At 31.1% G+C, this 115,343-nt stretch carries 100 protein-coding genes, 1 riboswitch and 1 other annotated feature (2 of these 102 running past the window's edge); of the genes, 6 read left to right on the top strand and 94 right to left on the bottom strand.

What is annotated here, in order from left to right; all coding sequences use genetic code 11:
• The 17 genes from pknB to JOC47_RS01610 all read right to left on the bottom strand — a co-directional run.
• On the bottom strand, positions 1-452 hold the 5' portion of the coding sequence (pknB, locus tag JOC47_RS01690) for a Stk1 family PASTA domain-containing Ser/Thr kinase (RefSeq protein WP_204700222.1). Its footprint begins 1,507 nt before the window's first position; only the first 452 of its 1,959 coding nucleotides appear in the window; it begins with the start codon at positions 450-452; its stop codon lies off the left edge, out of view.
• 22 nt (positions 453-474) lie between these two features.
• A complete protein-coding gene (locus tag JOC47_RS01685; RefSeq protein WP_204700221.1) occupies positions 475-1,188 on the bottom strand; it encodes a Stp1/IreP family PP2C-type Ser/Thr phosphatase in 714 nt (237 codons plus the stop codon).
• A gap of 13 nt (positions 1,189-1,201) precedes the next feature.
• Positions 1,202-1,681, bottom strand: a complete 480-nt coding sequence (locus JOC47_RS01680) for an FHA domain-containing protein (protein WP_204700220.1) — start codon at positions 1,679-1,681, stop codon at positions 1,202-1,204.
• Positions 1,682-1,683: 2 nt separating this feature from the next.
• Complete coding sequence (gene rlmN, locus JOC47_RS01675; RefSeq protein ID WP_204700219.1) at positions 1,684-2,706, bottom strand: dual-specificity RNA methyltransferase RlmN; 1,023 nt, start codon at positions 2,704-2,706, stop codon at positions 1,684-1,686.
• 16 nt (positions 2,707-2,722) lie between these two features.
• Positions 2,723-4,063, bottom strand: coding sequence for a 16S rRNA (cytosine(967)-C(5))-methyltransferase RsmB (gene rsmB, locus JOC47_RS01670; RefSeq protein WP_204700218.1), 1,341 nt, complete (start codon positions 4,061-4,063; stop codon positions 2,723-2,725).
• Positions 4,064-4,384: 321 nt separating this feature from the next.
• The gene (locus JOC47_RS01665) at positions 4,385-5,011 is read right to left on the bottom strand and encodes a DUF6391 domain-containing protein (RefSeq protein WP_204700217.1); all 627 of its coding nucleotides are present in this window, start codon (positions 5,009-5,011) and stop codon (positions 4,385-4,387) included.
• A 1-nt stretch (position 5,012) separates the two neighbouring features.
• Positions 5,013-5,702: a zinc metallopeptidase gene (locus JOC47_RS01660; RefSeq protein WP_204700216.1), complete on the bottom strand. Its 690-nt coding sequence runs from the start codon at positions 5,700-5,702 to the stop codon at positions 5,013-5,015.
• 168 nt (positions 5,703-5,870) lie between these two features.
• Positions 5,871-6,623, bottom strand: a complete 753-nt coding sequence (locus JOC47_RS01655) for a DUF116 domain-containing protein (protein ID WP_204700215.1) — start codon at positions 6,621-6,623, stop codon at positions 5,871-5,873.
• A 2-nt stretch (positions 6,624-6,625) separates the two neighbouring features.
• Positions 6,626-7,573: a methionyl-tRNA formyltransferase gene (gene fmt, locus JOC47_RS01650; protein WP_204700214.1), complete on the bottom strand. Its 948-nt coding sequence runs from the start codon at positions 7,571-7,573 to the stop codon at positions 6,626-6,628.
• A 40-nt stretch (positions 7,574-7,613) separates the two neighbouring features.
• On the bottom strand, positions 7,614-8,054 hold the full coding sequence (gene def, locus JOC47_RS01645) for a peptide deformylase (RefSeq protein WP_204700213.1): 441 nt from the start codon (positions 8,052-8,054) through the stop codon (positions 7,614-7,616).
• Positions 8,055-8,247: 193 nt separating this feature from the next.
• Positions 8,248-10,479, bottom strand: coding sequence for a primosomal protein N' (gene priA / locus JOC47_RS01640; RefSeq protein WP_204700212.1), 2,232 nt, complete (start codon positions 10,477-10,479; stop codon positions 8,248-8,250).
• A gap of 88 nt (positions 10,480-10,567) precedes the next feature.
• A complete protein-coding gene (locus JOC47_RS01635) occupies positions 10,568-12,946 on the bottom strand; it encodes an EAL domain-containing protein (RefSeq protein ID WP_204700211.1) in 2,379 nt (792 codons plus the stop codon).
• A 31-nt stretch (positions 12,947-12,977) separates the two neighbouring features.
• Positions 12,978-13,319, bottom strand: a complete 342-nt coding sequence (locus JOC47_RS01630) for a hypothetical protein (RefSeq protein WP_204700210.1) — start codon at positions 13,317-13,319, stop codon at positions 12,978-12,980.
• Positions 13,320-13,354: 35 nt separating this feature from the next.
• Positions 13,355-15,499: an ATP-dependent DNA helicase gene (locus JOC47_RS01625; protein WP_204700209.1), complete on the bottom strand. Its 2,145-nt coding sequence runs from the start codon at positions 15,497-15,499 to the stop codon at positions 13,355-13,357.
• Positions 15,500-15,610: 111 nt separating this feature from the next.
• Positions 15,611-16,156 carry a GGDEF domain-containing protein gene (locus JOC47_RS01620; RefSeq protein WP_204700208.1) on the bottom strand — a complete coding sequence of 182 codons (546 nt, stop codon included), beginning with the start codon at positions 16,154-16,156 and terminating at the stop codon, positions 15,611-15,613.
• Between the two features lie 9 nt (positions 16,157-16,165).
• On the bottom strand, positions 16,166-17,122 hold the full coding sequence (locus JOC47_RS01615; RefSeq protein WP_204700207.1) for a HAMP domain-containing protein: 957 nt from the start codon (positions 17,120-17,122) through the stop codon (positions 16,166-16,168).
• 296 nt (positions 17,123-17,418) lie between these two features.
• A complete protein-coding gene (locus JOC47_RS01610; protein ID WP_204700206.1) occupies positions 17,419-18,642 on the bottom strand; it encodes an extracellular solute-binding protein in 1,224 nt (407 codons plus the stop codon).
• A gap of 248 nt (positions 18,643-18,890) precedes the next feature.
• On the opposite strand from JOC47_RS01610, the gene JOC47_RS01605 reads away from it, so the two are divergent.
• A complete protein-coding gene (locus tag JOC47_RS01605; protein WP_204700205.1) occupies positions 18,891-19,298 on the top strand; it encodes a potassium channel family protein in 408 nt (135 codons plus the stop codon).
• Between the two features lie 4 nt (positions 19,299-19,302).
• Here the strand turns inward: JOC47_RS01605 and JOC47_RS01600 are convergent, their stop codons facing one another.
• The 4 genes from JOC47_RS01600 to JOC47_RS01585 are packed head-to-tail and all read right to left on the bottom strand — an operon-like array spanning position 19,303 to position 23,028.
• Positions 19,303-20,052: an ankyrin repeat domain-containing protein gene (locus tag JOC47_RS01600; protein WP_204700204.1), complete on the bottom strand. Its 750-nt coding sequence runs from the start codon at positions 20,050-20,052 to the stop codon at positions 19,303-19,305.
• Between the two features lie 10 nt (positions 20,053-20,062).
• Entirely contained in the window at positions 20,063-21,385 is a 1,323-nt protein-coding gene (locus JOC47_RS01595; protein ID WP_204700203.1) for a serine/threonine protein kinase, read from the bottom strand.
• Positions 21,386-21,415: 30 nt separating this feature from the next.
• Entirely contained in the window at positions 21,416-22,324 is a 909-nt protein-coding gene (locus JOC47_RS01590; RefSeq protein WP_204700202.1) for a protein phosphatase 2C domain-containing protein, read from the bottom strand.
• Complete coding sequence (locus JOC47_RS01585; RefSeq protein WP_204700201.1) at positions 22,324-23,028, bottom strand: vWA domain-containing protein; 705 nt, start codon at positions 23,026-23,028, stop codon at positions 22,324-22,326. The genes JOC47_RS01590 and JOC47_RS01585 overlap by 1 nt, the downstream gene beginning before the upstream one ends.
• A gap of 350 nt (positions 23,029-23,378) precedes the next feature.
• On the opposite strand from JOC47_RS01585, the gene JOC47_RS01580 reads away from it, so the two are divergent.
• Positions 23,379-24,005: a hypothetical protein gene (locus tag JOC47_RS01580; RefSeq protein WP_204700200.1), complete on the top strand. Its 627-nt coding sequence runs from the start codon at positions 23,379-23,381 to the stop codon at positions 24,003-24,005.
• Positions 24,006-24,043: 38 nt separating this feature from the next.
• On the opposite strand, the gene JOC47_RS01575 is transcribed toward JOC47_RS01580, so the two are convergent.
• From JOC47_RS01575 to sfsA, 9 genes are all read right to left on the bottom strand, one after another.
• Positions 24,044-24,853, bottom strand: coding sequence for a hypothetical protein (locus tag JOC47_RS01575; protein ID WP_204700199.1), 810 nt, complete (start codon positions 24,851-24,853; stop codon positions 24,044-24,046).
• A 12-nt stretch (positions 24,854-24,865) separates the two neighbouring features.
• Positions 24,866-27,004 carry a DUF2339 domain-containing protein gene (locus JOC47_RS01570; RefSeq protein WP_204700198.1) on the bottom strand — a complete coding sequence of 713 codons (2,139 nt, stop codon included), beginning with the start codon at positions 27,002-27,004 and terminating at the stop codon, positions 24,866-24,868.
• 58 nt (positions 27,005-27,062) lie between these two features.
• Positions 27,063-28,727 carry a methyl-accepting chemotaxis protein gene (locus JOC47_RS01565; RefSeq protein WP_204700197.1) on the bottom strand — a complete coding sequence of 555 codons (1,665 nt, stop codon included), beginning with the start codon at positions 28,725-28,727 and terminating at the stop codon, positions 27,063-27,065.
• A 110-nt stretch (positions 28,728-28,837) separates the two neighbouring features.
• Positions 28,838-29,974 (bottom strand): ParM/StbA family protein, encoded by a 1,137-nt coding sequence (locus JOC47_RS01560; protein WP_204700196.1) that lies wholly within the window; start codon positions 29,972-29,974, stop codon positions 28,838-28,840.
• Positions 29,975-30,153: 179 nt separating this feature from the next.
• On the bottom strand, positions 30,154-30,669 hold the full coding sequence (locus tag JOC47_RS01555; RefSeq protein WP_204700195.1) for a zinc ribbon domain-containing protein: 516 nt from the start codon (positions 30,667-30,669) through the stop codon (positions 30,154-30,156).
• 384 nt (positions 30,670-31,053) lie between these two features.
• On the bottom strand, positions 31,054-34,590 hold the full coding sequence (locus JOC47_RS01550) for a DUF499 family protein (protein ID WP_204700194.1): 3,537 nt from the start codon (positions 34,588-34,590) through the stop codon (positions 31,054-31,056).
• Between the two features lie 116 nt (positions 34,591-34,706).
• Positions 34,707-35,384 (bottom strand): hypothetical protein, encoded by a 678-nt coding sequence (locus JOC47_RS01545; RefSeq protein ID WP_204700193.1) that lies wholly within the window; start codon positions 35,382-35,384, stop codon positions 34,707-34,709.
• 219 nt (positions 35,385-35,603) lie between these two features.
• Complete coding sequence (gene metK, locus JOC47_RS01540; RefSeq protein WP_204700192.1) at positions 35,604-36,785, bottom strand: methionine adenosyltransferase; 1,182 nt, start codon at positions 36,783-36,785, stop codon at positions 35,604-35,606.
• Positions 36,786-36,858: 73 nt separating this feature from the next.
• A riboswitch (SAM riboswitch) is annotated at positions 36,859-36,962 on the bottom strand.
• Between the two features lie 66 nt (positions 36,963-37,028).
• Positions 37,029-37,721, bottom strand: a complete 693-nt coding sequence (gene sfsA / locus JOC47_RS01535; RefSeq protein WP_204700191.1) for a DNA/RNA nuclease SfsA — start codon at positions 37,719-37,721, stop codon at positions 37,029-37,031.
• Between the two features lie 375 nt (positions 37,722-38,096).
• Here sfsA and JOC47_RS01530 point away from each other — a divergent pair, with 375 nt between their 5' ends.
• Positions 38,097-38,969 (top strand): polysaccharide deacetylase family protein, encoded by an 873-nt coding sequence (locus tag JOC47_RS01530; protein ID WP_204700190.1) that lies wholly within the window; start codon positions 38,097-38,099, stop codon positions 38,967-38,969.
• Positions 38,970-39,037: 68 nt separating this feature from the next.
• Here the strand turns inward: JOC47_RS01530 and JOC47_RS01525 are convergent, their stop codons facing one another.
• The 37 genes from JOC47_RS01525 to pdxR all read right to left on the bottom strand — a co-directional run bounded on the left by JOC47_RS01525 (position 39,038) and on the right by pdxR (position 77,182).
• On the bottom strand, positions 39,038-39,835 hold the full coding sequence (locus tag JOC47_RS01525; protein ID WP_204700189.1) for an ABC transporter ATP-binding protein: 798 nt from the start codon (positions 39,833-39,835) through the stop codon (positions 39,038-39,040).
• Positions 39,829-40,728 carry an ABC transporter permease gene (locus JOC47_RS01520; protein WP_204700188.1) on the bottom strand — a complete coding sequence of 300 codons (900 nt, stop codon included), beginning with the start codon at positions 40,726-40,728 and terminating at the stop codon, positions 39,829-39,831. The genes JOC47_RS01525 and JOC47_RS01520 overlap by 7 nt, the downstream gene beginning before the upstream one ends.
• Before the next feature lie 12 nt (positions 40,729-40,740).
• Entirely contained in the window at positions 40,741-41,718 is a 978-nt protein-coding gene (locus tag JOC47_RS01515; protein WP_204700187.1) for an ABC transporter substrate-binding protein, read from the bottom strand.
• Positions 41,719-41,953: 235 nt separating this feature from the next.
• Positions 41,954-42,403 carry an S-ribosylhomocysteine lyase gene (locus tag JOC47_RS01510; RefSeq protein ID WP_204700186.1) on the bottom strand — a complete coding sequence of 150 codons (450 nt, stop codon included), beginning with the start codon at positions 42,401-42,403 and terminating at the stop codon, positions 41,954-41,956.
• Positions 42,404-42,407: 4 nt separating this feature from the next.
• Positions 42,408-43,610 carry a bifunctional phosphopantothenoylcysteine decarboxylase/phosphopantothenate--cysteine ligase CoaBC gene (gene coaBC, locus JOC47_RS01505; RefSeq protein WP_204700185.1) on the bottom strand — a complete coding sequence of 401 codons (1,203 nt, stop codon included), beginning with the start codon at positions 43,608-43,610 and terminating at the stop codon, positions 42,408-42,410.
• Positions 43,611-43,616: 6 nt separating this feature from the next.
• A complete protein-coding gene (gene rpoZ, locus JOC47_RS01500) occupies positions 43,617-43,820 on the bottom strand; it encodes a DNA-directed RNA polymerase subunit omega (protein WP_204700184.1) in 204 nt (67 codons plus the stop codon).
• An 86-nt stretch (positions 43,821-43,906) separates the two neighbouring features.
• Entirely contained in the window at positions 43,907-44,491 is a 585-nt protein-coding gene (gmk, locus tag JOC47_RS01495; protein WP_439109070.1) for a guanylate kinase, read from the bottom strand.
• A gap of 26 nt (positions 44,492-44,517) precedes the next feature.
• Complete coding sequence (gene remA, locus JOC47_RS01490; protein ID WP_204700182.1) at positions 44,518-44,763, bottom strand: extracellular matrix/biofilm regulator RemA; 246 nt, start codon at positions 44,761-44,763, stop codon at positions 44,518-44,520.
• 457 nt (positions 44,764-45,220) lie between these two features.
• On the bottom strand, positions 45,221-48,004 hold the full coding sequence (gene ileS, locus JOC47_RS01485; protein WP_204700181.1) for an isoleucine--tRNA ligase: 2,784 nt from the start codon (positions 48,002-48,004) through the stop codon (positions 45,221-45,223).
• A 96-nt stretch (positions 48,005-48,100) separates the two neighbouring features.
• Positions 48,101-48,329, bottom strand: a binding site (T-box leader).
• A gap of 47 nt (positions 48,330-48,376) precedes the next feature.
• Complete coding sequence (locus tag JOC47_RS01480; RefSeq protein ID WP_204700180.1) at positions 48,377-49,090, bottom strand: 5'-methylthioadenosine/adenosylhomocysteine nucleosidase; 714 nt, start codon at positions 49,088-49,090, stop codon at positions 48,377-48,379.
• Positions 49,091-49,163: 73 nt separating this feature from the next.
• Positions 49,164-49,409, bottom strand: a complete 246-nt coding sequence (locus JOC47_RS01475; protein WP_204700179.1) for a TM1266 family iron-only hydrogenase system putative regulator — start codon at positions 49,407-49,409, stop codon at positions 49,164-49,166.
• Positions 49,394-49,906 carry a DivIVA domain-containing protein gene (locus JOC47_RS01470; RefSeq protein ID WP_204700178.1) on the bottom strand — a complete coding sequence of 171 codons (513 nt, stop codon included), beginning with the start codon at positions 49,904-49,906 and terminating at the stop codon, positions 49,394-49,396. The genes JOC47_RS01475 and JOC47_RS01470 overlap by 16 nt, the downstream gene beginning before the upstream one ends.
• 16 nt (positions 49,907-49,922) lie before the next feature.
• Positions 49,923-50,711 (bottom strand): photosystem II electron transport protein, Sll1252 family, encoded by a 789-nt coding sequence (locus tag JOC47_RS01465; RefSeq protein ID WP_204700177.1) that lies wholly within the window; start codon positions 50,709-50,711, stop codon positions 49,923-49,925.
• A 14-nt stretch (positions 50,712-50,725) separates the two neighbouring features.
• Complete coding sequence (locus JOC47_RS01460; RefSeq protein ID WP_338035294.1) at positions 50,726-51,004, bottom strand: YggT family protein; 279 nt, start codon at positions 51,002-51,004, stop codon at positions 50,726-50,728.
• Between the two features lie 5 nt (positions 51,005-51,009).
• Entirely contained in the window at positions 51,010-51,819 is an 810-nt protein-coding gene (gene proC / locus JOC47_RS01455) for a pyrroline-5-carboxylate reductase (RefSeq protein WP_204700176.1), read from the bottom strand.
• 100 nt (positions 51,820-51,919) lie between these two features.
• Positions 51,920-52,612 carry a YggS family pyridoxal phosphate-dependent enzyme gene (locus JOC47_RS01450; RefSeq protein WP_338035293.1) on the bottom strand — a complete coding sequence of 231 codons (693 nt, stop codon included), beginning with the start codon at positions 52,610-52,612 and terminating at the stop codon, positions 51,920-51,922.
• Positions 52,613-52,974: 362 nt separating this feature from the next.
• The gene (locus tag JOC47_RS01445; RefSeq protein WP_204700175.1) at positions 52,975-54,297 is read right to left on the bottom strand and encodes a PhoH family protein; all 1,323 of its coding nucleotides are present in this window, start codon (positions 54,295-54,297) and stop codon (positions 52,975-52,977) included.
• Between the two features lie 16 nt (positions 54,298-54,313).
• On the bottom strand, positions 54,314-55,240 hold the full coding sequence (locus JOC47_RS01440) for a permuted SH3 domain-containing protein (RefSeq protein WP_204700174.1): 927 nt from the start codon (positions 55,238-55,240) through the stop codon (positions 54,314-54,316).
• 233 nt (positions 55,241-55,473) lie between these two features.
• Entirely contained in the window at positions 55,474-56,121 is a 648-nt protein-coding gene (gene phoU, locus JOC47_RS01435; protein WP_204700173.1) for a phosphate signaling complex protein PhoU, read from the bottom strand.
• A 96-nt stretch (positions 56,122-56,217) separates the two neighbouring features.
• Complete coding sequence (gene pstB / locus JOC47_RS01430; protein ID WP_204700172.1) at positions 56,218-56,985, bottom strand: phosphate ABC transporter ATP-binding protein PstB; 768 nt, start codon at positions 56,983-56,985, stop codon at positions 56,218-56,220.
• Positions 56,986-57,073: 88 nt separating this feature from the next.
• Positions 57,074-57,937 carry a phosphate ABC transporter permease PstA gene (gene pstA / locus JOC47_RS01425; protein WP_204700171.1) on the bottom strand — a complete coding sequence of 288 codons (864 nt, stop codon included), beginning with the start codon at positions 57,935-57,937 and terminating at the stop codon, positions 57,074-57,076.
• Positions 57,934-58,845, bottom strand: coding sequence for a phosphate ABC transporter permease subunit PstC (gene pstC, locus JOC47_RS01420; protein ID WP_204700170.1), 912 nt, complete (start codon positions 58,843-58,845; stop codon positions 57,934-57,936). The genes pstA and pstC overlap by 4 nt, the downstream gene beginning before the upstream one ends.
• A gap of 261 nt (positions 58,846-59,106) precedes the next feature.
• The gene (locus tag JOC47_RS01415) at positions 59,107-59,928 is read right to left on the bottom strand and encodes a phosphate ABC transporter substrate-binding protein (RefSeq protein WP_204700169.1); all 822 of its coding nucleotides are present in this window, start codon (positions 59,926-59,928) and stop codon (positions 59,107-59,109) included.
• 78 nt (positions 59,929-60,006) lie between these two features.
• Complete coding sequence (locus tag JOC47_RS01410; protein ID WP_204700168.1) at positions 60,007-60,927, bottom strand: phosphate ABC transporter substrate-binding protein; 921 nt, start codon at positions 60,925-60,927, stop codon at positions 60,007-60,009.
• A 303-nt stretch (positions 60,928-61,230) separates the two neighbouring features.
• Positions 61,231-61,926 carry a glycerophosphodiester phosphodiesterase gene (locus JOC47_RS01405; RefSeq protein WP_204700167.1) on the bottom strand — a complete coding sequence of 232 codons (696 nt, stop codon included), beginning with the start codon at positions 61,924-61,926 and terminating at the stop codon, positions 61,231-61,233.
• 77 nt (positions 61,927-62,003) lie between these two features.
• A complete protein-coding gene (locus tag JOC47_RS01400; RefSeq protein ID WP_204700166.1) occupies positions 62,004-62,819 on the bottom strand; it encodes a carbohydrate ABC transporter permease in 816 nt (271 codons plus the stop codon).
• Positions 62,819-63,682, bottom strand: a complete 864-nt coding sequence (locus tag JOC47_RS01395) for a carbohydrate ABC transporter permease (protein ID WP_204700165.1) — start codon at positions 63,680-63,682, stop codon at positions 62,819-62,821. Before JOC47_RS01395 ends, JOC47_RS01400 begins: the two co-directional genes overlap by 1 nt.
• A gap of 89 nt (positions 63,683-63,771) precedes the next feature.
• Positions 63,772-65,109: an ABC transporter substrate-binding protein gene (locus JOC47_RS01390; protein ID WP_204700164.1), complete on the bottom strand. Its 1,338-nt coding sequence runs from the start codon at positions 65,107-65,109 to the stop codon at positions 63,772-63,774.
• A gap of 57 nt (positions 65,110-65,166) precedes the next feature.
• Positions 65,167-66,198, bottom strand: a complete 1,032-nt coding sequence (locus tag JOC47_RS01385) for a substrate-binding domain-containing protein (protein WP_204700163.1) — start codon at positions 66,196-66,198, stop codon at positions 65,167-65,169.
• A 187-nt stretch (positions 66,199-66,385) separates the two neighbouring features.
• On the bottom strand, positions 66,386-67,747 hold the full coding sequence (locus JOC47_RS01380) for an alanine/glycine:cation symporter family protein (protein ID WP_239550839.1): 1,362 nt from the start codon (positions 67,745-67,747) through the stop codon (positions 66,386-66,388).
• 19 nt (positions 67,748-67,766) lie between these two features.
• The gene (gene putP / locus JOC47_RS01375; RefSeq protein ID WP_204700162.1) at positions 67,767-69,236 is read right to left on the bottom strand and encodes a sodium/proline symporter PutP; all 1,470 of its coding nucleotides are present in this window, start codon (positions 69,234-69,236) and stop codon (positions 67,767-67,769) included.
• A gap of 149 nt (positions 69,237-69,385) precedes the next feature.
• Entirely contained in the window at positions 69,386-70,081 is a 696-nt protein-coding gene (locus tag JOC47_RS01370; protein WP_204700161.1) for a response regulator, read from the bottom strand.
• A gap of 16 nt (positions 70,082-70,097) precedes the next feature.
• A complete protein-coding gene (pgeF, locus tag JOC47_RS01365) occupies positions 70,098-70,844 on the bottom strand; it encodes a peptidoglycan editing factor PgeF (RefSeq protein ID WP_338035300.1) in 747 nt (248 codons plus the stop codon).
• A 275-nt stretch (positions 70,845-71,119) separates the two neighbouring features.
• Entirely contained in the window at positions 71,120-72,883 is a 1,764-nt protein-coding gene (gene pnpS, locus JOC47_RS01360; RefSeq protein ID WP_204700160.1) for a two-component system histidine kinase PnpS, read from the bottom strand.
• Complete coding sequence (locus JOC47_RS01355; protein WP_204700159.1) at positions 72,864-74,753, bottom strand: HAMP domain-containing sensor histidine kinase; 1,890 nt, start codon at positions 74,751-74,753, stop codon at positions 72,864-72,866. The genes pnpS and JOC47_RS01355 overlap by 20 nt, the downstream gene beginning before the upstream one ends.
• A complete protein-coding gene (locus tag JOC47_RS01350) occupies positions 74,746-75,441 on the bottom strand; it encodes a response regulator transcription factor (RefSeq protein WP_204700158.1) in 696 nt (231 codons plus the stop codon). The genes JOC47_RS01355 and JOC47_RS01350 overlap by 8 nt, the downstream gene beginning before the upstream one ends.
• A gap of 271 nt (positions 75,442-75,712) precedes the next feature.
• Entirely contained in the window at positions 75,713-77,182 is a 1,470-nt protein-coding gene (gene pdxR / locus JOC47_RS01345; protein WP_204700157.1) for a MocR-like pyridoxine biosynthesis transcription factor PdxR, read from the bottom strand.
• A gap of 268 nt (positions 77,183-77,450) precedes the next feature.
• Between pdxR and pdxS the strand changes: the two genes are divergently transcribed.
• Both pdxS and pdxT read left to right on the top strand, forming a co-directional pair.
• Positions 77,451-78,317 carry a pyridoxal 5'-phosphate synthase lyase subunit PdxS gene (pdxS, locus tag JOC47_RS01340; RefSeq protein WP_204700156.1) on the top strand — a complete coding sequence of 289 codons (867 nt, stop codon included), beginning with the start codon at positions 77,451-77,453 and terminating at the stop codon, positions 78,315-78,317.
• A 23-nt stretch (positions 78,318-78,340) separates the two neighbouring features.
• On the top strand, positions 78,341-78,916 hold the full coding sequence (pdxT, locus tag JOC47_RS01335; protein WP_369127953.1) for a pyridoxal 5'-phosphate synthase glutaminase subunit PdxT: 576 nt from the start codon (positions 78,341-78,343) through the stop codon (positions 78,914-78,916).
• Here the strand turns inward: pdxT and JOC47_RS01330 are convergent, their stop codons facing one another.
• The 25 genes from JOC47_RS01330 to JOC47_RS01210 all read right to left on the bottom strand — a co-directional run bounded on the left by JOC47_RS01330 (position 78,917) and on the right by JOC47_RS01210 (position 112,312).
• The gene (locus JOC47_RS01330; protein ID WP_239550838.1) at positions 78,917-79,162 is read right to left on the bottom strand and encodes a hypothetical protein; all 246 of its coding nucleotides are present in this window, start codon (positions 79,160-79,162) and stop codon (positions 78,917-78,919) included.
• Positions 79,163-79,263: 101 nt separating this feature from the next.
• Positions 79,264-80,625: a hypothetical protein gene (locus JOC47_RS01325; protein WP_204700154.1), complete on the bottom strand. Its 1,362-nt coding sequence runs from the start codon at positions 80,623-80,625 to the stop codon at positions 79,264-79,266.
• Positions 80,626-80,684: 59 nt separating this feature from the next.
• Positions 80,685-81,104 carry a bacteriohemerythrin gene (locus JOC47_RS01320; protein WP_204700153.1) on the bottom strand — a complete coding sequence of 140 codons (420 nt, stop codon included), beginning with the start codon at positions 81,102-81,104 and terminating at the stop codon, positions 80,685-80,687.
• 108 nt (positions 81,105-81,212) lie between these two features.
• Positions 81,213-82,067: a mechanosensitive ion channel family protein gene (locus JOC47_RS01315; RefSeq protein WP_239550837.1), complete on the bottom strand. Its 855-nt coding sequence runs from the start codon at positions 82,065-82,067 to the stop codon at positions 81,213-81,215.
• A gap of 12 nt (positions 82,068-82,079) precedes the next feature.
• The gene (locus JOC47_RS01310) at positions 82,080-82,436 is read right to left on the bottom strand and encodes a LapA family protein (RefSeq protein ID WP_204700152.1); all 357 of its coding nucleotides are present in this window, start codon (positions 82,434-82,436) and stop codon (positions 82,080-82,082) included.
• Positions 82,437-82,449: 13 nt separating this feature from the next.
• Positions 82,450-84,429 (bottom strand): putative bifunctional diguanylate cyclase/phosphodiesterase, encoded by a 1,980-nt coding sequence (locus tag JOC47_RS01305; RefSeq protein ID WP_204700151.1) that lies wholly within the window; start codon positions 84,427-84,429, stop codon positions 82,450-82,452.
• Between the two features lie 125 nt (positions 84,430-84,554).
• Complete coding sequence (locus JOC47_RS01300; RefSeq protein ID WP_204700150.1) at positions 84,555-87,191, bottom strand: glycoside hydrolase family 31 protein; 2,637 nt, start codon at positions 87,189-87,191, stop codon at positions 84,555-84,557.
• Positions 87,192-87,229: 38 nt separating this feature from the next.
• Positions 87,230-87,892, bottom strand: coding sequence for an NUDIX hydrolase (locus JOC47_RS01295; RefSeq protein ID WP_204700149.1), 663 nt, complete (start codon positions 87,890-87,892; stop codon positions 87,230-87,232).
• A 55-nt stretch (positions 87,893-87,947) separates the two neighbouring features.
• On the bottom strand, positions 87,948-89,099 hold the full coding sequence (locus JOC47_RS01290; RefSeq protein ID WP_204700148.1) for a DUF362 domain-containing protein: 1,152 nt from the start codon (positions 89,097-89,099) through the stop codon (positions 87,948-87,950).
• Between the two features lie 11 nt (positions 89,100-89,110).
• Complete coding sequence (locus tag JOC47_RS01285; RefSeq protein ID WP_204700147.1) at positions 89,111-90,241, bottom strand: M48 family metalloprotease; 1,131 nt, start codon at positions 90,239-90,241, stop codon at positions 89,111-89,113.
• A gap of 250 nt (positions 90,242-90,491) precedes the next feature.
• Positions 90,492-91,385, bottom strand: coding sequence for a YegS/Rv2252/BmrU family lipid kinase (locus JOC47_RS01280; protein ID WP_204700146.1), 894 nt, complete (start codon positions 91,383-91,385; stop codon positions 90,492-90,494).
• A gap of 44 nt (positions 91,386-91,429) precedes the next feature.
• Positions 91,430-93,106, bottom strand: coding sequence for a putative bifunctional diguanylate cyclase/phosphodiesterase (locus JOC47_RS01275; RefSeq protein WP_204700145.1), 1,677 nt, complete (start codon positions 93,104-93,106; stop codon positions 91,430-91,432).
• Positions 93,107-93,262: 156 nt separating this feature from the next.
• Positions 93,263-94,708: a sensor domain-containing diguanylate cyclase/phosphohydrolase gene (locus JOC47_RS01270; RefSeq protein ID WP_204700144.1), complete on the bottom strand. Its 1,446-nt coding sequence runs from the start codon at positions 94,706-94,708 to the stop codon at positions 93,263-93,265.
• A 169-nt stretch (positions 94,709-94,877) separates the two neighbouring features.
• The gene (locus JOC47_RS01265; RefSeq protein WP_204700143.1) at positions 94,878-96,290 is read right to left on the bottom strand and encodes a serine/threonine-protein kinase; all 1,413 of its coding nucleotides are present in this window, start codon (positions 96,288-96,290) and stop codon (positions 94,878-94,880) included.
• A gap of 145 nt (positions 96,291-96,435) precedes the next feature.
• Positions 96,436-97,665 carry a family 4 glycosyl hydrolase gene (locus JOC47_RS01260; RefSeq protein WP_204700142.1) on the bottom strand — a complete coding sequence of 410 codons (1,230 nt, stop codon included), beginning with the start codon at positions 97,663-97,665 and terminating at the stop codon, positions 96,436-96,438.
• Between the two features lie 36 nt (positions 97,666-97,701).
• Complete coding sequence (locus JOC47_RS01255; protein WP_204700141.1) at positions 97,702-98,712, bottom strand: LacI family DNA-binding transcriptional regulator; 1,011 nt, start codon at positions 98,710-98,712, stop codon at positions 97,702-97,704.
• A 60-nt stretch (positions 98,713-98,772) separates the two neighbouring features.
• Positions 98,773-99,879 carry a DUF362 domain-containing protein gene (locus JOC47_RS01250; protein ID WP_204700140.1) on the bottom strand — a complete coding sequence of 369 codons (1,107 nt, stop codon included), beginning with the start codon at positions 99,877-99,879 and terminating at the stop codon, positions 98,773-98,775.
• A 27-nt stretch (positions 99,880-99,906) separates the two neighbouring features.
• Positions 99,907-101,043, bottom strand: a complete 1,137-nt coding sequence (locus JOC47_RS01245; RefSeq protein WP_204700139.1) for an MFS transporter — start codon at positions 101,041-101,043, stop codon at positions 99,907-99,909.
• A 5-nt stretch (positions 101,044-101,048) separates the two neighbouring features.
• Positions 101,049-102,971: an alpha amylase N-terminal ig-like domain-containing protein gene (locus JOC47_RS01240; RefSeq protein ID WP_204700138.1), complete on the bottom strand. Its 1,923-nt coding sequence runs from the start codon at positions 102,969-102,971 to the stop codon at positions 101,049-101,051.
• A gap of 149 nt (positions 102,972-103,120) precedes the next feature.
• A complete protein-coding gene (locus JOC47_RS01235; protein ID WP_204700137.1) occupies positions 103,121-103,918 on the bottom strand; it encodes a response regulator in 798 nt (265 codons plus the stop codon).
• Between the two features lie 15 nt (positions 103,919-103,933).
• Complete coding sequence (locus JOC47_RS01230) at positions 103,934-105,766, bottom strand: patatin-like phospholipase family protein (protein ID WP_204700136.1); 1,833 nt, start codon at positions 105,764-105,766, stop codon at positions 103,934-103,936.
• Positions 105,767-105,978: 212 nt separating this feature from the next.
• On the bottom strand, positions 105,979-106,896 hold the full coding sequence (gene metA / locus JOC47_RS01225) for a homoserine O-acetyltransferase MetA (protein ID WP_204700135.1): 918 nt from the start codon (positions 106,894-106,896) through the stop codon (positions 105,979-105,981).
• A 69-nt stretch (positions 106,897-106,965) separates the two neighbouring features.
• Positions 106,966-109,884: a type I pullulanase gene (gene pulA / locus JOC47_RS01220; protein ID WP_204700134.1), complete on the bottom strand. Its 2,919-nt coding sequence runs from the start codon at positions 109,882-109,884 to the stop codon at positions 106,966-106,968.
• 571 nt (positions 109,885-110,455) lie between these two features.
• Positions 110,456-111,064, bottom strand: coding sequence for a diguanylate cyclase domain-containing protein (locus JOC47_RS01215; RefSeq protein WP_204700133.1), 609 nt, complete (start codon positions 111,062-111,064; stop codon positions 110,456-110,458).
• Between the two features lie 261 nt (positions 111,065-111,325).
• Positions 111,326-112,312 (bottom strand): YeiH family protein, encoded by a 987-nt coding sequence (locus tag JOC47_RS01210; RefSeq protein ID WP_338035291.1) that lies wholly within the window; start codon positions 112,310-112,312, stop codon positions 111,326-111,328.
• Positions 112,313-112,607: 295 nt separating this feature from the next.
• On the opposite strand from JOC47_RS01210, the gene JOC47_RS01205 reads away from it, so the two are divergent.
• Positions 112,608-113,492: a selenium metabolism-associated LysR family transcriptional regulator gene (locus JOC47_RS01205; protein WP_204700132.1), complete on the top strand. Its 885-nt coding sequence runs from the start codon at positions 112,608-112,610 to the stop codon at positions 113,490-113,492.
• A 27-nt stretch (positions 113,493-113,519) separates the two neighbouring features.
• Here the strand turns inward: JOC47_RS01205 and JOC47_RS01200 are convergent, their stop codons facing one another.
• Both JOC47_RS01200 and JOC47_RS01195 read right to left on the bottom strand, forming a co-directional pair.
• The gene (locus JOC47_RS01200; protein WP_204700131.1) at positions 113,520-114,884 is read right to left on the bottom strand and encodes an ABC transporter substrate-binding protein; all 1,365 of its coding nucleotides are present in this window, start codon (positions 114,882-114,884) and stop codon (positions 113,520-113,522) included.
• 6 nt (positions 114,885-114,890) lie between these two features.
• Positions 114,891-115,343 carry the 3' portion of a L,D-transpeptidase family protein gene (locus JOC47_RS01195; protein WP_204700130.1) on the bottom strand. The gene runs 222 nt beyond the window's last position, so only the last 453 of its 675 coding nucleotides appear in the window; its start codon lies beyond the right edge, outside the window; it ends in the stop codon at positions 114,891-114,893.

Raw genomic sequence — 115,343 nt, 5'->3', positions numbered from 1 at the left:
TCAGTCACCTTTACTCGCTCATCAGAAGTTAATAAAATATTATGCGGCTTAATATCACAATGAACAATATTATTGCGGTGAGCCTTAATCAAAGCTTGACAGACTTCTTCAATAATTCTAATTGCTTGGGCAGTAGGTAATTTACCTTCCTGATTAATTTTTTCTTTTAAATCTTGGCCAGTAATATATTCCATAATTATATATTCAGTTTCATCATCTTGACCTATATCAAAAATATTAATTATATTGGGGTGATTTAAACTAGCTACAGATTTGGCCTCATGCCGAAAGCGTTTAACTGCTTTATCATTATCAGCAAATTGAGGTTGCAAAATTTTAACAGCAACTTCCCGAGATAGATGCCTATCTTCAGCCCGATAGACAATTGCCATCCCACCTGTACCTATTTTTTCTACCAATTTATATCTATTATTTAATAATTTCCCAATCATTAACGTCACCTCAAAACCAAGCTTAAGTATTCTGATATAAAACAGCAGTTATATTATCATAGCCTCCTGCTGCATTTGCCTTATCAGATAAAAGTTCTGCTTGTTCTTGTAATTTTAATTCTTCACTACTCAATACCGATTGAATTTGCTCGTCACTTTTCATATTTGTTAAACCATCAGAACATAATAAAATAACATCTTCAGCTGCTAAATCATGTTCAATTATATCTACCTCAACTCCTCTTTCTAAACCTAAAGCTCGCAACAATAGATTCTTTTTAGGATGATTTTCAGCCTCTTCTTTTGTAATTGCCCCCTGTTTCAATAAATCTGCTACATAAGAATGATCATCAGTAATTTGCTCTAAAAAATCATTATGATACAAGTAAGCTCTACTATCACCTATATGTCCCAGTACTAAATGATTATTCTTAATTATTCCTAAAGTTAGAGTAGTACCCATTCCTCTATACTCAGGATGATTACTACTCTTTTCTAAAATTTTATTATTTACAATATTAATACATTCTTCAACATCACTAATTAGCTCATGTGGACTAAAATCATAGTTTTTGACTACTTTAATTGCTGTAGAACTAGCCACATCTCCTGCTTTATGGCCTCCCATACCATCTGCTACAGCAATCACATGTAGTCTTCCCTTATCTAATGCTAAATAATTATCTTCGTTTTTATCTCTCACTTTTCCTGTGATTGACACTGTACCATAATTCATTTTTTCACCTCACTTAGCCATCTAAAGAAAATTCTAAAGTAGTCTTTCCTAATTTAATCTTATCTCCATCAACTAGTTTCTGCTCTTTAATCGCTTTCCCGTTAACATAAGAGCCATTAGTACTACTTAAATCTCTAATTTTATAATAATATTTTTTGTTAATTAACTGTGCATGAACACGTGAGACACTTTTATCATTCAAGACAATTTCATTACTTTTCTGCCGCCCAATATTAGTCTCAACTGAATCAATTACAATCTCTTTTTCAATCCCATTTTGAGTTAATACTCTCAACCTAACCTCTTTTTTTCGTAGTGGTTCTCTGATAATTGTTTTATCATTTTCCGAAACATTTGCCGTTCCACTTTGATAATCACTAAAAATTTTAGTATCATTCTTAATTTCTTCTTGAGTATCAAACTCATCATTCTCATCATTAACATTATCATCAGTAAATATAAAATTCTTTAATTTTCGGGCCAAGTTAAGCACAGCTATTCCTCCTTCCCCTGTAACTGTCCACAAGCAGCATCAATATCTGCCCCTCGCTCTTTTCGCACAGTAACGGGTATATTTCTTTTTTGCAGCTCAGTTTCAAACTCTGCAATAATATCCTGTTGTGGCTGAGAATAATTTAATTCCTGCACTTGATTAATTGGAATCAAATTCACATGAACTAACTTAGCTGCCAATAAATCTGCTAACTGTTGAGCATGTTTTAATTTATCATTAACACCATCCATCAGTGCATACTCGAAAGTCACACGTCGATTGGTCTTTTCAATATAGTACTGACAAGCATCTATTAGTTCTTCAATCGGATATTTTTGGTTAACAGGAATTAATTTATTTCTCAATTGATTATTAGGCGCATGCAGAGAAACAGCTAAAGTTAATTGTAATTCTTCATCAGCTAATTTTTTTATTTGAGGAACTAGTCCACAAGTAGAAATAGTTATTTTTCTCATACCTATATTTAAAGGTCCATTAATTAATGAAATAGCTTTTAAACTAGCCTCATAATTATCTAAAGGTTCACCCATGCCCATTAGTACAACATTGGTAATTTCTATATCTCGCAAATTTTCTACTGTTAAAATCTGATTTACTATTTCTCCTGCTCTTAAGTTACGAGTTAAACCATGTAATCCTGTAGCACAAAAACTACAACCCATAGCACAACCTACTTGAGTAGAAATACAAAGCGTTTTACGCCCCTTTTCACTTGGCATATAAACTACTTCAATCTTTTCACCATCAGATAGTTCAAATAAATATTTAATAGTACCATCTTCAGATTCTTGAGCCCCTAGTTTTGTTAACGGATCTAAATCAAAATGCTGTTTTAATTCTCTTCTTAAATTTTTGCCTAGATTAGTCATCTCAGCAAAATCAAATTTATTTTTATCATAAATCCAATTCAAAATTTGTTGGGCTCGAAAACTCGGTTGCTCTAATTTCTTCATTTCATTTTCTAATTCTTCTTTATTTAATCCAATTAAATTTACTTTATCCATATTATCAAACCTCTTCTTAACTTATTTTAACTAATTTAGCTATGAAAAATCCTTCTAAAAATTTATTATCAGGTAAAATTTGTATCATCCCATCATTTAAATAATCTGTCAACTCTAAATTTTGCGCTTCAGTTTCTAAATCGACTAGAGAAAACTGCGGAAACTCTGCTAAAAACTTCTCAATCACAGCCTGATTTTCTTCCGGAGTAAAAGTACAAGTACTATATACTAATTCGCCGCCATCCTGCAAAAGTCCTGCTGCATTAGTCAATAATTCTAACTGTAATTCTTGTAATTGTTGCAAATCTTGCGGCTTTTTCTGCCATCTAATCTCTGGTTTTTTTCCTATAATCCCTAGTCCGCTGCAGGGAGCATCAACTAAAATTTTATTAGCCTGTTGCTCAAAAGTAATTTCACGACCATCCCCACAATAAGTATCTATATTTTCTATACCTAATCTATCACAATTTTCTTGAATCAAATCAAGCTTTTGCTGATGTAAATCAACAGCATTAATCTGCCCTTGATTATTCATTACCTGCGCAAAATGAGTCGATTTACCACCTGGAGCAGCACATAAATCAATAACTAAATCATGAGCAGTAGGCTCTAGTACATGAGCAACTAACATAGAACTCAATCCTTGGACAAAAAATTCTCCTCTTTGAAAAGACTTTAAACTAGCAATTGAATTATAATTGCTTAAATTAACTGCTTCTCCAACTTTAGTAATTGCCTCCGCTTCTGCTCCTTCTTGCTCTAAATTAGATATCAATTCCTCTCGCGTTAACTTTAAGGTATTAGTCCGAACTACTGTTGGTGGAATTTGATTTAAATTTTGACAAATTTCAATTGTCTCTTCCCTACCATATCTTTTAACCCACCGCTGTACTATCCATTGCGGATAAGAATAACAATGTCTAATATGTTGCACTGGATTCTCTTCTAAATCTGGATATTCTACACTATCAATATTTTGCGCAATATTTCTTAAATTACCATTAATAAACTTAACTGCTCCCCGATTACAGTATTCTTTAGCTACTTCCACTGTTTCATTAGCAGCTACTGGAGCAGGAATTTTATCTAAATAATCAATCTGATAAACACCAAGACGCAAAGCATTACGCACCCATGGTGTCATTTTTTTCACTTTACGAGTGGAAAAATGATTAATAACCCAATCTAAACTATTCCGATATCTAATACTACCATATACTAATTGAGTTGTCAGTGCTTTATCACGTTGATCCAAATTAGACTTGTTTAATAATTCATTTAACACTAAATTAGAAAAAGCACCTTCTTCATTAATTCTATAAATCGCTTTTAAAGCTAGCTCTCGTGCATTACTCATAATTTTCCCCCAATTTTAGCAAGATTATGTATGATTCAGCTAATAGCTGTAAGTTATTAGCTATGGGCTAAACCCTAAAAAACAAGACCTTAACTCCAAAAAAAGATATAAAAATTATTTGCAATTTTTTACAAAGTATAGTTCTCTTAATCATAAATAAAGAGGCTTAAATTAGCCTCTTCTTTTTTTCTTCGCAAATATACCTACTAACAAATTGCAAATACCTTTTATTTACTTAAAATTTTGTTGTTCGATTTTCCGTTAAATTCTAGGGTTTAGCTTTTATAGTTTAGGTTTAAGCCCATAGTTGATAGTTAAATACTATTTCCATACTAATTCACTAGTTCTTACAAACACTTTCTTAGGCACATTTATCCCTAACATTGTTTGTGAATCTTGGCGCAATTGCACTCCATTAATTTCCATATTATCAACTTGATAAGAAGTAGTATAATTCTTTTGGACCCAAACTCCTAATTGCGGGCCAATGAAATTAGCAATGATAATTGCTAATAACATATTTAATAAACTAAAAACACCTGTCAGCAGCAGCAACAAAATAAAAACTACAGCTGAAACTAGATTGGCTACAGTTAAACTAGTTCCACATTGTTTATGCACTACTAAATTTCTTTCACCCTGCTGTAGTCTTAATAATCCCTCTTGTGCTGCTACCTTCACATCTTTAGGATTAATAACCCCATTAATATAGAATCCATTTTCTTCTGCTAAACCAGATAAGTTGCTATAACCATATTTCTTTTCTAAAATATTAACTGTAGCATGTTCTAAAGCATGGTTTTTACGTAATGATTCATTCTTGGCTATAGCAAATAACTGCCCTGGCGCTTTAAACAAAATAATTAGTGAATCAATAGTAAACTTAAATGGTAATAATAACACCACAAAAACTATTGGCAGCAGCAAAAATATCAATAGATAAAACATATTAATCGTCCATCATCCGACTTAAAACTAATAATCTAATTAAATGACCAATAGCAACTACTGCTGAAGCGACATAGGTTAATGCTGCTGCATTTAAAACTTTTTTAGCTCCCTTAGTCTCTTGACTATTTAAATAATTATTCTGTCTTAATAACTTAAGGGCTCTACTACTAGCATTAAATTCAACCGGCAGTGTTACAATTTGAAATAAAACTGCTGCTGTAAAGACAATAATGCCTACATTAATTAAAAAACCAGCGTGAAATAAAAACCCGAGTACTGCTAAAATTGGCCCTGCTTGAGAACCAAAACTAGCCACTGGAAATAAAGAATGACGAAATCTTAGCGGCGCATAACCCACTTTATCTTGAATGGCATGCCCGGTTTCATGGGCAGCTACTCCTAAAGAAGCTAAAGAACTACCACCATAAACTTCCGGCGATAATTTAAGCACTTCATTTTTCGGATCATAATGATCTGATAACTTACCATCTGCCCGAGTAACATTAATATGAGATAAACCATTTTGATCTAATAACTCACGCGCTACTTGAGCCCCACTCTTTCCAATCTTAGCTCTAACTTCTAAATATTTATTAAAAGTTGATTTAACTTTCATCTGCGCATAACCCGCTAGAATAATAGCTGGTATTAACAAAATCATTGTTGGGTCGAAAAATAAAAAAGGCATATTTATCACCTCGCAATTATAAATTTAGTAATTAGTAACTAGTAATCAGTAATGAGCTAAAGTCAAAATCTTTTGTTCTTGACTTTCACTATTTATTCTCTTTACTCTTTACTCTTTACTCTTCACTGCTTTTTCTTGTCACTCTTCACTGCTTTTTCTTGTCACGATTTACTGTTCTTCCAACAATCTTTTAACTGCTGCTTCCAATTTATCTAATTCGACTTTAGTGTTATAACATGGACCATTAGGTCTTAAATTGACTACACCAATTACAGGTAACGGGTAAACATCTTGAATACCACTACTTAAATCTCGTTCACAGGCAACAGCCACAATTGCTTTCGGTCTTGTTTCCTTTATTATTTTACGGGCCAACGTCCCTCCTGTAGCAAAGGCTAAATGAACCCCATATTTTTCTTTAAGAGCAATAATATCATCTACCTGACAACCTCCACAACGTTGACAGTTATTTATATCACTAGTAACTCGATAGCTACAATCAGCTAATTGAATACAATGCGGCATTAAAATTAATAGATCTTCTGCTGCTACAGAAATTTCTTCGGGGTTAATTAATTGATTACTAATTTGAATAAAAGAATTTTGTACTCTTTCTTTATCCATCCCAAACCAGCTAGCAATTTGAATTACTACTGGTACAATATAAGATATAACTATTTTAGTAGGAATTATCAATAATTTAATCGGACGATTTAACCGCATCGTTAAGATAATTCCCATCGTTCCTATTAATAATATCAAAGCTAGACCTACTAAAGCTACTCCTATCACAACTAATGTTAATTGACTCCATAAATTAAATTGTAACAAATTAAGATTAAAAATACCAACTAGAAAAAAGCTAACAACTCCTAGTGTAAGCAAAAGTAGAAATATAACTGTATTGCGATGATTAAACATAGTTATTTTTCTCCTAACTTGACACCTGCTTCTAACTCATAACCTAATAGATAATCAGTTGCTGACATTCTGCTTTTATTAGCAGGTTGTAATTGAGTAATTAATAATTGTCCTTCTCCTGTTTGCACAATTATCCCTTGTTCATCATCTGTTTTCACTACTGTTCCAGGAGTAAAATCGCTACTTGCTGTTTCATCATATATCTCTGAATCCCATAACTTCAATAGTTCTTCATCTTTATAGGTATAAGCACCCGGCCAAGGATTCATACCGCGAACTAAATTCCAAATATCTCGAGCTGACTGCTCCCAATCCACTTCTCCATCTTCTTTACTTACTTTAGCTGCGTAAGTTGCTTGATCACTATTTTGTGGAATTCGAGGAGCAGTCCCAGCTTCAATTTGCTCTAAAGTCTCTAATAATAAATTAGCTCCTGTAGTAGCTAATTTATCATGTAAAGAACCAACAGTATCTTGAGGAATGATCTCCACTTCTTCCTGTAAAATTATATCTCCTGTATCCATCCCCTCATCCATCTGCATTGTTGTAACACCAGTAACATCTTCACCCTCGATTAAAGCACGATGCAAAGGAGCAGCTCCTCTATACTTAGGTAATAAAGAAGCGTGCACATTAACACATCCTAAGTCTGGTAAATCAAGTACTTCTTTACCTAAAATTTGACCATAAGCAACTACAACAATCAAATCAGGAGCCCATTCTTCTAATTTATCTAATCCTTCTTCCGAAGTAACTTTTTGTGGTTGATAAACTTCAATATCATAATCTAAGGCTACTTCCTTTACAGGTGGAGCCTGTAAATTCTGCCCTCGGCCTCGCTTACGATCAGGTTGAGTGATTACCCCTACTACATCAGTTAAATCTGCTTCACATAACTTTTCTAAACTAGGTACAGCAAAATCAGGCGTACCCATAAATACAATTCTCATCTATAATCCCTCCACTTAAGAAATCATTATCAAAGCTATTCTAAATAGTTTTGTCTGTAAACAATACTCCATTTAAGTGATCCAATTCATGCTGAATCGCTCGAGCTAATAAACCTTCTGCTTCAAGTTCAAACTCTTTTCCCTCTCTATCTAGCGCTTTGACAGTTACTCCATAAGCTCTTTCTACCTTTCCAGTCTCATTAGGAATACTCAAACATCCTTCTTCATCTATATAAGTCCTCTCAGACTCATTTATAATCTCTGGATTAATAAATTCTAATAGCTCATTACCTATATCAATCACCGTAATTGCCTTTGAAATTCCTACTTGCGGAGCAGCTAAACCAACTCCATTAGCATCATACATTGTTTCTTGCATATTATCCAATAAATCTCTTGTTTTATCAGTTACTTCTTTTACTTTATTAGTTTCCGTTCTCAGCACAGGGTCACCTATTTCTCGAATCTGCAATAGTGCCATTTTTTCACCTCCAAATGAAATTAAAACTTAATTTCAGTTCAAGCCTAAGCTAAAAGCAAATATAGAATTGATTATTGCTAATTTTTCTTTATACTTGTATCTGTATCTATCATTTTACTTATACTTATACTTAAACTCAAATTTATACTTATATTTATACTTAAACTTAAAATTTTTATTCGTTTCTATATTATTATAGCATTCGCAACGGGTCAACATCAACACTTACTTTAACATTTTCTGAAATAGACATATCTCTTAATTCTGTCACAGCATAATCACTTATTTCACGCAATAAATCTAATTCTTGCCCCTTAATAATCAATTGCCAACGAAATTTACCCTGTAACTTAGATAATGGAGCCTGCACAGGCCCTAACACTTGAATTTCGTTATTTTCTAAAATTTCTATTTTTCCTCGCACTAATTCACCTAATTTATGAGCATTCTTAATAACTTTATCTTCATCTTCTGCACTAACTAAAAAATTAATTAATTTACTAAAAGGAGGATAAGAAGTCGCTTCTCTAGAGGCAATCTCTTGTTCATAAAAACTTTTATAGTCATGTTCTTTAGCTAACTGAATACTATAATGTTCAGGAGTATAACTTTGGACTACAACTTCTCCTCCTTTATCACCACGCCCAGTTCTTCCAGCAACCTGAGTTAATAACTGAAAAGTTCGCTCACTTGACCTAAAATCAGGAAAATTAAGGGCAGTATCAGCAGTTACTACCCCTACTAAGGTAACATTGGGAAAATCATGTCCTTTAGCTACCATTTGAGTTCCCACTAAAATATCAATTTTATGTTCTTTAAAATCAGACAAAATCCTACGATAGGCTCCTTTTTTTCTAGTCGTATCTACGTCCATACGTTTGATATTTGCCTCAGGAAATAGTTCATTTAATTGTTCTTCTACTTTTTGAGTTCCGACACCAAAATACTTAATATATTTACTACCGCATTCTGGACAATTATCAGGAACCTTTTCTTTATGGTCACAGTAATGGCAATGTAACAAAGGGGGATTAGAATGATAAGTTAATGATACATCACAATCTTCACAACGCATAACATACCCGCATTTTCGACACTGCACAAAAGTAGAAAACCCGCGTCGATTCAGAAAAACTATAGCTTGTTCTTCTTCTTCTAAGCGAGTAGTGATCTCTTCTTGCAATAATTCACTAAACATTGTTCTATTACCTCGATTTAATTCTTCTCGCATATCAACTACTTCTACTTCAGGCATCGGGCGGTCATCAATTCGATTATGCAATTCTAAAAGTTGATAGTCTTCATTTTGAGTCCGATAATAAGCTTCTAAAGAGGGAGTAGCAGTACCTAAAACTGTAGCTGCTTGCTTTAATCCAGCCCGATAAATTGCTACTTCCCGAGCATGATATTTCGGGTGGTCATCTTGTTTATAAGTTGTTTCATGTTCTTCATCAATAATAATTAATCCTAAATCAGATAAGGGAGCAAAAATAGCTGATCTAGCTCCAATTACTATTTTAGCTTCTCCATTCTTTATACGTCGCCATTCATCAAAACGCTCTCCAGAAGATAATTGGCTATGCAAAACTGCTACTTGCTCTTGAAATCTTCCTTTGAAACGAGTAATAGTCTGTGGAGTCAAAGAAATCTCAGGTACTAAAACAATTGCCCCTTGGCCCTGTTCTAAAACTTGATCTATTGCCTGCAAATAGACTTCAGTTTTACCACTTCCAGTCACTCCTTTTAATAAGAAAGTTTGACTCTGGTTATTATTTACTGCTTCCATAATACTATTTAAAGCCTGTTCTTGTTCAGAAGTTAAATCTAAATTATTTGACTCATCAAAATCTAAATTTTGATAAGGATCACGCTTAACCTCTTTCTTTTCATAAATTACTAACCCTCTATCTGCTAGTCTTCTAATAGTTCCGGAAGAAGTATCAACTTTATTAGCTAGTTCTGTAGTAATTAAGTCAGCTTTATGGTCAACTAGATACCGAAGCACTTCTGCTTGTTTAGGAGCTCTATTTTTTAATTCATTAATTTTTTGCTTAGTAGCAGATTTTGATTGAGCCAATTCCACAACCCGTTTAGTTTTAATCTTTAAATCCCCACTAGGAATTACTGCTTTAATTGCTGTAATTAAATAACATTGGTAATACTCAGCCATCCACTGTGCTACTTGTAGTAACTCTTGGTTAAAATAAACTATATCATCAGCTACTTCTAAAATATCTTTAGTTTCAACCTCGGCCTTATCTTTTTTAGCAATGACATAGCCATCCTTTTTTTGATTACCAAAAGGCACAATCACCTTTCGCCCTAAATGAACTGAATCTTGCCATTCTTCGGGTACATGATACGTAAACTCTTTATTAACTTGTTTCACAGGTAAATCTACAATTACAGAAATATATTCTCCCATTTTATTCCTCCTGATGAGTTCACTACATAGTATATCTTATTTTAATATCAATTAGACATTTAAACTTTTAGAAAATTATTTGCATGACCTATATGCTCTGTTTATATGCTTTTTGCAATAGTTCTTTTACTTCTATTTTAGGTACTGCTGGGCTGAAATAATTCCCCTGTAATTTATCACATTTTTTCTGTTCTAAAAATTCAACTTGTAATTTATTTTCTACTCCTTCAGCAGTTACATTTAATTTCAAACTATCTGCCATGTTAACAATAGTTTCCGCAATAGCATTATTTTGACCTTGAGCAGTTAACTCTGTTACAAAGGACTTATCAATTTTAAGAGTATCAATAGCAAATTCTTTTAAATAACTTAAAGAAGAATAACCAGTGCCAAAATCATCAATAGAAATTTTCACCCCTAATTTTTTCAAATCATAAAGCAACTCAATAGTATGTCCTAAATTTTCCATTGTAGCTCTTTCTGTGATTTCTAATTCTAAATATTGGGGTTCTAAATCAATTTCTTTTAATATAGTTTTTATGTCATCTAGAAAATTATCACTTTGAAACTGTTGGGGCGCAATATTAACAGAAACAGATAAGTTATTATAACCTTGCTGATGCCATTTCTTCAGAGCTTGGCAAGCTTCCCTAAGTACCCAGTCTCCTATTTCTATAATCATTCCATTATCCTCAATAATCGGTATGAATTTACTTGGAGAAATCATACCTTCAATCGGATGATACCATCTTAATAATGCTTCAAAACTTTCAATCTCTTTTGTTTTAGCGTTAACCAAAGGCTGATAGTACAATAAAAATTGTTTGTTTTCCAAAGCTGATTTTAGTTTAGCTTCTAAACGCATTCTTTCTGATAACTTTTCTTCCATTCCGGAAGAGTATAGTTGAATCTCATCACTACTGTTTTCAGCCACTAAATGTTGCGCTAAACCAGCGTTTTTAATCAATCTTTGACTAGTAGTTCCCGAATCAGGATAAACAGCAATACCCAAACTAGCTGTTACATGAACTACTTGTCCATTAATTTCATATTTTCTATTAATTTCAGCTAAAATCTTTTTAGCTAATTCTTCAAATTTATCAGTACTTTCAGTAGTTTCCCAATAAAGGAAAAACTCATTACTACTACGCGCAATATAAATATCCTTACTCACTAAATGCTTAATTCTATAAGCTATCTTTTTCAAAACTTTATTCCCTACATAATGACCAAAATTATCATTAATTATTTCATAGTTATCAATTCCCATTGAAAATAAAACTACCTTTTGTCCTTTATCTTTTTCTTTGATTTCTTGTAAATCTAATTTAAGCAAGTCCTTAAAATAACTAAGAGTTAATAGTCCAGTTAATATATCATTATAAGTTAAATCACTGATTTTATCCATCATTTTATTAAAACTAGTTGCTGCTTTCCCAACTTCATCATTACGATTAAAATTGGCCCTAACAGTTAAATCTCCTTCAGCCCCTTGAGAAAATATATCACTCAACTTAATAATTGGACTAGAAATATTATTAGCTATAATCATACTAGAAATTGCTGAAATAATAATTGCTATTAATGCAATAACCCACAATTTTCTCCTGACTAACATTAAGGGCACTTTCAAATAACTGTTTGGAATTTGAGTGATTATCTTCCATCCATCACTTCCTAATATCTTATTATAAAACAAATAATAACTTTTGTCATTTTCTTGATACTTTAAATAACCAGAATTATTATTTTTTATTTCAACAAAATAGGACCTTAAACTTTCTTGACCACCAGTTGAAGCTTTTAAAATATTTTCTTCTAAAATTATATCTTTATCAGGATGAGCAATTACTAGACCATGCTTATCAATTATATAAGAATAGGAATTAAAGTGTTCAACTTTAAATTTGCTTAAATATTGAGTTAACTGATCCAATTTAATAGCGCCTCCTAATATTCCAGAAGGCTTTGTAGACTCATTTTTTAGAGGAGTTGTGACGATAATAATTGCTTCCCCAGTTAAGGGAGAACGCAATGGGCGAGATAAATAAGTTTTGCCCTGTATTGCTTCTTTAAAATAAGATTTACTTTTAATATTCCCAGCATTTTTTAACTGCGTAGTACTATAATCACCGTTCTTATCTGCCACAAAAAAATAAGCAAACTCATGCGAAGTTTTACTTAATTTATCAGTTAAAAAGTCTTTTCTCTTAATCCATTTTCTATTTTTCATTACTTCACTTTCTGAATAAATTGTAATATCTTCTTTTTTTTCTTCAAGCCAATTATGAATCAATTCTGAATATAACCTAACATTTCTAACTCCATTTTTAGTTATTAATTTACTAAAAAAATCATTAGACAATAAAAAAGATAAACTAATTAAACTAATAGTTAACAAAATAGTGACTACCAACACCAAAATTAATATTTTAAACTTAATACTGAATTCTACTTCATTTTTCACTTATTCACCCCCCTTTATCTTAGTACATCTCTTATTTAACTTCAGAAACTACTTCTTTCTTTTCCCAAGTTATTTCTTTTACATTAGCTTTGCCACTTAGATTGATCAAACGATTATACTCTTCACCTTGTTTATAAAACCAATTATTATAAGTTATATTACATTTGATTAGTACGCTAAAAAATTCATAGGCATTCAAGACTAATTCATCAGTAAACTGCTGACTAAAATATAATTTCACTGCAAATTCTTGGCCAAAACCATTTAAAATTTCTTGTTTTAAATCATTATTATTTATCCTATGAATATCATTCTCCAACGAAACTTTTTCATTTTCAGTTAATAATCCATGCTTAGGGTTCATTTCTACCATAATCTTTTTCTCCTTTCAGTTACGAAATAAATAACTCATTCATTAATAATTTTAGTAAAATTATTATTGGCAAAATGAGATAACTGCTTAGTAATTTCACTTGTGTCAGCAATATTGACATTATCTACAGCTAGTGAGTTTAAAAATAATTGACCATAACTTTTATTAATTACTCGCTTATCAAAGACTAAAATCCAGCCCTGATCTCTTTGGTTACGGATTAATCTACCACACCCTTGTCTGAATTTAATTACTGCTTTAGGGAGCATATATTCAAAAAAAGCATTTCCTCCTTGTTGATCAATAGACTCCAATTTTGCTTCAATAAATGGCTCGCTAGGAACAGAAAATGGTAGTTTAACAATAATCAAACAACTCAATTGAGTTCCCGGCAGATCAACTCCCTCCCAAAAACTATCTGTTCCCAATAAAACTGATTTTTCTGTATTTTTAAATTGTTCAATTAAATATTGGCGCGGCTTTCTACCTTGGCAAAACAAATGATTGATTTTTAAATCCTCTAATTCTTCCTCCAAACTACTATAAACCTGGTTTAGTCTATAATAAGAATTAAATAATATTAAAGTACGTCCCTCCATAACTTCCACTACCTTTTTTATATTATTTAAAATTTCTCCAATGAATTTATTATTTTTGGGTGAAACTATATCTTTAACAACTCCTACTTTTAGTTGTTGCTTATAATCAAATGGGCTCCCTAAATCTAATACTTCAACTGAACTACTAGTTAAACCTAAATTATTTTTAATAAACTCAAAAGAATTATTAACAGTCAAAGTAGCTGAAGTAAAAATAACTGTTTCTAGTTCATTTAATAACTGCTCTTGTAATTGATCAGCAATATTTAAAGGAGCAGCATGTAAACTATAACTATTAGAGTGCTGCTCTAACCAATATACCTTTTCATTTTCTTCCTCAAAATTAATAATTTCTTTTAATATTTCCTTAGCCTCTCTAATAATTTGCAGCTTTTGTTCTAACATAGTTGTTAATTGCTCATAATTATTAAATTCTTCTTCTCCCAAAGCTAGTATATCTAATAGATCTACTAATTTTTTCTGTACATCAACTAATTTAAATAATATATTTTCAAATTCTACTGCTAAACTATCTTTCCATAATTGATATTCTCTGACCTCTGCAGTTAAACGCAATTTATTTCTAACATTAAATTGCTTCATAAAATTCTCTACCTGAGGGTTAGAAGATTTAATTCGTTCCAACAAATTTTGTAATTCAGGAACTAATTCTTGATCAATCTTATGCAAAACTTGCTCTTTTAATTTCAGAGATAAAACAGTACTTTCAGCTCTGATTTGTAATAAATCTCCACTATTTTTATAAGGGTTATATAAAAATTTAATAGCATCAATCAGCTCTCTGCTACTAATCCGACTACCAATATATCTTGTCGCTATTTCTTCGATATTATGAGCTTCATCAAAAATAACCCTTTGATAATGAGGTAATACTGCCATCTGATCATCAAAATCCCCTTTATTCCTTAAAGAAATATCAGCAAATAATAAATGATGATTAGATACTATAATATCAGCATCCTCCAGTTCATTTCTAGCCTGAATAAAGAAACAATAATTATAATTAGAGCATTTTTTTCTTAAACATAACCTGCTATCTGAAGCAATACCGCCCCATAATTGTTTATTAACCTTAAAATTCAAATCAGATAAACAGCCTGTCTCAGTATTTCGAATCCAACTCTCAAGTTTAGTCAATTGTTTCATTTCTTTGTCGCTTAGTTTACTTGCAGTTTGATAATGATTAAATCTTCTTAAACATAAGTAGTTACCTCTTCCTTTAGCTAAAACTGCCTTACAATTCAAATTATATAAGTTTTGTAAGAAAGGGATATCTTGATTGATTAACTGTTCTTGTAAATTAATAGTATTTGTCGAAATCACAATTTGTTCTTCCTCAGCTAAAGCTAACAGTATACTAGGGACTAAATAAGCAAATGATTTACCAGTTCCTGTCCCCGCTTCAACCAACAAATGTTTTTTTTGCTTAAAAACTCTTGAGATTTCAAGAGCCATAGTCTCTTGTTGCTCTCTATATTCGTAATCATCTAAAAAACTATCTAATCTCCCCTGCGGCTTAAAATAATCTTTAATATTTTCTTCAGTTATCGACTGCTTCATTATATTTACTCCTTACATATTTTATATCTGATTATATTTTAGTATTATATTAAATATTTTCTAATATACCATATCATATTTATAATTTGAAAATCAAATATAATGAAGCTTCTAATCAGAAAAATGGAAGGTATCTTTGCCTTCAGCCTTAGCTTGATATAAAGCATCATCAGCTCTTTTAATAAATTCTTCTTTGCTCTCACTATTTTTATAAGTTGCTCCACCTATACTAACTGTAATCTGTAACTCTAAATCATTATAATTTACAGCTAAACTACGAATTAATTCATTTACCTCTTTTCCTTTTATTTTAAGCCCTACTTTAGTCACCTCCGGTAAAATTATGGCAAATTCTTCCCCTCCATATCGAGCTACAATTTCTGATTCATCTACAAACTCTTGCTTTAATACTCGGGCCACAGAGCGCAATACTTCATCTCCAGCTTGATGACCATAAGTATCATTAAACTGTTTGAAATCATCTATATCAAGCATCAATAATGAAAGATAATGTCTATAATCATACTCTTTCATCTTATCTATTTCTCGACTCAATCTCTTCTGAAAATAACTATGATTATACAATTCAGTTAAACCATCTCTCAGTGCTCTTTTTTCTATTTTCTTTTTTTCTGTAATATCAGTTAGGATTACCATTATTTTACTTTAGTTACTACTTACTACTTTATAATTCAATTTTATATATTTATCATTAATTTTTAACTCCTCAGGTAATAATCCAATATATTTATGTATCTCTTCTTCTTGATTAGCATTAATTAATGAAAATATTTCCTTTAAATTCTCTCTGATTCGTTCTTGCTGTTTAGATTGATTAAAAATTAATCTAGGAAAACTTTTATTCTCAATATCAGTAGCAAAAATATTTCTACATTCTACACTGTACTCTTTATCAACTTTTAAATCTTCACCAAAAGATAAAAATCCTTGCCCAGCATTATTCAATAAGTTTTTCATATTATTAACTGATCTCTCTAAATTACTTCTCATATTATTTAAGTGTTCTACTAAAGTTCCTATTTCATCATTAGAGTTAACAGTTAATCCTTTAATAGCTAAATCACCATTAGCAATTTTTTTAGCAAATTCAACTGTTTGATTAATTGGGTTAGTCATATATTTAGAAATAAGAACTGCTATAATAGTTACAATAAATATTGCTAAAGCAGTAATATAGTACATTTTACGTCTAATTTTTTTTGCTGGAGCTAAAATATCTTCCTTTTGTCCATCTACAATTAAAATCCAACCTAAAGAGGCTATTTTACTATAAGCTCCGATATATTCTTTTCCTTTTCTATTATAATTAACATAACCAGAAGTAGAAATTCTAACTAATCCATTACCACCAGTTCCTTTGTGCTTAGATTTATCTGCTTTTATTTTTTGGAAAAAAGGGGCATCACTATAATCATCTTTAAAAAAATCACTAACCTCAGTATTTTTATCTTCATCTAAACGAGTATCACTATCTAAATCATAATTATTATAAATCATTCCTCCCTGTTTATCTAATAAATATACATTTCCTTCGAAACTAATTGATTCAATCCCCTGCCAGCGAGCGTTCCAAATTTCACGGGCAATAGATTCTTGAGTCATTATTAGTACTTCAACAGTGCTTAAGCCATTGATATTTTTGGTATCTAAAGATTCATTAATTTCCCAAAAGATTTTGGAACTAGTTTGCCGAGACATTAATTTCAAATCGTTTTTAGCCATAGATAATAATGTTTTTTTAAATCTGAGGTAAAAAAACAAGTTAAAGCAATAGATAAAAAAACTGTAATTAAAATAAAACTAATCACTAATTTATTGAAAATACTATCTAATTTAAACATACTATTCAATTTGCTTAAAATAATAATACTCACCCCTTATTCCATCCTGCTAAAAAACTAATATCCAATCAATTCAATATTCCGCGTAATCATTTTGTCAGTTAAAGCCATAGCTTTTTTAGCAGAAATTCGTCCATCCAACAAAAAATCGAGAGCCTTATTAACTGGATTCCATACTACAGACATTTGCAAAACATTAGGCATTAAAATACCATTTTGAGCTTGAATTAGAAAACCTCTACTAAATTCATCATTTTTTATCTTTGGGCTATTTATCACTCGTTTATGAGGCACTATAGAACCAATCATCTCATAATGTTTCATCGACCATTTGGCATTAGTAATAAACTTAATAAAATCAGCTGCTAATTTCTTATTATCAGATTTATGGGGAATATAATAACCTTTAACTCCTACAAATGGTTTAGGGGACTTCCCATTAGATAGTTTAGGAATTGGACTTACGGCAAAATCAATCCCTGCTTCTTTAAATCTATTACGTCTCCACGGACCAACTAAAACTGCTCCTGCCTTACCCTCAGCAAATAAATGTACAACTTGCTTTTTCTGAATGTTTTGCGGCACCACACCCTCATCTTTAAATTTCTTAATCAATTTTGCTCCCGCTATACCTCCCTCATTATTAAAGCCAATATCATTAATATTATAGCTACCATCTTCATTTTTACCAAACACATATGCTCCATGCCCTAATAAAAAGGGCGCTGCATAATAAAAGTTAGTATGATAAAATAAAAATCCATACTGCTGTTGTTGGAGATCAGTTTTAGTCTTGGCTAATTCTATGAATTCTTCCATCGTATCTGGTATCTCATTATACTTATCTTTATTATAAACTAAGGCTAGAGCCTCGTAAGAATATGGCAAACCATAAATCTTATCCTGATAACTTAAGGCCCTAATTGATTTATCAGTGAAATTATCTTTAATATATTTAGTACTTATATACTCTTGAATTGGAGTCAATAGCCCTTCAGATACAGCTTTTCCAATATCATCATGAGGCCAACCTACTACATCTATATTATTTCCCGCTACCTCTTCTAAGCGAAGTTTTTCTAATTGTTCTAATTCACAAATAACATTTAAATCAATTTTAATTCCTGTTTTATTTTCATAAGCTGCTACAGCTTTTTTCATCCATATTTGTTCTTGACTATTACCTACCCAGACCTCTAATTTTCTTGCTGATACCCCTCCTGTAAATAAATAAATTAGCATCATTAAAAAAATTAAATTAACTAATATAATTTTTCTCATTATTTTGCTCCTCCTTTTTTAAATTCTAACTCAAACTTCCTATAATCAATTTCTATACATTTAAATTTCTAGAAAAAATTACATTTCCCTGCAATTTAGATGGTAAAATTTAAATATTTTTCTTTATTTTAATAATATTGTTCAAATTAACTTAAACAATAGTAATCACATCCTGGGTTATAAAATCAATTTGAAAGCAGGAGGTTATTAATTTATCTAGTATAATTTAATATAAAAGGGGGAGAATAATGAAGCATATAGTTATTATAGGAGTCGGACGTTTTGGAACTGTAATTGCAAAAGATTTATATCAAAAAGGTCATGAGGTTTTAGCAATCGATCAAGATAATGAAAGAGTTCAAAAAATAAGTTCCCAGGTCACATATGCTGTTCAATCTAATTTCACTGATACTAAAAGCTTAGAAACCTTAGGTATTAATGAGTTTGATATAGGGATTATTGGAATTGGAAAGAATTTATATGATAATTTAGCTGCTTCACATATTCTTAAAAAACATAATATTCCTTATGTGATTGCTAAAGCTAAAGACAAACTTCATGGGGAATTACTAAAAAAAATAGGAGTAGACAAAGTTGTCTACCCCGAAAAAACCGTAGGAAGTAAAGTAGCTGAAGAAATATATAGTGACGAATAATCTATTATTGTGAAAAATCTTTAAGACATTGATAAATGTCTTGTTGACCATAATTTTGAGCTAGTTCAAGTGCTGTACAACCTGCAGCACTTAAATTATCTATATCTGCATCAGCTGCTAACAATAACTTAACAATTTTATCTTCTCCTAGCATTATCGCCCACTGTAAAGCTGTATAACCAGTTTGATCCTTAATTTCTGTTTTAGCTCCTAAAGCTAATAATTCATCTACAACTTGGCAATTACCTGAAATAATAGCATAAATTAAAGGAGTACGTCCTTTTTCATCGGTATAATTTAAATTAACTCCTAATTTTATTAAATCAGAAATCAAATCAAAATTTCCAATTAAAGATGCAAACAACAAACTTCTCTGCAACTCATCATTTTCGGTAGTAGGTTTTACTGTTTCTAACAAAAAACTTTTATCTCCAACCACTGAAATAACATCTAAAGCTAAAGCCCAACTCTCTACTGCCCATAAAGAAGCATATTCTGTAAAGGCATAATTCATCTTTAATCTTTCTTTTAACTGCACAATTAAAGACTGCAGAGATAGTTTGTTCTTCTCTTTAAAGTTCAATAATTCTTGGGGCACATTTTCTTCTACAGCTGTACTCAAAACAAAAACTTCTCGCTTATACTGACCGCAAAAATCATTTAAAAAACTCCGGCAGCGACTTTTGCTCTGATATAGTTTAGCACCATATTCTTTTATTAAACTTAACAATTTATAACGTGGGAAATCTCTCATAGAACCACCTTTAATATATTATTTGCCCATAACGATTACCAAAATTAATCTCTACCCCTGAGGCTAAAACAACACTTTTACCAGGTTCTACTTCTTTAATTTGACTAGCTTTAGTAGTTACCCGCCACTTTTTATTATCTAAATTTTTCAACCCCCAAATCGATGGATCCCGCGGATGCTGAACTACTTCAGCTAATGGTTGAGAAAAATCACGTTTGCTTGTTGATTTTAAATGATGGGGATATAATTTAGCTTCATGAGTTAACATCACTGTATTTTCAATTGCATCATCTATATTAATTCTATATGGTAATTCTAATTGCTGCTTACAATTCCAACACTGACCCGGTCTTTCAACACTCATCTTAGCAGGGTCAAAAAAATTTTCTGCACCACAGTGGGCACAATAAAAAATAGAATCTCTTAACCGCAGCATTATTTTTCTCCACTGCCCCTCTCTTACTCGTTGATTAGGATTATTCAATCCTTTAGTAAAAGATTGAATAAATAGTTTCTTAACAAACTGAGGATAAAGAGGCCAACTTAACAGAGCATTTTTATGTTCACGAGGATCAGGTTGGTTTGAACTATCCTGAGGATCAAAGATAAAAACTGGCTCTTCTCCATATATCTTCTTCATAGCAGGTAAATCAAAACATCTAATTTGGCTCTCTTTTTTTCCATGTAAAGGATGATTATTAATAAATATATAAAATAGCAACACTGCTAATGAAAATAAATCTGTATTAGTACTCGGTTTTTTCTCTCCTCTTACTACTTCAGGAGCCATAAATCTCTGGGTTCCCAATACTGAAGCTTCACTCACTCCATCAATTCCTACATTATCATTATCGCAAATTAATATATCACCAGTTTGAGGGTCAAAAAATATATTATTAAAATTAATATCACGATAGCAATAACCGCGGGAATGAAGTTGGCGATAACTATCTGCTAACTGATAAGCAATCGTACATAACACCTTAAAACTAGGTTCTACTCTCCGAGCAACTAATTCTGAAATGCTTTTATAATTTTCTGCTCTTAAATCCATAATATAGCCAAAACCAGCTATTTTATCTGATACTGCTAAATCAAGCGGCCATAAAAATCTAGAACACGGTGCTCCAATTCTAATCAATTCTCTAATCATTTTCCGTTGTTTGATCGTAGCCTTATTAGGCTTATACCACTTCAAAGCTAATTTGCACCCATCTTTTTCTACTTCATAGACTTGACCTTGAGTGCCATCGCCTAATTTTTTATTTATTTTATAATATTTATTTGCTAGTTCCATTTTTACTTCATCACCTAGTTGCGGCATCTTCTTCATTCAACCACTCCCTTCCTTTTCTCAATATTTTCATTTATAATCTTCATCAAATAAATTTTGATTATAGACTAATCCTAAAGTTATATCATCTCCACTACCCTGCTGTGAAGTCTTTTCTAACCACTGGCTTAAATTTTCATTAATATATTCAATACCATGGTGTTTAGCTAAATCAATAAAATCATCTATTACTTTAAAATAATCTTTATCATTACGAAAAGAATTGATATAACCATCTGTTGATAGTAATATAAACAACGGTAACTCTTCTGAAAACGGAATTAATGATATCTTTACTTTATTACTAGCTTCTGACATACAAAGAGAATTAGTAGCCGGGCCAAACTGTTCTTCAGCAGCAAACAGCATCTTTTTTCCGTCTTCAGCCAAAATACTAATATTTCCGTCTCCTAATTGAAAGTACAAGCTAAATTTTTCAGTTATCAACACTATTAATAATGTAGCCCCGTAAGCCTTAATATAATTATCTTCTATCTTTTTTCGTTTTGCTATTCCTTTTTCTTCTTCAAGCTTCATTAATTTAGCTTGTGCTACTCGATCTAAAGAAAATAAATTATTCTGATAATGTTCTTTTACCTTATCTCGCCATTGATTCACTATTCGCTGTGGTAATTTATCTTTAACTCTAGTTTTTATTTTATTTAACATATCATCAGTTAAATTTCCTACATCTACTTCTTCTAACATTATTTCTACTGCAGCTTTTACAGCTAATTTAGAACCAATCTCACTGCGAAAGTGTTTCAAACTACCATGCCCATCAGACACAGCCATAACTAAATTACCATTCTCAGTTTCCCATTTAATAGCATCTTGATTAGGCAGTCCTCTCCGACCATGATTAGCTCCTTTAATGGAGGCTCCAGTGACAATCCAGTCTTTAATCCCCTTCACTTTATCCTCATCTTGCACAAACACTAAAACACATCCACATCTGAATCATCATCAGTATCAGAGTGAGGTTGCGGTTGAGCGGGAAGGGCCACATTGTCACTTTCTTCAACTGCTCCTTCTGAACTACCTGTAGAAGCAGATTTAACTACTTCGGTAGAAGCCCATTTAATATAAGCTGTCAATTCTTCTGAATTATTAGCTTTTAATGGTTCTAACTCTGGATTATCAATAAATTTATTTAAAACATCCATATCTGCATCATCACCAATAGCAATTGCTATTTTAACGGCCTTTTGCCCCCAAGGAAGACTTAATAACTCCTCTAATCCAGATTCAAAATCATCAGTCGGCTGTCCGTCAGACACTAAAACTATTACTGGCGGCAAGCCACGATTAGTCATCTCTGCAGAGTCTAATTTTCCAGCCAGTAAAGATAGTGCCTCACCTAAATCAGTAACTCCATCTGCTTCTAAATCTTCCCAAGAAAAATCTTCAACTGAAACCGCATCTTCAATATGCCATTCTGCTCCATCAGAAAATTTTAATGCTCGCACTAATAATTCAGCATTAGGGTTTTCTGCTGCTACTTTTTTCATTTCAGGAATTGCCTCTCTAATTGCATTATTTAAAGATTGTATTTTCCCATTAATTGACATCGAACCTGAACAATCAGTTAACCAAAAGAAATGTAATTCTCGCTTAGCAAGTTCACCACCAGGTAACGGCATTATTAATCATCCTTTCTTAATTAAGTATATTTTACAATAGTTATATTTTTTATTACTGCCTTTATATTATATTTAGACAAAAGTTATTATTTTCCTACCCAAAATATCGTTTATTAACATTTAAATTAAAATAATAATCAATTGAAAAAAATTAATCTCCCCCTATGATTTAAGTACTAACCAACAGTAATTAGCTCTTAAACTACTTATTCAACTCTACAGTCTTCTAATCATAATTAATATTTTAACAAATTAATCGAAAATTATAATAACACTATAAACACTATAAATCTTAACAATTATAAATAATCTAATTTTGATTTTTAATATAAAAAAGGAGGAGGATTATCATGGCAGACTATGATATTGAAAAAGTTAAGCGATTATCTAAAGCTCCTAAAACAGATTACTTTAAAAACCCTAATAAAAAGCAAAAACAGAAAAAACAAAAGAAAAAGACAACAACTAGTTTTTGGGATGTACCCTCCCAATATACTACTGACGATAATTCAGATTTAAATTATGATTATTTAGAATTAGAAAAGAAATTAAAAGTAGCTACTAAACAATGGGGAGTAGAAAATATTTCAAAACAGATTATAGAACTAATTAAAAACTATTATCATAAATTCAAGCAAGATAATCCCAATAATAATAATTTTACTCTATTAGAAACGTTTTATCCTTTAGCCGAAACGGCATTAAAAAAGGGATATCAACAAACTCAAAATGTCTTACCACCTCTGCCTCAAGATATAAAAAAATTAATATTAGCTACTTATAGCCAAAGTATTGAAAAATTAAAAGTTTGGCGCGAAAATAAACTTAGCCAAATACAAGAAGAAACTACAGAGAAAACAGTTGAACCACCCCCAGTTGAAAAATTAAGCAAAGACATTTCCAACTTAATGATAGAGCAAGGAATTTATTTAGAAGAACAGAAAGTTCATCATCCAATTATTAATACTAAACGATGAACTTATGCAACTATTATATATTCTTTCAACTTTTAAAATCACTCCTGAGTAAAATCATTATTCTTTATTACCAAGCTATCACTAACATTCTTTTGCTCAGGAGAATCCAATTCATTATACACTCCTACCATAGTTGAAATCCCAAAGGGCTGAGTAATGAAAACATTACCTAAAACTATACCAAAAATCATTCCCGCAACATTAATTAGCATTAAGATTACATTCAATAAAAATAACTTTCCTACTACCCCATCAGTGATTTTCCAACTACACTCTACAGCTTTAAATAATTTAATATTATTATCTATAATAAAATAAGTAGTGAAAAACAAACGCATCACAATATAAATAACTAATAATAATACTACTATAATCAAGGCCCCAACTACCACAACATTTTCATAAGCCATGCCTAGTATAGTAGCTAATAAGACTACAAAAGCTCCAATGATTAACAACCCTAACAATCCCACTATTAATATTATAAAATGAAAAAGCAATAATTTAAGTACTATCTGATAGTCTAAAAAGATATCGCTCACTTTTATTTCTTGCTTATTCCTATGGGCCTTTAAAGCAATCTTTTTAACTCCATAATAAAGTATCATAGAAATAATATTTAAGCCAAATAAAATTATAAAAGATAATACTGAAATTAAAATATTAACTTCCATTGCTAAATTAGTATCAATAGTTCCAATCAAAGAAGTACCTAGATTCAAAAGAAAAGAAATCAAAGAAACTACTAAAATAATAGCCATCGCACCAGCAAAAGTCTTGAAATGCCCCTCTAAATTATTCCATCCTGTATCAAGTGCTTCTCTGATAGAAAAGGTTTTAGTCTCCATGATACCACCCTTTTAATTTGCAATTTTATTTTTTAGTTTTTGATAACTAATATAAATAATTAATAACGAAACACCTAAAATTAAGTATGCTATTAATCTTTTTACTCCTACTAAAAAAGATAAATCATAAATGAAGAATTTAAACATAACTAATACTAAAATCCCTAATCCCAGTAACCTAGCATAAATAAATTTACGATAGAATCCATATAAAATATAGGCAAAAGCAATAGCAAAGTAAAAAATAGTTACAGCTAAACCAGCAATGGGAACATCAAATTGAATAGTTAATATTAAAGTCAAGTAAAGAACACTAATACTCCCTAATGATAAGGGATAAAATTCTAAATTATATTTATATTTTTCTAAAAAAGCGATTATTATTTTACGCATATTAATTAACATAAAAACATTGCTTAAAATTACTAATCCCCAATATGAATACATCTGAAGCAAAGAACTATTGAAAATCAAAGGAAAACTTAAAGTCGCATACATACATATAAAATCCCCAATTATATAAAAGGAAACACTAATATAATCTATTAATTTATCATTTAATAATTCTATGTTCTGCAAAGCATAAGCTAAAATAAAGTTAATAATAACAACTAAAAAAACTGCATAATCATTAAATTCAAAAGAAAAATACATTAAATAACCCCAAGCACTGACTACAGCAAAATACTTAAAATAAATTAATATTTCCCACTCTTTGCTATATTTAGTCACTTCCATTTTCTTAACCAGCAATAAATAAGCAGTTATTAATCCTCCTTCAAATAACCAAATTAACGCCCACCACTTGAGTTTTAATTGTACTACCGGAATTAAAATTAAAAAAATAACACTTAATATTTTAGAGATTTTTTTCCATTCTAAATTACTATACTTCCCTAAAGACATTCTTCTATCTATACCCCAATAAAATAATGCAAAAGCAAAAGGAATAATTCCTATATAATCATTAAAATAAGTACTCCCCACTAAATAATAGAGAATAACAAAACTGATCAAACTATTAATTCCTAATAAAATTTGATTTATAAATTGAAATAAAGAATGGTAATGACTCAAAACATAAAACAACATTAGGGAAAAAATAATAAAACTAAGTAAAGTATAAATAACATTAACTCTAATTGCTGTTGAGGTCAATTGTGCATTATTATAAACTATATTAAAAATCTGTAAAAGTATAGGACTATAACCCCCAATCAAAGCAACTATATATATAGATTGAGAATAATGACGCACTACTAAATAAAGAGCAAATAACGTCACTAATGATACTGCTAACAAATTGTTGCCCCAAAACTTAAAACTAGCAAAATAGAGAGTGAATAGACCTATAATCATTAATCCTCGGGCTATCTTTTCTTCTTTATTCTGCTGTTTATGAGGCATAAACTCTCCTATACCGACACCACTAAGTCCTAGCAAATAAATGAAAGCTATTTTTAAATGTTGATTAAAGTAATTCATATAGGCATAACTTCCTAAAGAAGCTATACTTATTACAATAACTATAAAACTCAACTTTTTAATCCAATCTAATCCTACTTTTTCTGTTAAATCATTTTCTTTTCTTCTCTTTTCAAGATCTTTATCTTCTACTTCTCGATTAGCTAATTCTTCTTGCCCCTGCTGATAATAATTTTTTATTTCTACTCTTTCTTCTTCAAATTGTTTTTTTCTATATTTAATTCTTTTATCAATCTTATCTGTTAATTGCTCAATATCGCTCATTATGTCTTCTTTATCATTTGATAAACTAGCTTCAACTTTCTTATCTAATTTAGATAATTTACCCTTTACTTCATCTTCTAATGCAGTTAAACGATCCTTATAGTCATTAGCTCGAGCTGAAAAATATAACTCTAACTTTTTTCGAGAAATTTTCAATAATTCCATTCGCTCATCTATAATCTGTTTTTTCAGCCCTAAACGCAGGCGCTCATTCCTATCTCTTAAATCATAAAGATGTTCTTCTAAATCCCTTAACTCTCTTTCATACTTTCGTAATTCCTGGTTCAAATCTTCATTTTCCTTAATTATTTCTTTAACATCATATGATTGCAGCAATAATTCATAGTCTTTAGTTAATTGATTTTGTTTTTTAATTAATTTTTCCAACTGTTCTTGGTCCATAGTAAAATCCCCTCTCTTCTAAAAATAAGAGGTGCTTTAGAATAATGATAAGTTTATTTTATGATTCTAGATTGATTTCCTCTAACTGTTTTTCAGACTTTTTTGCTTGGGCTTTAAATTCTTTCTGCAATTTTTTATTTACTTCTACAACTTGACTTATTATTCCTTTAAGATTTTGAGCATTCTCATACATTTCATCAGCTCTACTAGAAACTTCCTCACTAGCAGCAGATATTTCTTCTGTAGAAGCACTTATTTCTTCAGTTGAAGCTACTTGTTCTTCTGTAACGCTAGTTACTTTTTCCACTTTAGTCAGTAAAGCATTAGATAAATTTTGAATTTCTCTAAAAACATCTTCAATATTCTGATTAGATTCATCAGATGAAATCATAATATTGATAGCTAAATTAGTTACTTGCTTTACTTCTTGTACTATTCCTTTCACTTCTTTAGCCGATTCCATACTTTCATCAGCTAAATCTTTAATATCATCTGCTACTGAAGCAAATCCGTGACTACTATTCTCTATACTGCTATCTGCTAACTCAATTGCACCATCAAGAGATAAAAGATTTGTTTCATCAGCTATAGTCATCATTTCTTCTGATATTTTATCAACTTTGCTAACACTTCTATCTAATTCTTCCATAATATTAACCGCATCACTCACTAGTTCTGTCCCTGAGTTAATCTTATCATGAGTTTCTTTAACTAATTTAAAAGTTTCCTCCTCTAAATCTGAAATATCCTCAGCTTTAATAGATAATTTTTCAGTTCCTTTAGCTATCTCTTTAATAGACAACGAAATCTCATCTACAGCAGTAGCAGTTTCTTCATTCCCTTGTTCCACATCTTTAATAAAATCAAAAGCATTAGTCACTTTTTTATCAACTTCATTAATATCACTACGATATGAAGATAAATCTTTATTCAAATCTAAAATTCTAGTAATAGTCTTTTTTAAATTATTCTTCATCTGATTTAAACTTCTACTTAATTCTGCAATTTCTCCCCTACCTTGTACTTCTAAAGGAGATGAATTCAAATTACCATTAGCAATTTCGTCTGCAAACTCTACTGCCTTATTAATTGGAGTAGTAATTGTATTATATAATACAATGAATGTAACTACAATAACAATAGCTACTATTAAAATTAAAAAACCAGTCATTGATAAAGAAAAAGTGGCTTGACGTTGTGCAGACTCTTTAATATTTTCTGTCCTTTGCTTTAATTTAATTTGAAATTCATTTAATGTCTCCTTAAATGACTCTTTTCGTCTCGAATAATAAGAATTATATAATTTTCTTTTAGCAGCACTTATATTCCCACTATCTACAGCTGCAATAGCTCCTTTTTCATACCTAATAATTCTCTCTGATTTATTAACTGCTTCATGAATCAAATCTAATTCTTCTTGTGGAATATCTGCTGCCTTAAATTTTTTTAATATTTCTTCGCGCTTTTTAGTTTCATTAATTATCTTTAGGTATTTATTAGAATATTTTTTATCAGAAGTTTGAACATATTTATAGACTAGAGAAGATAATTCATTCACTGTTGCTAACATTTCTCGCCCTAAAGTTCTTAGCTTTTCACTTCTAGACACTGCCCTTCTTTCCTGCCTAAAACTAATATTTAAATAATAAACACTACTACCTACTAAAACAAGTAACACTAAAGTTACACTAGCTACTATTTTTAATAATTTAGAAATTTTCAATAACGTTCACCTCTTTCTTAAAAAGAATAATATGTTTTAGGCAATTTTATAAGTTAAAAAACAGAGAGCTAGGTCACAGCTCTCTGCGAAACTCACTTTCATACTTTTTATTATTTTGAGTCTTTATTTTCTGTAGACTTTTCTTCCGGTTTTTCTTTTTCATTATTTTTTTCTTGTTGTTTTGCTTTCTTTTTAGCTTGTTTAGCAGCTCTATGCTTCCTAACACTATAAACTCCTAATTTATAGTAACCACTAGTATTACTAAATTGCGCGTTCTCTAATAATTTGGCATCTACTTCAAACATATCAGGTAAATGTTCACCCAAAAACTTAGCTCCACCACCACATAATAAAATAGTTCTAATTCTAGCTAATTGCTTCTCCCACTCATTGATAATTAAATCATGGATTTTACCAGCATAATCTTTAAATTCTTCTTCTACTAATTCTTTAAACCTTCTATCTTCTCCTCGCCAAAAGACTTCTTCTTTTCCTTGAATATAATTTTCAGAAATTAAATTGTAAGGAACATCTACTTCTAATTTATTAGAGACATTTTTAAAAGCATCAGCCATCCCGAAATCAGTACCAATATCAGTTCCTATAATTGGCTCTGTCCCTTGAGAAATAAAAGCATCTATAGTTTTTCCTCCAATATCAATTAAGCCAAATCTAGAATTAGCTAGTTCATTTTGAGAAGGTCGGCCTTTCATATCTAAAATTTGGTCATAATAGGCTCCAATCCCTTGGGGAACACAGATGACATTTTTGATTGTAAGTTCATTATGTTCATCTTCACTGGGCAATTTATACTTAAAGCTTTTATTCTTGAATGCATTTACTATTTCCTGTTTGTATTCATGATATTTTTCTACATTTAATCCTAATACTAAGTTGTTAATTACAATTTCATTTTCAGTAGTAAAGAGAGACATCCCAGCTAATAATTTAGCAAGCTCCGACTTTTCTTCAAATTTTTTATCTGAAAAATTCTTTTCTCCTCCCATAGCATCTTGCTCGACTGCATATGAACCTATATAATACTTTTCTTCATCTACAGTTAGAGTCATTTTATTCTTTTTAAATTTTGAAGCCCTTGATATATTATCAATATTGAAAATAGAAAAATCATTTTCCTGTTTATAAGTTACTGAAGGAAAGCGTACCCTATGACCTTTACCCCTTCCTAATACTAATTTTACATAATCATAACCATTATCAAATCCAACAACATCAAATGCTTTCATCTATTATTCCTCCTTTGAATATAATATTCAGCAATAATTTCCCTAGTTTATTAAAATTTTAAAGTAGTTAACTTAATCACTCTACAATCATATTAATTACACATTTAGATGCTAATTACCTTTTTTTTCATCAAAAAAATGAAAATAAAATCATTTTTTCTTTTTATTGGATAATAAAATTAATATAATTCAATACCACACCTAGGGCACATTTTTTCATCTCCAGCTAACTCAAAACCACAATTTGGACATTCTTCTAATGTTTTTTGATCTTCAGATTCAATATTTAAAAAATGTTCTCCAATACCAATATCCAAATCATCTAAAACCTCTTCTTCCTCTTCGTCTGCTATTTCTTCAATATCTTCTTCCTTATCTAAAAAATCATTAGTTGCTTCAGAGTCAGTATCTAATGATAAATCATCTTCTTCATTTATTGTATATTCATCTAATTCCTGTTGTTGATTATTAATTAAATCTAGAGAAAGTTTATTTTTTTCTCCTACTTTATAGACCTCCTCTGCAGCAATTAATCTTTCTACTACTTTATAAAAAATATTTTCTTCCACAATTAAAGGATGACGCCGGTCTTTTTTACATTTTTGCAATAATTCATCAACTGTTAGAGGGGCTATCTTTATTTGCTTTAAAATATAATTTTGTAATTTTTCTTCACCACTAGCTATTTGCTTCAAATCAAATTCTTCCAAATCAAACTCTTTTAACTCTAATTCTAGATTTTTATCACTTTCATTCCACTGTAAATAAACACCTAATGCCGCAGCTAATTCTTGTTGTAAATTTTCTTCTTCTTCTAAAATTTCTAATAACTCACTATCTCGTCCTTCTAGTTCATCAATTAACTCTTCTACTGTTAAGACTTCTTTTAATTTTTTTAAATATTTTGTAGTTAAAATATTTTCTTTGGGGATTATGATTAAAACTGAATTTTCATATTCTAAACTTTCATAAATTTTATTATTTAAAAATTCTATTAAATCTTTTTTATTACTAGGCCTATCTAATATTAATACAGTTTTAAATTCAAAACTATCTTCTAATTCACGATAATCATAAAATTAAAATTTAAAATCAAATAAATTATCCTTAATATATTTGATCATTTTTTCTTTCATCTTATCTTTATCAAACTCTTTGCTAATATCTTTAATGTAAGTTATAAAGTCCTTATATATAATATCAATCCCTGTAGTAGCAAATAACTTTTTATTATCTCTTAATTCCTCTAAAAGATTATTAAATAGTTGATTGCTATAAACAAAAGGATTAGATTTATCCTTTTTCATTTCCAATAATATTTTTTTACTAGCAATTTTATTTTCTTCATTAACCCGCTTTAAAATATATTTTTTAATCTGTTCTTTATTAACCTTAATTGTCGAAGTTAAATCTTTTAATTCTACTTCTTGACGTTCTAAACTAATCCTATTCCCGTCTTGACCCCAGTGAATATATTCCCATTGTAAAGCATTTAATTTCTCCATTAGTTTTTTTTCTTTATCCTTGATTAGCCTTTCAATTTTCCCTTTTTTAACTTTACTTTTTAAATTAGTAAAAGCTAATAAATCTCTAAAATATTCAAAGGAATCATTTTTAAATATATTTTTTTTAGGACTAAGTAATAATAAAATATTTTGATATTCAAAATCACATAATAGTTTATCTTCGATAAAAGTTTCTAATTTATTAGTCTCTTTAGGAGTTGCAAAAAGTAATACAGATTGAATTAATGGCTTATCCTCTATTTTATCATAGCCATAGATTTTATAATCATCATTAAAGAACTTCTCTCTAACATATTTCACAAATTCTTCTTTTAATTCTGTTTCACTTAATGAGGAAGTATATCCTTCTAATAGTTTTGAAGAGTCAATATATATTTTATTATTCTCTTCTATTAAAAATAATTCTTTTCTTTCTTCAAGGGTTCTTAATAATTGATAATAATCATTATCATCAGCAATAAATACTTTGCTTTTATCAATTTTTAACTCCACTAAAAGTTCATCTATATCTATTACTTTCTTAGCTTCTAATAATTCTAAAATATAATTACCTAGTGCTTGTTTTTCAGTCTGAACTAAATCTTCAATTTCACTTATATCAGAAATTTCTTTTATATTTAAATCAGGGTTTCTTTTATTTTCCCAAGTTAGATAACTACCAAACTGAGATTTTAAAGTTGTAATTAATTTTTCTTTTTTTGTAGCTAATAATTCTGAAAAATCTTCTTCAGTTAAGCTTTGAGCTACTAAAATTTTCTTTACTGTCATCATTATTTCTGTCTCTAACAAATTAGTATTAGCAGCAATTCTAACTAAAGTATTGTCAAATTTTAAGTCTGCCTCTAGTTGATTAATAACATCTTTTTTAGCTTCTTTTTTGTCTGGTAAATCAATAAATATCACATATTCTAATTCTTCAGTATCAGATAATTCATCCCAACCATAAACTTTATAATAAGAAGGTAATATTTCTTCTTTTAAATAATTTACCATTTCCTCTGCAGCTTGCTGATCTTCAATTTCATCTGCTCTGAAAGATATTAATTCTTCTTTAGATTTATATAATCTAGCAGTAGAATTATCAGCAATCAATTCACCTTGAGCAGTCAACTCATCAACTATTGCAAGAAATTGCTCTTTACTTGCTATAACTGGATTACTTCTTACAACCTGTAATTGATGCAATAATTTCTCTATTTCCAACCCTGACTTACTTTTCTTTGCTTGCTTTAAAATATATTCTTTAATTTTCTTATTATTAGCAGCAACAACTTCAATATCAAAATCTTCACTATTAAATTCTTTTTTTATTAATCTATAGTCCCCTTTTTCTTCTTTCCAATCTAAATAATAGCCAAAACTACTCTTTAAATCCTGCTGTAAACGATTGTTAGCTGCTTTAATTTCTTCAGCTACTTCTGCACCATTCTCTATCTTTTTTAGTTCTGAATTCTCTAAATTTAGCTTCTGCCCAGCTATTAACTTTTTTATATCTTTTAAATTATCATCAGTTATTATATTCTTTTTCGGTATAATTACTGCAATAGTATTCTCATACTTCCGTGAGTCATATAACTCATTTTCTAAGAAAGAGCTTAAATTTTCTTTAGCTATATGATCTAATAATAAAATTGGAGTTAGCTCCTGCTTATCAATAATTTTGTCTACTCCAAAAACTTTATATTGCGTAGTAAAAAAGTTTTCTTTTATATAAGCAGCCAATTCTTCTTTGGCCGATTTTTGAGATATTTTTTTAATTTCGCTTCTCCAATCAGCAACAGCATCATGTTTAGCTTTAATTTTATAACCTGAAGCAGTGAAGATGACATTATTACTTTCATCAACAATATGATTTAAAGTCTTTTCTATTTCATCAATATTATCATTAGCTAAAGTAATAACTCCCCGTAAAATTTCACGTTTTTCAACTGGATGTTCTTGTAAAATATTATACGCTGCTAAAACAGTTAAAATTTCATCAAAATAATCCCAGTTATGCTCTCCTAAGTTTTTTTTAATTTCTTGAACTGAACTATAAATTTCACTATTTAAAGAGCTAAGGCTATCTAACTCAATATTTTCTACAAGAAGTAGTTCTTGTTGGTCATAATATTTCCCAATTATATCAGCTAATATAAATAATTTCTGAGTTTGAGACTGCTGCTTTAATAATTTCATTAAATCACAATGAAAAGGATAGGTAGAAATTAAAGTTTCAGCTAGTTCCTCTTTTCTAACTATATTAATTTTTTGCTCCTGATAAATATTTATATATTCTTCGATTATTTTATTAATCTCATTACGATGAACATTTTTATTAATTGAACTAAATAATCTATAATTAATTATTTCAGATTCTTCTTCAAATTCTGATAAATTTAATAATTGAGCATTACTACTTTCCACTAATTCTAATAATTCATATTCTTCACCTTTTATACTAGAAAAGACAAATAAATTATTATTTTCAGCTGCTACATCTAATAAATTCTTTAAAAACTCTTTACTAGATTCTACTAAATCATTATTGTTTTCTTTTAATTGCGAAAAGTAAGCTTCTAACTCATCAATAACTACTGCTGTGTATTCTCTATTAATTAACTTCTTTATAATTTTCCGCTCTGGATATTCTTTTACTCTTTTCAATAAATCTTGTGCTCCTAATTTATTAAATATCACTTCCCACAAATTTTTATCCGCTAGATCTTTAGCTTTAACCGTACAGTACTTGCTTTGATTTTTTATAATCGCTAAATTAAATTTATTAAACTTAATTTTATGTTCTATCAACCAATTTTTAATTGCATCAGGATTAGCAAACAAATTATAAGCCATCAACAGAGCATGGGTTTTACCTGCTCCCTGTGCTCCTGTTAAAACTACTGAGCCTAAATCAGAAGAACCAATAATTTTATCATTTATAATTTGAATTAACCTATTTAATGATTGAGATGGATAGGTCTTAGCACAAAAATCTTCAGGAGAAGACTCTAGCCTATCAACAGAATTAATATCTGCAAAATTTAAGTTGAATTGATAATCTGAAGTAATAATTTCTTGTCTAGGCTTTATGAAGTCATTAATTACCATTTTTATCTCCTTTCACTAATCAATTAATTTAAAAACTAAAAAATAGGTCTTTATTTATATTTTTAGCTAAAATGTTAAAAATACCTGCTTGTTTTTACAATTATTTTCCTTTTAATCTAATTTTTTATACTTTTTTTATTTGATTTATACTGTTTATCAAGATTAGATGCATCAATTAATTTTTGGTATATATAAATAGAAACTACTAAAATTAAAGGATAAGTAACTATCCAACGTCCAATTATAATTATTATAACTCCACTTAAATTAACTAATATAAAGACTACAAAAAATATTGCCATCGTGAATAAAAATCCTTTAGTAATTTCATAGCTCAAACGCAGCCCCTGCACTAAATTAACTCCATGGTCTACTATAAAAAAAGCAGAAAAATAAAATCTAATCCATAAATAAATAATTAAAATTAATAAAGCTTTATCTATCACTGCTATATTTAATGCATCATTACTAAACATGATTAATTTAAACATTAGAAAAACTAAAGTAGAATAATAAAACAAATTCAAATATTTCTCTTTACTTAAAATCATTGCATACCAATTACAATGCTTTCTTTCTGCTAAATACAATATATATTTTACAATACTATACAAGACTGCTACCCTTAAAAAATTAATAATTAAGGGTATAAAAAATATATAATTTCGGGTCACCACTTGTAGAGATTCTATAAAACCAAGAATTAAAATAGGCCATACTACCTGCCAATAAGTATCTCTTAATAAATAAATCCCATAGTCAAAAGCTTTAACAATTGAAACTTTTTTTTCCATAATTCAATCCTCCAGTAAGTAATTATAAACAAAAATAAATCAACTTGAAAAAAATCTCTCAAATCTAAAATAGCCTTTCTAATTACATATATTTATAATTTATAGACATCTAGTTAAAATCCTGCTTTTAAAATCAATTAATGTATTTTATAACCATTTATTTTCAAAAAACCCATAAAAAAAAGCCAACTTTAAATTAAAGTTGGCTTCCTTTAACATCTATAAATTTGCTGCAGCAGACAAAGCTTTTGCCTTATCTGTTCTTTCCCATGGTAAGTCTAAGTCTGCCCGACCAAAGTGACCATAGGCAGCAACTTGTTTATACTGTGGATTTCTCAAATTCAAGGTTTCAATGATTTTTCCTGGTCTTAAATCAAAATTTTCTTTAATTAATCTTTCAATTTCACTTTCTGATACTTTAGAAGTACCAAAGGTTTCTACCATAACTGATACAGGCTCTGCTACTCCAATTGCATATGACAATTGGACTTCGCATTTATCAGCTAATTCTGCCGCTACTACGTTTTTAGCTACATATCGTGCAGCATAAGTAGCAGAACGATCTACTTTTGTAGCATCTTTACCTGAAAATGCTCCTCCTCCATGACGAGCAGTCCCACCATAAGTATCAACTATAATTTTTCTCCCAGTTAAACCAGCGTCTCCTTGAGGTCCACCAATTACAAATCTTCCTGTTGGATTAATATAATATGTTGTTTCATCATCTAATAATTCAGAACCAATCACCTCATTAATCACATATTCAATTATATCTTTTCTTATTTCTTTTAACTTAACTTCTGGGTGATGTTGAGTAGAAACAACAACTGTATCAATGCGCTTAGGCTTATCTCCTTCATATTCTACTGTCACTTGAGTTTTACCATCAGGTCTTAAATAGTCTAAAGTATTATTTTTTCTAAGCTCCGCTAATTTACGTGATAATTTATGGGCCAAAGTAATTGGCAGCGGCATTAATTCTTCAGTTTCATTAGTAGCATAACCAAACATTAGTCCCTGATCTCCAGCACCTATTTCTTTTGTTGTTTCAGTTTCTTTAGCTTCTAAAGCTTCATCTACCCCTTGAGCTATATCAGAAGACTGTTCATCAATAGAAGTTAGCACTGCACAGGTCTCGCCATCAAAACCATACTTAGCTCTAGTATAACCAATTTCTTTAATAGTTTCTCGAGCTACTTTTGGGATATCAACATAACAATCAGTAGATATTTCACCAGAAATTAATACCATTCCTGTAGTAACAGACGTCTCACATGCTACTCGAGCTTGTGGATCTTCAGCTAAAATTGCATCTAATACAGCATCTGAAATCTGGTCAGCAACTTTATCAGGATGTCCTTCTGTAACGGATTCCGAAGTAAATAAATGTTTTTTTGCCATAGTTAAATCTCTCCTTTAGAATTTATCCTATTAAAAAAACTCTCCTTGCGGAGAGCATAAAAATAATCTATCTATCACATCTCTCCAGAAAACTCTGGCAGGAATTAGCACCTTTCCTTATAACTAGGCGGTTGCTGAGCTTCGTTGGGCCTGTCCCTCCACTACTCTTGATGATATATATTTGACTTTAACACCTAAAGTTTATCAAATTAAATTTACTCTGTCAATACTCTAAAATATAGTTTAAACTTCAACATTTATTTCTTCTTCCAATTCAATTCCCTCTAAATTTACCTGACAGTTCCAAGCATAAATTTCTACTCCAGCTTCTTGTGCTTCTTTTAATTTATCAGCAAATTGAAGGTCTATTCGCCGATGAGGGATAAACTTATTAGCATCATCTCGCTGAATCAAAAAAATAACTCCAGTTCTATATCCTTCTTTTTTGGCTTGAATTAATTCACTTAAATGTCTCCGCCCTCTCTCAGTAGGAGCATCAGAAAATTTAGCAACTTTATCTTCTACTAAAGTTACAGATTTAACTTCAATCAGTACCTCATCTTGGCCCTGTAAATAAAAATCTAAGCGACTATTACCATAGCTGTGTTCAGCTTTTATATTAGTATATTGCGAATAAGGCTGCAACTCTTGTTTTTCTAAAGCATTTAATATAAGTTGATTAGGTAATTGAGAATTAATCGAAACTAAACGATTATTATAATTTATCAACGATAAATTATATTTAGTTTTTCTATCTTTTTGCGGTACATGATAAACATATACTTCTGTGCCCGGTACCATTAATTCTTCCATCCGCCCAGGATTAGGAACATAAGCTTTAATTTTTTTATCATCTAATTTAACTTGAGCTACAAACCTATTTTCTCTTTCAATCAGTTCACCTTGTTCTAAATTTTCAAATTCAACTCTAGCCATTTTTATCTACTCCTTTTCTATATAAAGTTGCACTTTCAGTGCAACTTTATAGCTAGAAGTAAGTAGCTAGAAGCTAGTAGTTAAAAAATAAAATCAAATTCAAAACCTAAAACATTAACCTAGTATTCAATAATTTCTAGCTATAAACTGTTTTTTGGTTTTGAATTTACTACTAGCTACTAGCTTTTATCTACTAGCTAATGGCACGATAGTGCCACTTTATATAGATTATTAGTAATCATTATTTATAATATCATATTACTTGTCTGCACGCAAGAAATACTACAAATTTCATTTATTTTCCCAAAATTTACAGCTTGAGCGCCTTAATTATGTATGATATGCTATGTCTGTTCTATAAAAGGGGGTGAACAAATGAAATTAAAATATAAACTTAAATTAATTTTATTAATAGTTAGCATCATAGTCTTAAATACAACTTTATTGGCCCAAGCCAATATTATTTATCCTGCTCAACCAGGAGATTCGTTATTTAAAATTGCACATCGCTTTAATATTACAGTTAATAAACTGAGTAAATTAAATGAAATTAATAATCCAAATATGATTTATATTCATCAGAAAATTGTAATTCCTGAAAAGAGTATTCGTTCAACTAAAGAAAAAACTTTTTACATGCAAGGTCCCCCAACTTTAAAAGTAGCTTTAACCTTTGATGATGGACCAGACCCAATATATACTCCGCAGGTTTTAGATGTTTTAGAAGAATATAACGTTCCTGCAACTTTCTTTTTATTAGGAAAAAGAGTAGCAAAATATCCTTCTATCACTAATAGAATAATAAATGATGGCCATACAGTTGCTAATCATTCTTGGAGCCATCCTGATTTAACTACTTTAAATGATAAACAATTATCTGAAGAAATATTTGCTACCGAACAAGTAATTGAAGAACAAACTAATAAAGAAACTGCACTTTTACGTCCTCCATATGGTTTTGTTTCTAATCAATTACTTGATAAATTAAAAAAGATGGACTACAAAGTTATTCATTGGTCACTAGATTCTTTAGACTGGCAGGCTAAAAAGAAAGAAGATGTATTAAATAAAACTATTCCGTATCTTGACCAAGGAGCAATAATTTTATTTCATTCTGCTGGAGGAGTAGGACAAAGTTTGGCTCCTACAGTTAAAGTTTTACCCATAATTATTGAAAAATTACAAGCTAATAATATAGAATTAGTAACTGTAGATAACTTACTATCAATTGCTCCTTACCGTAATTAAAAAATAGTCAAGCTAACGCTTGACTATTACATAAAAAAAGGAGACAGTATAAAACTGTCTCCTAAAATCTATTGAGCTAATAAAATTCTATCATTAGTTAACTCATGTCCACTTACTTTAGCAAATTTCTCTAATAAATCATCAATAGTCATATCTCTTCTTTCTTCATCCTCTACATCTAAAACTATTCTCCCATTATCCATCATAATCGTTCTTGTTCCTAGTTCTAATGCATGATCTAAATCATGAGTGACCATTACTGTAGTTAAATTATGATGTGATACTATCTCTTTGGTGATATTAACTATTTTTTCAGCAGTTTTAGGGTCTAAAGCTGCTGTATGCTCATCCAATAATAGAATACTAGGTTCTTGAATAGTCGCCATTACTAAGGTCAATGCTTGACGTTGCCCACCTGACAATAAACCAACTTTATCATCCAATCTATCTTCTAATCCTAAATTCAAAATGCTTAGTTCATCTTTAAAAATTTCTCTTCGTTTATCAGTAACTCCTGTACTCAAATTCAGTTTACCACTTCTTCTTAATGCTAAAACTAAATTTTCTGCAATTGTCATCGAAGCAGCAGTCCCTTGCAGCGGGTCTTGAAAGACTCTACTAACTAAATGAGCTCTATCATAGTCGGGAACTCCTGTTAAGTTTTGACCATCAATTATAATCTCACCAGTAGTTAATTGATGGTTACCAGCAATTGCATTTAATAACGTCGACTTTCCTGCTCCATTACTACCAATCACAGTAATAAATTCTCCTAATTCCATTTTTAAATCAATCTCTTTAAGAGCAACTTTTTCATTGATAGTATCAGGATTGAAAACTTTTTTAGCGTTTTTTAATTTCAGCATTTTTCTTCACCTCCTGCTAATAAAGTATTATCTAATTTACTTCTAATAGCAGGAGCACCTAAAGCTCCAATAACTAATAAAGCAGTTATTAATTTTAAATCATTCGGATTCAAATTCATTCTTAATGCTACAGTAATTACTGATCTATAAACTATAGACCCTAACAAAACACCTAAAGTAGCCCATTTTATTTGATCATTTTTAATTACTGCTTCACCAATGATTACAGATGCAAGACCTATAACAATCATACCAATTCCCATCTTAACATCAGTAAATCCTTGATATTGAGCTACAAGTGAACCTGATAAAGCAACTAGACCATTAGATAAAGCTAACCCTAAAATTACAGTATTATCAGTATTAACACCTAAACTTCTAATCATCTCTTTATTATCACCAGTAGCTCTTAAAGCTAAACCAAGTTCAGTCTGTAAAAACCAATCAATAATAAACTTAGCTAATAAAGAAACAAACAAAAATGCAATCAAAATACTAATATCAGATGATAAACCTAATGGTTCAAGCAAATCAAAAATAGTACTTTCCCCTAATAAAGGGATATTAGCTCGCCCCATGATTCGTAAATTAATTGAATAAAGGGCAGTCATAGTTAAAATACCTGATAAGAGTCCGGTTATCTTTAGTTTAGTATTTAAAATCCCCGTTATAACCCCTGCTATCATACCACCAAAAATTGCTGCTATGGTAGCTAAAAGAGGAGAGACCCCAGCTACAATCAATCGGGCAGCTACTGCTGCTCCCAAAGGGAAACTCCCATCTACTGTTAAATCAGGAAAATCTAAAATACGAAATGTTAAATATACTCCTAAAGCCATTATTCCATAGACTAACCCTTGTGTTATTGGATCTACTAACATACTAAGACTCATTGTCCGCCACCTCTATTTAATAACTTTTTTTGCCTCATCAATCAACTTCTGTGGAATTTCAACATTCATTTCTTTAGCTGCTTTTTGATTAATTATTAAATCTGCATCTTGAATTCTTTGAATTGGTAATTCGCCTGGGTCAGTTCCATTTAAAACTTTAACAGCCATTTGACCTGTTTGTTGACCTAACTTATAATAATCAATTCCTAATGTAGCTAATGCTCCTTCTTTAACTGAACTATTATCAGCTACAATTAAAGGTAGATCATTTTTATTTGTTACTTTAATTACAGATTGAATAGCTGAAACTATCGTATTATCAGTCGGAACATAAATACCATCTACCCTACCTACTAACGACTGTGCTGTCTGGTAAACTTCGCTACTAGAAGTAACTGGTGCTTCCACCATTTCTAATCCTAATTCTTGTGCTTTTTCTTTAGCTAAATCTTTTAGAAAAACTGAATTAGTTTCACCTGAATTATATAAGATACCTACCTTTTTGATTTTTTGCTCTAATTTATTAAATAATTCTAACTGTTTCTTTACTGGAGTTAAATCACTAGTTCCAGTTAAATTACCTCCTGGATGTTCCATATCATCTACTAATCCAGCACTTTTAGGGTCAGTAACTGCTGTAATTAAAATTGGCGTATCCTTAATAGTATTAGCCACTGCTTGCGAAGTTGGCGTTGCAATAGCTAAGATTAAATCAAAATCTTTTTGGGAAAAAGTTTTAGCAATTGTTTGTGCTGTAGACATATCCCCTTGTGCATTTTGATAATCATAAACTATATCTTCCCCTTCTTTATATCCCTCTTCAGCTAAAAGATCTTTAAATCCTTGTCGAGCTGAATCTAAAGCTGGATGTTCTACAATTTGAATAACTCCTACCTTAATCTTTTCATCTTTAGCACTTTGCTGATTTCCACATCCTACTACTACCACCATTAATAATATCATTAAAATACTCACTACTCGAGTTCTCATTTATTCTCACCCTTTCAAAATTAATAATTTTTAGCTTTTTTAATATAATAAAAACCACTCCCAGTAGGAGTGGTTAAAATCATTTGAAAATAGTTCAGTAAATTCCCTATTACTATTCTACCACTACTACTTTTCTACATATATATACATATAAAAACAATCTCTACCTTACTACAATCTACTACCTTACTAGCTACGATTATAACTAATTTATAGAACTTTGTCAAAAGAAGTATTAACTACTTTTAAATCCAGTTAAGATTTCCTGAGCATATTCTTGCGCTCCAAATAAAGAGTGGTCACGATAATTCCCACATTCTTTAGCTGTAGTAGCTGGAACATCTTCCGTTTCTAAAATTTCTTCTAAAGAAGAAATTAAAGCATCCTCTACTTCTTCAATTTCAGTTTCACCAATTTTACTTAAATAAAATCCTGTTCTACAGCCCATAGGCGAAAGGTCTATAATAGCATCTATCTTCTCCCTCATAAAACCGGCTAATAAATGTTCAATAGTATGCATAGCAGCTGTAGGAATAACTCCTTGATTAGGCTGCATCAATCTCAAATCATACTTTTTAATAATATCACCACTTGGAGTTGTTAACTCTCCAGCTTCTCTAACATAGGGAGCATCAACTTTAGTGTGGTCTAATTTAAAACTTTCGATTTCAATTTCTTCTGTCATTTTATCACTCCTTATCTGCAGCTAGTTGCATAATTTCATTAAAGATTTGAATAGCAATTTTTAATTTATTAGCTTTTTTAATTTTCTTTTGCCCTTGTTCACTAATCAAAGTTACTTGATTATCATCACTAGCAAAGCCAATATCAGAAGCCGAAACATCATTAGCTACAATTAAGTCCGCCTGCTTTTCCTTTAATTTTTGTTGAGCATTAGCTAACAAATCTTCAGTTTCAGCAGCAAAACCAACTAATACTTGTTCATCATCTCTGACCTGACCCAATTGGGATAAAATATCAGTTGTTCTTTCTAATTCTAATCTAAGCTCGTCCGAGCTTTTCTTTATTTTCTGCACTTCCCTATTAACAGGTCTATAATCTGCAACTGCAGCAGCCATAATAATTATATCTTGCTCCTCCTGCAATTCCATTACCTGTTGATACATTTCCTCAGCACTTTTAATCTCTACTAGGTCTACACCATTTGGTTTATTTAAATTAGTAGGGGCTGAAACCAATGTTACATCAGCTCCCTCTACTTGAGCTACTCGCGCTAAATTATAGCCCATCTTACCAGTAGAATAATTCCCTAAATACCTTACGGGATCTAAATCTTCTTGAGTACCACCAGCAGTAACTAACACTTTTTTTTCTGTTAATTCTTCAGTGCTTAATATCTCTACTATAGATTGTTGTACAATTTCTTCTGGGTCAGGTAATCTACCCTTCCCAACTGTACCACAAGCTAAATAACCCGCATCTGCTTCAATGAACTTATAATTATGCTTCTTTAAATAACTTATATTATCTTGCACAATAGGGTTTTCATACATTTTATTATTCATAGCTGGAGCAATTAAAACTGGGGCTGTAGTAGCCATAACAGTAGTAGATAACATATCATCAGCAATTCCATTAGCTAATTTACCAATCATATTAGCTGTTGCTGGAGCAAGCAGCATCAAATCAGCTTTTTGAGCTAAGGAGATATGCTCCACATCCCAATTTTTCGGTGGAGTAAACATATCTTGCCGGACTGGATTATGACTTATTGATTGAAAAGTTAATGGCTTAACAAATTCTGTAGCTGATTCAGTCATAATCACTTCTACATTGGCCCCTAATTTCGTTAGACTACTAACTATTTGAACTGCTTTATAAGCAGCGATACCACCTGTAACACCTACAACAATGTTCTTATCTTCTAGCATCATTAATTACTCCTTAGGTTTTATTTTACCAGCAATAATCTCTTCATAAGCTTTAGAAACAGGTGTTACACCATTATACTCTTCTTCATCTAATAATTCATTCTTCTCTTGATGAATCTCTCTTGCTCTTTTTGCTGCAATTACAGATGCAATAAAAGTAGATCCTCCACATTTCTCAAGTACTTCATCTTTGTTTATTCCTGCTAACATAATAATTCCTCCTTGCTGTTTTAGTTTTAGTCTGAATAAAATTTTTAAATCGAGATCTAATGTGTTGTATGAACTTAAACTTAATCTTAACTTTTCACTTTACATCTTTCAGCAATAATAATTGCTTCTAATTTATTAATAGCTTCTTCAATCTCATCATTAACTACTGCATAATCATAATCTTCTACCTTATTCATCTCTTTTTTAGCATTCTTCATTCTAGTCTGAATAGCATCCTCAGTTTCTGTACCTCGATGATGAATTCTTGATTTTAATTCTTCTAGTGAAGGTGGTAATAAAAATATAAAAACCCCCTGCGGAAACTTCTCTTTAATCTGTTGGGCTCCTTGGATATCAATTTCTAAAATTACATCTTCTCCTTGATTAAGATTTTCTTCCACATATTTTTTAGGAGTACCATAATAATTATTATGAACTTGAGCCCATTCTAAAAAATCATCTTTTTCCACTAAAGATTCAAATTTATCTTCTGATATAAAATAATAGTCTTCACCATCTTCTTCACCAACTCGGGCTTCTCTAGTGGTAGCCGAAATCGAATAATGTATATCATCATAGTTATCCATTAAAGCTGATAATATAGTTCCTTTTCCCACTCCAGAAGGACCTGATAAAATTATCAAATTCCCTCTTTTATCTTGCTGCTTCAACATCCTATTTGAGCCTCCTTGCATTCTTATTCATCATCATCTAATCGCTGTGAAACAGTCTCAGGCTGTACAGCCGATAAGATAACATGATCACTATCAGTGATTACTACAGCTCTTGTACGGCGGCCATAGGTAGCATCAATTAACATGCCCCGATCTCGAGCATCTTGAATAACTCTCTTAATCGGTGCGGATTCAGGGCTAACAATAGCTATAATTCTATTTGCTGCTACAATATTACCAAAACCAATATTAATTAATTTAATCCCCATAGTTATTCCCCCTAGCTATGAATTATCTATATAAAGTTGCACTTTCAGTGAAACTTTATAGCTAGAAGTAAGTAGCTAGGAGCTAATAGTTAAAAAATAAAATCAAATTCAAAACCTAAAACATTAACCTAGTATTCAATAATTTCTAGCTATGAACTGTTTTTTGGTTTTGAATTTACTACTAGCTACTAGCTTTTATCTACTAGCTAGTGGCACGATAGTGCCACTTTATATAGATTATGTGCTTGTATTAATATATCATAAGTAGAAACAATTTTGCAAGTACTTGACCTGCAATTATACATTTTTAATTCTTATTATTATTATACTGCTCAAACATATATAATTCCTTTAAATGATTTAAAAAATCTAACACCTATCTGTTTTATTCGGGGTTTAAATTAAAAAGGTCTGCAACGGCTTGTTGCAGACCTTTTTCTAACTGTAGTTTTCAAATTTATAATTTTGCTAGAATATCAGAACAACTAGCACAAATTTCTGGATTTTCTTCATCTTCTCCTACAGTTGGGCTATAATGCCAACATCTTTCACATTTTTCTCCCGGAGCATGCTTAACTTTTACTTTAATTGCTGTTTCTTCACCCTGATATACATCTTCTTCTGCTGTAGCATCAGGCTCATGTAAATTAGCTTTAGAAACAATAAATAATTCTGCTAAGTCATCAAAGTTAGTTAAGAACTTATATACATCTTCATTTGGATATAATTCTATTTCAGCATCTAAAGAATGTCCAATTAATTCATTATTACGAGCTATCTCTAAAGATTTAGAAACATCTTTTCTGATTTCTCGCAATTTAGCCCATTTATCTTCTAATTCTTCATCAAAATAGTCTGCTTTCAATTCAGGCCATTCACTTAAGAAGACACTTTCACTTTGCTCACCAGGTAGTTCTTGCCAAATTTCTTCAGTAGTATGCACTAAAATTGGAGCCATTACTTTAGTTAATGTTACTAAAATTTCATATAATGCAGTTTGGCCAGAACGTCTAACCTCATTAGTTGGTTCTAACACATATAATCTATCTTTTATAACATCCATATAGAAAGAACTCATCTCTACTCTAAAGAAATTATGAACTGCATGATAAACACGATGATATTCATAATCTTCATATGCTTCATTTGCTACTTCAACTACTTTTTGTAGTTTCATTAATGCCCAACGGTCAAGTTCGGTTAAGTCTTCAAAATCCATACTATCTTCTGCAGGATTGAAATCAGCTAAGTTCCCTAAAATAAAGCGAGATGTATTTCTAATTCTACGATAAACCTCAGCATTTTCCTGTAAAATCTTATCAGATACTCTTACATCTTCTTTAAAGTTAGAAGAAGCAACCCACAGTCTCAAAATATCTGCTCCATATTGATCAATGATCTCATGAGGAGAAATTACATTCCCTACTGATTTAGACATTTTCTTTCCTTTTTCATCAACCGTAAAACCATTAGTTACAACAGCTTTATATGGTGCTTCATCTCTAGCAGCGATAGAAGTTAATAAAGAAGAGTTAAACCAACCACGATACTGATCTGTACCTTCTAAATATAAATCAGCTGGTCTTGTTAATTCATCATAATTTTCTAAAACTGAGGCATGACTAGCACCCGAGTCAAACCAAACATCCATAATATCCGTTTCTTTGGCAAATTTATCATGACCACAAGCTTCACATTTAATATCAGCCGGTAAAATATCATCTGCATCAAGCTCATACCAACTGCCAGATCCTTTTTTAGCAAATAATTCTTGTACACTATTTAAACTTTCTTCTGTAATTAATGGTTCACCACAATCTTCACAATAAAAGATAGGAATTGGTACACCCCATACTCTCTGACGAGAAATACACCAATCATTTCTATCTGCTACCATATTTTCAATGCGACCTTCTCCCCATTCAGGATACCAATCAACATTTTTGATTGCTTCTAAAGCATCATCTTTAATTTCATCTACCGATGCAAACCACTGTTTTGTCGCTCTAAATATAACTGGATTCTTACATCTCCAGCAGTGAGGATAAGAGTGATCAACAAAGCTTAAATCCATTAATAAATCATCTTCTTTTAATAGATCTGTTACTTTAATATTTGCTTTATCATAATGTTTTCCAGCAAAGTCTTCTCCTGCTTCTTCAGTAAAGTACCCTTTATCATCCATTGGAGCATAAACATCAAGTCCATATTCTTGACCTACAACATAGTCTTCATGACCGTGTCCTGGTGCAGTATGAACACAACCTGTACCACTTTCTAGAGTAACATGTTCTCCTAAAATAATTGGTGATTCCCGCTCGAAGAAAGGATGATTACAAACTACTCCTTCTAAATCTTCTCCTTTAAATTCTGATAACACTTGGTACTCTTCAATATCACAAGTTTTAGCTACTTCTTCTAATAATTTCTTAGCTACTACAATTTTGTCGCCATCAGCTTCTGCAATCACATATTCAAAATCCGGGTGAACAGTAATTGCTAAATTAGAAGGAATTGTCCAAGGGGTAGTAGTCCAAATAACCACATAATCTTCATCACTAAGTTCTACTCCTCCTAGTTCTGCCCCATCTTTTACTGGAAATTTAACATAAATTGAAGGTCCATTAATTTCTTCGTATTCAATCTCAGCTTCAGCCAATGCTGTTTCACAACTAGTACACCAATGAACTGGTTTTAAACCTTGATAAAATAAACCTTCTAAAGCCATCTCTCCAAATACTTCAATCTGTTTTGCTTCATATTCTGGTTCTAAAGTAATATAAGGATTATCCCAATCGCCCCAAACACCTAATCTTTTAAACTGTTCTTTTTGTCTTTCTACATATTTAAGAGCATATTCTTCACATTCTTCTCTTAACTCTTTAGTACTTAATTCTTTTCTTTCTTCTTCACTTAAATCTTTAGTTACTTTGTGTTCAATCGGTAATCCATGTGTATCCCAACCAGGAATATACGGAGACTGATAACCTTTTAAGTGATTATATCTAGTTACAATGTCCTTTAAAGTTTTATTCAAAGCATGACCAATATGAATATCTCCATTAGCGTAAGGAGGACCATCATGTAGAATAAACTTTTCTGCACCCTTTCTTTGCTCTTGTGCTTTTTCATATACTTCTTTTTCTTTCCAAAACTCTTGAAAATCAGGTTCTCGTTCAGATAAATTAGCTCTCATCGAGAAATCTGTTTCCGGTAAATTTAACGTATCTTTATAATCCATTTTTTCATGCACCCCTTTATATAATATAATAATCCTCTTAATTAAATCATTTGCTTAATCATAGTTGCCAACCCAAAATAAAAAACCTCATCCCTGATCAGGGACGAGGTCTACTCGCGGTACCACCCTAGTTAATATATGTTAAACACATACTCACTTTTAAAATTAACGATTCGCACCGATTCTAACTACTAAGAATTATACTTATGTTCATTAGAATAGCTAAGAGATGATCTTCAATAAAGTTTCCCGTTAAACAGGCTTCCACCATCCCTGTCTCGCTATCACTTTCACTTTATCTACTCTTCTCCATCATCGCATTTATTTTAGTATTCATTTTGTATATCATTATAATACAACTCTTAAATTACGTCAACTACTAATTAATTTTTTCAAAATAGCAATTACAATTTTATATGAATGTTGGGCTGCTTCTTTAGCAAATTTTTCAAAAGAAATATCTGCTTCTTCATCTGCCTTATCAGAAATAGAACGAATGATCACAAACGGTAGTTGATTAAGATAAGCTGCTTGAGCTACTGCTGCCCCTTCCATTTCTGTACAATAACCACCAAACTGCTCTTTTAATTTTTTAACTTTTACTTTATCAGAGATAAACTGATCCCCTGATAGTATTCTTCCTTTATAGACTTGATTTGATTCGGATTTAAGAATATCTTTACCAGCATTAAATGCTAAATCAACTAAATTTTCATCTGCCTCAAATGATATCTTAGCTAATTCAGGTATTTCACCTGGCTTACGATCACCAAATGCTGTCGCATCGACATCATGCTGTACTAAATCAGTAGAAACAACTATATCCTCTACTTCTAATGCAGGGTCAATAGCTCCAGCAACTCCAGTAAAAATAAGTTGATCTATATCAAATTCATCTACCAAAATTTGAGTACAGATTCCAGCATTAACTTTCCCAATACCTGATTTAACTAATACAACTTCTTGCCCAGCCAAATTTCCTGAATAAAAAGTCATACTAGCTTTTTCTAATTTACTTTTTAACTCCAAATCTTCTTTTAATAATTCGATTTCAATTTCCATTGCTCCAATAATACCTATTGTCATTTTTTATCCCTCACTCAATGATTGCTATCTAATTTTCCTTTTAATCAAATTAAGTCTTAGTCTTAATCTTAACTTATTCTGTCATCATAGTTTTGACTTTAACTCCGTTAATGTTACCTAATTTACCTGCCAAAGCACCTAGTTGGTCATTAGTACCATCCACAATTAATGAAATAATATTCATATCTCTATCTTCATATGGTAAACCCATTCTACCTACAACCAAATCTCCATAATTACTTAAAACATCATTAACTCTATCTGCAGCTTCTTCTCTATTATTAATAATAATCCCCACTACAGCTATTCTTCGTTCCATTCTTCCCCCTCCGGATTCTGAACTAATTGATTGAATTTATCTTCAATTTCTTCTAAATCACTTTCATTTTCTAAAGAATTTAATAAATAAGTAAATAAGTTTTTAAAATCACTTTTTACTTCTTTTTCTATATCTATTACTTTACTAGCTCTTTTTTTAGACTGATTGATAATTCTTTCTGCTTTTAATTCAGCTTCATCTTTGATCTTTTGAGCTTCTTGCTCAGCTTCTTTAATAATTCTTTCTGCCTCAGATTGCGCATCTTCTTTGATTTCTGCGGCTTCTCTTTTTTTAGCTTCAACCTTCTCTTTTTCTCTTTCTAAGTCTGTTTTTAAATCTTCCATTTTTTCTTCCAATTTTCTGTTTTTGACTAAGGCTTCTTCATAGCAAATAGAAACTAATTCTAAAAATTCTTTTACTTCATTATCATCATAGGACCACAAAGCAAAACTCTTCTTAAATTCTTTATCTGCAATTTCGTCTGGAGTTAAGTCCATAAAATTAATCCTCCCTTTATAAATAGCGCTTTAAGGTTAATTTAATTCGATCTTTTCTTGATTTTCCTCTGAATTCATCAATTTCTACTCTACATCGCCCTCTAATTGATAGGAGGTCATCTTCATCTAAAAAATAAGCTGGATCTTCTACTACTTGCCAATTAACTTTTACTTTACCTTGTTCAATTATTTTACTCATTTTACTCCGGGAAGTCCCAAAACCAGAACTAGCTACTGAATCTAATCTCAAAGAAGCTACAGTACTTTTAATCTTTTTAATTCTTTGTGGTTCTACTTGAAGTCGATCAAAACTAATTTCTTTAACTTCTACTCCTATTTTATGTACCTGTTCTAAATTATAGATAAGGTAGTCTTTGATTTCAGGGGCAATGATAGCTTGACATCCTTCTTTATAAAGTACTAAATCGCCTACCATTTCTCTTTTTATTCCTGTCCCCAAAATCGCTCCCAAAAAATCACGGTGGCTAACATCTTGAAATTTAAACTGACCACTAATATCTAATAAAGTTAATGGAGAATCTACCATATCTTCTATATAATAGTCAGGCATAACAGCTAGCCTTTGTCTTTCAGCCTGTTGATAAGCTCCATATAGTAAATATTTCAAATCTCTAACTTGGTCTAGCATTTCTTGAGCCAAATACAGATGATGCGGGTTCAAAAATTTAGTAAATGCTACTTTATGAGTCCGGAGAGCTTCTTCTGCTTTATCTAATACTTTATCTAGCACGATTTTTTCTTCATCTTGAAATTGTGACAATAATCTTTCTTTATCAAATAACATACTTCCACCTCAATTTAATACGCTAATCTACGTAAAATATCTGATAAACCATTAACAATAAACTGTAGCAATAACAATGCTACAATCGGAGATAAATCAATTGCTGGAATAGGTATTAACTGTCTCAATGGGGCTAACACTGGCTCAGTAGCCTCATAAACAAAACGTAAAAATCGTCTCATGAACTCATTATCTTTCGGCGGCTGCACCCATGAAGCTATTATTCTAGCTAAAATCATAAAACTGTATATATCGTATCCTATATGCAAAAGTTTAATAATTAACTCTACCACTAATTTCACTCCTTTTTTAATTCTTGTGATTTATTTGCTGCTGCTTCTACTGTATTATATAAAATACCACGCACTCCTGATTCTTCAAGCTGCTGCATACCTTTGATTGTAGTCCCTCCAGGGGAAGTAACCATATCTTTTAACTCTCCTGGATGTAAGTCTGACTCTTTTACCATTTTAGCAGCTCCAATTATGGTTTGTAAAGTTAATTCAGTAGATTTTTCGCGCGGTAGTCCCATATTTACTCCTGCATCAGATAAAGCTTCAATAATCAAATAGATATATGCAGGACCACTACCACTTAATCCCGTCACAGCATCCATCAAATTCTCTTTAACTTTAGTTACAGTTCCTGATGCACTAAACAGCTCTTCTACTACTGCTGCTGTTTCTTTTCCAGCATAACTACCCAAGGAATAAGCAATAGCTGCTTCACCAATCAAAGCAGCAGTATTGGGCATTAATCTAACTACTGGAACTTGATCTAAATTCGCTTCAATTTGATTAGTCTCTACCCCTGCGGCTATAGAAAAAACTGTCTGTTGAGCAGTGATTTTAGGGCCAACTTCTTCTAAGACTTGCCCTATAACCTGCGGTTTAACTGCTAAAATAATATAATCTGCTTTAGACACTAATGCATTATTAGTAGTTGCTTGATTAATTTCATATTTAGCAGTTAGCTCATCGAGGCGAGATTTATTAATATCGCTGATATATAAGTCATCCGGAGCAATAATTTGCTGTTCTAACAGACCTTCAATTAATGCTTCAGCCATTGAACCAGCACCAATAAATCCAACTTTTTCTTCTATCATTCTCTCCCACCTTCCTAATTTCATTTTAAACAGATAATTAAACTCATAATATTTCCTATTTTATTTTTTTCTAAGCTTAAACTTAATCTTAGTTAGATTTCTAATAACCTCTAGAACCAAATAGACTTCGCCCTAATCTAATCATAGTAGCTCCTTCTTCAATCGCTACTTCAAAATCATTACTCATTCCCATCGATAATTCATCCATTTTTACCTGGGATATATTTTCTTCTTTAATTCGGTCAAACAAATTTTTCATTTCTTTAAAATAAGGTCTTAGTTCTTCAGCATCATCAACATGAGGTAAAATAGTCATTAATCCTTTGATTTGTAAATTTTCAAAATCAGACACCTGATGCAAATAATCAATTATTTCAGAAGCATATAAACCGTATTTATTCTCATCCTCGGCAATATTAACCTGCACTAATGCTTTCATGACTCTATCTTCCATGCCGGCTCGTTTATTAATTTTTTTAGCTAAGCGCAAGCTATCCAAGGAATGAATTAGTTCACATCTTTCCATACGGGCCAAATACTTAACTTTGTTACGCTGCAAGTGTCCAATCATATGCCACTTCACTTCAGGAAATTGTTCATATCTATCTCTTAATGCTTGAACTCTGCTTTCTCCAAAATCCACTACTCCTTCTTCCTGCAGACTATCTATTTTAGCTAATTCTTGATTTTTAGATACAGCTATTAATTTTATTTCTTTTGGATCACGGTTAACTCTTCTTGCTGCAGCTACAATTTTATTCTGAATCTCTGCTAATCTTTCTTTAATACTCACTATTGATTATTCCCTCCCCTAATAGAGGCTATAACCTCTAATTTATTGATTAAATTCACTAACAACAAATTAAAGATTATAGCCTGTTTATATTTTATAACTAAACTATACTTTATTTCAAGTTTATAAGCAACTTGCACCTAGTTCACTCCGTGTCGCCCTAGTCAATGTACTTAGAGCTTATTATCTACCCAATCTATATGCTGTGGTATAAAAAAGTTGCTTTAGTTCTATAGCTAACCCTGATTGCTCCCTCCGAGTTTTCATAAACCAGAAAACTCTTCGTGTCGCCCTAGTCACTGTGCTTAGAGCTTATTATCTGCGCAATCTATATGCTGTGGTATAAAAAAGTTGCTTTAGTTCTATAGGCAACTTGCTCCTAGTTCCGCCAGTTCTGATCTTTCTCCTTTAACTAGTGTAATATGACCTGTTATTTCTTTATCTTTCATGCGTTCAACTAAATAAGTTAGACCATTGCTATCGCTATCTAGATAAGGATGATCGATCTGATAAGGATCACCAGTTAAAATCACTTTAGTATTTTCTCCTACTCGAGTTACAATTGTTTTAACTTCATGAGGTGTTAAATTTTGAGCTTCATCAACAATCATAAATTGATTAGGAATACTTCGTCCTCTAATATGAGTAATTGCTTCCATTTCTAATAAATCGCGTTCCTCTAAATCTGCTAAAGCACTAGCAGCATTTTTGTCTCTACCGCCTAATAAAAACTCCATATTGTCAAAAATTGGCTTCATCCATGGTGCTAACTTTTCTCGTTTATCTCCTGGCAAATAACCAATATCTTTACCCATTGGCATAATTGGACGAGTTACAATTAACCTTTTATATTTATTTTCTTCTAATACTTTATGCAGCCCAGAAGCTAAAGCTAATAATGTCTTTCCCGTTCCAGCTTTACCTACTAATGTAACTAATTTAATATCATCATTGAGTAGTAGTTCAAAAGCACCACGTTGTTCTCGATTTCGAGCATTAATACCCCAGACATCACGAGAACTAAAAATAAATGGTCTAATCATTTCTCTTTGCGCTTCATAAATTCCTAATGCCGACTGTGAACTTCCTAATTTATCTTCTAAATTAACTACCTCATTAGCCATTAAATCTTGAGTTATATCTAAACCATCAACTTCTAATCCTTCTTGATTATAAAATTGATCAATTTCTGATGAACTCAAATCAATATCAGCGATCCCTGAATATAGTTCATTAATATCTACTGCATCAGTTTCATAATTTTCTGCTTCAATACTATTAATAATACTAGCTTTAATTCTCATATTAATATCTTTAGAAACTAAAATAACTGGTTTATCAGTTTCTTCTTCTACTTTTAATGCTGTTTCTAAAATAAAATTATCAGCTTTAGTTTCATCAAATAATGAAGGTAACCTATTTAACTCTGGTACAGTTATTTCAGTTTTTAGTATTCCACCATTATCTAATTGAGCACCTTCAGATAAGCTATATTTTTCTCTTAAATCATCTAAATATCTAGAAAAAACTCGAGCATTACGACCCACTGAATCTTGACGCTTCTTCTGTTGATCAACCTCTTCTAAAACTATCATTGGAATAATTACTTGGTTATCTTCAAAAGAAAATATTGACTGTGGATCATGTAATATTACATTAGTATCTAACACATAAATTTTTTCCATGGTCGAGCCCCCCTTTTTAATTTAAAATAACCTTTGTTCCCGGACTAAGCCCTTTTTTAATTATCACTTTATCCTCTATTTTAGCTTTTACTTTTACTTCTTTTGTATAATCTTTGACATAGCCTCGAATACGAACTTTAGTTTTTTCATTTTCTTCAATAATTGCATCTTCAGGTACTACAATCCCATGATATCTTTCTTTAACTACTTTGACTCTTACTTTTCTTAAATCTATTAATTTCGGGAGAAATCTATCAACTTTTAAAACCATAATGTTTTGTGGAGAATCTAAGATTGTTTTATAAACTCTACCTTTCAAAATCTGGGTAGGAAATTTAGAAAAAACAATCTCTACTTTATCCTGCAGTTCATAATTCTGTAATTCTCCCTCAGGCAATAATACTGCTAAATAAAAATTGAAATTATTAATCACTTTAAACAATGGTCGCCCAGCATTAATACTCTCACCAGATTCAACTACATTAATACTACCTTTCAGTTTAGAAATTTTTTTATAACTCAAATCACTTATATCTTCTCGCTCTAAACTATTCTCTAGACCATCTACTTTGTAACTAATAATTCCTGGTTCATAATTATATAATTCATTGTCTTTCTTCCCACGTCTAATAGTAGCAATTAAATTGCCAGCACTAACCCTCTCTCCTTCAGAGACATTTAATTCAATTTGACCTGCTTGAGGCGCAAATACTACTTCTTCATCTCTAATAATTAAAGCAGTAGATTTAAATTGATTACTAATAGTATCATAATTAGTTACTATTATATTATTAGAATTATAACCTAACAAATTAATTACTACTAAAAAAATCAAAGAAATTAAAATTAGAATTAATAATAATTTTATCAATAGATTAGCTTTTTTATTAAATTTATGACCTGATTTTTTTACAGGACTATTCAACCTACTATAGTCTCTCACAAAAGATCATGTCCTTTCTAGGTTTTAGGATTAGTTTATTATATTATTCTATTTTAAAGTGCTAATACCTTCTTATTTTCTGTATTAAGTGTCACCTTCAGTGACACTTAATAGTGACAAGTAAAAAGTAAACAGTTTTGATTTTCTACTGATCACTCTTTTCTCATCACTAATTACTCATCACTCATTACTATAAATAAAAAGCCCCCGAAACCGGGGGCTAATCTTAATAGTTAATAACTAACTCTTTCTGCAGTTATGATGTAGACAATATCTTCGCAGATATTTGTGACATGGTCACCAATTCTCTCTAAGTATCTACTAACAAAAATTAAGTCATTAGATTGCTGCACAGTTTTAGGATCTTCTACCATATAAGTAAGAAGTTCTCGTAAAATCTGTTCATCTAAATCATTAATTTTACTATCTCTTTGCGCAACTTCTTTCGCCTTATCTGCATTAGAATTAACAAAAGCATCTAAAGCATCATGGATCATCTCTTGTGCTATTTCTCCCATTTTCGGAAGGTCTACTAATGGCTTTACATAATCACTAGCAGATAATTCTAAAGCAATTTCAGCTATATTTTGAGCTAAATCAGCAATCCGTTCTAAATCCGTAGCCATCTTAGAAACCATATTAATTCTTCTTAAATCTTTAGCTACCGGCTGCTGTAAAGCTGTTAAATTGATACACTCTTGTTCAATTTCCATCTGATAATCATCTATTTCATCATCGTTTTCAACTACTTGTTGAGCTAATTCATCGTTTTTATTTTTTAGAGCAGTAATAGCTTTATGAATTCTTTCCTCTACCATACTCCCTAATTTCAATAAGTCTTGATTCAAATCTTCTAATTGATGTTCAAAACTTTTTCTCATTACTATCTCCTCCCCTTAAATATAATCTATAACTATTCTCAAACTAGATTATATTTAATTATATGCTACTTGTTAAAATTTATCAAGTTTGATTTATTATCCAAATCTTCCCGTAATATAGTCCTCAGTCTTTTGGTTCTCTGGTTTTTCAAATATTTTCTGAGTTGGACCATGTTCAATAACCTCTCCCATTAAGAAGAAAGCAGTATAATCAGAAATTCGAGCTGCCTGTTGCATACTGTGAGTTACAATTACAATTGTATACTCTTCTTTTAAATCATCAATCAAATCTTCAATTTTAGCCGTTGCCACAGGGTCTAAAGCAGAAGTAGGCTCATCCATCAATAAAATATCTGGATCTACTGCTAACGCTCGGGCAATACATAATCGCTGCTGCTGTCCACCAGAAATACCAATCGCCGACTGATCTAATCTATCATCAACTTCATCCCATAAAGCAGCATGTTTTAGACTATTCTCAACTATCTCATCTAACTTTTCCGTATCAGTAATCCCATGAGCTCTTGGCCCATAAGCGATATTATCATAAATAGATTTAGGAAAAGGATTAGGTTCTTGGAATACCATTCCTACTTCTTTTCTCAATTCTACAACATCAATCTCATCTTTGTAAATATCATCGCCTTCTACTATTACATCACCATCAACTCTAGTACCATCTATTAAATCGTTCATTCGGTTTATTGTTCTTAAAAATGTTGACTTTCCACATCCCGAAGGGCCAATTAGCGCTGTAACCTTATTTTCTGGAATATCAAAAGTTACATTTTCTAACGCTTGAAAATCACCATAATAAAAATCTAAATCTTTAATTTCAATCGTTTTAGTTTCATTTTCCATCATTAAGTCCTCCTTGTATATTTCACTTTATTACTAACTTATTTTTCTTAATCTTTCAGCTTAAAGAGGCAACACCTATTTACAATAAAAGTTAATCATTTAATCTTCCATAATGATTTCTAATCAAAGTAGCTACTAAATTAATACTAATCACTAGGAACAATAATACTACTGCTGTTCCATAAGCTAAAGGGACTTGCTTTGGTGAAGTACCAGCAGTTACTAAAGCATAAATATGATAAGGTAATGCCATTGCTTCATCAAAAACTGATGTAGGTAAGTTAGCTGTATAAAAAGTAGCTGCAGTAAAGATAATTGGTGCAGTTTCACCTGCTACTCGTCCTACTCCTAAAATACATCCGGTAATAATCCCAGGAATAGAAGCAGGTAATACAACTCGTTTAATCGTTTCCCATTTGGTAATCCCTAAAGCCAGCGAAGCATGTCTATATTCATCAGGCACAGCCATTAAAGCCTCTTCAGAAGCTCTAATAATTGTCGGTAAAATAACAATTCCTAATGTTAACGATCCCGATAAAATTGATACACCAAAATTAAAAAACTTAACAAAGACTGATAAACCGAATAAACCAAATACTACAGACGGTACACCAGCTAAATTATTAACTCCAATTCTAATCATTCTAAGGGTTTTACTCTTATCGGCATATTCTGTCATATAAATTGCTGCGAAAACTCCTAAAGGAGCAGCAAACAATATAGACCCTGATACTAAGTAAAATGAGCCTAATAAAGCTGGTAAAATACCTCCCTCAGTCATACCATTAGTCGGCATCTGAGTTAAAAATTCTAAATCAACAACTCCAATTCCTTTGCTAAAAATAAAGTAAATAATTAAACCTAAAATTCCAACTGCCGCTAATAATGTTAAACCTAATATACTGAATACAAACTTTTCTTTTAAATGACGATACTGTAAGTTATTATTTTTCATTCTCCACTCACCTTCTCCTTAAATCGTTGTGATAATACATCCGCAATTATATTGAAGAATAGAGTGATCACGAACAAAATAATTGCTATACCAAATAAAGAGTGGTAATGAGGACTTCCTACAGCTGTTTCTCCCATTTCAGCTGCTATTGTAGACGTCATTGGACGTAACGGATCTAATAATGGAGCTAAAGGTTTAGCTAAACTTGGCATTTCTGGGATTATTGCAGCTCCTCCAGCTACCATTAAAACTGTCATTGTTTCACCAATTGCACGTCCCATACCTAAAATAATTCCTGTAACAATTCCTGATGATGCAGTAGGAACAATCACATTACGAATTGTTTCCCATCGTGTAGCACCTAAAGCCAAAGAGGCATCCCTAAAACTTTTAGGTACAGAAGTAATCGCATCTTCAGCAATACTAATTATAGTTGGTAAAGCCATTATTCCTAACATAATTGCTGCTGTTAAACCAGTTAACCCAGTCGGCAGACCAAATACCTTAGCAATAAACGGTCCTAAAATCTTCATACCAAATAAACCATAAACTACAGATGGTACACCAGCTAATAACTCAACTACTGGCTTTACAACTTTCTTTAAATTTTTCGGCAAGATATACGAAATGAAAATTGCAGAAGCTACTCCAAAGGGAACTGATAAAATCATTGCTCCTACACTCACTACAAATGACCCCATAATCAATGGTAAAATTCCATAGCCAGGTGGATCATAAGTTGGATACCATTCTGGGCCGAAAATAAATTCCAAAATACCTACTTTCCCAAAAATAGGTAACCCTTCTCTAAATAACACAATAACTATCCCCGTTAAAAAGATTATTGAAGAGAGGGCAAAAATAAAGAGTACATTTTCCACTACTTTCTCTTTTGTCTTCCAGTGCATTTAATATCTCTCCTCCTATTTTAAAATCCCTGTAGTAAATGAATCATTTATATATTTGAATATTAATTATTAACAAATTAAATATAATAATATAATTTCTTAGACACATACATTTATAAAATAACATAACTTTGTTAATAGAATATTAACAAAATGTTAAAATTAAGTTAACAAGATTTTTTATATCAATTTATTCTTTTTATAAAATAAATTTCCAGGGAGATATTCCCCCTGGAAAAGTAGTATCCAATCTAAATTAGATTAGTGTAATGGAACATAGCCTTGTTGCTCAGCAATTTCTTGACCGCGAGCACTTAATACAAAGTTAATGAACTTTGCAGTTAAGCCTTCTGGCCAACCGTCAGTAAACATGAATAATGGACGAGCAATTGGGAACTCACCACTTGCTACTGTAGCATTTGTCGGATTTACACCATTAACTTTTATTGCCTTAATGCCTGCATTGTCTAAGTAACCTAAACCAACATAGCCAATAGCCCCTTCAGTTTCTGCAACTGTACTTGCAACTGTACCGTTAGAAGACTGCATTAAAGCTGTTTGAGCAACTCTTGCCCCTTCTAAAGCTATTTCTCCAAACACTTCGAATGTACCTGAACTTGAGTCTCTTGATACTACAACGATCTCTTTATTAGGTCCACCTAACTCTTTCCAGTTAGTGATTTGTCCTGTATAAATCTTCTTGATTTCGTCTAATGTTAAATCACTTACAGAATTATTTTCATTTAAGATAACTGCAATTCCATCCATTGCAACTCTATGTGGTACCGGCTGAATTCCGTTATCAACTGCCTGATTTAATTCTTTATTCTTGATAAATCTAGATGCATCTGCAATATCTGTAGCATCATCAATTAATGCTGCAATACCGTTTCCAGATCCACCACCACGAACACTAATACTAACTTCTGGATTGTTTTCCATATATACCTCAGCAGCTCTCTGAGCAATTGGAAGTACTGTAGAAGAACCTTGAATATTTAAAGTCGCAGCAAAAGCCCCAGCAGAAAATGTAACTAACATCAATGCAACTAAAGTTAACACTAAACTTTTTGAATTAAACATATATTTTCCTCCTTGAAATTTAAGGGTTTTATTTTTTCGTTTTCCTTTTTAAACAAATAACATAATCTTAATTTTTATTTAGTGTAAAGGAACATATCCTTGTGCTTTAACAATTTCTTGTCCTTCAGCACTTAATACAAAGTTAATAAACTGTGCAGTTAAACCTTCTGGCCAACCGTCAGTGAACATGAATAATGGACGAGCAATTGGGAACTGCCCACTTGCTACTGTAGCATTCGTTGGAGTAACACCATTAACTTTAACTGCTTTAATTCCTGCATTGTCTAAGTAACCTAAACCAACATAACCAATAGCACCTTTAGTTTCTGCAACTGTACTTGCAACTGTACCGTTAGAAGACTGCATTAAAGCTGTTTGAGCAACTCTTTCTCCTTCTAAAGCAATTTCTCCAAACACTTCGAATGTACCTGAACTTGAGTCTCTTGATACTACAACAATTTCTTCGTTAGGTCCACCTAATTCTTTCCAGTTAGTGATTTGTCCTGTATAAATTTTCTTGATTTCGTCTAATGTTATGTTACTTACAGAATTGTTTTCATTTAAGATAACTGCAATTCCATCCATTGCAACTCTATGTGGTACAGGATAAACCTCGTTATCTCTCGCCTGCATAAACTCATCTTTTTTAATAAATCGAGATGCATCTGCAATATCTGTAGCATTATCAATTAATGCTGCAATACCGTTTCCAGATCCACCACCACGAACAGTGATTTCAACATCTTTTTTATTCATATAAACCTCTGCTGCTTTTTGAGCAATTGGTAAAACTGTAGAAGAACCTTGTACAACTAACTTATTATCTGAAGCTTCTTTTTTATTTTCCTCAGTTTTCTTAGTCTCTTGCTTAGTTTCTTCCTTCTTTTCGTCGCCTCCAAATGGCCACCATCCTGCATTAGCTTGACCTGCTACACTAAATAGCATTCCAACTGTTAAAAGTAATACTAAAGATAAAGCAACTGTTTTCCGATTGAACATCTTAAATTCCTCCCTAGAAATAGTAATGATTTTTTATAACAGGGTTTTTGCCCTGTCTCTTTCTCACTGACCATCTCAAGTATAACAAGTGTATTTTACAATCAAATTACGAAGGTGTTAATATTCTGTAAAAACTCAAAATAATCTATATAAAGTGCCACTAGCTAGTAGATAAAAGCTAGTAGCTAGTAGTAAATTCAAAACCATAAAACAGTTCACAGCTTTGAATTTGATTTTATGTTTTTAACTACTAGCTCCTAGCTACTTACTTCTAGCTATAAAGCTTCACTGTACAGTGAAGCTTTATATAGATATTATCTCTGGGTAATCCGTAACAATGCCGTCAACTCCCCAACTTTTAAGTTCAGTAATTTTGTTTTCATCATTAACTGTCCAAGTATTAACAAAACAACCTGCTTGCTGTACTTGTTCAATCAATTCTGCAGTTAATAATTTATGATTAGGATGAACACCATCAGCATTAGCACTTTCAATCATAGCAACTACATCTACTGGATGAGAGTTAATCAAAACAGCCGTTTTGAATTCAGGGCCAAACTCTTTGACATAACAATGATTAAATGAAGATATAATTACCTGCCCTATAAAATTTTCTTGGCGCAGTATTTTTTTCACTTTATCAATCAATATCTGCTCTTTTTCAGCAATCATTTTTAATTCTATATTTAACATCAATTCATTTCTAACTAACTCAATTACTTCTGTTAAAGTCATGACTCTCTGCTCTGCATAATCTGCTGCAAAATAACTAGCAACATCAATCTCTTTTAATTGATCTAAAGTCAAATCTGCTATTTTAGCGTCAACTCCGGCTACCCTCTGCAAATCATAATCATGAATCACTACTACCTCTTCATCTTTAGTCAGCTGCACATCTAATTCCACCATATCCAAATTCATATCTATCGCTTTTTTAAATCCAGCTGCAGTATTTTCAGGTGCTAAAGCTGCTGTACCTCGATGACCTATTTTCAGCATTTTTATCCCCCCACAATTCAGAATATAAAAGCTGAAGGCTTCAAATCGCCTTCAGCTTTAAACAGACTCATATATAATTATTTCACACTACCATCAGTAACTCCTTTAATAATATGTTTTTGAGCAAAGAAGTAAAAGATTATAACCGGGATAATTGCCAAAGTAAGACCTGCCATAGCTAAATGCCACTGTTTTGTATATTCACCAAAGAAGAAGAAAATACGTAGTGGAATAGTATGACTCGCTTCTTTATTAATTACAAGTGATGGTAAGAGATAATCATTCCAAATCCAAACAGCATTTAAAACAGATACTGTAATTGTAATTGGTTTTAATAACGGAAAAATAATATACCAAAAAATTTGAAATGAATTACAACCATCTATAATAGCTGCTTCATCTAATGCCTTAGGAATCCCTTTAACAAAACCATGGTATAGAAAAATCGATAAACTAGATTGAAATCCTAAATACATAAAAATCAAACCAGGCATATTCAATAAATTTAATTTACCCATTATTCTAACTAAAGGTAACATAACTGCCTGAAAAGGAATTAACATAGAAGCAACAAAGACAAAAAAGATGAAAGTACTCAACTTTGATTTAGTTCTTTGTAACATCCATGCTGCCATAGAAGAAAAAATAATTACAATCGTTAAACTACCTACAGTTATAATTAATGAGTTGAAAAATACTTTTAAAAACTCTAATCTCTCCCAGGCCACTATATAATTATTAAAATCAAAAGTTTTTGGGAAACCTAAAGTATCTAAAAACAATTGTTTTTTTGTTTTAAAGGAATTAATGAGCATAATATAAAATGGTACTAAAAATAATCCTGCAGATAAAACACTTATAATTCGTAAAATTAATTTCTTTTGTTTATTCATTACATTTCCACCTCGCCTTTTTTAGTGAAATGGACTTGAGTAAGAGTTACAATACCAACAACTATCAAAAATATAACTGCCTTAGCTTGGGCTACACCCATTTCTCTAAAAGTAAATGCAGTTTTATAAATATTCAAAGCTAACATTTCAGTAGAGCGGGCTGGTCCACCACTAGTTAAAGATAAGTTAGGATCAAATAATTTAAATGAATTAGAGAGAGTTAAAAATAGACTAGCAGTAAAAGCCGGTCTAATTAGTGGAAAGACAATATGTTTGACTCTCTCCCAAGCATTAGCACCATCTATTTTAGCTGCTTCAACTAACTCCTCTGGGATTCCTTGAATTCCTGCTACATAAATAACCATTACATAACCAGACATTTTCCAGGCTAACAAAATTGCTAAACCCCAAAATCCAGTTTCCTGATTAGATAGCCAACCTAATAACCATCCTTGCCCAGTTAACTCTCCTAATGCCGCAAATCCTTTAGTAAAAATAAACTGCCAAATAAACCCTAAAATCAAACCACCAATTAAATTGGGCATGAAAAAAATAGTCCGCAAAAAGTTACTTATTTTTAAGCCTCTTGTAACTAACAAAGCTAGAGCAAAACCAATTGCATTAACAGCTATAACAGAAACTATAGTAAATTTAGTAGTAAATATAAAAGAATCTAAAAAACTACTATCGTTAAACATTTCTATATAATTATCTAAACCTACAAAACTAACATTTGCTGCAATTCCATTCCAATTAGTAAAAGAATAATAAATCCCCATTAATAAAGGTGCTAAAACAACTAAAGTAAAAGCTAATAAAGAAGGTCCTACAAAAGCCCAAAAAATAAGCTTATTTTTTTTCATTATTTTCACTCCCTAAATCTACTAAATTTTTAACTATTAAGCAAAGAGAAGGAGGCATAATTATGCCTTCTTCTCTTTCTTTATAATTTCTACTCTTCTCTTGCCTTAGCCCATTCTTTCTGAGAGTCTTTCACAAGTTGGTCCCAAGTCATATCACCAGCTAAATAGCTTTGAATATTAGTCCCTAAAACATTCATCCCCCAACCAGATGGATAACCCATGAATACCCAAGGCATTGTCCGATCTTGATTAGAATATTTTAGAATATCTCTAGCTAATGGATCGCTTGGTTCTAACTCTGGACCTTCATATCCTCTAAGAGCGGGAATAAACCCGAAATCATTAATTACAATTTTCTTTCCCTGCTCAGAAGTATATAACCAACTCAAGAAATCTTTAGCAGCATCTTTAACTTCTTTACTTTTAGCATTGTTTACTGCCCAATACATTGGAATTCCTACAGGAATAGAATCCTCTGTAGATCCCACTACTGGCATTGGTAAAAATCCAACATTTTGAGCTACTTGCTTATCTATTCCTGCAATACTTCCATAAGCCCAATTACCTTGTTGAATAATTGCAACTTGTTCTAAAGAAAACAATTCTTCAACTTGCGTAGCATAATCAACAGCATTTAAAGAGCCCTTTGTTCCATCGGGCTTATATGCATAATCAGCTTGTAAATCTATTAATTTCTTTAAACCTTCACCATATTTAAAGTCAACCTCTTTTGACTCATATGCTTTCAATACATTTTCAAATTCATTAGATAAAGCTGCATTTGATAAATGTAATCCTGTTACCCAAGTTTCTTTAGCAGGAAAAGCAAATACAGACTTTAATCCTAATTCTTCTTTTTGACTATCTAACTTCTCTACAGCTGCTTTTAATTCAGCATAACTTTTAATAGATTCTGCCTCAATTCCAGCTTTTTTAAAAATAGATTTATTATAAATAAAACCATAGCCTTCTTGATTAAATGGCAATCCAAAAACTTTATCATCAACTGTAACTCCATCCAAAACTCCATTATATGCTAAATCAACCCAACTCTGGTCTGATAGATCTTCCAGCTTATTTTTCCAATCTGCTACATCCTGAGGACCACCTACATTAAATACTGCTGGTTCATTGCCTGAAGCAAATTTTGACCTTAAAGCAGCACCATAATCATCGCCTCCACCAACAGTCTGAATTTTAAGTTCTACATTAGGATTTTCTGCCATATATTTTTCAGCAGCATCTTCTAATGCATCCTTAACTTCAACTTTAAATTGAAAAATATTAACCTTTACTTTTGCAGCAGAATTCTCATCAGAAGAATTTTCAGTAGTAGACTTTGTATCATCAGCACCACAACCTGTTATTAATAATCCAAATACTAACACAAGTGATAAAATTACCATTAACTTTCCTTTTGATTTCATATAAATCTCTCCCATTTTTTATTGTGCAAACGGTTGCATAAAATAAAAAAACTTCTATTACTCGTTATTCAACAAAGTTGAGTCTCGTTTTATAATCTTATAATCTAAAATTTCTTTACTATTATCACTTTTAGACTTCTTATTTAAATTATTAATTAATTTTTTACTGGCTTTTTTCCCTAATTGGACAGAGTTAATATCAACCGAAGTTATAGTTGGATTAGAATATTTCGCTAATATAGTATTATTGAAACTAGCAAGCATTATATCTTCTGGGACATTATATTTCTTTGATTCTTTAATTCTTTTTAAAACCCCAACACAGATCAAATCATCAGCACATACAATTGCATCAGGCTTATCATTTAATTTTAACAATTCAGACATTAATTTATATCCGCTCTCTTCTAAAAATTCATCAGATATAAAATAATCATCATTAACTTCGATATCATGTTCTTGTAGAGCATTTAAATAGCCTTTATATCTTTTTAAAGTAACAATTGAATTTATTTCGCCACTTATAAAAGCTATTTTTCTCCTCCCCTTATTAATCAAAAGTGATGTCAAATTGTAAGCCGCCTGTTTATTATCATTATCAACGGCTGGAATATCATCGTATTCTAAGCAGCTCCCAATCAATACAAAAGGAATATTATGTTCTTTTGAGTATTTAATACCTTCATCGTCTTTTTTAGACCGAGTTAAAATTAAGCCATCTACTCTTTGAGTCTGAACAATTCTTTTCAACACATCTAAATCATCTTCTCCTTCATGATTAGTAGCAATTAAAATATCAAAAGAATTTTTAGATGTAATTGAGCTAACCCCTTTTAAAACTTCTTGGAAAAAAGGATTAATAAAGATATCTTCTTCATATGAAGGCATCACTAGTCCTATTATCTCTGTTTCTTTATTAGCTAAACTTCTAGCTGCTGAATTCGGATAATAATTTAATTTTTCCATTACTTCCAATACTTTTTCCTTGGTATCCTGGCTTATTCTATCATCATCAGATACAACCCTAGATACAGTAGATGTCGAAACCCCAGCTAACTTAGCCACATCTTTCATCGTTACCTTTTGCACTACATCACTCCCTATAATCTTATAAAGCAACTATAACTTTAAATTTTAGCTATCAATTAGGTTTAATGCAATCGCTTGCATAAATTCCTTGTTATTATTTTACCATAAAAAATTTTTTTATGCAATGTTTTAAACCAAAACAAAGAGATAGGGTAAATTCTCCCCCCCTATCTCTTTAAATAATTCACTATATTTTTTTTGCAAAATAATCTTTAGTCATCTTAAATACTACACCTGATAAACCTAAAATACCAATTAGGTTAGGAAAAATCATTAACCCATTAGCCACATCAGACAATGCCCAAACTAAATCTAATTTTAGGCTAGCGCCTAGCGGTACAATCAAGACAAAAATCCAGCGATACACTGATACATATTCAGACCCAAACAAATATTTAATTGACCGGTCTCCATAATAAGACCACGTTAAAATAGTGGAGAAAGCAAAGAAAACAATACTAAAAGTTATTAAATATCGCCCTGGGCCAGGTAAGCCTAAATTAAATGCTTTCGCAGTTAACTCAGCACCAATAAATCCTTCCCCAGTTGCTTGATTCACTAATTTCCAAGCACCAGTCGTAATAATCACTAAACCTGTCATTGTACAAATAATTAATGTATCAATCAAGGGACCTACCATTGCTACCAATCCTTCTCTAACTGCTTTATCAGTCTTAGCAGCAGCATAAACCATCGGAGCACTACCTAATCCTGCTTCATTAGAAAATACTCCCCTAGCAATTCCATAACGCAATGTCATCATCACCGCTGAACCTGCAAAACCACCTATTGCAGAAGTAGGGCTAAAGGCATGTTTAATAATCAAAGTAATAGCAGCAGGCAATTGCTGAAAATTACTTATAATAATAGTCATTGCTCCTATAATATAAACCGCTGACATCAATGGTACTATTTTACTAGCAACTTTACCAATTCTTTTAATTCCTCCAATAATCACTAAACAGACTAAAGCTCCTAAAACAACCCCCGTAATACCTTTGGGAATATTCAAATGAGCTTGCAATGGTTCAGCTACTGAATTTGCCTGCACCATATTTCCAATCCCAAATGAAGCTAAAATAGCGAATAAAGAAAATAATAAAGCTAACCATTTTTGATTTAAACCTTTTTCTAAATAATACATCGGGCCTCCACTTGCTTCTCCATTTTCATCAATTACTCTATATTTTGACCCTAGTAAGCAACTTGCATATTTAGTAGCCATACCGAAAAAAGCTGTAACCCACATCCAAAATAAGGCTCCGGGTCCTCCTAAAGCAATAGCAGTTCCTACTCCTGCTATATTTCCTGTTCCAATTGTAGCAGATAAAGCTGAAGTCAAAGCCTCAAAATTACTAATTTCTCCTTCTTTAGTTTCTTCTTCTTCATCCAGACCAAATAAAATTTGAAATCCAGATTTTAATTTTCTTATTTGAACTAATCTTAACTTAATTGATAAATAAATCCCTGTTCCTAATAATAAAATAATCGCTACTGGTCCCCAGACAAAACTACTTAGTTGATTGAAAAAATTGATTATCTGCTCCATAATCACTACTCACCCCTAGTTACTTAGTTAATTTATGTTTTGTTTTATAAACTACATCATCAAACTCTGCAAATATTTCTTCATTCTGCGCTGGATAGAATAAATTCATAATCGTAATTGTTAATACATTAGCAATAAAACCAGGAACTATTTCATACATTGTAGCCCCTAAGCCAATCTGTTTCCAAACTACTAAGACTATTGTCCCTACTAGCATACCAGTTAAGACAGACTTCCAACTTGTTTTTCGAGAGAAAAGGGCAAATAAAACTATTGGACCAAATGCTGCTCCAAATCCACCCCAAGCATAGGAAACCAATCCTAAAACTGTGCTATCAGGATCCATAGCTAAAAATAATGCGACAATTGAAATTAATAACACACAAATTCTTCCTACATGCATTAATTCTTTTTCAGAGGCATCCCGATTAATAATCTTATCATAAAAATCTTCTGTTAAAGTTGAAGAAGAAACAAGTAATTGTGAATCAATTGTCGACATAATCGCTGATAAAATAGCTGCCAGTAATATACCTCCAACCCAAGGATTAAAGATATTTCGTATCATCTCAATAAAAACCCATTCTGGATCAGGAATAGAAGCGAACATCGGAATTGAAATTAATCCTACTACGATTGCTCCTCCCAAAGAAATAAAGACCCAGACAATTGCAATTGTCATCGACTTTGGTATCTTTTTAATTGAATCAATGCTCATAAATCTAGCTAAAATATGGGGCTGACCAAAATAACCTAAACCCCAAGCCATTGTAGAAATAATAGCAATCAACGGCATACTAACTTCAGGTATTATATTAGTTGAAATATCACGAGCTAACATTGCTTCTTTAACTCCTGCAAATCCTCCCACACTATCATAAGCTAGCATAGGAACTACTGTAATAGCAAAGAACATCAATAAGCCCTGAAATAAGTCAGTCCAACAAACTGCTAAAAAACCACCTAAAAAAGTATATAAAATAATCACAAAACCACCAATTAAAACTGCTAAGCTATAATCAATACTAAACATAGCTTTAAATAATTTCCCAGCTGCTACTAAACCAGAAGAAGCATAGATAGTAAAGAAAATCAGAGTTATGATCGCACCTAAAATTCTAATTAAACCTGTTGGATCTTTAAACCTATCTTCAAAAAAAGAAGCTAAAGTCATTGAATTTAATTTACCAGTATAAACTCTTAATCTAGGTGCTACAAACTGCCAATTCAGCACAGTACCGATAAACAATCCAATAGCAATCCAAGATTCTTTAGTACCTCCAGCATAAACAGCACCAGGTAAACCCATCAATAACCAACCACTCATATCACTAGCCTGAGCAGATAAAGCAGTTACCCAACTGCCCATCCCTCTACCACCAAGTAAGTAATCTTCTACTGTTGTAGTATTCTTATAAAAATAATAACCTACAAACATTAGAAAAATAAAGTAAATAATAAATGTAATTAAAGCTTGTACATCAATCATATTAGCTACATCCCTCCACTATTTATTTTTAGATTGGGTCTTTATTATCTTAGCATAAATATAATTTTTATTCAAAAAAAGCAGCCTAGAATCAATTGATTCTAGGCTTAAATACAAATTGTATTTATATGTAAAATAAAATTTACTTATTAATCCTCTTTAAATTTATATCCTACTCCTCTAACAGTAATAATATGCTTTTGCTCACTATATTCACTTATTTTTTTACGCAACCTACGAACATGTACATCTACTGTTCTAGTATCACCATGATAATTATAATCCCAAATTTCTCCTAATAAATTATCTCGTGAAAATACTTGCCCAGGATGCTTAATCAAAATTGATAATAGTTCAAATTCTTTAGGGGTTAAATTAATTTCCTTATCGTTAATTCGAACTTGATGCTTCTTTAAATCTAATTCAACCGCACCAGTTTTTAAAACTTCTTGTTTTTCTTCATCTGCAGTATAATCAACCCTTCTTAACACTGCTTTAACCCTAGCAATTAATTCACGCGGACTAAATGGTTTAGTCACATAATCATCTGCTCCTAGTTCTAATCCTAAAATCTTATCAATTTCTTCTTCTTTAGCAGACAAAATAATAATCGGTAAATTATTAGTATTACCATCTTTACGAACTTTACGGCAAATATCGAAACCATCAACCTTAGGTAACATCAAATCAAGAATCATTAAATCTGGATTCTCTTGTTCTATCTTTGCTAAGGCCTCTTTACCTTCATTGGCAGTAATAATTTCATACCCTTCTTGTTCTAGGTTATAACTAACTAATTTTACTATATTTTCTTCATCATCAACTACTAAAATCTTATTTCCCATAGTTATCTAGCCTCCGCTATCTTATTTTAATTAAACTAGCCATACGTCCTGTTCGTCCATTATCTCTACGGTAAGAATAAAAAAGATCTTCCTCACAAGAAGTACACAAATCACTACTAATTATGTTCTTATTTTTTACTCCAATTTCTTGTAATTGCATTAGATTAGCTTTTGTTAAATCTAACTTCCATTTGTCACCTTCTTGCTTTTGCAGCAAAGAACGCCATTTTGTAAATGATTCTGCTAATTTATCTATTACATTTTCTCCTACTTGATAACAGCAAAGACCAATATGAGGTCCAATCCCTACTAATAACTCACTTATATTAATATCGAATTTTTCCTTCATTTTTAAAACAGTTTTTTGTCCTATTTTATTTACAGTACCTTTCCAACCTGCATGAGCTAAGCCTACAGCTGGAATATCTGGAGCTAAAAAAAACAAAGGAGTACAATCAGCATAATATGAACTTAATAATACACCTTTTTCAGTAGTAATTAAAGCATCAGTTTGGGAAAGGGAAGTCTTATATTCCCTCGCACCTTGACCACAATTTTTTTCTGTTACAACTTTAATATTACTACCATGTACTTGTTCCCCAGCTACTAAATCTTCTAAATCATTTCCGAAAAGATTAACCACTAACTTTCGGTTTTTAATTACATTATTACTGTTATCAGCTACATGTAAACCCAAATTCAGACTACTGTATTGATCACTACTCACCCCACCAACCCTAGTTGAGAAACAATGATCAACAATTCCGGTCCGAGAAAATTCTTCAATTTGATAATATTTAACCCCATTCTTTTCTTCTAATTTGAAAATGATTAAACCCCCTATTCAAGACAATAAAAAAATATATTAAATATCAACTTCTAATTTGAAGTATCATTAAAGCCTCTACTTATTAATTATACAAAAACTAAACTTTTCCTTTTTTATTTAAAATGTTTCAAGAGAACTCTATCTTAATTATTCAATACTTTTTAGATAATAATCTAAACCTTTAACTATTATCTAAAATTAAGCGATTATTATGCAATAGGAAATTCGATAGTAAATGTAGTCCCTTGCTCTACTTCACTATCTACTCTAATATCACCATGATGATTCTCTACAATATGTTTAACAATAGATAACCCTAGTCCCGTACCGCCTAATTTTCTACTTCGCCCCTTATCAACACGATAAAATCTCTCAAAAATACGGACCAAATCTTCTTCTGGAATCCCTATCCCGTTATCTTTAACTTCTACTACTAACTTTTGGTCTTTTGAGCTAGCTTCAACTTCAACTTTTCCCCCTTCAGGAGTATATTTAATTGCATTATCAATTAAGTTAATCATCATTCTTGATAATTGATTATAGTCTCCGTTAATTAAAGGTAAATTATCATCTAGAGCTAATTTCAAATTAATATTTTTATCTACAGCTTTAGGCTTTAATAAAGAAAGTAAGTTACTAACTACTTTATTAATATCTACTTTTTTCTCTAATTCATTAACTCCAGATTCAATTTTAGATAAATTAAGTATATCATCTATTAATAATTCTAAGCGATTAGTTTCATTTTTAATAACTTCTAAAAATGATTCATATGTCTCCTCATCAGCTTCAGTTTCAAGAAGGGTTTCTACATAACCTTTAATTGAGGTTAATGGCGTTTTGAGTTCATGAGATACATTACTCACAAATTCAGTTCTCATCTGTTGCAATTGTCTAATATCAGTAATATCTCTTAGGCTAATAACTACTCCAATTGCCTTCTCTTCTCTAATAATAGGAGCTAAACGAATTCTAAAAGTCCTTTCTTCTGGTAATAATAGTTCGATTTCTTCTGTTAAAGATTCTGATTTACTAAGCGCTTCATCTATTAATTCTTCTAATTTGTGATTTTTAGTAATATTGATTAATGATTTTCCAATCACATCTTCTTCCACATTAAAAATATCACGTGCTGCTAAATTAATTAATAAAACTTCTTTATTTAAATTGACAGCAATTACTCCATCACCTATACTACCTACTATGGCTTCAATTTTACTTTTTTCATTAGAAATTTGTTCTACTTTTTCTTTAACTCTATTCACCATTTGATTAAACATTTTTGCCAATTGACCAATCTCATCTTTAGTATCAATCTTAATTTTTTGGTCCAAAGAACCCTCACTTATTCTTTCTACTATATTAGTCATTTTTTCAATAGGCTCCGTAATATTACTAGCAAATTTTAATGATAATATTATAGAAATAAAGAATGTAATAATCCCTACTTGAAATAGAACCCACCAAATACCACGATACATCTTTTTTATTTTACTCAAATCTAATGCTACTCTCATAATGCCAATTACATTACCTTGACTTTTAATAGGAATAGCTAAATATTTCATATCTAAACCTAAAGTAGCACTATAACGGGTTTCTTTTCCTAAACCTGTCTGCAAAGCTTGCTGTATTTCGGGACGTTGTAGATGATTATCCATTTCTTTTGGTTCTTCTCTTGAATCAGCCAATACTATTCCTTGCCTATCTACAATTGTAATTCTAGCTTCTAATTTCTTTCCATATTCTTCTGCTAAATCATCTAATTTTTTTGCTTCTTTTTTCTCAATTAAAGGTTTAGTAATTCTAATTAATAAATTCATTTCACCAATTAAGCGTTTATCAAACCACTGCAAAAAATAACCCTTTAAGGAATTCTGTAAAAAGAAACCAGCAAATAATAAAGCAACCGTTAATAATACTAAATATAATACTACTATTCTTAGTCTAATACTACGTAATTTTTTCATCATTGCTAGAAACCCCTTTATTAGATATTTCTAATGAAAAGCTAAACTTGCTGCCTACTCCTACAGTGCTTTCGACATTTATTTGACCATTCATTCCTGTAATTATTTCTTTAACAATTGCTAGCCCCAACCCTGTTCCTTGTTGGTCAGGATTACGAGAACGATCCACTTGATGAAATCTTTCCCAAATATGAGCTAACTCATTTTTAGGAATCCCTACTCCATCATCAATCACATTAACTATTACTTTATCTTGCTTCTTATTCATTTGTACATCAATTTCAATTGTTCCCTCCGCAGATGTAAATTTAATAGCATTACTCAACAAATTAATTATTACTTCTTTCAATTTATCACGGTCTGCTTTAACATAGACTTCTTCGGGGATATCTAATATTAATTCTTTATCTCCTAAACTATTTTCTAAATTATTGTACACAGAGCTAATCAATGTCTTCAGATTAACAGGTCGCAATTCAAATTCAAACTGTTTAGACTGTAATTTTGCTAAATCTAATACATCTCCCACCAAATTAGACATTCTATCAGTTTCATTCAACACACGCTGTAAATACTCCTGTTCTTTTTCTTCATCTTCAACCATTCCATCTAATATAGCTTCTAAATAACCTTGAATTGAAGTCAAAGGAGTTTTTAACTCATGAGATACATTAGCTACAAATAATCGTCTCATTTCATCTAAACGTTTTATTTCAGTGATATCACTCACTAAAATAATCACACCCCATAACTCTTTATCTGATTTTTTCACCGGAGCTGCTTGAGCAGTTAGTATTTGATCATTAAGTTCAAACTCTATTTCCTGTTCTTCGTTATTATTTAAAACCTGACTAATTATCTCACTTAAATCTTGAGGCAAACAATCAGAAAAATATCTTCCTTGTAATGATTGTTTTAAGCTTAAGATTTCTTTGACCATAGTATTACTTAACATTATTTCACCAGTAGCAGTTACCCCCAATACCCCTTCTGTCATACTAGTTAACATTTCATGCATTCGATTCTTTTCTGTAGATAATTCACTTAGATTTTCTTCTAATTTAGCAGACATATAATTAAAGCTTTGCCCTAATTCCCCCAATTCATCATCAGGCAAATCCTCTAATTTAGTAGAAAAATCTCCATCAGTAATCTTATTCACCTTCTTTTTCATCTCAGCAATCGGTTCTGTAATGCTTTTAGATATAATATACCCTAGAAGCAAAGCAAAAATAATTGCTCCTATTACTACCTGTAAGGTTAACATTCTGATATTATCAATAGCATTTTCAAAATCGTGCATCGGGGAAATCAAAAATAAAGCTCGTGATGAACCATCATTAATCGGAATTCCGACAGCAATAATAGCTTGTTCTAGATGTTTGTTTTCCCCCTTGAAAGAAATAATCTCTCCATTTAAAACTTTTTTTAGTTCTTCTTTTAGGCCCATTAAATTTTGAAATTGATTATTCGGCATAGACTCATTCTGCATTGATTGATGCATATGTGAAGAATTAGGCATCATCATTCCCCGATGCCCATTAGAATTTCTCATCATTGGTCCTGTAGGAATTTGATTCATCATCCTCATAACTCCTCGACTACGGTTAACAATCTGCCCTGATTCATTGATTAAAACTAAATTGGTATCTAAAGATTGAGCAAAAGAAGATAATATTTTATTAATATCAATTCTATCTTCAGAGGCAATAATCTCACTAATTTCTTTACCGTTTTTTACTAACTCTTCTTTCTTTTGTTGAGCTAAGTAACTCTCTAAATTATAAGGTAGAAACACAAATAAGGCTATTAAAATCAAGGTAGGAATCAAAATATAACTACTCATTATCTTACTAAATAAACTTTTAAACATCTGAATCACTCACAAATTTATAACCTACCCCCCACACAGTTTTTATATAATCTAAATCTAGCTTATCCCTCAACCAATTAATATGAACATCCACTGTCCTCATATCACCATAATGATCTAGCCCCCAAATCCGTTCATACAAATGGTCCCGCTCAAAAACTTGTCTTGGATTACGGGCTAATAAAATTAATAACTCAAACTCCTTAGGAGACAAATCAATAACCTCTCCCTTAACCTTAACCTCCCTATCTGATAAATCAATTTTTAAATTAGGATACTCAATGATTTCTCGCTCCGTTACATTATTATTAGATTGATTGCTATCAATCCGTTTAAGCACAGTCTTGATTCGAACAACCATTTCCCGCGGACTAAATGGTTTAGTAACATAATCATCTGCTCCTAATTCTAAACCCAGGACACGATCAAATTCTTCACTCTTAGCAGATAGAAAAATGATTGCTACTTCATTATCTTTTCTTATTTCTTTGACTACTTCTTTTCCATCCATTTTAGGCATCATAATATCTAATACAATTAAATCAATTTTATTGTTATTTAATTTTTCTAATGCTTCTTCTCCATTATAAGCACTTATCATTTTATAATTTTCTTCCTTTAAGTACATTTCTAAAATTTCATGAACATTATAATCATCATCAACTACTAAAATATTTTTATCCGCCATATTATCCCCTCCGTTAACAAAGCATAATCTATATAAAGTGGCACTATCGTGCCACTAGCTAGTAGATAAAAGCTAGTGGCTAGTAGTAAATTCAAAACCAAAATGCACGATCAAAAAAACAAGCAATCTCAAAATAGTATATCTCTGCCCCCACATTTAAAGTAAAACTGCCTTGGATTGAGATAAAATTGTTTCGCAACGTCTTTAAATCTAGATTTATAAGCGAAGAAATTATTTTATCTCAATCCCGAAAGTTACACTTTATATTTTTCTATACAATAGGAAAAATAGATTTATCAAGTGCATAATCTTTATCTTTTAGTAATTTCTTAATTATTTGGCTCAGCTTTTTAATTCCTTTGGTAATTTCTTTTTCATCTACTGCTGCTATACTCAATCTTAATTTATTGCTGGGAGGATTACTAATATAAAACACCGTTCCGGGAGCAATATTAATCCCTTGTTCTAAAGCTAATTTTTGTAGTTTTTGGTCATTAATATCAGTTGGTAGTTCTAACCAAAAATTTAATCCCCCTTGCAGATGATTATAATTAACATTTGAAGGACAATAATCTTCTAAAGCTTGAATCATAGTTTGATAGCGTTGGTGATAAGTTTGTTTTAATTTTTCTATTTGCTCTTCCCACACTTCTTCTTTGAAATAAAGTTCTAATACTCGCTGCACTAATCCATCGGTAAAAATATCAGATAAATATTTAGACATCAAGATATCTTCATAATCAACTTTAGGCACTAATAAAAAAGCTAAACGTAAACCCGGCATAAATACTTTTGAAAAACTCTTTAAATAAATCACTTGATTGTTACTATCTAATTCTTTAAGAGTTAAACTTCGCTGTTGACTATAATTTAAATCATTTAAGCAGTCATCTTCTATAATCTTTAAATCATATTTACCTGCTAATTTTAATACCTTTTCTTTTTTAGTTTTAGAATAACTGTAACCAGTTGGGTTTTGAAAATTAGGCATTAAATATAAAAAACTAGGTTGATATTCTTGTAATTTTTCTTCCATAATCTCAACATCAATTCCTTGTGGCGTCATTGGAATTTCTACAATATTAGCTCGTCGTGATTCAAATACAGAAATTGCCCCTGGATAAGTAGGACGTTCAACAAAAACAGTATCTCCATAATCTAAAAAAGTTTTCGCTAAAATATCAATTCCCTGCTGAGCTCCAGAAACAATCTGTACTTCTTCCGCTTTAGTTTCAATCCCATATTGTGTTACATACTCTGCAATTGTTTTACGTAATGGATAATACCCTTGACTTTTTTGATAACCAAAGGCATAACCTCGATCCCTTTCAAGTACTTTATTCATCAATCTTTTGAATGGGGCAATTGGAAATAGATCAGGCGTTGGCGCTCCTGTAGCAAAATTAATTATCTCTTCTTGCTGTACAAATTTAGTATCTTCATCAATATAAACTTGTTCATCTAATTCACTTTTTCTTTGACTATTAACTTCAGTATTCACTGGAGCCACAAAAGTTCCACTACCTACTTTTTTATAAACTAAATCTTCCTCATCCAAAAGATCATAAGCATTAACTATAGTAACATTATTAACACTTAACTGCTGAGCTAACTTTCTAATTGGCGGTAATTTTGTATCTACTTCTAATTCTCCAGTTAAGATTAAATTCTTTAGTTGACTATATAATTGCTGATATAAATATTTATCACTATTTTTGTCTAATTGTATCGATTCAATCATTACAATACCTCCACTGCATTTATATTTTTTTAATTTTTCTCTGATTCTAACAATGAAAATTAACCCTTAAACCCTTATCATATCAACATTAATAATAATTTTATTCTTTAAAGCTAATTGCTAATTATTAACTTTTTATTGTTCCCCTCTTGACAATACAATTAATGATTGTATATAATTAATCATGGATACAATTTATATTTTTAAACAATAGACCCATACAATTATTATATTGTATCTAAAATCAACTGTAAAGGAGCGATTAATAATGAAATCAGTAACAGATAGGTACGAACTAAATAAGAACTTAGCTCAAATGTTAAAAGGTGGCGTGATAATGGATGTCACAAATCCCCAAGAAGCCGCAATAGCTGAAGAAGCAGGGTCAGTAGCTGTAATGGCTTTAGAACGTGTCCCAGCTGATATTAGAGCAGAAGGTGGCGTTGCTAGATCTTCTGACCCAGCTATGATTAAAGAAATTATATCTGCTGTTTCAATACCAGTTATGGCTAAAGCACGAATTGGACATTTTGTTGAAGCACAAATTTTAGAAGAAATTGGAGTTGACTACATAGATGAAAGTGAAGTGTTAACTCCTGCTGATAATACAAATCATATCGATAAAAATGAATTTGAAGTCCCTTTTGTTTGTGGGGCTACAAATTTAAGTGAAGCTTTACGGAGAATTGCAGAAGGAGCAAGTATGATTAGAACTAAGGGAGAAGCAGGCACTGGTAATGTAGTAGAAGCAGTTAAACATATGCGTAAACTAAATTCCCAAATTAGAACCCTAACTACTAAGGATAACGAAGAATTAATGACTACTGCTAAAGAAATGAGAGCTCCTTTTGAGCTAATAAAATATGTAGCCAAAGAAGGAGCGCTTCCTGTCATTAATTTTGCTGCTGGCGGAATTGCTACTCCTGCTGATGCTGCAATGATGATGCAGTTAGGATGTGACGGAGTTTTTGTTGGTTCAGGAATATTTAAATCTGGCAATCCGAAAAAAAGAGCTCGAGCAATAGTTAAAGCTACTGCTCATTATGATGACCCAGCTGTAGTAGCAGAAGTTTCAGAAAACATTGGAGAAGCAATGGTGGGAATAGAGCACCCTAGCAAAAAAATGAGCATATAGATTATAAAAGGATGATGGAAATGATTACAATTGGCGTGTTAGATTTACAAGGAGGAGTTAGAGAACATCTTCACTTATTAAGTCAAATATCTAATGTGAGAGCTCTCTCTGTTAAAAAGAAAGAAGATTTTAATAATTTAGATGGGTTGATTTTACCTGGGGGAGAAAGTACTACAATTAGTAAATTACTCAATATCTTTGAACTCAAAGATATTATTATTAATTTGAATAAAGAGGAAATCCCAATTTGGGGTACTTGTGCAGGAATGATCCTATTAGCTAAAGAAATAGCAGGAACTTCCACTAGTCACCTCAATTTAATGGATATTAAAGTTAAAAGAAATGCTTATGGGAATCAATTAGCTAGTTTCAAAAGTAAAAAAGTAATTCCTAAAATATCTAAAAAAGAACTCCCGTTAGTTTTTATTAGAGCACCATATATCACAAATAAAAACAAAAAAGTAAAAACTTTATTAAAACTAGATGGAAAGATAGTTGCTGCAGAACAGGATAATCTATTAGCAACAGCTTTTCATCCTGAATTAACAACTGATTTACGAGTTCATAAATATTTTGTGAATAAAGTTAAAGCGGATTAATCAAAGATCACCTTCACGCATTTCTCGTTCATATTCAATAAAATAATTAAAATTAATAATAATAGCATCAATTAATGCATCTTCATCAGCTTTTTCTAAGAATTTATCTTCATTAGGATCAGAAGTATAATTATTATCTGGTAGTTGATTACCACGTAAAAGGCGAGGAGTTGATAATTCAGCTCTGATTTCATTATAGAGATCAGGGTGTCTTTTCAACTCGGTAATTAACTTTTGCTTAAACATGATGATTAACACCTCATCTTAAAAAGTTGTTAATAATATTATGTACTTTTAGTAATTTAATTATTCATCCCACAGCCTAATTTGTGCTGTGGGATGAATAATTAATAGTGAACTCCTTTAATTTGTGGTTGATCAAAAGTACCCTTCATTTCTAATACAATAGCATCACCTTCACGTGGTAGAGAAGCTCCCATTCTATTTTCTATACTTTCAAAAATTCTCCGTAAATTACCTTTAAAATCACTTAATTTAACTTTAAAATCATTGATTTTTGATAGTTCAGGATATTGATTATTAAATTGCAAATCAGCCTTCATATCAGCATCAACTATAGAACTATTCAATTTAGCTTTTTGAATCCGAATTTGCCGATTATTTGTTTGATAAGCTAAATTAAGATTGTTAACTATAATTTCACTAATATTAATTCCTGACATCATGACTAGAGGGTTTATAGTTAATTTATTTTTTAAAGAGCCGGCAATTTGAATCTTTAATCCTTCCAAATTAACTTCATAATTAGATTCTCCTAAAATCATATTCTGATTTTTAACATAATCAGTAAAGTTGAGCTGACGGTCTATTTCAAATTCAGAATTTCCTGCAATTTTATTAATAGTATACTGTCCAGTTTTATCAGCCTGCCCCCATTTTAGATTTTCTACTTTAAATTGACCTTGACTTTCTAAATCAAGTTGCATTCCTTTTATATCACTTACATCTGTACCTAATAATTTAACATCTCCTACTAATTCACCAGAAGAATGAGAAGAATCAACTGTTTCTTTAATTTCTATAACTTTATTAGTTGCATTATAATCTAAGGCTAAATCAAGTTTATTTAAATTTAATAATTTTTCCTGTAGATTGGAATTGATTAAAATTTCCTCGAAAAATTTAGGGAAATCCATTTCAAAATCAGATATAGACAATTTTAGCTTTTGATTATGATTTAAAATCTTCTCAGGATTATTTTCTAATTCCTCTTGCAGCAAAGTACCGTTAAAGTTCAACCCTACTTGAGAAAATAAAAAAACAAAATCAAAAGGATTAGACCCTTTAATTTGTCCAGAAATCTTCAAATTATTAAAATCTGTCTTCAAAGTATGGAGTTTATTTATTGTATCAGGCTGATTGTTGACTAAATTAAATAAATCAGCATAGCTCCCTTTATAAACCGACTTATCCCATTTGAAATTACTTAAAACTTCTCCATCATTATATTTAACAGTACCGTCTTTAAAAGTTACCTGGGCCAACATTGGATTGACTGCTATCTTTTTATAATCAAAATTAAGTTTAGGAGCCTCATCTTGAAGACTTTTATCTATATTTTCTGCTAATCTCTTTTCCATAATATTACCAACTATCCAGTTAGCCATTAATAATAATACTATTAATACTACAGCTAGCCCTAGTACTAGCTTAACTTTACTAGTTGATTCTTGGGTTCCCGTTTTCATTTTTTCTCCCCCTGTCAATAATTATAAACCATTTGATTTTTAGTCTGAATCATTTTAAATTATAAATATTCAGCTATTTTTTTATCTTCTTTTGCTATGTGATTCACAAACCAATCAGTAATTTTCTCCTCTAAATTATGAAGTAAATCAATATCAATTTCTTCACTTTGCAAAAACTCATATTTGATTTCTTGAATTTCTGAAATAAATTTGCGGTGTCTTTTTTGATGCTGCTCATAATATGGATACTCTTTTTCTTCTAAAAGTTCTTCTTCATCATCAAAATGAGTTTTAAAATAATCAGTTAAAAAATAAAATAATTCATCAATTTCATCTCTTGTTGTCTTGGAATCTCCTTCTTCTTCTAATAGCTTAGTACATGCGTTAAGAAATTTATCTCGTTGTTCGAAAAAAGCTCGATGCTGACGGTCAATTTTTTCCACACCTATTTCTAAATCCTGGCTCCAATTTACTGTCATTATTACCACCTCTTTTAGTATTATTTGGAAATAAAATATTAAAGAAAACCCCCACCCAGATCAGATAATAAATGATAGCTATTATCAAAATTTGGCGTAGAGGATTCTCTATTTGTTAACAATAGTTAAATGATTATAAGGAATACCTATATCTTCTTGGTCAAATCTTTCTTTAATTCTCTGCTTCAAAATCCTAGCTAATCCCCAAGATTCCATTGCTTCTACCATTGCTATCACTCTAATATTAACACTAGAAGCCGCTAAATCTTGTACCCCTAATACTTTAGGACCTTCTGCAATAATATTTTCATACTCTTGATTAATTTCTTGACATAAATTTTCTAATACCTCAGTAGCTTCAGAAATATCTTGTTCATATTCAATCGGAGCATCTACTACCACTCTTCTTAGATCAGATGTTAAATTAGTTACTTGCTCAATTTTCCCATTAGGTATAATATGCAAATCACCATCAAAATTCTTAATTTTAGTTACTCGCAGTCCAATTTCTTCAACTATTCCATCTACTCCAACTATTTTTATGTAATCTCCAACTACAAATTGTTTTTCAAATAATATAAAGAAACCTGTAATTACATCTTTTACTAAACTTTGAGCACCAAAACCGACAGCTAACCCTACTACTCCAGCACTAGCTAAAATCGGAGCAGGGGAAATACCAAAAACAGCTAAAATCATGGTTACAGCAATAAAATAAATCAAATAACGAACTGCACTTTTTAAAACTGATTTTAATGTACTATTCCGTTGTTTAGTATAACGATCATCATCTTCTTTGCTTTTAAATATTCGCTCAATCATAGTCTGGCTAAATTTTAATCCAAATTTAGTAGCAATTAAAATTCCAATAATTTTTAGTAAAGCAATAATTACTTTACTCCACAGTTGGGGTTCAGTTATTCTTTGACTTAACTGTGTTACCACTTCCATTATTGACTCCATTTAATTCCCCCTTTACATATCAAAATAATTCTTTTGCTCTTTATTTTCTTCTATTCTATCTTGCTCTTCCAAATCCTCTTCTTGCTCCGGAGTTATCTGTAATTCCTGCTTTAAGTTTTTCTTTTCTTGCTCAAGATCTTTAAGCTCTTTTTTCTTTTCTTTTAGCTGTCTTTTTAATTTTATCTCTTTAACTAAACCAAATAATAGTGCAATAATAGCTCCAACAGCTACGGAAATAAAAATTACTAAAGCCTGAGAAACAGAAACTTTACTAAATAACAAGTTAATTGTCACTATTTTAGAATTTACAATAGCAAAAGATGCTACAATAATCGATAAAATTAATGCTGCGATGAAATTCAATCTCATTTCATTTGCCCCCCTATACATCTACTACTTTCCAAGGTTCATTAGTTAAAAATTTAACTATTTCCTTTTTAGACATTGGCTTACCAAAATAATAACCCTGAATTCGATCGCAATCATTTTGTTCTAAAAATTGTAGATGTTCTGGATTCTCTACTCCTTCTGCAATCACATTTAAATTTAGATTATGGGCCAAATCAATAATTGCTTTCACAATTGCTGTATCATTTTCATCACTCGGCAATTGATCTACAAAAGAACGATCAATTTTTAATGTACCAATCGGGAACTCTTTTAAATAACTCAAAGATGAATAACCTGTTCCAAAGTCATCAATAGAAAATTTAACTCCTAATTTTTTTAATTTTATTAATTTTTTTACACTTTCTTTTACATCTTTCATAATGATACTTTCTGTAATTTCTAACTCTAATTTAGCAGGGTTCAATTCTGTTTCAGATAAAATATTACTAATTTTTTCTACTAAATTATTATCAGCAAATTGTCGAGCAGATAAATTAATCCCCATTTTTAAATTAGGAAAACCTGCTTCATGAAATTCTTTAGCCTCGCGGCATGCTTGTTCTAAAACCCAATCACCAATTGGAATTATCAAACCGGTTCTTTCAGCTAAAGGAATAAATTTCCCAGGAGAGACTAAACCTAATTCCTCATCTTCCCAACGAATTAAGGCCTCTACTCCAAAAACTCGATCATTATTCAAATCAATTTGGGGTTGATAATGAAGTACAAATTCATTATTGTCGATAGCATGTCTTAATTTAGCTTCTAACTCTAAATCTTGTAACATCTCTTCATTCATCTCATCTGAATAAAAGCGATAATGATTTTTTCCATTTTCTTTGACCTTATTCTTAGCAGTTTCAGAATCTTTTATTAGCTGCTCTAAATTTTCGCTATCGTTAGGATAAACTGCTGCTCCTACACTCAATGTCATAAAAATTTCACTTTCATGACCATCAGCGCTAGTAATCTTAAAGGGCTCAGAAAAATGATTAATTAAATTTTCTAATAACTCACTCAGCTCTTGAATATCCTGACAATGATTAATAATAGCCCCAAATTCATCACCACTTAATCGAGCTAAAAAATTATCCTCACCTAAAAAATCACGTAGTTTCTGAGCTACATTAGCCAACAAACGATCTCCCATAGCATGTCCTAAAGAATCGTTAACTTTTTTAAAGTTATCTAAATCAATGAATAAAACTCCAAGTAATTCATTATTTTCTTGAGCTGAATCTAAACTCTTTTCTAATTGTTCAGGAAACAAACTGCGGGTAGGTAGCCCAGTTAGAAAATCATAATTTAATAAATTTTCTATATCTTCGGATGTAGCCTGAAATTCGCTAACATCTCTACCATATAAATGAACGGCATCATCATGACGGAGAGGAACACTTTGAAATAAAAAAGTTTTATGCTTAATTGTTACTTTTTCAGTCTGTTGTTGCTCAATAAATTTTTCTACAAATTCAGGCCAAGCAGGAGTTCCAGCAGGTGTTACCTTCTTTTGTAACTCCTGTACAATATTATTCCCAACCGGATTACTATATAATAATTCCCCTGAATTTGAAATTTTTAATACCGGGTTAGGATTTTTTTCAGGAAATTGAGCTAATAAATTTAATTTTTCTTTAAAATTAGCATTATTAGAAGTGATAAAATTAAATTCATATACTTCCTGTTCTTTATAGTAAAATGAATTAATACAACTATTAACCTTAATTTTATTATTTTTAGCAGTAGTAAGCTCTAAATTAATTATATTTTGATGATTTAAATCCTTAAGATCAACTTCCATTTGACCTTTTATAAAATAGTCAAGATTGTAATTTAAAATTTCTGATGGCTCAGTTTGCAAACTTTTAGCTGCATATTTATTAACACCCAATATATTACCTGTTCCATCAACAATCAAAATTCCTCTTTCTAATTCATTATTGATTAGTCTATTTTTTAATTTATTATTCATATTTTTAATCCCTCACCAATTTAGTTGAAGTATTAGCTATATACTTATCTATTATATAAAGTATATCATAAAGATTCAATTTCTTCAATTGCTGATAATCACTCTCAACCATTCCTTATTTATAATTATTCATTATAAATTTCATCAAATAAACCACAATAATCTATTTCTAACTGCCAATTATAATAGCTCCACTCTTGTGGGGCAAAGACTTTAAAATTCGGTATAATACCTGAAGTTGATTCAGGATTTTCTTTATTCCAAGCAGAAAAATAATACTTGAAATCAGTATGCTTATCATTATTCCAAACAATTATTTTTTCTTCTTCATCAGTTTTGACTTTAGTAGTCCCAATCCCATAAAACACCTCTGCTATTGCCCTTAATTGCTCATCAGTTAACACAGTTAAAAAATCTTTCAATAAATCTATATTTTCTCGCGTTTCATCAGCTAAAATTCTTTTTTCTATTTGTGTTTTAGCTCTAGTTTTCATTTTAAAAGATTTTAATAATTGATAACATTTTTCTTTTTTTCTATCTCGACAGGATAACAAATTACTACTTTCAGTAAACAAATTAACTGTCACCTGATTTGATGGATGAACCCGTGGAATGTAAACAATCACTGTTTCTTTTTCTTCATCATAACTAAAATCAATTTCTTGTAGCTGCCCATCAACAGTAACATCAACTCGACTTGGGCTTTTAACCCCGCGAAAAAACAATTCATAATCTCTATTTTGGGGCACTACACTCTTATCCCCAGTTACAGAACTAATTTCAAATTGTAATTGATCAGTAGACCAATTTTGAATAAATTTAGTAGTAGCAAATTTTTCTTCTTGATAGTTCAGACCTTCGCCCTCATCTTCATATAACTCAAATTCTTGATCAGCTCCAGCAAAAATATAAATATCTAATTCTTTTGGATTATCGATTCCGCCCCATTGTAATTTAGGACCTAAAGGTACAATAGATCCTGCTTGAGCAAACATAGGAATATCTTTTAATTCACCATATTCAACATAACAGTTATCTCCCTGATAATACTCACCAGTAAAAAAGTTCATCCAATCTCCTTCAGGCAGCCAAAAAACCTTACGGCTTAAATTAGTACTTTCTTGACGGGGATTCAAATGGGGAGCGACTAATAGTTGACTACCAAAATAATATTGGCCAGAAAAATGATAAGCTTCTTCACGTTCAGGATGATGATAGTACATTGGCTGAACTAAAGGCTCTCCTTGAATATGATTTTTCCAAGCCATTGTATAGAGATAGGGAATTAAAGCATGGCGAAAACGCATTGCATCTTTAACCACAGAATAAAAGGCTTGACTCTTACTCCAGGGACGGCGATCTAAATACTTTTCATTAGTAGAATGAAGGCGCATAATTGGACTCAAAACCCCAAACTGAACCCAACGCGTATACAACTCTGCTTCATCTTGACCTTCACAGTGACCACCAATATCATGACTCCACCAACTATAAGATACATTAGATGCTGTAGCAGTGAAATAAGGTTGAAATTGTAGTGAATCCCAACTAATAATTGTATCCCCAGAAAAACCAATTGGATATCTATGACTACCTAATCCACTCCAGCGAGAAAAAATAAATGGTCTTTTATTATTCCTGCTGCGATCATAAAAATGAAGATGATTCAAAGCCCACAGTGGATCTAACCCAGGTATCTTTGTTTCTTGGCCCTGTTGCCAATCTATCCACCAAAAATCAATGCCATCTTCCTCTAAAGGATGATGAAGTAAATCAAAATAATTTTTAATAAAATTCAAATCAGTAATTTCAAATTCAATCGGTGTTTCACTAGCAGGGTCGATACCCATTTGTTGCGCAAATTCTTGATATTTTTCTTCATGAGGATGAACTCCATCCGCTGGATGAAGATTTAGCGCTGTTTTTAGCTGCTGTTCATGAAGCCAATTAATAAATCCCTCTGGATTAGGAAATAAATCTTGATCCCATGTATATCCAGTCCATCCATCAGTATAGGGATTATCAACAATATGCCAATCCATATCAATAATACAGACTGATAACGGAATTTCTCTCCTTTTAAATTCTTTAACTAAGTTCTTTAATTCTTGTTGAGTATAACTCCAATAACGACTCCACCAATTACCTAATGACCATCTTGGTAATAATGGTACTCTTCCTGCTACATCATTGAAATCTTTTATACATTGTACATAATTATGTCCATAGCCGAAAAAATATAAATCTTGTTTTTCTTGAGGCTTTGCTCTCTCTTCTAACCAACCTGTTCCTTCATTAAAGACTAAATTAGATGTGTCATCTATTACTGCCCATCCATCTCTAGATAATAACCCTTTATCTAATTCTGTCCACCCATCAATAGTATCTAAAGTTCTAATCGTCCCCTTTAAATTCTCATTATTTTCTTTGCTGGGATACCATATTTCTTCTAAATCTTTAACTTCTATTGTTAAGTTATCTTGATTAAAACTTTCTCCAGTTAGCTGATAGTCAAGAATTAACTTTTCAGTCTCAATTATTATATTCTTATCTGTTTTTTCAACTTCAAAATCAGGCACTTTTTGATTACGGTACCAAAAAGTTTGGCTCGGTCGATCTTCAAACCGCCCCTCTGTTGAATATTCTAATCTAATTAATTGCTCAGTCAAAACAGTAAAGCGATAGTTATCTCCCTCAATTACAGCCTCATCTTTAGCTACAGGGTCAAAAGAAGGATGCAAATGCTCTGGTAGCTTTTCCATAAATAAACCTCCTATAAAAATAATTAGCCCAAGTCAATCTACTCAAACTGAGCTACTAATTCAGTGATTAACTCCGCGGTAATTCCCCAAATCACACCATCTTGAGTAGAATAAACAAATAATTTATGCCTTTTACCATGCCAGGGAGTAGAATATTTTTTTGGTAAATCTAAATCTTCAGCGGGTAATAAAGTAACTTTTTCACCATTCTCATCAACTTCATAAGGATGCATTTTTATCCGTACATAATATTCTTGCGGCTCATTATCTCTAAAATACTCCAGCGGAATCGTAAAAACTTCTACAACTTCTTCATAATTTAACTCTAATTGTTCTAAATCAGAAATATTAATTTCCCCTACAAAAGCATCAATTGTAGCACCTAAAGGAGCCACAATTGTCCCCAACTTGCCTAAAAAATTAATATTTTCTTTTGCAATCCCTAATTCTTCTTTTGTTTCTCTGGTGGCAGTTTCTTGATAATTACTATCTAAATCAGGTTCATATCTACCTCCAGGAAAGCAAATTTCATGAGGTTGAGTAATATCTGCTGCACGCCGTTGAAACAACAGATGATAATTACCATCTATATTAATAAGGGGGATTAAAACAGCTGAATTAAAATACTTTCTTTCTTTAGCAATTATCTGTTCTTTATTGACTAATTTATCTTTTAATTGCTTTAATTTTTCTTCTAACATTCTTTCACCTCTTATTATATTGTAACTTTTAAATTTTGTGACTACAACTATAAATTTATTCTCCAAATAATAATTTTCCTAATAGTGGTCGATGAATATCTACTGCATCTTCAGGGCATAACTCTTGACAGCAAAAACAGCGAATACAGCCTTCTAAATCAGCCTCCACTCCTTCTTCAGTTTTAGAGATCACTTGTGGGGGACAGCCAGTAATACAGGCCCCACACTGAATACATCTCTGATCATTAAAAACAGGCTTAGGTTTAACTAACTTTCTAATCCACCGCGCCAAAAAACTAGGCATTCTTCTATCTAATAATTGCGCTGAGGAATCAATGGTAGGAGTTTTGAATTCGGTTAATTTAGTTTCAATTCCTAAATACTCAATTTGATCTATATTATGTGTTAATCCTCTTCTCTCTGCAGCTGCAATCGTCGCTACAGCTTGCGGTTTAATCCCTACTATATCTGCCATTGCTACATCTACAGCTAACGGATTAACCCCTATCACTAAACGGTTAAGTTGAAATTTATCACCACTAGAAGGACCTTCGCCTTCCATAGCTGTAATCCCATCAACAATAGTTAAACTAGTTTTAGTGGCTAAAGCAACATCTAATAGGGCATCAGAAAAATTATCAATTTGTGGCATTTTCATATGATATTCTGCTTTTAACAGACCAGGCACAGCGCCAAACATATTTTTTACGCCACCAGTCATTTTAGTTAGACCATGTGTTTTAAATTTAGGCAAATTAATTATTACATCAGCTTCGGCAATAAATTGACCTACTGTTAATTTATTTAATATTTTAGCATCAGACGAATCTTTAGTTTGACTGGCAAAATTCCAATTCAAATTAGCTGTAGTTACTTGAGCAACTTGGGACATGCCAGTCTTTTGATATACTCTTTTCATAACAGTTTTATTAAAAGGTCCCCCTGGACTATCAGCAATTATTACTTCTGCACCTAACTCCCCCACTAATTCAGCAATAGCTTGTACAACAGCTGGATGAGTTGTAATCCCTGCTTCAGGTTTCTTAGCCATTAATAAATTAGGCTTTAATAATACTGTTTGATTTTCTTGGACAAAGCTTTCTATACCACCTAAGGGTTTTAAAGCAGCACTTATTTTTTCTTTAATCAATTCGATATTATAATCTTTACATTCAACAACTAGTACTTGATTATTTTCTCCTGACATATTATCCCTCTCTATTCTTTCTCCTCAGCCCACTGTAAAGCTTTTTCTACTCGCTTATCAATTGGAGGATGAGAAGCTTTAAATAATAATTTATATAAACTTGGTTTTAATTCTACCAAACTTTCATCAGCTAATTTAGCTAAAGCAGTACCTAATTTGCTAGGCTCTTCAATTAAATGCAAAGCAAAATCATCTGCCGCTTCTTCTGTCTTACGCTGCAAATATAATTCTACAGGACTCAATAACCAACTTAAAAAACCTAAAGTTATCATAAATAAAGGTAGCACAACAATTCCATAAGGATTACTATATCCTAAATAATCAACTAATGATTGCCAAAAAGTAGATAAAATAAATGTAGTAATTAATAAACTACCTAGTTGTAAAAACAACAATTTAAAAATATCGTTATAGGCATGATGAGCAATTTCATGGGCCAAGACAGCTTCTATCTCATCATTGCTATATTTTTCAGTTAAATTATCTCCTAAAATTATTTTTCGCGTTTGTCCCATCCCCATCACAGCTGCATTAGCAGAATTGCGTTTCGAACTAAGATCAAATTCATAAATATCTGCTACTTCAACATCAGCTGTAGCAAATAAATTCATTAATCTATCACGTAACGGAGTATCAGGGTAAGGAGTCAACTCAAAAAACATAGGAAAAATAACTACAGGAAATAAGAAATTTAAAACTACAGTAAATAGCACACCTGCTAAAGCAAAGCCTATCCACCATAAATCACTATAGTAACTACTAAAAATCAAAAATGCCCGGGCAGCTATATATAAGAATAAAATACTTAAAACGCTCATTTTCAATTTATCTATCAACCACTCACTACCAGATTGATTAGACAAATTATATTCCTGCTCTAATTGATAAAATAAAAAATAATTCAAAGTCCAATCTAAACTAGAATAAATAGCATAAATAATAATTATAAAAGTAAGTAATTTCAAATCTAAGAAAGGTAATTTAGTTATTAATTCTTGATATATTTTTTGCTCAAGAGCAAAAAATATAAATCCAAAGCAAAATAAAAAGTTGAAAATTAATTTATAAGTCCGATAACGATCCTTAGATTGATTATATTCTTGAGCTAATTTTCGCCTTTTTTGCTCATAAACATCTTTCATTAAAACACCACCTTCTTTCTAAGATATAATCTCAATAATTTAAGTATATCATATTCTTGCTATCTATCCCAAATATATGATTTAACAACTGCAAAATATTCCCTTAGAGCTGTATTAGGTAGAAGGTACCTAAAATTCCTATACTACCTAATAAAAATAGTGATTTCAATTTCCAATTCATTATTGTTTATCCCTTCTCTACTAATGTTTTATTCTTTCAACTTAAAACTTTGCACTTTTAGTGCAAAGTTTAAGTTCCTACAAACACTTTTAAGTGCTTAGGAATGAGTGAAATATCTAAAGGAAAAGCAGGACCCTTTTCTCCATCTAAATCCGAATGATAATCATCTAATTTATCATCTGTGGTCTCTATTTGAAAACTATCATCTCGCAGATGAATTAAATTTTGATCATCTAAATGTTTTCCCTGCAGCATCTTAACAAACAAAGTTGCTATTTGAGGCAAAGGACAGGCCTTAATCCCTAAAAAATCAAAAACCCCATCATCAACTTGCGCCTGAGGAGCTAATTGTTCAAAACCGCCTGCACTTTTACCGTTTAAAATCAAAAACAAGTAAAATTCCTCTTCAATAACTTTCTGTGATGTCTCAATTTTTAAAGGAATATTTTTGAATTTAGGCAGCTGTTCTATTCCTTTTATATAATACCCTAATTTCCCTAAAGTATTTTTTAAGTTAATATCAATTTGATGTGATACATTAGCTAATAATCCCGCTGCACAGACGTTAACAAAATATTGCCCATTAACTTGCCCTATATCTACTCTTTGAATCTTATTGTCTAAGATTACATCTACAGCACTTTCTATCTGTTGAGGAATATTTAACTGTCGAGCAAAGTCATTAGCAGTTCCCGCTGGTATTATACCTAAAGGAATATTTAACTCTTCTTCCAGCAAAGCATTAATGATTTCATTAATAGACCCATCTCCACCAGCGACAACTACTGCATCATATTCAGAAGTTACATCCTTTAATCCCATTTTTAAATCACCTGGTTTAGCACTTCTAAAAATACTAACTTGATAGTTAGCTGTCTGCAACTTTTCAATACACTGATCAAGCTTTTTGGGGAATTCTTTATTCCCTGCCATCGGATTATATATTAATTTTAATTTTTTCATTTTCGTCACCTCTATATATATCATACCTTGTTAATTCAGAAAATTCAAACCTTAAACTCTTCTGTTTCAAACCATTTTTTTATTTCTGACAGGGGCTTAGGTTTACTAATATAATAACCTTGAACTATATCACAGTCCATTCCTCGCAAAAGGTCGATACTTTGCTGATTCTCTACTCCTTCAGCAACTACGGTTTTATCAAGTGAATGCGCCATTTTAATTGCAGCTTCAGTAATTGCTTTATCTTTATCATCTATCAAAATATCTTTAATAAATGCTCTATCAATCTTAATACTTTTAGTAGGTAAATATTTTAAATAAGCTAATGAAGAATGACCCGTTCCAAAATCATCTAAAGAAATATCAATCCCTAATTTAACAATCTGATTTAATACTTCTTTAGTTTGAGAAAATCTATTCATAATATCTCGTTCAGTAATTTCAAATTCTAAAAATGAAGGGTTAATATCATACTTCTTTAAAATTTCTTTTATATTACCTACAAAATCTGGGTCCTGTAAATCACGAGCAGAAATATTAATTGAAATTTTTACTTCATAACTATCTTTTTTCATTTTTCTCCAATCTTTAATCGCCTGCTCTAAAACCCAAATAGTTAAGTGATTAATCAATCCTGTCTGCTCAACTTGAGGGATAAATTGATTAGGAGGAATATAACCCCGCCCTGGATAATCCCAACGAATTAAAGCTTTTAATCCTATAACCTCATTTTCTACACTATTAATTTTAGGCTGATAATGTAATTCAAATTCATCTTCCCGTAGAGCTTTTTTAACATCACCTAAAAGTAAAAAATTATGTTTGCTTTTTTTGTCTAAATTCTTATGATACCATCTATAATCTAAACTATTAGAACGAGCTTTATCCATTGCTATATAAGCTTTATTAATAATTTCTTCTCCTGTTTGACTATGCTCAGGATATGCTGCTAAACCAATACTTGTTTTTAAATAAATTGGAATCCCATTAAACAACACTGGCTCTTGTAGAAAACTAGAGTACTCTTTAGCCCGTTTAAGAGCGGTAGATTTATCATGGTTTAACAATAAAATGTTAAATTTATTATTATGTGCATGATATAATTCCCCATTTTCATTTAAATGTTTCAGTAAATATTGTTTCACTTTTCGTAAAAAACTATCAGATTGCTGATAACCTATCATATTAAAAATATCAGCAAAATTTTCAATACTAATTACTAAGAGAACAAATCTCTTATTATTCCCTTTTTTCAAATTAATAATTCTATCTAATTTCATATGTAAATTCTGGCGATTAGGTAATTCAGTAATCTGATTATAATACCCCTGCTGCGCTAATTGATTAATTTTTTCACTTAAAATATCTAAAATAATTCCTGAAAAAAATCCAACAATAATTGCTAAAAAAGCTCTACCCAACCAATTATTTAGATTATAAATACTACCAGTCATTTGCCAACTCATAAGTGGACCTAAAATAAGCCCCCCAATACTACCAGCTACTACCCCTCCCGGCAACTTAAATATCAAAGCTGCAATAATTATTGTCAGATATAACAAATGAAGATGTAAATAACTTTGGGAACCAGCAAAATTAATAATTAAATAACTTAATACAAATAATATACAGATAGAAATACAACTAATTATTTTAGTTTTTGGCCCTGGATTAACCCATTTCTTAACTATTGGTTCTAAATAATAACTTATTCCTCCCAATTTAATTCCTCCTTATTTTGATGATAGAATCCTACATATATCTACATATTTCTATCTTTTTAGTAGTAATCCTTCTTAATTGTTGTTTTTTTTACTATAAAAACCAACCTGATATTCTCAGGTTGGTTTTTATGAGCAATTATTTATTAAATTTAATTAGTATGCTGTTACATCATTTTCTAAAATTTGATTAATAAATATGTCAACAATTTGGGGGTCAAATTGAGTTCCTGCACAATTAATCAATTCTTCCTTTGCTTCTGCTTCATCCATCGCTGGACGATAAACTCGGTCATTTGTCATTGCATCATAAGCATCTACTACACTAGCTATTCGAGATAGTAATGGAATTTCTTCTCCAGCTAAACCATTAGGATAACCTGTTCCATCCCAGCGCTCATGATGAGATAATATCTTATCGGCTATTGCTGCTAAATCTTTAGAGGCAGCAGCAATTCTATAACCTATCTCAGGATGTTCTTTCATTTTAGACCATTCTTCTTCATTTAAAGCACCTGGTTTTTTTAAGATACTATCCGGAATAGCAATTTTTCCTATATCATGTAGTCTAGCTAATATCTCTAATTCATCCAATTTATCACTTTCTAAATTTAGCTTCTGTCCAATCTGTAGTGAATATTTCTTTAAACGATGATTATGATTTTCAGTTTCCTCACTTTTTTCTAATAAAGATTTTTCTAATGAAGAGATAATACAGTTACGAAAACTATTACTCTCTACTAACTTATGCTTATACATTCGATCTTCAGCTAAAGTTAATATCTTATTGACTTTCTGTTCTTTCTCAGTTTTAACTGCTGTTCCCAAAGCAATACTAGGAATAATTGGATCTGCTTTATGATTTCTACACTGCCATTCTATTCTTTCTTGAATTCTCTCTACATCTTTTCGTCCCGTGCGGGGAAATAACAAAGCAAACTCATCTCCACCTACTCGAGCAATTATATCTTCTTCTCGACACACTTTTTTTAATATATCAGCTATTCTTTTTAACAACTGGTTCCCCGCTTGATAACCAAAAGCATCATTAACCATCTTTAGCCCATTTACATCTCCCACTAAAATACTTAATGGCAATTGCCGTTCTACATCTAATCTTTTTAATTCTTCTTGAAAATATTCTCGATTATATAAGCCAGTTAACTTATCATGAAAATTAAGATATTTAATTTTATTTTTTCTTTGTTGTCGTTTAGTAATATTTTTAATGAATGATATTACTTGTAATGTCTGATTACTATTAATTAAAATATTGTCCCAGGTAGTTATTATTTCTTCTCCTGTCTTATTTTCTAAACTGATATAATCAATTTGATGTTCATGGCTAGTAATTGTTTTTTTGAGCTTAGTAATATTTATACTTTGCTCTTTATCCGCTATAATCATCTTGAATAAATTTTTATTAAGAGCTTCTTCTTTATTCCAACCTAATAATTTGCTAGCTTCTTCATTCCAATCTTTAATTATAAAATTTTGATCCCAAGCTATAACTGGCATATCAATTTGCTGCATTAAATTAGTATAAAAACTTTCATCATTAATTAAATTTAAATCAAATATTTCTTCCTGTTTCTCACTCATTTCCTCTCCCCCTACTTAATAAAAAATTACCCCCAAATTTTCAGCAATCAATCCAATTTAAATACTATATAAAGTACTATATTTCTTTAATTGATTATAATTGCTATTATTTTCTTATAATTTTCAACTTATAACAATTAATGCTAATATATTATATTCTAAACAAAACTTATTTTTCCTTTTTTTCCTTTAACTTTTTTTCTTTTTTCTTTAAAAACTGTCGATTTTGAATATCTCCGACAATTTTCTTTATTTTCCATTTGTCTTTTTTCTTAATTAATATTATTCTATCGCTCATTTCAATTTTTGCTTTTTCTTCCTGTTTTGTAAAAACAAAATAATAATTACTTCTATATTCAGGGGTTGGCCCAGCTTCAATCTGCTGAATATTTAAATCTTTAATTTTAAATATTCTTCTTTCTTGTTGTTGAACTTCTTCTTTTTTCTGAGCATTACTTTCTTTCGCTGGTGGTGGGGGACTGGAAAAGAAATTTTTAGTTGTTTCTATTATATAACCATTTGTAATCATACTCTCAATATGAGATAGTTGCTTAGAATTAATAGTTTCTTTAAACAAATTAATATGCTTATCATTAATAGATTTATAGAAATATTTTACTACTTTTTTAGAAGGGGTTTTCTTATTAATTACTGGTTCATAACCACCAGAAAAAGCAAATGAAGCTAATATTGTTAAAACTACTACTAAAACAGCGGTAAATTTCCCATATCTATAAACGAACCAAAAGCTCAATTCCTTAAACTTATACATTTTTTTCTTTTTGGTTTGTTCTTCTTTAATTTTTTCTTCTTCCTTAGAAGAAGAAAACAATTGTTTATTCTGAACTAAGCGATTTAATTCTTTAGCTACTACTGCAAAACTTTCTGGTCTATCTGCCGCATCTTTAGCTAAACAATCTAATAATAAAGCACTTAACTCAGTTGATAACTTAGGATTTATTATTTGGGGACTTAAGGGTTTAATTTTTCTTATCTTAGCCATTAATTTACCACTATCTTCTTCTCCTTCAAATAATGGTTTAGAAGATAATAAATAATAAAAGAAAGATGCAATAGAATAAATTTGAGCTTGGACTGACCAGTCTGCACCTTCTCCAATTTCTGGAGGTAGTAATACCTTTTCTTCAAAATCAAATTTTAATTGTTCCCGATATTGAGTTATCCTTTGAGTAACAATAGGATCCACTATACATAGCTCATTATTTTCATTGACCCATAAGCTTTCTGGTATAATCCCAGGCAAATTCAAATTAAGAGCTTCTGCTTCAGCAAATAAATCTAATATTGTCTGCATCCAAGTAACAATTCTTTTTATTCCTACTTCATTAGAATTCAAATACTCTTTTAAAGGTGTTAAATTTTCATCTTCACGCAGTAAATAATAATCTCCATCAATATTCTCTACTGCTTGATAACTAAAATATTGTTCTGACGATAGTTCTTTTTTATTTTGCTTAATTAATTTCTTAATCTCTTTAATTATATCTCGAGCTACTCGGCCTTTAGAATCTCTACTTTGAAACACTTTCTCTGCTACCTTATCATCATCTAATTTTTTCATTTTTATGACCTCCAACTCTCAATTTTGACTTTATCTAGCATTAATTTTAACAAAAATAAAACAAAATAAAAACCCTAGCTTAAAAGCTAAGGTCTTTATTTGAGCAAAATCTATATATTAAATTTTTCTATCATTTATTTTAACTTTATTTTTCTTTTACCTCACCTAATAACTTCTTAGCAATTTCATAAGAAGGGACTTGAGGATTAGCTAATAAAGCTCTTAAAATATCTTTATCAGCACCACTTATAGCAGCTTTAGTAGCTAAATTACGAAAATTAGCTTCTTGAGCAATTATTCCTTTTACTTGCTCAGGTATTGCTGGAGCTTCTAACGGTTTAATTCGACTTGAATTAACTACAGCCGGCACCTCAACAATTACCTCATCGTTTAACTCAGGAATTAATCCCTTATTAGCTACATTTAAAATAAACTTCTGAGGTTGGTCATTTTGCAAAGCAGATATTAAAGGTACAATCACATCCGAATACCAAATAGCTCCTCGTTGATAGATAGTCTCAGGAATTTGATTAGGATTTGCAGCTAATTCTTCTTTTATCTTTTCACCTGTAGACAATAATTCTTTGGCTCTTAATTCATCCTTTTCTTTAGCTGCTGCAACTTGCTGTTGATGATGATGATAATATTTCATATATGGAACTGGTACCGCTCCTAAAGTTCTAATCAAATCACCATTAACTCCTAATTCTAATTTTTCAACTTCAGCTAATATTTCTTCTAATTTATCTTGTCCTTGATAATAAAATCCAGTGTACCAGCCTAAATGATTTAAACCAGCATAATCAACTTCTAAAGCAGAACTATCTATATCTAATAAATTTGCTATCTTATTTATAACTCCTACTGGTAAATCACAAACACTAATAATATCAAGTTCAGTTTTAGCTTGAATAGCCTGCTGTACTATACTAGCTGGATTAGTTAAATTAATTACTAAGCTATCTGGAGCATACTCCTCAATTTCTTGGGCAATATCTAACATTACGGGTACAGTACGTAAAGCATTAGCAAAACCACCTGGGCCAACTGTTTCTTCACCGATAATATCATATTTTAGTGGGAATTTTTCATCATGTGCTCTCGCTTTCATACCTCCCACTCTAATCTGAGTTAATACAAAATCTGAACCTGTTAAAGCCTCTTGACGATCAGTAGTATAAGTAACTTTAAAATTCAAATCAGAATTTTGGACTAGATTTTGACATACTTCTGCGATCAATTTCAATTTTGATTCAGTTCTACCATTCAAACAGATCTCATCAAACTCAATTTCTGTTTGATTATTAATTACAGCATCAAATAACAGCGGTGTATATAATCCACTCCCGCCAATTACACTTAATTTAGCTCCCATTATATTTACCCCCTAATTTAATTACAACAATTAAATTTATCTTTCGGCAACTGATTCTCTAAGTACTAATTCTGTCGCTAATAATTTGGCGTCTGATGTTTTTTTACCCTCTAAACTATCTAAAATAAACTTAGTTGCTTCCTTACCTAAGCCTATTCCATTTTGAGCTACTGTAGTTAATGCCGGATCAGAATAACGAGCAGCAGGAATATCATCAAAACCAATAATTGATATATCTTCAGGAATTGCTACCCCAGCCTTTTTTAGTGTCTTCATAATTTCTAAAGCCATTAAATCACTAACTGCAATCAAAGCTGTGGGTTTATCAGGAGTAGACAATATTTCTTCCGCTACTTGCTGGCCACTTTCTTTACTAAAATCTCCGCGCCAAATATAATCTTCATCATAAAATCCAGCTTGCTGCATATAATCTTGATAAGCTTGCAATCTAATTTGGGAGACTTCTGCCCCTTCACACGAACCTATAAAACCAATCTTACGATGACCCATCTCAAATAAATAATCCAAAGCTTGTTCTATACCTGAGTAATTATTTGAAGTAATATAACCTAAATTTTTCCCTTCTAACTTTATATCAATTACTGCTACAGGCATTTCTGCTTCTTTTATTTCTTCAATATGTGGATCATCAAGACATAAACTAATAAATATAGCGCCTTCTACTTTTCTTTCACGGCATAATTCAAGATACGAGCGTTGACTGTAAGTGTCTTTAGTAATTGTAAATAATAAAATATCATACTGAGCTTGATTAGCTTGTTCAGTAATCCCATCCACAATTTCTATCCCAAAACTCTCTTTTAATCTAATATGATCGCGATTAAGCATAAAAACCCCAATAGTATTACTTCTATTAGTTGATAATCGCTGGGCAATAGGATTTGGTCTATATCCCATTTCTTTTGCTGCCTTCTTTATTTTTTTTCGTAAATCATGCCCCACACCTTCTTTATCATTTAATGCCTTAGATACAGTTCCTGATGATACGCCTAACTTTTCTGCAATATCTTTTAATTTAACTCCCATCTTCTCACCTCATAGCTACTAAAATACATTTCAACTTAATTATAAGTATAGATTAAAAGATTAGCAAATTTTTATTAATTCATATTCATCATTTCCTAAACCTATCTCTGCTCCATACTTAATTTGAATATAACCTTCAGTATGTTCTCTCAAGCCTTTAAATTTATCTTCCCCTGCTGCAAAATTAGATTCTAATAAGGAATTTTCAAATCCCTGTTGTTGATTAACCAAATCATAACTTGCCTTATCAATAGCTACTGGATCAGTAGAAGCTAAAATACCAATATCACGAACTATTGGCGCATCACTCCAAGGTACACAATCACAATCAGGAGTAATATTTAAAACAAAATTAATATAGCCTACTTTTTCCTTTTTATTCTTTATAGCTCCAAAAGCATACTCAGTCATTCGCTCCATAAATGGCTCAATTTCTGAGCTCCAATCAGTTGCAATAGCATCAGTAGGACAAACAGTCATACATTCTCCACAGCCAATACACTTTTCTTCATCAATCTCTGCTGTTTCATTGATTGTAATTGCATCTTCAGGACAGACTTCAGCACATTTTCCACAAGCCACACATTTCTCATCATCTGCAAAGAACTGCACATTATGCTGTTCTTTTTTACCTGCTGCCGGAGCACAACCCATAGCCAAATTCTTAATTGCCCCACCAAAACCAGCTAACTCATGAGCCTTAAAATGAGACATAGCAATCATTGCATCAGCAGAAACAAAATCAGAAGCTATCTTAACTTCATCAAATTGTTTTTGATTGATTTCTACATCTACAATATCTTGGCTCATTAAACCATCAGTGATAATCACTGGTGCATTTAAAACTGCATAAGTAAAACCATGTTGATTAGCTACATTCAGATGATCTACAGAATTATGTCTAGCCCCAGAATATAAAGTATTTGTATCACCAACAAAAGGCTTAGCAGAATTTTCTTTGAGCTTATCAACTATTTGACGCACAAACACAGGACTAATATGCGAATCATTACCAGCTTCACCAAAATGTACTTTAATAGCCGTTAAATCATTTTCATTAATTAACTCTTCAAAACCTGCTTTATCAAATAATCTTTTCACTTTTTCCGCTTTACTTTCTTCATTACTACGAGCCCTAACATCAGCAAAATAAACTTTACTTGCCATTATAATTCCCCCTATTGTGATATTTTATTAACTTCCTACATAACTTATATTATCATTTTTCCTTATCGCTATAAAATAAATTGTTCCAGCTCCTAAAGCAATTAAACTAAAATATAAATAGAGTGTACTACCACCTAATTCTTGATAAATAATCCCGCCAATAAAGCTTCCTACAATACTGCTAATTCCTTTAGCAGTAGCATAAAGATTTTGCCCAGTAGCCTTAAATCTATCACCACAAATTTCATTAATATAATTAACTGCAGTCACATGAAATAATCCAAAGGTCAGACTATGCAATAATTGCGAAGCTAAGAAAACTGCTGGAATAGGAAATTGAGCTAATAAAAACCAGCGTAAAGCAAAAGCCAAAGATGACACCAAAAAAATATATTTCAGCCTGAAATGTTCCATGATTTCTTCTGAAAAATAAAAAACAGCCATTTCACTAGTTGCAGCAATCGTCAAAGCTATTCCCACTAAAAACTCTTTCCCACCATGATCAATCACATAAATAGGAAAATAAATATTATTAGTTTTCAAAGTTAAAATAATAAAAAAGGTAAAAAGAATAAAAGTAAGTAAGTTCTTCTTATGTAGTAAACTTTTAAATTTTTTCAAACTCCCCACTTCTATACTCACATCCTGTTCTGGTAACTTAGGGATAATTAATAAAGTAACTATATAAACTATTCCACTCAGATAAAAAATATTTCCTGGAGCAGTCTTTTCAATAAAATATCCTACTCCTGCTACTACTGCAGTATAGCCAATTGAACCCCAAATTCTATATTTACCATACTGCTTACTATCTTCTCCTAAATACCCTAATAGTTGTGCATCTGCTAAAGGTACTGCTGCTAATAAAAATGTTAAAAACAATGTCATAATTAATGTTATAAACCAAAAACTTTGCCCGGCTAAAAACATTAAACTACTAACTAAAGCTCCAAATACTGTAATCATTAATAATTTCTTATTAGCCTTATAATAATCTGATAAAATCCCCCATAATGGTAAACACAACAAAGCAACTGCTTTGGCTATAGAATTAATAGTTCCAATCTGGGAAGAAGTTAAACCTACACTTTTAAAATATAAATTAAAGAAAGTTAATACTGACATCCCCATATAAAATATAAAATTAAATGTTTTAAAGTACAATTTAATTAGCCTCCAACTTCTTTTGTTTTATTAATTATTTTAAATAGAAATGCATCTTTTGCTTCTAATTCTAAATTCATAATTCCAGCTTCAATTTCTAATGGCGGCTGCTGACCAAAAACCTCACTTACTTCAGCTTCTTCAAAAACTCCTAAAGTTCCAATAGGAATAGCAACTTGACTCCTACTTTTTTCTTGCGAAACTACAGTCAAATAAATTTCATCAGCAGTAAATCTAGCATAAGCAATTACATAATCATTATCATATAAAATTTTAAATCCACCTGTTTGCAAACTTTCTTTTTCCTGTTTTAAATGAGACAATTTTTTATATAACTGATAATAATCTTGGTTCTGTTCTTCCTGCTCCCATTCCATAGGGTAGCGACAACCTTCAACACTTTCTCTATGTCCTTCTATTTCTACTTCATCCCCATAATAAATATTAGGTGTTCCCGGGAACGTAAACATCATAATTACTGCCCCTCGATAATCTTGCCAAGATACCTGGGGATTATTATGCAGGCGACTAATATCATGACTATCAAGCAAATTAAATTGTACATAAGCAATCTGATGCGGCAATCTAGCGATTTTTTGTTTAAACTGCTCCGCTAATTCACTAGCTTTTCTTTTCTGAGATGAAAAGTCAAATTGCTCTAAACGACGTTCTAACATATGATCTATTTCCCCTACAAACTGACGGACCGGACGTCCAAACCCAAAATAATTCATTGATGAATCCCATTCATCACCACGAAGAAACTCTTGATCATCACGCCAATGTTCTCCTAAAATATAAGCTTCTGAATTTTCCTCACGAATATTCTCTCGAATTTCAGGCCACACTTGATGATGCATTTGTTTATCATCCATTCTAGCCATTACATCTGCAACATCAAGACGCCAAGCATCAATATTAAAAGGGTCTTGTAACCAATATTTCAAAACTGAATCATCATCGCGATAAATAGCATCACGCAAAGCTTCCGATTCATAATTTAAAGTTGGTAGTGTTTCTACACCTTCCCAACCATGATAATTTCCCTCTTCATCAAAATAATAATATTCTCTTTCTTTAGCTTCGGGATTATTATAAGCCCCTACATCTTCTGCAAAGAAATTAGCTTCTTTGTTAAACCACTTATGAGCTATTCCTGTATGATTGACTGAAACATCAAGCATTACTTTCATATTATTACTATGTAACTCTTGATTTAAATCAATTAATGCTCCATCTCCTCCAAAATGCGGGTCAACTGCAAAATAATCTAAACAATCATACTTATGATGAGTAGCAGCAGTAAAAATTGGATTTAGATAAAGAGCATTAACACCTAATTCTTTTAAATAAGGTATTTTTTCTTTGATACCTTCTAAATCGCCACCAAAAAAATCTAAACAGTGCGCTTCTTCATATTCTCCTGGCTCTTCATTCCAATCCTTTGCAATAGTAGAATAGCCATTAAAAGTATATTGATTATCTTGCACATCATTATCTGGATTAGCATTGTAAAATCTATCAGGAAATATTTGATAGAAAACTGTACTCTTAACCCATTCTGGAGGTTGATAATCAGCTACAATTCTGAAATCATAATCTTCAACTGGTGGATAATTACTAATTTCAAACTGATTATAATAATATGTTTCATCATCTGTAGTAATTATAAAATGATAATGGAACAAAGGCTGATTAATTTCTAATTGATATTTATAATATACAAATTGCTCAGTTTTTTTCTCTTCAGTCATAGCAAAAAAGTGAGCTTGACCATTAATTTTCCCTCTTAAAATCACATCTTCTACTGGTGCATTCTTTAAAATTCTTAATCTGATTGTAACTTTTTCTCCCAGTTCAGGAGTAGGATTTGTAACATAATGTTTAGAACCATCTGAATAGATACTATCTTTCCAATCAAATTTCAAAATTGTTACCTCCCTTTTTCGAAATCGCTTTCGTTAAGTCCATTATAACTTAGATTTAAATCTAACTCAAGGATAATCATAATTTAATTCAAAAAATAATTGTAGTGCTAATTTCACTTTAACACTACAATTAAAATATTTAATTAAAACTAATTTCTAAACAATTCATTCACTATTTGATGTTGATAACTTACTACCTTATTTTGCTCTACTTCATCTGTAATATCCTCTGGAAAAGATAGTAAACGATCTAAATTAACTTCTTTTTTTTCGATATGCTCTGCTAAATAGTCATTTATTCTTTGCAATAACACTTTCGACCCTTTTTTATCAGTTAAAGGCAGAAACAATAATAGTTCTGTTTCGGAAATTTTATAAATCCTATCAATACCACGCATCAAACTTAATAATAAGTTTTTAGTAATTGAATTTTTTTCATCTTGGGCTACTTCAAATTTTACAATAGTAAAAATTGAATCACCTCGTAATGACCGACTCAATTCCTGTAGCAAATCAAAAGCAAAATAGTCAACAATACTATTTTTATCACTATTAACATTCCACTTATCACCTTTATTATCTAAATAATAGTTAACTTTAGCCTTTAAAACATGTTCTTCAAATGGTTTTAACAAATAATCTTGTGCTCCTAGGCGATAAGCTTTGAGAACTGTTTCTCTTCTATCATTAGAACTTAAAATTAATACCGGCACTTTTAAATTTGTTTTCTGCAAATAATCTAATAAACTAAAATCTTGCTTTTCACCAAATTGAATGTCAAAAATTAATAAATCAATATCATGTAGTGAATAATCAGCAGCAAAAGAATTATTTTTAACTTCTTCTACTTTAGCAGTTTCTAAAACATTAATTTTTGGGGAACTAATAATACTCCGGACTTGTAATCTTAAAATTTCAGATTGATCAACGATTAATACATTATTCACTTTAATCACCCCATTTTAAAAATTATAAGTGATATTCAACTCATGATTTATCTTATCACTTTCTAAACTATAAGCAGAATAAGCTCTTAAATCAATTGGTTTCAAGCCTAAAAGATTAAAATCTGCTTTTATTCCTAAACCGCTCGCCCAATTAGATTGGCCCTGAGACTGATAATCAACAAAAGAATATAACCCTATATTTGCTAATTGAAATATTTGGGCTAATTCTACAGAAGGCATAAATTGATGAGTATAAGCAAAATCAATTGCCCCTTGTAAATTAGCAGAATTATTTTGCTCTTTTCCCCGGTAAATTATTGGTGAAACTATTATATCAGAACTATTATAAACAATTTTAGGAACTATTGTCCAAATACTGCTTAACTGAAATTTTAACTTCTGTGAAGTTAATACTTCTAATTCAGAAAAAGAAGGAGCCACTAAATCACTCTCACTCTTCCAGCTTAGACTATCAGACTGCCAAGCAAAACTATTATCTAAATAAATACATTCTTCATCATCTAAACTACCTCGCCCTAATTCCAAAGTATAATTGTCATCATAATATTTCAATCCTAATTTCCAATCAATAATTTCAGTATCTTGTAACTTAGTTTTAGCAATTAAATCAAAATCCTCACTTAGTTTTTTCCAGCGAGTTTGAACCTCCCACTGCTTTTTTAAATTTCGTTGGGCTAAAGAAATTACTTCTAATTTCCCCCTTTCCATTTCAAATCCATATTGTACTTCATTTAAAGCGCTACGCAATAAATCAGGATTAAAAATAGAGTAATCTTGGCCATAATAAAGTAACGGATTGATTCGCATCCCTGGCAGTAGTTGTCGATTATATTTTAAATCATTTAAGGCATCAGAATAATCAATTTCAGTACTTAAATCAGGATGATTAAGTTTAATGTTTCTGCTTTTTAATTTTTCTTTAATCAGCCCTATCTTCTTTTGGGTCTGTTGATAACCAAGGTCAATTAATTGTTGAGCAGCATCAAAATCCATAAAAGAAAAATGCCCAACCTGATTATTAATTACTACATCAGAATATTCATTGATTATTTCTAAGGAATTTCTCTTTTGCACTAAAGTTAAAAATCTAATAGCTGAACGAAGAGAAGTATTATATTTCTGGTAAGGCAATTCATCAAAAGCAGTAGTAGTAATGATGAAGTCTCCCCCTAATGCTTTAGCAGCTTTAGCAGGACTCATCTCTAAAATTCCTGGGTCCATTAAATACCTTTCACTATTCTTTTTAACTGGAAAATAAAACGGAATAGCATAAGAACTCTGTAACACACGAGAAATTTGGCCCTCAGTATTCAAATATTTATAGCCACTATTGAGATCAAAACTTAATAAGGCTGTAGGAATTGGAAATTCTTCTAAACTTTTATGCGGAGCAATATCTTCTATAAACTTATTCACTTTTTCTGTCTTAAGTAATGACTTATTTAGTTGAGAACTTAGATCAAATAAATTACTAAAAGGAACTTGGTTTAATACTTCTTCCATCTTTTCTACTGACATTCCACTACCATACATTGTACCAATAATAGAACCCATACTCGTCCCTACAATCATATCAACAGGGATATTTTCTTCCTTCAAGGCTTTAATCACTCCAATATTAACAAAAGCTCTAGCCCCACCCCCTCCTAATGCTAAAGCTACCCGCGGCTGTTTTAATTGCAAAAATCGCTGTGGATTCTCAATCAAATAAGTTTCATCATCAATTTCTTTTGCAAAAAAATTTTTTTCAGCTCTTATAGTTGGTGAAACAGTAATAAAAACTATTAAAAAAATGATAGTCACTAACTTCAGGAAAGAATTATTCATCCTAAACTCCTTTCTAAAATTTTTAACTTTCTAGAAGCAATTATTATATTCTTTATATCAAAATAAGACAATTACTCTCTACATATTGCAAATTAATTACTTGTTTATAGTATGTATTCTAGAAATAAGGGGCATCTCCTGCTACAAAAACAAAAACCCGGATACATTAAGTGATATAATTCCTTTAAAGTATCCGGTGCTAAAACATATTATTATTTAATTTTATTTAATCGATATGGGGTTACTTGGTAAACATAATAATTAAGCCAATTTGAAAATAATAAATAACTACAAGAACGCCAATTAACTAACGGATCTTGTTCAGGGTCATCATCTGGAAAATAATTTTTAGGTTTATTAATATCAATCCCTTTTTCTAAATCTCTTTGATATTCTTGATTCAACATATCCCTATCATATTCAGGATGACCAGTAATAAAAATATGTTTTCCATTCTTAGTAGCTACCATATTAACTCCAGCTTCTTCAGATTCAGATAAAATCTCTAAAGAATCAATTTGCTCAATATCTTCCCTTCTGACTTCGGTATACCTTGAATGCGGCATAAAATGCTGATCATTCAAGCCGCGCATTAATTTCCGTTTTTCTTTATTAACTTGATGAGCAAAAACGCCAAACATCTTTTGCTCTAAATCATATTTTGGAACTCCAAAATGGTGATATAATCCTGCTTGAGCAGCCCAACACAAATGTAAGGTTGAAGTTACATTATTTTCTGCCCAATCCATAATCCGCTGTAATTCTTCCCAATATTTAACTTCTTCAAAGGGAAGATGTTCGACAGGAGCTCCTGTAATAATCATTCCATCAAACTTCTGATTTTGCACTTCATCAATTGTCTTATAGAAAGCACTTAGGTGCTCTTCGGAAATATTTTGGGGAGTATAACTATCAGGTTGTAATAATACTACATCAACCTGTAGTGGTGTATTCCCTAGTAAACGCAACAACTGAGTTTCAGTTATCTCTTTTAACGGCATCAAATTCAAAATAACAATTTTAAGTGCTCTAATATCCTGATGATAAGCCCTACTTTCTTTCATTACAAATATATTCTCATCTTCTAAAGTTTCTACAGCAGGGAGATTATCAGGTACCTTAATTGGCATTCTACTCACTCCTCACTACACATTCTAATTTTCTCCCATTATAACATTTTTCAAATTAAAATCAAAGCATTATTTATGAACTACAACTGTTGAAATAGGAGGAGCAGTTATTTCTCCTGAAGCAATGATTGTATCACTACTAGCTAATTTATCAGTACCAGCTTTAGATCCATCAACTACTACTTCCCAATCTTCTGTTACTGATTCTACTTTAATTGTTTTCTCTTTTCGATTAGCATTATGAACTACTATAATTTCTTCCCAATCATCTTTAGGACAATCCAATTTAAAGGCAATTACAAAATCTATTCCTTCGGCAATAAAATTAAGCCCATATTGGATTTCTTCCATTGTTTCTAATCTCAATGCAGGATGAGTTTTTCGTAATTCAATTAATCCCTTATAATACTCTACTACTTCCGAATATTTTTCTTTACGCTGCCAATCAATTTGATTTGTATAATCTCCTGAGCTATAACTGTTATGATCTAATTCTTTATACTTATTAGGGTTAGGTTTAGTACGGAGCATTTCTTCTCCACCATGAATAAATGCTCGGCCTTGAGAAGTAAGAATAATACTAGCACCTAATTTCGCCATCTTAATTCTTTGCTCTTTATCAGCATTAGGAGTAGACCCCACTACTTTATCCCATAAAGTATAACCATCATGACAAGTAACATAATTGATTACTTCTTCTGGCTCATCAGCAAAGCGATGATAAGGATCTAATTCAATATCTACATTACTATCGTAATTAACCATCCCTGCTATAATCCCAGCTCTAATTAATGATTTGCTATTTACAAATCCTTGGATGAATCCACCGTCTTCTAAATTACCTCCAAAGTGATTTTGTTTAAGAGCATCTCTTATTCCATCATTAAATACTGCTGGACCACTTTCAACTCTTAATAAACTTCTTTTTTCTCCTGCTGCCTTAACATACTTTTCTTCGGCAGGTAAAGTTCCTAAATTCCATCCTTCACCTAATAAAACAGTATTAGGATTAATATCTCTGACCTGATCAGCCATCTTCTTAATTGTCTCTTCATCATGTAATCCCATTAAATCAAAACGAAATCCATCTACATGATATTCATCAGTCCAATAAGTTGTAGAATCAATAATTAATTTCCTCATCATTTCCCGTTCTGAAGCAGTATCATTGCCACAACCAGAACCATTAGTTAAACTATTATCAGCATGACGTCGATAATAATATGCGGGCACTATGGGCTCAAAAATCTCTGTAACTGCAGTATGATTATAAACCACATCAAGAATAACTCCAATTCCTGCATCATGCAAAGCTTGGATTAATTGTTTTAATTCTTTAATTCTTACTTTTGGATCTCCTGGATCAGAAGAATACCAACCTTCAGGTGTGAAATAATTATGAGGATCATAACCCCAATTATAATTCACTTTACCTTCTTCTTTAATTTTTCTGATATCTTCAAATTCCTTTTGATATTCATTAATAAAATAGAAATTCAACACAGGCATCAATTGCACATGTGTTATACCTAGTTCTTTTAAATAAGGTATCTTTTCAATAAATCCTAAATAAGTACCTCGTTTTTCTTTAGCAACTTCAGAGCTAGGAGAAATAGTAAAATCTCTAACTGACATTTCATAAATTACTATATTGCAATCATCTTCTAACTCTATATAATCATCTTCCTGCCATTTTTTAGGATTAGTACTATCTAAATCCACTACTGCTCCTTTGCCTAAATCATCTTCTTCAATATCAAACCCAGACATTGATTTAGCATATGGATCTAATGTTTTTTGTTTAGTACCAGAATTATTAACAATATAATGATAATAAAAATCTGCTAAATCTTCTTCTATCTCAATATACCAAACTCCATTTTCATCTTTGCGCAGAGGATAAACAGCATTAGGCTCTACCTGATTTTGTTCTGCAAATAACTCTAGTTCTACTCTTTGAGCTGACGGAGCCCATAATTTAAAGCTGCTTTTTTGGGGACTATAATCCACTCCTAATGAACCATGATAAGTATAATTTTCATCAATTATTTCTGGACTCAAAATTGTTTTAGCAGTTAAACGTCCTGCTTTAACTGTATAAGGATGATCATAGTCTAAATTTTGATCTAATGTTAAATAATATTCTGGTGCTTTAGAATCATCAATTTTTTGAATAGGAATTACTTTAGAGCCATACTTAACCCAAATTCTATCTTCAACAGCATATTTAAATCTAAGCACAATTTTATTTTCAGCAAAAATCATTGCTTCTTCAATTTCATTTCTTTCAAATAATTTTAATCCATTCTTGTATTGAGTACTATCTCCTGCCTTCATCCATATTTCATTTATACCTTCAGAATATGGATATTCTTGGACTCCATTAAATTCTTCTTCTTCTCCCTTAAAAATAACAAATTTTAGTTTGCCATACTCTTCTTTACACGGAATATCCCAATAAGCTCCACAAGTATCAACATCATTGGTTTTAATTTCTCCACTTATCATTTCTTCTCCTGTTTCTTCATCTTCTTGCCAAAATCTTAACTGCCACCCATCATAATTTGCATCACAACGACAATAATGCAAACGGACATAATTTTCTGATGGAGCAGGGATTTTAGTAATATTTCCATCCTCTAAAGCTTTTTCTAAACTATTATGAATCTGATTAGTTTCTTTAACTGCCCATAATTCTTTTCCCTCTTCAAATTTATAATCAGCAGCAATATTGGATACTCTTGTGTAATCATTATGCACTATAAAATTTATTTCTTGCCCCTCCACACCAGGGATATCCCAATAAACCCCATATTCATCAATCCCACTTACCTCTAGGCCAAAACCCCACTTTAGTTTTTTTCCATTATAACCAGGGCCCCAAATATATAAATCCCATTCAAGATAATTATAACTACTATCTTGAATATAATGTAACCTCATATACCCTTCAGGAATTTGGGGTGGATGATATTCATCTCTATTCATTACTTATTCCCCCTTTTTTATTTAAAATATCTCAATATTATCTTCACTATAAAACTTAATCTTATTTAGTATAATTTATAGATAATTAAAATAATTCCTGCTTAATATTATTCAGAATATGACTTAATCATACTTCTAATAAAAAAATCTCGGCTTTAACACCGAGTAATTTTACTTTATTCAAATATTATTTTTTACAGTTTTATTATCTTCATACATTCTTTTTTCTTTTTAAAAAATTGCTAAAAGAGAATTTTTTAGCTTCTTTCTTTATTTCTGCCGCTATATCACTTACTTCAATTGGGCTTTCAATCTTTGTAGTTCTGTCACTGACAATTGCTATAGATAAAGTGGTCAAAGGGGTTTTATAATTTTTCCCCTATTTATCTTCTATTAACATATGACCACGTTTTTGGTCTGTAGAATTAAAAAATTTATTAATCCCATTATTAAATTTATCAATAACTGCTTGACTTAATATTTCATCACGACTGTAATGAGTTATAATTACAAAATCATCTCCACCAATATGACCAATAAAGTCACTACTATCTCCAACATCTGATACTGACTACTTAAGTACTTTAGCTGTGAAATTTATAATTTGGTCTCCTTTTTGATAGCCATAACAATCATTATAATCTTTAAAATTATCTAAATCAATATATAAAAAAGAGAAACTTTGCGAGGCAGAAATCCTTTTTTCAATCTCTTCTTTAATGATTCTATTACCTGGTAAATTAGTTAAAGGATTGAGATTTTTAGCCTCTTCTACCTTGAATTTAGTCAATTTTTCTACCAAATCTTTAACCGATACTGTTCCAAAAAATTCATTATCTTTAGTAATAATTATAGCATCATATACATCGCTTTTTTCTCTATCCATAGCTAATTGCGACACCTCAGTAATTGGAGCCTCAACATCTATAATCAAGGGATCAGTTTTCATAATTGAAGTTACATCTTTATTAATAAAAATTGCATATCCATATCTACTTCCTAATCTAAAGTAAAATTGATCTCTCATAATTAATCCTACTGCTTGATTATTTTGCAATACTACTATACTATTTAAATTTGGGTTTGTTTTAAAATAATTTGCCACTTTTTTATTTTGAGCAGTATAATCTACTGTTTTATTTTTTTCTTGCTTTACTAAATCACCAATTGATTTCTGCATAATCCACCCCCAAAATAGCGCCACTACTTATAAATTAGATTCTTTTAAATTCCTCTTCACACCTTGCTTTAAAATTGCTTATATTTTATTATCACAGATCAATATTAAAATTCCTTTTCTATGAGATTAAATTATTGTTAAAATTATTTGAAACTTTTTATACTTTTTACTTATCTTTACAAAAAAGCCTCTAATCCTCATGAATTAGACCATGAGGATTAGATATTAAGGATATATTCAAATTTTACCGGACTAACTAATTTAAGAAATAAAAGAAATTAAAATAGTAATTAAAGACAACTGAGCAATAAAAATTAACATTCCTAACAATAAAGCTTTAGGACCTTGATCAGTTAAATCTGATACATTTATTTTTAGACCTATCCCTGCCATAGCAATTGTTAATAATATTTTACTTAAAGTTTTTAAATTTTCTACTAGACTAGTTGGTAATAAATTTAAACTACCCAACAAACTAAAAATAAAGAAGCCAACAATAAATGGAGGAATACTTACTTTCTTCTGCTGAGAGGATTCATCATTTTGAAAGAAGAAACCAAGCACTAAGACTATTGGCCCGAGCATCAATACACGACCCATCTTAACTACAGTTGCTAAGCGACCTACTTTTTCACTAACAGAGAAACCTGCTGCTACTACTTGACCTACTGCCTGCAAAGTACCACCTATCATTAAAGCACTTTTAGGAGCAGTTAATTTCAATAATCCTGTTAATAATGGTAATAAGAAAATACCAATTGTTCCTAATAAATTGACAACTCCAATCGAAAGACCAATTTCTTCTTCCTTTTCTGCTACTAAAGGAGCAGTAGCTCCAATAGCTGAAGAACCACAAATTCCATTACCAATTCCTAATAATAGACTAAAGCTTTTTGAAACACCTAATAAGCGACCTAATAAATAACTTAAAGTAATAGAACTACAAACCATAATAATTACAATTGCTATAAATTCTAATCCTAATTCTCCTAAAACTGCTAACTCTAATTTTAACCCCATTAATATAATTGCTAAAGCTAATATTTTTTTACTAGCAAACTGAATTCCTGGAGAATGTTTTTCATCTAAATTTAATGTATTCCGAATAATTAATCCTAATATAATAGCTAAGGTGACACCGCTTAAATTAGGAACCCAAGTTGCTAAATACTTACTGCCAAGACCTATTAAACAAGCTATGAAAACCCCCGGCAGATAATAAAAAAATGTCTTTCTCAATTTTCCCACTTTTCCCCCCCCCTATTTTTCTATAATCAAGAATATCTATGACTAATTATGAATAAGTGAATTATAACTACCGCTGTAGCTTTTCAACTACAACGGCAGCCACAGTCAACAGGGCAAAACATAAAACCACTCTCTAGGCATGTAATGGAAATTTTAGGGGTTTGAGATTTTGGTTTTATGTTCCTAAATAATTATTCCCTAATAACTATTACTAATTATAAACTTTAGCTTGATATTAGTAAAATAATAATTTATTATTAAATACATAAGCTATTACTTATAGGAGATGATGAAATTGAATTTACGACAATTAAGAATATTTCATTCTGTCAGTCAAGAAAAAAGTATGTCAGCAACTGCAGAAAAATTACATATAACCCAACCGGCTATCAGTCAAACAATTGCCAACCTAGAACAAGAACTTGAGGTGAAATTATTTGAAAGATTAAATCGCCGTCTTGTTCTAACTAATACGGGCCAAGTTCTATTAGATTACAGCACACGGATCCTCAATTTAGTTGAAGAAGCAGAACAAACAATTGAAGATATAAACAATTTAGAACAAGGAACACTAAGAATTGGAGCGAGTATGACTATCGGTACTTACTTATTACCTGCTATAATCAATAAATTTCATAAGCAATATCCAAAATTGAAAATAAAATTTGTCATTGATAATACAGCAGTAATTGAAAAGATGGTCTTAGAAAATGAAATTGATTTAGGCTTAGTGGAAGGTCCAACACCTAATAACAATATTATTAGAGAAGCATTTTTCGATGATCATTTACTATTAATATGCGCTGCTAATCATCACTGGGCCAAGCAAGAAATAATTAAACCATCAGCTTTAAAAGATGAAAGATTTATCATGAGAGAAAAAGGCAGTGGTACAAGAGAAGTAATTGCTAATACATTAGCTCAGTATCAATTAGATTATACTATCTATCATACCTTAAATAATATTGACGCTATTAAAAAGGCAGTTATCTCTAATATGGGAATTTCAATTTTACCGAAAATATCTATTCAACAAGAGTTAGAAAATAAAGAACTAGCAGTGGTTGAAATGGAAGGAATTCAATTTCAGCGTAAATTCAATTTTATATATCACCGTGATAAATATAAATCACAACTGTTCACAAAATTTATGAATTATGTTAAAGAAAAAAGCAAGTGAGGAAATTTAATAAATTTCTACTATCTTTTAATCATTATCATTTGGGAGCAAATTCTCATTAATTTCATCTATTACTTGCTGCGGAGACAATTCTTTTTCCCAAAAGTTTTGATATTCTTGCCCCAACATCTCTTTCAACTGAACAGTTACTGATGAATTCCTCTTAGATAATGACTCACTATCATTAGTACTTTGTGAATAATTTAATAATGTTTTTTTGATATTATCACTAACTGCAACCTCTTCTTCCCACTTTGCATAACATGGCATATAAGCTGGTAATACTTTTAACTTTTTAGCAAGATATAAACTCTGTTGATGATTGATAAATTCAGCAAATTTATAAACTGCCTTACTATGGTCATCCCCCTGATAATCCTGATGACGAAATAGAATTAACCCTGTTGTTTTAATTAAGAATTTCTTATCTAAAGCCTCATTTACTGGAACTGGTAGCAAAGTTAAACTAACTTTGCTATACCTTTTATCTTGTTGATAAAGACTATTTAATAACCAGGGAGTAACTGGAGCAATAACTCCTGCTTTACCTTGCCAAAAATGAGATAATAATTTCTGGCCCATTTTTTCTTTTGGGGCTGGGAAAACATTACTTTCTCTTAATTCGGCTAATAATTGCAAAGTATTAACTAATCTTTCACTATTAAACTGTCCATCTTCTGAAATCATTCTTGGCCCAGAAGCAGCAGCCAATAACTGAAATAATAACTCTTCATTGTCAGGAATAAAAATGATATAATGCTGAGGATTTGAGTTAGATAATTGATGAGCAACTTTAATAAATTGTTTCCAACTCCAACCTTGCTCATAAACAACATCTAAATCTAAGCTACTCTTTTCTAAAATTTCTTTATTAACTACCCAAAGTTGAGGAAAAATCAATTGTGGTAGTCCCCATAACTTTCCTTCAACATAAAAAGATTTACTTGCTGACACATGATATTTTTTTACTTCTTCTTCGGAGGTCAAGAGATTTATTGGAATCTGTAATTTAGAATTAAATAATTTTTTACCCCAGATAGAATTATAAATATCTGGCGGCTGACCATTCTCTAAACTAGTTTGTAATGCAGAACTTCCTTCTATCGGGGATAATAACTTATAACTTATATTGATATTAGGATATTTTTGTTGAAACTCAACAATTTTATCCTCTAAAAAAGATTTATAATCTCCTTCTATCCCCCATAACAATGGATAATCCCAGTAAGCAATATTATACTGTTTATTGGGATCAATTTTAGCCTCTTTATCAATTATAAATTCATCTTTTTGGTAATAGTTAAAATAATAATTCAGGCCTGCACTACTAATTGCTATGATAATTAATAGAACTAAAAAAATTAAATATTTTTTAATTCCGTTTATCCCCAATGTTCTTCACCCGTCCTTTTTAGTTAAATTTAAAATATAAAATACATTTTCATTAGCAACTAAATCATCCTTTAAACCATATATATACTTAAATTCACGCATAGCTTCTTGAGTACTACCACCATACATCCCATCCGTATAACCTGGATTAAAACCATTTTCTCTTAATTTTTCTTGTAACAATAATACATCCTGACCACTTTGTTTTGGCTTTAAAAAACGAGAAATTTTAATAGGATCTCTTGGACCAATTATTTTGACCCTAGTTCCTACCTCTACCCACTGATAAAGTTTTTTTACATCACGATTAAACATTCTAATACAGCCATGACTAGCAGCAGTACCGATTGAATGTGGTTTATTAGTGCCATGGATCCCATACTTCCCCCATGGTACATTCAGTCCCATCCATCTTTCTCCAAATCCTCCTCCCCAATGAGCATCTTTATGAACTATAGC

Source organism: Halanaerobacter jeridensis, assembly GCF_016908315.1.
Taxonomy (GTDB): Bacteria; Bacillota; Halanaerobiia; order Halobacteroidales; family Halobacteroidaceae; genus Halanaerobacter; species Halanaerobacter jeridensis.
This window is presented reverse-complemented; position numbering and strand designations above follow the sequence as displayed.

Bases quoted from the DNA above. Each gene is read 5' to 3' on its own strand.
- JOC47_RS01550 (WP_204700194.1), bottom strand. From the start codon at position 34,590: ATGGTAATTAATGACTTCATAAAGCCTAGACAAGAAATTATTACTTCA.
- JOC47_RS01325 (WP_204700154.1), bottom strand. From the start codon at position 80,625: ATGAAAACGGGAACCCAAGAATCAACTAGTAAAGTTAAGCTAGTACTA.
- JOC47_RS01570 (WP_204700198.1), bottom strand. From the start codon at position 27,004: ATGGACCAAGAACAGTTGGAAAAATTAATTAAAAAACAAAATCAATTA.
- JOC47_RS01310 (WP_204700152.1), bottom strand. From the start codon at position 82,436: ATGAGATTGAATTTCATCGCAGCATTAATTTTATCGATTATTGTAGCA.
- JOC47_RS01280 (WP_204700146.1), bottom strand. From the start codon at position 91,385: ATGAAAAAATTAAAATTAATATATAATCCGATGGCAGGGAATAAAGAA.
- putP (WP_204700162.1), bottom strand. From the start codon at position 69,236: ATGATTGATGTACAAGCTTTAATTACATTTATTATTTACTTTATTTTT.
- JOC47_RS01530 (WP_204700190.1), top strand. From the start codon at position 38,097: ATGAAATTAAAATATAAACTTAAATTAATTTTATTAATAGTTAGCATC.
- pulA (WP_204700134.1), bottom strand. From the start codon at position 109,884: ATGAATAGAGATGAATATCATCCACCCCAAATTCCTGAAGGGTATATG.
- JOC47_RS01525 (WP_204700189.1), bottom strand. From the start codon at position 39,835: ATGCTGAAATTAAAAAACGCTAAAAAAGTTTTCAATCCTGATACTATC.
- priA (WP_204700212.1), bottom strand. From the start codon at position 10,479: ATGGGAGAATATATTTCTGTAATTGTAGATTTACCTGTGAAACAAGTT.
- JOC47_RS01315 (WP_239550837.1), bottom strand. From the start codon at position 82,067: ATGGAGTCAATAATGGAAGTGGTAACACAGTTAAGTCAAAGAATAACT.
- ileS (WP_204700181.1), bottom strand. From the start codon at position 48,004: ATGGATTATAAAGATACGTTAAATTTACCGGAAACAGATTTCTCGATG.
- JOC47_RS01445 (WP_204700175.1), bottom strand. From the start codon at position 54,297: ATGGAAAAAATTTATGTGTTAGATACTAATGTAATATTACATGATCCA.
- fmt (WP_204700214.1), bottom strand. From the start codon at position 7,573: ATGAGAATTGTATTTATGGGTACGCCTGATTTTGCTGTACCTAGTTTA.
- JOC47_RS01400 (WP_204700166.1), bottom strand. From the start codon at position 62,819: ATGAATAAACAAAAGAAATTAATTTTACGAATTATAAGTGTTTTATCT.
- JOC47_RS01320 (WP_204700153.1), bottom strand. From the start codon at position 81,104: ATGACAGTAAATTGGAGCCAGGATTTAGAAATAGGTGTGGAAAAAATT.
- proC (WP_204700176.1), bottom strand. From the start codon at position 51,819: ATGATAGAAGAAAAAGTTGGATTTATTGGTGCTGGTTCAATGGCTGAA.
- JOC47_RS01655 (WP_204700215.1), bottom strand. From the start codon at position 6,623: ATGTTTAATCATCGCAATACAGTTATATTTCTACTTTTGCTTACACTA.
- JOC47_RS01665 (WP_204700217.1), bottom strand. From the start codon at position 5,011: ATGTTTTATCTATTGATATTTTTGCTGCTGCCAATAGTTTTTGTGGTG.
- rsmB (WP_204700218.1), bottom strand. From the start codon at position 4,063: ATGAGTAATGCACGAGAGCTAGCTTTAAAAGCGATTTATAGAATTAAT.
- JOC47_RS01605 (WP_204700205.1), top strand. From the start codon at position 18,891: ATGAAGCATATAGTTATTATAGGAGTCGGACGTTTTGGAACTGTAATT.
- JOC47_RS01630 (WP_204700210.1), bottom strand. From the start codon at position 13,319: ATGGTAGAAATGAACCCTAAGCATGGATTATTAACTGAAAATGAAAAA.
- JOC47_RS01580 (WP_204700200.1), top strand. From the start codon at position 23,379: ATGGCAGACTATGATATTGAAAAAGTTAAGCGATTATCTAAAGCTCCT.
- phoU (WP_204700173.1), bottom strand. From the start codon at position 56,121: ATGAGAAAAAGTTTTGAACATCAATTAGAAGATTTGAATCAAGACTTA.
- pdxR (WP_204700157.1), bottom strand. From the start codon at position 77,182: ATGATTGAATCGATACAATTAGACAAAAATAGTGATAAATATTTATAT.
- JOC47_RS01290 (WP_204700148.1), bottom strand. From the start codon at position 89,099: ATGTCAGGAGAAAATAATCAAGTACTAGTTGTTGAATGTAAAGATTAT.
- JOC47_RS01585 (WP_204700201.1), bottom strand. From the start codon at position 23,028: ATGCCGTTACCTGGTGGTGAACTTGCTAAGCGAGAATTACATTTCTTT.
- JOC47_RS01615 (WP_204700207.1), bottom strand. From the start codon at position 17,122: ATGACTCAAGAATCTATTGCCCGTGAAATTTGGAACGCTCGCTGGCAG.
- JOC47_RS01415 (WP_204700169.1), bottom strand. From the start codon at position 59,928: ATGTTTAATTCAAAAAGTTTAGTGTTAACTTTAGTTGCATTGATGTTA.
- pdxS (WP_204700156.1), top strand. From the start codon at position 77,451: ATGAAATCAGTAACAGATAGGTACGAACTAAATAAGAACTTAGCTCAA.
- pstA (WP_204700171.1), bottom strand. From the start codon at position 57,937: ATGAAAAATAATAACTTACAGTATCGTCATTTAAAAGAAAAGTTTGTA.
- JOC47_RS01405 (WP_204700167.1), bottom strand. From the start codon at position 61,926: ATGCTGAAAATAGGTCATCGAGGTACAGCAGCTTTAGCACCTGAAAAT.
- JOC47_RS01270 (WP_204700144.1), bottom strand. From the start codon at position 94,708: ATGAGTGAGAAACAGGAAGAAATATTTGATTTAAATTTAATTAATGAT.
- JOC47_RS01610 (WP_204700206.1), bottom strand. From the start codon at position 18,642: ATGAGAAAAATTATATTAGTTAATTTAATTTTTTTAATGATGCTAATT.
- JOC47_RS01620 (WP_204700208.1), bottom strand. From the start codon at position 16,156: ATGGTAATCCTAACTGATATTACAGAAAAAAAGAAAATAGAAAAAAGA.
- remA (WP_204700182.1), bottom strand. From the start codon at position 44,763: ATGGGGATTAAATTAATTAATATTGGTTTTGGTAATATTGTAGCAGCA.
- JOC47_RS01215 (WP_204700133.1), bottom strand. From the start codon at position 111,064: ATGCAGAAATCAATTGGTGATTTAGTAAAGCAAGAAAAAAATAAAACA.
- rlmN (WP_204700219.1), bottom strand. From the start codon at position 2,706: ATGGATAAAGTAAATTTAATTGGATTAAATAAAGAAGAATTAGAAAAT.
- JOC47_RS01230 (WP_204700136.1), bottom strand. From the start codon at position 105,766: ATGAATAATTCTTTCCTGAAGTTAGTGACTATCATTTTTTTAATAGTT.
- JOC47_RS01395 (WP_204700165.1), bottom strand. From the start codon at position 63,682: ATGAAAAAAAATAAGCTTATTTTTTGGGCTTTTGTAGGACCTTCTTTA.
- JOC47_RS01560 (WP_204700196.1), bottom strand. From the start codon at position 29,974: ATGAAAGCATTTGATGTTGTTGGATTTGATAATGGTTATGATTATGTA.
- metK (WP_204700192.1), bottom strand. From the start codon at position 36,785: ATGGCAAAAAAACATTTATTTACTTCGGAATCCGTTACAGAAGGACAT.
- JOC47_RS01255 (WP_204700141.1), bottom strand. From the start codon at position 98,712: ATGGGAGTTAAATTAAAAGATATTGCAGAAAAGTTAGGCGTATCATCA.
- JOC47_RS01575 (WP_204700199.1), bottom strand. From the start codon at position 24,853: ATGGAGACTAAAACCTTTTCTATCAGAGAAGCACTTGATACAGGATGG.
- JOC47_RS01330 (WP_239550838.1), bottom strand. From the start codon at position 79,162: ATGTTTAAGCAAAAGTTAATTACCGAGTTGAAAAGACACCCTGATCTC.
- JOC47_RS01305 (WP_204700151.1), bottom strand. From the start codon at position 84,429: ATGAATAATAAATTAAAAAATAGACTAATCAATAATGAATTAGAAAGA.
- JOC47_RS01370 (WP_204700161.1), bottom strand. From the start codon at position 70,081: ATGGGAAATAAGATTTTAGTAGTTGATGATGAAGAAAATATAGTAAAA.
- metA (WP_204700135.1), bottom strand. From the start codon at position 106,896: ATGCCAATTAAGGTACCTGATAATCTCCCTGCTGTAGAAACTTTAGAA.
- JOC47_RS01260 (WP_204700142.1), bottom strand. From the start codon at position 97,665: ATGGGAGCTAAATTAAGTGTAATTGGCGGGAGTGGATTATATACACCG.
- pnpS (WP_204700160.1), bottom strand. From the start codon at position 72,883: ATGATGAAAAAATTACGTAGTATTAGACTAAGAATAGTAGTATTATAT.
- JOC47_RS01510 (WP_204700186.1), bottom strand. From the start codon at position 42,403: ATGACAGAAGAAATTGAAATCGAAAGTTTTAAATTAGACCACACTAAA.
- JOC47_RS01355 (WP_204700159.1), bottom strand. From the start codon at position 74,753: ATGTTTAAAAGTTTATTTAGTAAGATAATGAGTAGTTATATTTTGATT.
- pstB (WP_204700172.1), bottom strand. From the start codon at position 56,985: ATGATGGAAAATGAAACTAAAACGATTGAAATTAAAGATTTAGATTTT.
- JOC47_RS01545 (WP_204700193.1), bottom strand. From the start codon at position 35,384: ATGGAAAAAAAAGTTTCAATTGTTAAAGCTTTTGACTATGGGATTTAT.
- JOC47_RS01390 (WP_204700164.1), bottom strand. From the start codon at position 65,109: ATGAAATCAAAAGGAAAGTTAATGGTAATTTTATCACTTGTGTTAGTA.
- JOC47_RS01625 (WP_204700209.1), bottom strand. From the start codon at position 15,499: ATGAAGCAGTCGATAACTGAAGAAAATATTAAAGATTATTTTAAGCCG.
- JOC47_RS01475 (WP_204700179.1), bottom strand. From the start codon at position 49,409: ATGGAACGAAGAATAGCTGTAGTGGGGATTATTATTAATAATAGAGAA.
- JOC47_RS01595 (WP_204700203.1), bottom strand. From the start codon at position 21,385: ATGAAGAAGATGCCGCAACTAGGTGATGAAGTAAAAATGGAACTAGCA.
- JOC47_RS01465 (WP_204700177.1), bottom strand. From the start codon at position 50,711: ATGTTATTTGATAAAGAAAGATTATTGTCACAATTTCAAGATGAAGAA.
- sfsA (WP_204700191.1), bottom strand. From the start codon at position 37,721: ATGGCTAGAGTTGAATTTGAAAATTTAGAACAAGGTGAACTGATTGAA.
- JOC47_RS01295 (WP_204700149.1), bottom strand. From the start codon at position 87,892: ATGTTAGAAGAAAAATTAAAGCAATTAAAAGATAAATTAGTCAATAAA.
- JOC47_RS01480 (WP_204700180.1), bottom strand. From the start codon at position 49,090: ATGACAATAGGTATTATTGGAGCAATGGAAATTGAAATCGAATTATTA.
- JOC47_RS01300 (WP_204700150.1), bottom strand. From the start codon at position 87,191: ATGGAAAAGCTACCAGAGCATTTGCATCCTTCTTTTGACCCTGTAGCT.
- JOC47_RS01410 (WP_204700168.1), bottom strand. From the start codon at position 60,927: ATGTTCAATCGGAAAACAGTTGCTTTATCTTTAGTATTACTTTTAACA.
- JOC47_RS01350 (WP_204700158.1), bottom strand. From the start codon at position 75,441: ATGGCGGATAAAAATATTTTAGTAGTTGATGATGATTATAATGTTCAT.
- JOC47_RS01265 (WP_204700143.1), bottom strand. From the start codon at position 96,290: ATGAAAAAATTAGATGATGATAAGGTAGCAGAGAAAGTGTTTCAAAGT.
- def (WP_204700213.1), bottom strand. From the start codon at position 8,054: ATGGCACTATTGCAGATTCGAGAAATAGGTGACCCTGTGCTGAGAACG.
- JOC47_RS01380 (WP_239550839.1), bottom strand. From the start codon at position 67,747: ATGGAGCAGATAATCAATTTTTTCAATCAACTAAGTAGTTTTGTCTGG.
- pstC (WP_204700170.1), bottom strand. From the start codon at position 58,845: ATGCACTGGAAGACAAAAGAGAAAGTAGTGGAAAATGTACTCTTTATT.
- JOC47_RS01520 (WP_204700188.1), bottom strand. From the start codon at position 40,728: ATGAGTCTTAGTATGTTAGTAGATCCAATAACACAAGGGTTAGTCTAT.
- JOC47_RS01515 (WP_204700187.1), bottom strand. From the start codon at position 41,718: ATGAGAACTCGAGTAGTGAGTATTTTAATGATATTATTAATGGTGGTA.
- coaBC (WP_204700185.1), bottom strand. From the start codon at position 43,610: ATGCTAGAAGATAAGAACATTGTTGTAGGTGTTACAGGTGGTATCGCT.
- JOC47_RS01660 (WP_204700216.1), bottom strand. From the start codon at position 5,702: ATGCCTTTTTTATTTTTCGACCCAACAATGATTTTGTTAATACCAGCT.
- JOC47_RS01470 (WP_204700178.1), bottom strand. From the start codon at position 49,906: ATGGACTTAACTCCAGACGAAATTGCAGATAAAGAATTTAAGAAGAGT.
- JOC47_RS01285 (WP_204700147.1), bottom strand. From the start codon at position 90,241: ATGAAAGATGTTTATGAGCAAAAAAGGCGAAAATTAGCTCAAGAATAT.
- JOC47_RS01685 (WP_204700221.1), bottom strand. From the start codon at position 1,188: ATGAATTATGGTACAGTGTCAATCACAGGAAAAGTGAGAGATAAAAAC.
- JOC47_RS01600 (WP_204700204.1), bottom strand. From the start codon at position 20,052: ATGAGAGATTTCCCACGTTATAAATTGTTAAGTTTAATAAAAGAATAT.
- JOC47_RS01250 (WP_204700140.1), bottom strand. From the start codon at position 99,879: ATGGCAAGTAAAGTTTATTTTGCTGATGTTAGGGCTCGTAGTAATGAA.
- rpoZ (WP_204700184.1), bottom strand. From the start codon at position 43,820: ATGTTAGCAGGAATAAACAAAGATGAAGTACTTGAGAAATGTGGAGGA.